Here is a 115,343-nt window from a genome sequence, read left to right as displayed (position 1 = left end):
AATCCAACCAAAACAAAACCAAGCAACAAGGGCATTTTCCGTTCCTTATCCAGCGGACGGTAGAACACCATAGTTCTGGCATACAAACCTAAGGTAATAGCAGCCAGATACCAGCGGTAATCACCAATATAGTGGTGGCTGAAAAAATTAAGATAAATCAGAGAAGCAATCAAGGCGGCCATCCAATAAGGTGGATGATGACTCACCCTTAATTCCATCAGACGCCAGATTTGAATAATGTAACTGCCGACAGCCGCATACATAAAACCAGCAAATAGTGGCACGCCGAACACTTTGCTGAATGCCGGATCCGGGTAGCTCCAGGACTGAATAGCACCAGAAGTTTTAAAAACCTCCAGCGCAAAGCCAACGACATGAAACAAGCTGATAGCCTTAGCTTCATCCCAGGTTTCCAGCTTGGCCCAGACCATCCAGATTTGGATCAGCAAAGCCAGCAGCAACAACAGATCATAACGGCTGACGCCCGCTATGCCTTCACGTGGTACTAACAACACCGACAGAAAAAACAATCCAACAAATAAGCATGCGCGGGCCTGTTTAATACCAAAAAACAAAAACTCCCAGCAAAAACGCTGCAGTGCCGAACTGTCTGCTGGCGCTTTAACTGACATAAGCCATTGATCGAACAAATTAAGTTGCAGAGCCATTGAATAAACAATCCTTTGATGAGGGCACATATGAAAAATGAAATTCAGGGCTCACTTGTAACATTGCTTTTGTTTTAGCTCAATTCTATGACTGATAAATTTTAAGTTTCGCCAGCAAGTGAACCTGAGTTGGTCGCTTAAATTGTTCAATTTAACCGGATTTAGCTTGTTGTTTGTGTGTGCTTTGGTCACTCTCTGCTGCACTACAATAAAAAGGAAACACCTCGATGAAAACAGTGATGACCAGTCTGGCCACTTTGCTCTTGTCTTACTCTGCTGTAGCCGCAGTTCCGGCTATTGAAATGAACCAGAAAGCTGAACTGGATGCCGACACACTGGTGCTTTTAGTCAGCCCTGAGCAACTGACTCAATCTTCTTCTGCAGTGTTGCAACACAAAGCCATACAACATGCTATTAAAACGGCAGAATTTAAAGCCAAAAAAGCCGCTCAACTGGATGTTCTGGCTGAAGTGGCTGGTTACAACAGAGTGGTTCTGTTGGGTACAGGCGAACCTAAAGATCTGACGGCCGCCACAAGCAATAATTTGGGGGCAGACATTGCCGCCTGGATGAAAAAAGACAAAGCCAAGTCTTTTACGGTAGACACAGCAGCTGTGCAATCGGCTTTAAGCAATGCTGATTTTGCCGCTCAGCTGGCGCATGGTATTGAGTTACGTTCTTACAGCTTTGACCGTTATTTCACAAAAAACAAGGCAGAAAAAGCCAAAAAGCTGGAAATACTGGTAACAGATGAAAAAGCGGCACAACGCCAGTTCAGCAAGCTGCAAGCTGTTACTCAGGGCGTATTTTTAGCCCGGGATCTGGTGAACGAACCTGCGGCTGGCTTAACTCCGGAAACTTTTGCCGCCGAAGCCAAAGCACTGGAAAAGCTGGGTGTTAAAGTGCGGGTGCTGGATGTGCCAGCAATGGAAAAACTCGGTATGGGTGCATTATTGGCTGTGGGTAAAGGCAGCAACAGACCACCACGTTTAGTGGTTGCCCACTGGCAGGGTAGTGAGCAAAAGCCGCTGGCTATCGTCGGCAAAGGTATTACTTTTGATACAGGCGGTTACAACATCAAAACAGACTCAGACTCTATATTGCGTATGACCAGCGATATGGCCGGTGCAGCAGCGGCTTTAGGTACCATCAAAGCATTGGCGCTGCAAAAAGCCCCTGTGAATGTGGTGGCTGTGATGGCAATGGCTGAGAATATGGTGTCTGATAAATCCATGTTGCCTGGCGATATACTGAAATCTGCTGCGGGTTTAACTATTCAGGTCACCAATACAGATGCCGAAGGCCGTTTAGTGCTGGCTGATGCCTTGTGGTATGCCAATAAAGAATTCCAACCGCGTGCTATGGTGGATATTGCTACCTTAACAGGTGCCAAAGTGGGTGCTGTAGGTACTTATTATGCGGGGTTGTTTTCAGAGCAACAGTCGCTGGTGGATCAACTGACCTTAGCGGGTGAAAAAGTAGATGAGCCAGTCTGGCGTTTGCCTTTAGGTTCGCAGTTTGCCGATGAAATCAAAAGTGATATTGCTGATATGAAAAACACCGGCAGCAGCACTGGTGCCTCCACTGCAGCCTGGTTCTTAAAGCAATTTACCGGTGATACACCCTGGGCTCATCTGGATATAGCAGGTAATGCGTTAAGCAGAACAGATAACGAAGTGAACACCAAAGGTGCTTCGGGTTTTGGCGTGCGCTTACTGACAGAGTGGGCTTTACAACAACCGTAAATCTTATTTCCAATAAAGATTTGTTTGGAATTTTAGACGGGCGGCTTGTCCCGGCTCGCCAAAGGGCACCGCGGTATCAACAGAGGGGCGGGTGCAAGACCCGCCCCCTACACCTTGGCGTCCAGCGGCTGAGGCAGAAGCCCAGCCTGCTGCGTTTGACGGCTGATCCCTGCTCCGGGAATGCCGTACACTAAAAACATCTAGGTATGCAGGTTTAAAATTTAACAGATGACTTTGTTTTTGAGACTCTTTTTCTCTGCTGTATTACTGCTGCTGGCGACAGGCTTTGTTCAGGCTCAAACCAGTGGCTGGGTCAAGGCCAGCCATTTAAAAGCAGAGCTGGTCAGTGATCATCAGGACCTCAAGCCTGGGCAGACATTTAAACTGGCGTTGCATTTTATTCCGGATGACCATTGGCATACCTATTGGCAAAACCCCGGAGATTCCGGCTTAGCCACCAGTATTGACTGGACTTTGCCTGATGGCGTTACGGCAGGCGCTATCCAGTGGCCTGCTCCTATGGCGATAGCTGTCCCTCCGCTGGTCAATTACGGCTTTGAAGGCCCTACTATTTTAGTGTCGGAGTTAACAGTCCCGGCCAATTATAAAAATTCTCAACTCTTGATCAAAGCCAAAGTGGACTGGCTGGTGTGCAAAGAGGTTTGTATTCCGGCAGAGGCCAGTTTTGAGCTAAATTTGCCTGTCACACAAACCGCTATTGAAGCACGTGACTACAAACAACTCTTTGAGCAAGCCAGCCAGAAGCAACCAAAACCAGTGTCGCTGCAAGGCCGTTATGATGTGCAAAATCAGAAGTTCTCTGCTGTTGTGCAGATGCCGGAAGACTTAAAAGTATCGGCTTTTTTTGTCTCAGCACCCGAGCTGGTGGACCATGCCGCGCCGCAGGAAATCGAATGGGTTGACGGCGAATTGTTATTACGCCAGCAGAAAAACACTTACTTCAGCCAGGCGCCGGCCCGGTTTGAACTGGTGTTAAATACTGTGGCAGGCCCTGTATTGCTGCATTTACAGCACGAAGGTGTGCCAGTTAGCTCAGAACTCAGTCTGGCCAGCTTCAGCCTGCTGGATTGGTTGGGAATGTTGCTGCTGGCCGCTTTGGGTGGTTTGATCCTGAACCTGATGCCGTGCGTATTCCCCGTGTTGTCATTAAAAGCTTTAAGTCTGGCCAATGGCCAGAATTCGACACCGCAAATCAAAGCTGAAGCCTTATGGTACAGCGCTGGTGTCATCATTAGTTTTGTGTTGTTAGCTGCGGTATTGTTGGTGTTCAGAGCGGCTGGTCAGGCTGCTGGTTGGGGCTTCCAATTACAGAATCCGTTGATCGTAGGCCTGTTGGCTTATCTGTTGTTTATTTTAGGTTTAAGTTTATCTGGTGTGATGCAACTGGGCATGGGCTGGATGAATTCTGGCCAGCAACTGACGCAAAAGCAAGGTCATAAAGGTTCGTTTTTTACCGGTGTGTTGGCTGTAGTAGTGGCCAGCCCTTGCACAGCGCCTTTTATGGGCACGGCTTTAGGTTATGCCGCCACTCAGCCTGCGTTGGCGGCTTTGGCTATTTTTGCGGCTTTAGGTTTGGGTATGGCGTTGCCTTTCCTGCTATTGGCCTGGTGGCCTGGTTTTGCCGCTGTGCTGCCTAAACCTGGGCTTTGGATGGAAAAGCTAAAGCAATGGCTGGCCTATCCTTTGTATTTAAGTGCAGTCTGGCTGTTGTGGGTTTATGGCCGTCAGCAAGGTTTAGATGCCTTAGCTTTGGCGTTAGTAGGGTTGGTATTGGTGGGTGCAGCCTGCTGGTTGTGGGGGCAGCAGCAACTGCAACAAGCCGGTAAAGTCAGCAGTCTGATAGCACTGTTGCTTGTGGCAGGCTCCGTGGCTTTACTCTGGTATCCACAGCCTGTAGCTCAGAAGATTACCAAAACTGATCATGCTGAAGCCTGGTCAGAACAACGCTTAAAGCAACTGGTGCAAGAGGGGAAACCTGTACTGGTGAACATGACAGCCGACTGGTGTATCACTTGTTTAGTCAATGAGCGTGTGGCACTCAATACCGACAGTAGCAAAGCCGCTATGGCATTGTATAACCTGACCTATTTAAAAGGTGACTGGACCAACAAAGACCCGGCCATCAGTGCTTACTTACGCCAGTTCCAGCGCGATGGTGTGCCTTTGTATGTAGTGTATTGGCCCGGGCAGCCGCCGGAAATTTTGCCCCAAATTTTAACGCCGGATTCATTACGTCAGGCGTTAGAGCAATTGAGCAGTAAACAACCCTTAATTACCAGTCAATAGTCACAGGAGCTAAACCATGAAACTCAAGTTTGCTTTAAGTTTATCGGCATTAGTTTTTGCCGGTACTTTGTTTGCCGCACCTCAAGTCGGTCAGGCCGCACCGGCATTCAATCTGACTGACAGCAAAGGCCAGAGCCATTCGTTAGCCGACTTTGCTGGCAAAACTGTAGTGCTGGAATGGACCAATCACGATTGTCCTTTTGTGGTGAAACATTACAGCGGCAATATGCAGGGCTTACAAAAACAGTTTGGTACTGATGATGTGGTCTGGTTGACAGTGATTTCATCAGCTCCGGGTAAACAAGGCCATGTGACTCCAGCTAAAGCGGATGAGCTGACCAGCAGCCGTAATGCAACTCCGGATGCCGTTTTATTTGATGAAACAGGTGTCACAGGTAAAGCTTATGATGCCAAAACCACACCTCATATGTATGTGATTGATCAAAAAGGTGTGTTGCAATATATGGGCGGTATCGACAGCATTCCGTCGGCCAAAGTGGGCGACATAGCCAAAGCCACGCCCTATTTTTCCAACGCCTTAACAGCAGTACTGGCAGGTAATCCGGCTGATCCAGCTGTGACTAAGCCTTATGGTTGCAGCATTAAGTACTGATCCCCCTTCGTTCTTGAAGCCGCAGCTTTGTTGACCGCGTTCTCTCGCCCCAGTCGCATAGTCAGCTATGCTCCTGGGGTCTCGTTCGCTTGTCGTCGCGCTGCAACTCCAATTACTTTGGGTATGTTTAGCGCATTTTAAACAGCGGCTCTTTCTTTGCCTCAATAAAAAACCGGATTTACTCTTTTACCCCTGCCTTAAACAAGGTATAAGTGCGCAATGAAAACTCCAAAACGCATTCAACCCCTGATCGATGAAGGTCTGGTGGATGAAGTACTCAGGCCACTGATGAGTGGCAAAGAAGCCTCCGTATACGTGGTACGTTGCGGGGACGATATTCGCTGCGCCAAAGTTTATAAAGACGCCAGTCAGCGCAGCTTTAAAAAAGCAGTGCAGTATCAGGAAGGCCGCAAAGTACGCAGTTCCAGACGAGCCCGGGCTATGGAAAAAGGGTCGAGCTTTGGTCGTGAGCAAGCCGAAGAAAGCTGGCAAAACGCTGAAGTTGATGCTTTGTACAAACTGGCCGACGCTGGTGTACGTGTGCCTGTGCCTTATGGCTGCTTTGACGGCATTTTGCTGATGGAATTGATTTTAGACGCCGAAGGTGATGTAGCCCCTCGTTTAAATGATATTCAGCTGACCGCCGAACAAGCCCGCCGCGACCACAAAACTATGATGCAGGATATTCTGCGCATGTTATCGGTCGGTTTGGTGCATGGCGACTTATCCGAATTTAACGTACTGCAGGACCCACAAGGCCCTGTCATTATCGATTTGCCGCAAGCCGTAGACGCTGCTGCCAATAACAATGCACAGTGGATGTTGGAGCGGGATGTTAATAACATCACCCAGTATTACGCACAGTTTGCACCTGAACTTGCCGCTACCAAATATGCCAAAGAAATCTGGGCCTTATTTGAAGCCGGTAATTTAAATCCAAATACAGAACTGACAGGCGAATTCGCTGAAGCAGAGCAGGCGGCTGATGTTGGCGCTGTGCTGGATGAAATCAATGCCGCTTTTGCTGAAATGCAAGAGCGTAAAGAACGGCAACATGCCGCCAATGAACCGGATTAACAGAACCTGATTTTTTAGGTTCAGGAGCACTAGATGCTGGTAAAACAAAGTGAAAGTCTGGTCCTGCTGATTGATATGCAGGAAAAACTGGCTCCTGTGATCGATCAAGGCAAAGAAGTAGAACAAGCAGCGGCCTGGGTATTACAAATTGCAATGCAACTTGGCGTGCCTATTCTTGCCACCGAACAATATCCACAAGGTTTAGGTGTTACTTTACCCGCTTTGGCCGAGTTAGTTCCTGAAGACCATGTGATGGAAAAAATCCATTTTAGTGCCTTGCGTGAACCTCTGATCGCTGAACGTGTAAAGCTAAGTGGCAAAACCCAACTGGTGATCATAGGTACCGAAACCCATGTGTGTGTGCTGCAAAGTGCAATGGATGCATTAGCTGCCGGTTATCAGGTGTTTATTGTGGAAGAAGCTGTAGGTTCACGTACCGAACAAAACCGTCAACTGGCGTTATTGCGTTTACAGCAGGCTGGTGCCCAAATTATCAGTAAAGAAATGCTGGCCTTTGAATGGCTGGATAAAGCTGGTACAGATAACTTCCGTACTATCAGCAAAGGCTGGATCCGCTAGTCCGATGAAGTTGTAATGTTAAAGCTGTTAAAGATATCTTTCTGGCGTTTGCTCGCTGGTATCAGTTTGTTGTTGGGCTTAATAGGCGTGGTGCTGCCTGGTTTGCCCACAGTGCCTTTTTTACTGCTTTCTGCCTGGTCTGCTGGTAAAGGCTGGCCTCGTTTAGAAATCTGGTTATTGGCACACCCCAGCTTTGGTCCGCCACTCAAACGCTGGCGTGAGCATGGCGCTGTGCCCCGTAAAGCCAAATATATGGCGGCAGGTATGATGTCGTTGTCTGTTGTTATGTTACTGCTATCCCCAGCGCCTTTTCTGCTCAAATTGCTGTTGCCGCCTTTTCTCTGTTGTGTTGCCATTTGGTTATGGCGTCGACCAGAACTATAAGTTGTCCCTTTTAAATCAACACTTTAAAATTTGACACTTGCCATTTTGCACTCTAATTTGTTTACATAATTTTAAACAAGGAAAGCAGAATGGAACTTACTTTAAACCAGCTCCGGCAGGATTTTGAACAACGCAGTAACAAGTCGATGTCTATGCCGCTGGCAGGCACAGTGTTTTGGTCTGTAGTGCTGGTACTCAGTTTGCTGCTGCCTTTTAAAACTGTATTGCTGGTGATGTTGTTTGGTTCAGGTGCTATTTTTCCGCTGGCGCTGCTTTTTGCCAAATGGCGTGGCGAAGATCTGTTTATGAAAGCTAATGCTTTGGGTAAGCTGATGGGCGTGGGTGTGATTATGGCCAACTCACTGTGGGCTTTGCATATCCCTTTATTATTCGCTAAACCTGAACTGGTGCCTTTTAGTCTGGCTTTAGCTTTAGCAATTCACTGGCCTTTATACGGCTGGATCATTCAACACAAGCTTGGTTTGCAGCATTTATTGATGCGAGCTCTTGGCCTCTTTGCTGCTTTTTTATGGCTGCCGCTGAATTCTATTACCTCTGCCGCTTTAGTCACAGTGATATGTTATCTGATCACGCTGGTGCAAATGCAGCGCCGGGTAGTGGATGCTGGAGATACTGTGTAGTTATGGCAGCGGGCGACCATAAAGGTCGCCCCTACGGAAATGTTGATGGAAAAAACCTAGGGGCGGGCCTTGTGCCCGCCCGTCTATTTGCTGAACACAAAACCAGAAAAAGTTTATCCCCGCCCGTCTGTCCGTTTACGCAAGATCACTGTAACACTGCATCTTCACCCTCTGCTCAGGTTCAGTCCTGCACTTAGTTCATCACTTGATATGCCGAGTGTTTTACGATAAACATAAAAAAATAGTTGATCATCATAAAATTAACGGCTAGATTAAACTTCTATGAACATACAAATTAATCTCGATATAGAACTGGCGAAAAAGAAGATGTCGCTTACCGAGTTATCGCAACAGGTTGGGGTATCCATGACCAATCTGTCGTTGCTGAAAACCGGTAAGGTAAAGGCTATCCGCTTTAGTACGCTGGCCGCCATTTGTCAGGCTCTGAGCTGTCAGCCTGGCGATATTTTGCAATATGTTGCCGATGACTCTGTAAAAGACAAAAGCGGCATTTGAGTTAAACAGGAGGTTTTATGCGAAATCATGAGTATCTGTGGCCGGGCATTGCGGCTTTGTTATTGGCGTTGTGTTTTCCGGTGTACTGGTTATATGTTTTTCATCTGAGTTCAGAGAACTTTATGGAGATATATAAAGCGGACTTGCTGAAACTCAGCTGGTCAGATTTGGCTTTTGTGTTGATAGGCGCACTTGAGGTCTATGTGTACCTGAGTTTGCGTCGTAGTTTTGCAGAACGTGTACAGTCGGGGTCGGCAGCTGTGTTGTTACTTGTGATGGCCTTGCTGGTTGTGGCCTTTCACGCCACAGTAGTAGTTAATCTGGTCATAGTGTTTACCGGTGGCCTGATCCAGGACGCCCAACTTAGCATGATCGCTGAAACTACAGTTGCTGTGGCACTTGGTATCTTGTTTGCCTATGCGGTAGTTGCATTTGTGTTGGCCATTGTCTTGTTGTTAAAGCGAACAGCTGCTTCTGGCCTGTTAAAATGTTTTGCCGTGGTGCTGCTGATTTGTTGTGTGTTGCAGTTCAGCGTGTTCTTGAGCCCAGGCACTATTTTTCTGTTTCCTGTGGCTCTGTTGTTGCTTGCATTCTATTTTTTGAAAGAGCCGCAAGAACTGGAGCTGGTGTAAAGCTAAAAACATGGGGCGGGCCTTGTGCCCGCCCGTCTATCCGATAACAATTTAAAACTCAGGCTGAAAATGAAATGCTACTGCGATGCGGTTCCAGCTGTTGATGGTGACGATCAGCGCTGTCAGGTTCAGAATTTCCTGCTCTGAGTAGTGGGCTGCAACAGTAGCGTAGTCCTGATCAGGCACACCTCTGGCTGCCACTAAAGTTAAAGCTTCAGTCCATATTAAGGCGGCCTGCTCACGGGCTGTAAAGGCAGACTTCGCTTCCTGCCATGACGGCAATACATCCAGCCGATATTGTTTTTCGCCATCTTTTCTCGCTTCACTGGCATGCATATGTTGGCAAAAAGCACAGCCGTTTAACTGAGATGCACGAATTTTCATTAAGTGGATCAGGCTTTTATCCAAACCAGAATCTTCGGCTGCTTTGGCCAGCCCCACCAGATGCTGCACTATAGCGGGCTGGTTTTTATAAAGCTGGGTTCTGCTGATACGTTCTGACATAAACACCTCCGTTAGTTGAGGTACTCAGTGTAAGGCCATGCTATTCGGCAGAATTGGACAATTGCGACATCTTACGTTTTTTATACTGACCCGGGGTTTGCCCTGTGATGCGGACAAAATGCTGATGCATATGGGCCTGATCATAAAAACCAGCTTGTTGCGCCACACTGGCTAAGTCAATAAGCGGGTTGTTGCTGATAAAAAATCTCGCCAGTTTTACTTTAAACAGCAGTTGTAATTGCGCAGGTGATAACCCTGTTTCCAGCTTAAATAAGCGTTCAAATTGTCGGCGGCTTTTTGGCAGCTGGCTGTACAAGTGCTGCAAATCGGCGGCTGGTTGTTTTAATAGCGTCAGACTTTTTTGCACCAAAGTTGTATTTGACACCCTCTGTTCGGCCAAATGTAATAACCAACATTCAATAGCCGTAAGCCGGGCTGGCAGATTGGGGCTGTTCGCCAGTTGATCCAATAACCAGTCCAGACCCACCAGATTGCACAGGCGAATATCCAATGCTGCTTTCGTCAGTTCTGCAGGACTAATACCCAATAACTGAAAAGCTCCTGTGGCAAGGAAACGCACACTCAGCAGATGCTGGCCTGGCACAAATGAACTTTGGTTTAATTGCTGGCTGTAATGGATATATGCAGAGGGTAGCTGGTTTGGCAGGAATTCAAAGGTCAGATTACTGCCGCCATCCGGATATTGTGGATAAGGTTGTGTGGTATCTATTTGCTCTGGAACCTGTATGGTCCAGTATTGTTGCACCCAGGGGGTTAGCTGCTCAGATGGCAGATGCTGGCTAAAACCCAAAGCAGTCAAGCTGCTGTTGGGCTGAAAATAAAACTCTTGAGTGCTCATCTTAGTTCCGGGCGACCATAAAGGTCGTCCCTACCATTATTAATCCGCAATCTCAACAGCCACGGGCACTAACTGATACAAAGTGATGGCTTCAGTGACGGTTTGCGGATCAAAAGCTTCGCCTTGTTCTTCGGCTTTATGCGCCAGATATTCGCGGGTGGATTCTAAATCCATTTCGATAGGGTTCAACTTGCCACTGGCATAAGCAGTTTTGCCTTTAGCGCTGACCGGAAACACCATATCGCCGTCTTTTACTTTAATGCGAAAAGTGGGCTGATTTTTCCCTGCAGACAATTGCATCCAGCAGCCTTTTTTCTGGCAGACCGCTTCTACAGTGCCTTTCACTGTCACCTGTTGCTGCAGGTAACTTTGTGGTTTCGCCAGAATATCAGCGACCTCAACCAGCTTGGTTTTATCGACAGCAGCACCAAAAGTGGTGGCTGAAGCGGTAAAGGCAGCGAAAGTCAGTGCTGTAGTCAGTAGTATTTGTCTAACTAATTTCATAGTGCTCTCTTGTGCTCGTTATTCAAGGTTCAAAGCATTATGCGCTGCAAACAGAAGGCTGTCATCAGCTCGGCTTATAAGGGCCATAACCCGGTAATAACTTTACTAAAGCGCGACTTATCATCGAGGGGAACACTGATAAATGATCTTCGTCGGCAATAATCTGGCTGTGGATCTGTAAACCTGGGTAGTTACGGCTTTTCAGCCTTTTTTCAAATAAGCGCATATCGGCCACAATATCGTTATTTTTTAAGTAGCGTGGCCCTGGTTTTTTTTGCTCAAACTCAGCGGCATAGAGCTGAACTTTGGCGGCCAGATCTTTGTTTTGTGCTGCGTATTGCTGTTCCTGCTTCAGCATAAATTTATCGTCGAACCAGAAGGATGGACTGCTTAAAATATAAAGATCAAAAGTATCTGGTTGAGTCAGCAGTATATGGGCACCTAATAAAGCACCGTAGGAATGACCAACAAACAGCTTACGTTGTGGGTCTGCCCTATAGTTTTTTAACACAAAAGGGATCACCTGTTGCTGCAGATACCGGGCGTATAAAGCGGCGCCACCATAAGCTTTGGCTCCGAAGTTTTCACCCGGTTTCTTTGCTCTGGCGAGCACATTGGTTGGAGTGTAATCCAGGCTGCGGCTATCTGTTGGGCTGGCCCCTTTGGCATAAGACAAACCTACAATGATAAAGTCTTCAATATTCTGCCCACCAGCACCTAAGCGGTTGCGAATGCTACGAATAAGCGGAAACGCATAATTGGCATCAGAGACAAAAAGCACTGGTAACTTTTTATCTGTTTTACCATAGGAAGGCGGTAGTTCAATCCAGACTTCATAATGGCGGCCATTGCTTAAAGCTGGCAATTGATGCACCTGGGTATCAGGTAATTCCCAGGCAGGAAATTGTTCTTCTGCCGATAAGTTCAGGCTTAAAAAGACACACAGAACTATAAATAACCTCATGCCGAATCCTTATGTATTAAGTGCTTAACACCTGTTGCCAAAACCATTTGGCTAAGTGGCCGGTAATATCGGCTTCGGCATTGGTCAGCAGCACTATACCTATATCCTGTTCTGGTGAATAAGCGATGTAAGGCCGGAAACCATCTACAACACCGCCGTGATAAAACAGTTTGTTTTCATCGTATTGGATAACACGCCAGCCACGGCCATACCAACTGGATACCTGTTTGAACTGCTGCCAGACCGGCCAGCGAGGTTTGCTGCGTAACTTCACCATAGGTTCCTGCAACTGAGCTAAAACTTCAGGCGCAAATACACCAGGTTTATGTCCTAACATCGCAATCAGATACTTGGCCATATCATTGACGCTGGCATTGACACCGGCAGCCGGATTAACCCAATAAAAGTTCGGGTCGATTTTGACAGGACGCCAGCCTTTGCCACCTCTTTTATGTGGCATGGCTTTGTTTTTAGTGGCTAAAAAGGGGGCATAACCCACCGAAGCTGTGTTCATTTGCAGGGGTTTAAAAATACGTTCGGGCAATAATTCTTCGTAACTTTGACCTGTACCTCGGTTGAGCACCTGATCCAATAAAGAAAACACTATGTTCTGGTAGCTGTAACAAGTGCCGGGTTTACAACCCGGAGCAAGCTCCCGAAATTTAGGTAAAATTTGCGCCGGGGTTTGTTTGTCTTCCAGCATATTTTCATAAGCATGAGGCATTAATCCCGTGCTTTGGCTTAGCACCTGATCCACTTTAATTTGCCGGGTTGCAGCTGCTGTTTTTAATTTAAACTCAGGCACATAGTTAATCAGTGGCAAATCTAAATCTACTTTGCCTTGCTGCGCAGCCAATACGCTGATGCCACCGGTAAAGGTTTTCGACACAGAGGCCAGCCGGAATACGGTGTCGGCATCAATTTTTTCCGGTTTGCCCATAGCCCGTACACCATAACTGCCGGTGGCAATAATTTGGTTGCCACGTACTACAGCATAAGCGCCACCCGGTACTTTGGCTTTGTTTAACTGCACGCGGAATTGTAAATCCAGCCCTTGCAGCAGTTCGGTTTGTTGAAACTGTGCTGAGGTTGAAAAAGTGCAGAGCAAGAGGCTACATAAGGTAGTTTTTATAAATAATTTCATCAGGTTGCCTTTCTACAACTTTAAGTAAGGAGTTGGGTCTTGCTGTTTACCGTCGACCAATAATTCAAAATGTAAATGTGGCCCTGTCACCCTGCCTGTGGCCCCAACTTTACCTATAGGCTGACCTGGTTCTACCGTCTGCCCTGCTTTGATATAAAAATCATCCAGATGGGCGTACAAGGTTTGATAACCATGACCATGGTCAATCAACACAGTTTTGCCATATCTGTCATGCAGGCTTTTGTCGTCGGCAATCAGCACTTTACCTTTTTGCGCTGCCTTGACTGTTGCACCACGTTTAGCACCAAAATCCAGTCCCTGATGTGGGCGATTTTTGCGAAACGGGTGTTTTACACCATAAAAAGAGGTGATAGGTACTTTGCCTACCGGCAGTAACCATTCTTCAGGCGGCGAGCTGAAGCTAAGCTGAGCGCAACCTACATTCAGCAGCAAAGCTGTGCTGCATAAAACCGCTGTAGCGCGCCATCTTTGCCAGTATGACAACTGTGGTGCTGGCTGAAATAACTGCTGCAAACGTTGCTGATAAAAACCTGAGTTGGCATTGGCCTGAATAAAACCCGGCATTAGCGTAGGTACTTGTTGCGCCTGACTTTGCTTTAAACTGCTTAGCAAGGTTTGGCCATAAATCAGAGCTTGTTGTGGTTGCTTTGCCAGCACAGCTTTGTCTACCGCCAATTCCATGCTGCGGATAAAGGCCTGTTCAATCAGCCGCAGTATTGGGTTAAACCAGCATAAATTCACCAGAACACGCAGTAGTAAAAGCTGTTGTGGGTCGCGTCTTTGCAAATGAACCAGTTCGTGTTCTATCAATAACAGACGCTGCTGTTGTGACATAGAGCTGATGTAAGCGGGCAGCACCAATACCATCTGGCTCCAGCCGGCAATAAAAGGCGAAACAGCGGCCTGGGTTTGGCGAATCTCAAAGCTGTGAGGTAATAGTTTCAGCTGTGCCTGGCTTAGTAATGACGCTGTATCTACCTGTTCTGCCTGAGCGATCAGTTGTTGTACCTGCTGCCATTGTTTCACTAAGCGCCATAGCAGTAACAGGCTGACAATACATACTAAACCCAAGCTGATATGCCAATAAAACGCAGTATTCGCAGTAGGTTCCACTAAGCCGGGGTGTTGCGGTTGAGCAGCTAAAGCCTGCACTGAAATCACAGTGTCTTGCAGCAGTACAGACGGAATACTCCAGTGTTGATAAAGTTGTGGCATAGGCAGCAGAGGTAAAAAACTTAAAACCAGTAAGCACCAATACAAAGTGGGCCAGTGCTGCAAAGCGCTGAATTTTTTCAGTAAAGGCTGAGTCGAAAACCAAAGCAATCCGGACCACAGGCTACAGAGCAGCAATGAGAGCAACAGTTGTTCTGCCATCTTAAGCCCCGCCTTTTTTGTTTGGCGCATTTTGCTGCTGGGCTAAATCGGCTAGCAGTTTTTCTAAGTCAGCTATTTCATCCGCATTCACCAGCTTGCTGTTGGCAAACATAGCCACGGGCAAAGGACCATTGAGTTCAAATACCCTGCGGCCAAAATCCAGCGCAAAAGCCGCCAGCGTGGGCATTTTATCCAGTAGCGCTTTGTAGCTGTTTTTATTGCCCAAAGTTTCACAAGCGACAAAACCTTTTTCGCCCATTCGCTCCAGAGTTTTGCGGGTAGAGGAATAACCCCAGCCCAACACAGACTCCAGCTCGTCATGCAACTCACGGGCAGTAAGAGGTTGCTTTAACCAAAGCAATTTCAAAATTTCCAGTTCAGGAGCAGTAGGTTGGTGCATAAAAATAAGTGCGTTAATCAACAATGCCCCTAGAGTGCGACAGATGTCACATTGGGGTCAAGTAAAATCTGCGACATTTGTCGCGGTGGTGATGATTTATTGGAGATGCTGGAAATTAACTGGAAAATCACCGGGTGACCCTAAAGGTCTCCCCCTACAATTAATCTTTAAATTCTGTTCCTGCCCAAGTTCAGATATGTCGATGCCATCAACATCAGTTGGCTGTATTAAACCCATTTTGGCGTTATGCTGATGGTGCTGAGCGGGTTATATCTGGAACTAACCCAAAGATTCTTAGCATTGAGAAAGGATACCTCTATGTTACCTAACGAGCTTTTTATTCATCCATTGCGCCAGTTCGCCTTGTTGTTGCAGAAAATTCAGCAGCATGATGTCGATTTGCTGGATGCAGCTTTAACGGCAGAGCAGTTTCCGTTGTGGCAGCAGGCGCAGACTGCTATTGGTTTTTCATTGCGTGCTTGTTGTGCTTTATGTGAAAAAGAAGTGCCAACTTTTACTAAACCTATGCCAGTTTGGCTGGATCTACAGCAACAAATTCAGCTGAGTCTGGACTATTTAACTTTGCTGACAGCACAAGACTTTGATGGTTGGCAGCAAAAACCTGTTGCAACTACAGCGGGTTTTGCCGAGCTGGAGCTGGCGGGTGAGCAGTTTGTGTATTTGTATGCCTTACCGAATTTTTACTTTCATTACGGCATGGTGTACGCCATAGCACGCGCTCAGCAGGTGCCTTTAAGCAAGGCTGATTTTGATGGCTGGCACCAGTATCCGGCAGGTTTTTCTTTTTTGAGGTAAGAGCTGAATATTGGTTCAAATGCTGCGTTTTCACGATCAGTGGCCGCTTTCTGTCCATAACAAACTCACACCAATGAACAGCAATAACAAAGCGCTGATCCGGTTCAGCCAGCGGGCAGCTTTAGGCTGCTGCAGGTAAGGTCGCAGTTTATGCGCCAGCAATAAATAGCTGCCATGTGAAATCAAAGAACAGAAAATAAAAGTAACGGTCAGCATGCTAAACTGCAGCCATGCCGCCTGATCCGGCTGAATAAATTGTGGAAATAATGCGGAGAAAAACAAAATGGCTTTTGGGTTGGTAATGGCTACGACAAACCCCTGACGGAATATTTGCCGGCGTTTTTGTGGTACTCCAGCCAGCACAGCTTTGTTTTGCCTGCTCTGCTGCCATTGCTGCAACGCCAGATACACCAGATAAGCAGCTCCGGCTATTTTCAGCGTAAAAAACGCCGGTGGTGAGGTGGCAAGCCCCAGACCTAAACCGACAAAAGCCAGCAAGGACAATAAGCTTAACCCCAGCACATTGCCCAAAGAACCAAACACCGTAGCGCGTGCTCCCATACCCAAAGCGTTACTGACGGCAAATAACACGGCAGGGCCGGGCGAAAAGGTTGTGATTAGCGCAATACTAAAAAATAACCACCACTGCTGCATCGCTTTGATCCACTGCTTCGAGTGAGCGCTATGGTAAAGCTTTCAGGGCAAAACAGAAGCCAGTCTGGCTGATAAGACTGTTTCCTTAAGTGTTTCAATACAGAAGGTTTTTACTAAAGCAATGATGATCCCTGATTAGGCTAAGGTGAAAATAAAGTTCAGGCACAGATTCCGTGTTCAGAAATGAAATGATAGATTGCAGGCGAAGATTAGGTAATTGTTTAGATCTCGTACAGGGATGTGGGGTAGTTTTATGAAATTGTTTTATACATTGTTGGTTGCTTTGCTGCTATCGGGTTGTGGCGGCGGAGGTGGTGATTCAGTTGAAGGCGGCAATAGTGGTGGTTCTGGCGGCGGAGGTTCAGGAGGTGGTAGCACTACTGATCCATTAGCTCAATATATCAACATATCTACTTTGTATCATGGGAACAAAAATAAAGCTGAAGTTAATCTGACTACTTTGGCTAGTTTCAATGACTATCTTTTTTTTGTAGCTCCCGAGCTTTTGCCTGATTATGATGATTCCGACAATTCTGGTTTCTTGAATGAGTCATGCCCAGAAGGTGGTTCAGTCAATATTGAAAAGACATCAAAAGAAAACGAACTGAAGCTCACTTTTAACTCATGCAAAAGTGAAGGAAGTGTGGTCACCGGTTCAGTTACTGCGAGGATCCTGACTACAAATAGTGTCGGGGATATAACAGACGCTCAATTTATTTTTCAGGATGTTCAACTTGTCGCAGATTTTGGATCTTACACCTTAAAGGGCGTGATGCGGCAAGCATCAACAGGAGAAGTCTGCCCTGATACTACGACCACTTACAACTTGTTGTTAAATGGTCCTGCATCACATCAAGTGTTGTTTAACAACTTTAAATTCCGACGGGTGGGCAATGCACAAGTGTATTGCAGTGCAAATGGTATTTATTTGGCTGGCGAAGTGATGGATTCGCGTTATGGCGCTATGTCGTATTTATCCTCGGAAGTTTTTGTACTCAACACTATGATCAGTGGCCCTGAGAAAGGGCGCTTACAGCTGACAGGAGCTAATAATGCCAGTGCCGTTTGGTCAGTTAACAGTTACCAGAATAAGGGCTCTACAGATACATTTTATCGGTATGATATTGATTTAAACGGCGATCAGGAGTTTGAAGTTAGTTATCAGTACTTAAATGAGCATTTTTCTGCTGAGTTACTTACATCTTTTGAGGACAGAGATGGGGATGGAATGCAAGATGCCTGGGAGTTGGTCGTAGGTTTATCACCTTCAGATCCTTCAGACGCGTTACTCGACAGTGATGGTGACGGGTTTACAAATATTGACGAATTCAGGTATTTAGGTCATCCGAATGATCCTCTTTTGATGCCAGCTATTGCCGACTTGCAATTGGGGGGCTCAGACCGTCAGTTCAGTTTTGGTGAAGATTTTCATGTTCCTATAGCACTCGGCAATAAATCATTTAATGTTGATGCTACAGATATAGTCCTGACATTGGATTTGACGGGGAATGCAGAATTCCGGCAAACAGGGGGGTGTTTATTAACAAAGCAGAATAAGCAGTTGGTATGCCGTTATCAGAAGCTCCCAGCGAGAAGTATCGACAGATTTTCATACGGTTTACTTGTCCCTGAAAGTGAGCTTGGGTTTTTGTCTGTTCAGATCAATATAAATGTCAGTAGTTTCGCTCATGACCCTAATCCCAGTGATAACCAACTGTCATTCTTGGTATCCAGAGCGGAAGCTCTGCCGGATTACGCTATACATGCAGATGTGACGCCAGATGAGCCAGTCACCCATTTCTTAGGGGTAATAGCTGAAGTTGCTAAATATAAGTTCACTTTAATGAACCTGGGTGACTCTGTGACAGGATCTTCTGTTGTAATGACTGTACCGCCACAAGTCAGTATTGAAAAGATGACTTGTTATAACATTGACTCACAATCTTGGGTGAACTGCGATCTCCGCACTATGTGGGATTTGCAGGCGGATTCGTTGAGTTTCCAAATGACGTTGAAAGGAGAGTTACCTGGGAATGACGAGCTAATTTTATCTGTCTCTCATCCTGCTATGGGCACACTCAAATCTTTTAAAATGCCTATAGTTGTGGGGCAACCTGCTTCAACTATTCAGCAAACGATTGACGCATCAGAAGATGGTGCTATTGTCGAAGTGCCAGCAGGTATTTTTATTGGCTCTTTAGATTTAACCGCCAAAAAAACAGTGTTGAAGTCAGTCTCTGGTGCTGATAGTACTTATTTGTTTGCCTCTGGTTTTAAATTCGGTAAACCGTCTGATTCAATCAAGCTTGCTCACGGTAGCTCACTAGCCAATTTTACTGTCAGTCACAGCATCATTGTTGAAGACGAAGGCAGTATTGTCGAGAATAACGTATTTGGTAAAGCGGAGTGGCATCGTTGGGGCTCTGGTATTTACAGTGGACACTCTTTGATAGTCCGTAACAATATTACAAAAGGCAATTTTGTATTTCCAGATTTCAGGTCATCCACGGGCAGTGTTAAAGCCTGTAGTTCAATTCAAATATTAAACAAAGAGCGAAATCCTATAGATGTGGTTGTAGAGAATAATCTATTTATCGGCCCCCTGAAGCGTGAGCCTGGTTCAAGCGAGATTTGTGGTGGGGCCATGTTTTCATCCGCAGGCTCTATTAAATTGGCTTTTAATCACAATACAATCACGGGTGTGGGGACTGGCATTTCGGTTGAAGAGTACACTTTTGACAGTGTTGCAGAAGTAAAGATGAACAATAATATCTTCTCCGCATCACTTTCTGCGTTAAGGCTGAACTGGTCTTCAAATGACCCTTCCGAGATATCTGCTGAGCTTAACAATAACCTTTACTGGGATAACTACAGCGATTATCAAGGTATTGCTGGTATTTTACTGGAGTCTGGGAAAATATCCGCAGATCCACGTTTAAATCCAAACGGTTGGCTTGAAGTGAGCTCTCCCGCCATAGACGCCGCTTTTGATCTTGGGTTAAGCACTGACGTGAATGGAGCAAGTCGCCCGATAGATGGCAATGGCGACGGAATTGCTGCGCCTGATATTGGTGCTGTGGAGTTCCAGCCTTAATTGTTAATTTGCGTTTGTTCAGAACAAAAGGGGTGAACTGATGTTCACCCCTTTTTTATCAAAACCTTATTCTAAGTGCAGCTGAACTATGAAAACTGCTTTTATGGCAGGTTTTGTTATGACGTAAATTCGGTCTTCGCTGATGCTTCAGCTGCTTTGATCATCCTATATAAATCATCTTTTAAGTGCAGGCGCTGTACTTTTTGCTGCTCCAGATAATCGTCGCTGCATACCTCTGAACCTTGCTCAATACGATGTATTTCGTGGTCAATTTCATGGTAACGGCTAAACAACAGGGCAAAGTGGTTATTGTGTTGTTTTAACTGATGAATTTGCTCTTTGTATTCCGGAAATTCAGAATGTAAATCGTGTTTATCTGGCATAGTTTTTCCCCGTTGGTTTATGGTGCGCTGGGCTGGTAAAACATACTCCAGTTCAGCAGTACAGCTTTATGATGCGGTGTTGCAGTTTCGCTGTCTGTGCTATATCGCTTCATGCTACGCCTTTGTGCTGACAGTTTTTTGATCCAGCACAAGTATAGTGAATATAACAAATAATTTACATTGCGGAAGTGTTTTGAGTTATCTACTGGTACTTTTATTTCAGTGGGCAGGGACCGGGCACTGCAGCAATGCAGTACCCGGTCGGAGTTATTTCAGCAGGCTATGTTGTAGTGTCTTTGTTGTTCCCTGTTTTATTTCTAAAACAGTAACCTGCAGAGGGTCAAGCCGACAGCTGTGGCAAAGTAACCTGGCCAGAGCTGCCATACGCCAGCTGATGCGGTTTTTGTTGAATGCATCTTTGGTTACAACCCAGCGTGACAATGCTGTGCTCATCTCCTTGCTGATCTGCTGAAGCTGCTCATAACTTAAGCCTGCTGGCGTCTGAAAACTTTGCCGTATTATTTTCAGTTGTTGCAGATATTTTTCCCAACCATCAGCGCAACGGGCCACTTCCCAGATCAATTCTTCCTCATCTTTTAATCGCTTTACCAGGAATTTAGGGTGAGTATTGGTGTCTGCCAGTTTGCGTAATTTGGCAGTGTTTTGTGTCCAGTCGGAATATGTTTCATAACACTTGTCATCTTTCCACCATGACACAAGCTGTTCAGCCACTTCAAACTGAATAGCGCAGGCGGTTTCAAATAGTCGCTTCGGGTTTTGCTCGACCAGGCTAAAAAGTTGAGCAGTGGCTATCTGCAAGGTCAGGTTTAATTCCACTTTATTGCTGTTGTTTTGGTGTCGGGCTGAGCCCAAGTCTAACAAAGCCAAAGCTCTGGAGTTTAAACCCTGGCTGGCTAAACCTGCAGCCACCAAACTATTGAAAAACTCTGTTGCCTCTTTTACTTTAAGGTTGTCTTCTGCATAGCTATAACTGAAGGTCAGACTACCTTGAGGTCGGGGCGCAGATTGGGCATCTATCAGCTCTTCTATACTGGTTAAACTGGCCTCTCGTTGCTCGCCCAGAAACTTAAAGCGGGCACTGATATCAGCAGTGCTTTTGGCTGCTACTACATGCCCATGCATATCGACCGCAAATACAGCACCGTAACTGACTACTTTTTTCCAGCTTAATTCAAAGCCAAATAAATCAAAGGTTAAGCCTGTGGTCGTGGTCTGGCTGAATTGTTGTTTAAACAGGTATTCAACCTGACTGATACTGCCTTCGGCTAGCGCTTCTTTCAGTAATTCTGGTAAGGATTTAAGCTGCCCTGTCAGGCAGGACTTAAATAAAGCCCGGCTTATGGCGGAGCTTTGACTGACAACAAAACTACATAAGGTCTGGCTCTGGTTATTTTGTTGTACTGAGGCCATAAAACTTAACCCCAGCTGGCGTTCGGACGCTTCGGTGATAGCCTGTGCTAAAGCCTGGCGTTTTTGGCCATACGAAGTTAACCAGTTTTGGCTGCGCTTTAAAACGGCTTGCAAAGGTGTGGGTAAAGTCACCAGATCCTGCAATTTCAGGCCTGCTGCATCCAGTTTTTTTAATAATTGCGGTTGTTCAATAACCTGCTTTGCCCATTGTTCGAGCTGTTGTTGCAGGTTTTGCCGAACCTCAGTGGTCAGTTTATTTAGTTCAGGGGTCAGCAAGGTGCTGAGTTTTTGTTGCAGTTCAGGCTGGGCCGTCAAGGATGCCACCAGCTTGTTGATCAGTTGAGGTGAATCAGCCTGCCATGGGTCAAAATGTTTGCTCAGCAGATCTGTAATTTGTAACTGCAGGTAATTTTGCAGCTCTGCATTCACATCTTCTGGTTCAGTTAAATTAAACAGCAAAGCGCCCAGTTGAACCAGCAGTGGGTTCTCTACTTCACTCAGCCTGGTTTTTACTTTGTCCTGCAACAGCGCATAAGGGTTTGCCAATTGTTTTAGCTGCTCTAACAATGGCTCCGGATCTGTGGTTTCGGTCAGTAATTTTTCAGCCAGCTGTTCAGCACCTGTCACTTTAAGGCTTCCACCTAAAGTTAAACCCGCTTGTTTTTCGTGTGCTTTGGTTCTGGTTAATTTTACTTCTAATTCTGTAGCATTGAGTTTGGTCAGAATTAGTTCAAAGGCCCCGGACAATAACAAACTACTGCTCAGTGTGGCTGCTACTTTAAGCTGAACACCAGGAGCATTTGCATCAGCACCTGCTTTAGTAAAATTGCGGATCAGTTGCTGGCCTAAGCTGAGTTCAGCTGTTGCTTCTACGCTGCCCGTCAGCGCCAGGCTAATCCTCTGCGGTGCATAAGGCTCGTTCAGCTGCTGCAGCGCCGAGTTCAGATCTGCCCATGTGGGCAAAGCGCTGATAGCCTTAGGCAGAACCTGAATTAAATCCTCCAGCTCAGGTGCGGCAAAAAACAGATCATAGCTGGCCTTTTGCTCACTTTTCGCGCTGAGGCCCCAACTGCCATTGGCAAGCGGTACTGTGCCTGTACCAAAATTTGTGTTCAGCATTCCATCCAGCCCCAGTCTGACCAAGGCCTGACTAAGGCGGATCTCTAACTGGTGATCAGTGGCCGCGTCGGCTTTGTTGTACACATCAAGTTCGGCCTGCACTGTGGCCTGGCCACTAAAGCTTAAAGGTACTGCAGCAGCGTCTGTTTCAAGTGCTATATCTTTTGCCAGCAGTTCAGTGTGGTATTCCCATTCTGGCGTGAAATCTTTCAGAGGTTTAGAGAAATCCAGCAGCAAGTTCAGTAGTTTGTTTTCGTCTTGTGCGGTTAATTGCTGGCTGAGTAGCTGGTAACTGTTGTCGTATTCGGTCAGGTAAGCAGGCCAGTTGTCTGTGGCTGCGTAACTGATCAAATGCCTTAATGCGGTTAAAGTGGAGTGATCAGGATACTGCTGTTTTTCAGCTTTGATCACATCGTCCAGTGTCAGGGCAAAAAACAGCCATTCTTTGGCTTGATCCATAGTGGACAGGGTTTGCGGCATGATTATTCTCCTTTTATCACGTGATAAAACCCCAAGATTTGTATACAGCAGGCTCTATTGGGTATGAGTGAGATTTAAATTATGGGTGTTGAGCAACATTCTGAGTACTGGCTTCACAGGATAGATTTAACCTGAACAGCAGAGGGCAGTAAGAAAGCTGAATTTAGTGTGTGGCTTTTTTGAGGGTTGTCAAGTTAGGGACAATAAAGTCGGGTAACTTTTGCTTAATTTAAAAACCCTGCTTTACTGATTGTTGTCAAAATAAAGACAAGGACCAGTGTCATGCCAGATCCACTTGATATTCCCACCATTCAGACCACAGAAACTGAACCTGTTTTCCATCTGGGACTCACCATGGCCGGAGCCATTTCTGCTGGCGCTTATACGGCAGGCGTATTTGATTGTTTGATCGCCGCGCTGGAGTTGTGGCAACAAAAACGAGGGCAAGCAAATGTGCCCAAACATAAAGTGGTTATTTCAGTGATGTCGGGGGCTTCGGCTGGCAGCATAGTAGGTGCAGTAGGGGTAGCTGCGGCCGCAGACAGTAAAGCCGGGCTACAGCATGAGCAAGTGCCGCAGGTTGGGCAAGTCAGTTACACCTTACCCATGCTGTATCAAGCCTGGGTTAGTTTGCCGGCATTTTTATCAGAAACTCAGCAGGCTTTGTTGGGCCTTGACGATTTAATGGCTAAAGCTCCTTTAGTGTCAGTACTGAATTCAGCTGCATTGGCTGATATTGTGGAGAAGTGTTTTGCCAATTATCAAAAAACGGCTGAGCTGAAAGCTTATTTCAGTACCTCGCTGCATTTGTTTTTTACCCACTCTAATTTGCGTGGTGTGGGTTATTCGGTACCTTTTACCACAGGTGGTCAACTCAAAACGGGTTATGCTATGACAAATCATGCCGACCGCACACACTTTGTTGTTACCGACCTGGGGTCTGCTGATGTGACTAGTGCATGGGCTGATCCTGACCCTGCCATTTTAATGCAATTGCAGGGCTTACAAACTGAAAAAATAACGGCCAAAGCTATCCTTGATCCTCGTGAGGACTATAAAGCCGGTCCCTGGACCAAATTCGCCGGTGCGGCTTTGGCATCAGGCTCTTTTCCAGTGGCCTTGGCTGCCCGTTATGTCAGCGTCAATACCTTAGGGCATTATGTAGCCCGACAGTGGCCTTTACAGTTTCCCGATTCGTACAGGGCAAAGTATAACTTTCGTTTATTGCCACGGCTGTCATCGCAGGTGATCAGCCCGGAAAAACTGACAGAGCTTTTTACTGAAAAAAATACCGCCATTCTGATGACCGATCCGGCCGCTGCTGTCACTTTGCCTTACACAGCGGTAGACGGCGGTATGTTTAATAACGAACCTTTTGAATTAACCCGCTTTAGTTTGATGAAAAACCCACCAAAGCCAAACCCAAGAGATGAAGAGTCAGCGGCTTTAGTCGACAGGGCTGTCGTAATGATTGACCCTTTCCCACCACAAGATTCACAAGTAGTGAAAAAGCCGGTAAATAATGCGTCCAACGAAACTTTTGCTGATGCTTTGCTACTGAACGTTATAAAGGCGTTAATCCCTGCTTTTCTGAATCAATCCAGATGTAAATTTGATGAACTGGTGGCCGCTTATGACGAGCAGGTGTATAGCCGTTATCTGATTTCTCCTTCGCGGAAAAATGCCGCTGAACAAGCTGAAGAGCATGCTTTGGCGTCAGGTTTAGTTGGCGGTTTTGGCGGTTTTCTGGCAGAGGCCTTTCGCGCTCATGATTATCAGTTGGGACGGCTGAATTGCTATAAATTTTTAAAACATCACTTTAGTTTGCCTGCAGATTACGAGGTGGTTCGTCAGGGGTACGCTCAATGCGGCGGAGATGGGTTTTACACTGATTCAACCGAAAAAGAACTGCAAATTATCCCCATCTTTAGTGACTTTCCTGAACCCAGGCAGCCAGATTGGCCTTTAGCTGGATCGACTGAACTCAATGCGCTGGTTGATGCTGCTGCAAAACGGGCTGATTTGCTGGTGCCCGCTTTAATAAAGGAGTCAGAACCCAAATTTTTCATGAAACTGGCCGCAACACTCATCTGGAAACTATGGGGTAAGAAAAAGTTAAAAACAGCTCTGTATAAGCTGCTGGAAACCGATCTGAAAGAGAGAAAGCAGTGGAGATCGTCTTAATCAGGTGGATTGGCAAAGCTTTGACGCCCTTTTCACTTTTGTTTTGTCAGGCTACTGAAAATGCTGTGACAACGGAGTAACAAAAGATGAAATCAACTTTATGTAAAAAGGCCGGGCTTTGGCTGCTGACTGTTATGTTGCTATTGGGTGTTGGTGTCTGCAATGGTGCCGTTCAGGCTCAAGAGCCTGTGCTGAAACCTAAAGTGTTATTAGTAGCCAGCAGCTATGGCGTGGCTGATGACCCGAAAAAGCCAGGGTTGGAGTTTGATGAATATGCCATGGCTTATCAGCTGCTCAGCCCACAAGTGCAGCTTGAACTGGCCAGCCCCAAAGGCGGTAAAGTAGAGGTTGGGAAGTACAACAAGACGAAGCCTTATAACGCTGTAGTTTTAGCCACCCCTGCAGCTATGCAGTTGCTAATCAGTAGTAAAAAACTAAGTGAAGTTAAAGCTGAAGACTATCAGGCTGTGCTGGTGCTGGGAGGCAAAGGCGCCATGTTTGATTTAGCCGATCATCAGCCTTTACAGCAATTACTGGCGGATATGGCGGAGCAGCAGAAGGTGATAGCTGCCGTGTGTCATGGTCCTGCGGCTTTAATTCATGTGAAAAACAAAGATGGTTCGCTGTTGCTGCAAGGCAAAAAAGTAGCGGGTTTCAGCAATCAGGAAGAACGCATGTTTGCCAAAGAAATGCTGCCGCTTTATCCGTTTTTGTTGCAGGATGGCTTAACCAAAGCCGGAGCTTTATATCAACAAACTGGCCCTATGCTGCCGTTCACTGTGCAGGATGGCACACTGATCACTGGTCAGAACCCCTACTCAACTCCGGCTCTGATTGATGCGATCTTAGCTCAGTTAGAATTGAAAGCGGCTCAACGTCAGGCTTATCCGGATGAACGGGCTGTTCGTTTAATTCAGCAGTTTTTAGCAGGTCAGCCTGTGCCACAACCACTGGATGAAAAGCGGGTAGATATTCCGTTGATGGCGGCTTGGGGTTATTACTCTCTGCAATTTGCCAAAGACGGATCAGAGCGTCAGCAAGCGGTGCAAGTGATGGAGATGGTCAGTGGCCGCTTTACCGATCCGCAGTTCTTGATGGCTTTAGCACAAGGCCAGCTGCAACTGGGCAATACAAGTCGCGCTGTTGAACTGGCAAAAGCTGTGTTAAAACAACAACCAGACTCCAAAGCAGCAGAAGAGTTGCTGGGTAAAGTGAAGGGATAAGTTGAAAAACCATAACCAACCAGGCCTGCGTATTCTGCTGGTGGAAGATCAGCAGGCGCTGGCCTGCAATATCATCGATTACTTAACCGCAGCAGGGCACCAGCTGGATTATGCCGCCACTGGCGCTTTGGCCTTGCAGCTGGCGAAACAGCATAGCTACGACTTAGTGCTGCTGGATCTGATGTTGCCGGATATGGATGGCAGGCAGCTGTGTGCGCAGTTACGGCAGTTGTGGCTAAAAGCCGTACCCGTGCTGATGCTGACCGCTTTGGATAGTCTGGATGATAAGTTACAGGGTTTTGCTGCCGGTGCTGACGATTACCTGACCAAGCCTTTTGAGCTGGCCGAATTGGCAGTGCGTTGTATGGCTTTAAGCCGTCGTCATTTATTGAGCGTCGACCCGCAATTACAGCTTGGGCCTTTAGTGATAAACAGATCGCAACAACAAGCCAGTCGTGCAGGGCTGCATCTGGATTTACATCCGTTGGGTTACCGTATTTTAGTGGTGCTGGCTGAAGCTTATCCGGCTTTGGTCAGCCGCTCTGACTTAAGTTATCAATTATGGGCTGACGAGCCGCCAGACTCTGATGCACTGCGGGCTCATATCTACCTGCTGCGTCAGCAACTGGATAAACCTTTTGCAGACAGTATGTTGCATACAGTCTATGGCATAGGTTTTAAGCTGGTAGTGCCGCAGGGTTCTCGCCCATGAATAAACCTGCCCGTAGTTTAGGCCAGCGTATTATTTGGGCTTTTGTTATTCTGGCGCTGCTTTGTGCCTCTTTATTCAGCTTTTTTAATGTGGTTTTTGTTTATACGGTGGAAGACCAGTTTTTTCGTCATCAGCTGCTGGACGAACAAAAGCGCCAACTGCAACAGCCGCATTTATCAGCACCACAATCTCCTGCTATTCAAATTTACCTTCAGACTAAGGATTTACCAGCAGACCTGCTGCAGGTGCTTGAACCCGCCACTCAACGCACTGAATACAGTGGTTTGGATGGTCGGCATTACCACTTCCGTCGTTTTGTTCATCCAGCGGCAAAAGAGCCGGTCTGGTTGGTGGCGGAAGTCAGTCAGCAACTGGTAGTGCGGCCTATTCGTGATGAAATGTTTTTATTTTACGGCATCAGCACTTTAGTGATGTTACTGCTGGCCGCTGCTTTGGGCTTTGCTTTGGCTCGCCGGGCAACCCGGCCTTTAACTCAACTGGCAGAGCTGGTGCAAAACGATCAGTTGAGTCCGGGTTTTGCAAAAGCATTTCCAAATAATGAAATAGGCGTATTGGCAGAAGCTTTAGAGCAAAACTGGCAAAGAGTGCAGGCATTTATTGCACGGGAACAAGCCTTTAGCCGCGATGCCAGCCACGAATTGCGTACCCCACTGGCAGTGATCCAAAGCAGTTGTGAGTTGCTATTGGCGCAGCTTTCAACACAAGCCTCAACACAAGTATGGCCAGCAGAGCAGCAACAACGCTTAGAACAAATTCAGCACAGCAGCAGGCAAATGAACCAACTGATCAGCACCTTGCTTGCTGTGTCACGCGAGCAGCATCTGGGGCAAACGGAAAACATCAAACTGGCGGCTTTGCTGGAGCAACTGGTACTGAATTTATCGCCTTTGCTGGACGGTAAAAGCATAGAACTGGAGCTGCAAGTGGAACCTGATCTACAACTGCAACTAAACCCTGTACTGCTACAAATGGTACTAACCAACTTACTGCAAAATGCTTTTTTGCATAGCGCTCCCGGAATTATTCAAATCAGTGCCGACAGACATGGCTTGTCGATCCGCAACCCGCTGCAAGCCGAAGATGCGCCCACTGAGTTAACCGCCTTATTTGCCAAAGGCCGCCAAAGCAGTGGTTATGGTTTGGGGCTTGGCATAGTGCAGCGGCTTTGTCAGCAAGCCGGGTTAGAGCTTCAGTTAAACCGCTCAGAGCAACAACTGACAGTAAGGCTAATCTGGCCCTGAGTTTGACATTCATTTCACTTTTGCTCCGGTACTCTGTTGATTATCTAAGTACTGGAGTTTTCTTATGTATCGACTATTTTATCTGCTAAAAAAAACTGCATTTACCTTGTTCGCTGTGCTGTTATTGTGCTCCCTGGTATTGGTTGGCTGTGTCAACTGGCCTTTGCCGGAAGCACCAGGTCCCGCCAGTAGTGGCCCTTTGCTGCTGGATAATGTCAGTATTGTAGATGTAGAAACAGGCCAAATTCATCCACATCAGGCGGTGTGGGTTGATCAGGGCCGTATTAGCAAAATTACGGCTTCTGATGGTATATCAACAGAAAGCGGCTCAGCAGTTCGCACTGAGCTGATGGCCGATGGGCGGCTTAAAGTGCATGCAGCAGGGCGTTTTTTAATGCCAGGCCTGACCGATATGCATACCCATTCCTTACAGATTTCTCCTCAACTACATCATCCGCTGTGGATAGCTGCCGGGGTCACTGCAGTGCGGGATTTATCAGGCTGTATGCTGGAGCCCGATAGTTTTCAGGCCTGTACCGCCGACAGAAAGCTCTGGCAGCAACAAGTGATAGCAGGACACAGAACCAGCCCAAACTATTGGTTACACAGCAGTTATCAGCTCAATGGTGGCCCGGAAGTACCAGCTGACTATCCGGCATTTTTTAAGCTGCAATCGGCTACCGATGCCAAAGCTTTGGTGGCGCATTATCAGGCGCAAGGCACTGATTTTATAAAAGTGTATGAACAACTTAGTGTTCAGCAATACCAGTGGTTAGTTGCTGCAGCCAAAGATGCTGATATGGCGTTGGCAGGGCATCAACCCTGGTTGGTGCCTTTTCAGCAGATGTTAGATGCAAATCAAGGTAGCGTAGAGCATGGCCGAATCTTTATTTTTGAATGTGCCGATGCCATTAAAGCCTATAAACAACAGCCACTCACCCGGAGTTTTCAGCCAGATCAATGGCGTGAGCTGCTGCAAAGCCAAAACCCAGTGTTGTGCCAGCAACTGATGCAACAAATGGCGTTATCCTCCACCTGGTGGAGCCCTACCTTATTAACCCTGCAGTTGGGCGCCAAAGCCGGTGATACCGAATTTCGTCAGGACAGCAGACTAAAATATGTGCCTTATCTGCTGCAGCTGTTATGGCAGGGCGACGCCGATTCTATGCTGAAAAGATCCTATGATCACAATGATCTGAATGTGCATATCGAGTTGCTGGCGTTGGCACAGCAGCAATTAAAACAAGCACATCAGGCTGGTGTGAAAATTCTGGCAGGCACAGATACCCCAGACTCTTTTGTCTTTGCAGGCTCAGGCTTACATGACGAGCTGGCGTTGTATCAGCAGGCAGGTTTAACCCCTTTAGAAGTGATTCAAACCGCTACTATTAATCCCGCTATTTTTGCTGGTGTCGCAGCAGAAACAGGTTCAATTGCTGTGGGTAAAACTGCCGATTTGATATTGCTGGATCATAACCCTCTGCTGGATTTAGCCAGTATGCGTGAACCTGAAGCCGTAGTGCTGGCAGGGCACTGGTATCCAAAGATTTTGCTACAACAACTACAGCTTTTTGCTGAAGATCAGGCAAACAGCTTCAGGCTGAATCTGCATTTGTTATGGGATGCGCTGATGAGTGCGCCTATGCGACAGCAGTTTGCGGACTAAGCTGTAGCAGGTAATCACCACAAAAATCCGTTACCATAACGCCAGTTTTTGCGGATGAGACAACACTGTGATTGGATTAGGGGATCAAAACGCCAGCTTTCGGGTTTATGTAGAAAACAGACCCAAAATGCCACAGTACCAACAGCTATTTGACTGCGAAGCTTTGCAAGCAGGCGATATAGACCTGATTTATCAGCACTGTGGCAATGGCTGGCGCAAGCTGTTTAATGTGTATGCCAAACTGCTATGCGTTTTAGATCCAAAGCTATTTACCTTTCAGACTCAGGCAGCTAGTTGGCAGCAGTATCGTGACCGTTTTTTGCTGCAAAAAGCTTCAGATACAGCCCTGTTATTTGATATGCCGCAGCTAAACCCAAACAGCGGCATCATTCACTTAATTGCTGGCCGCACCCATGCTAAGCAACTGATTGAGCGAGGTTTAGGCTGTCAGTTGCATTGGCTGAATGAAGAGTTTGCGATAGACCCAACTAACAAAGTACTGGTTACACCTTATTTTGATTACCGCCAGCTGAGTAATGAGAAGATTGAGTTCACGGCCGGATTGCTAAGTTCATTGCGAATATAAGCAGCTTGTTGTCATAAAAGGCTAAATTTCTGCTGGGTAACGACACTGTACCCACGTTATGATGATGCATCACTTTTTGCCATGACTTCTTTAAATACTCAGGATTGTTGTATGAGCTCTACTGTTGCCTTGCCTACTGATTTAGTCCCTGCCGAATTGGCTGTGTTGGCTGTTACAGCCTTGTGGGACAACTACATCAGCCAAACCCAGTTACTGCAAATCCTGGTGTTAAGTGGCATTAAGGCTCAGGATGGTATGGCTTTTTCGCAGCCTAAATTAAAAATGCTGCTAAACCAGCTGCAGCACCGGCATTTGATAATGCAGCCCGAAGGCCGGGGTTATGCGCTAAACGACTTAAAAGTGCCTGACTTGCGATGGCTAATCATTCAGCAATTGGATCAGCAACATCAGTTGCAGCTGTTTATCCAGAGTACCAGGCAATATTTGACGAAATTAGGTGAATACCGCAGTTGGGGTTTTCATGCCGCAGCTTTTTGCAGACGGGAGATATTTTTTGCGGCTCTGACGGGCAATCAGCAAGACTTGCTGTACTGGCAGGAGAAATACCGTAGTAGTGACCATTCCGATCCAGAGACTGTGGCGGCCCAGTTTTTTCAAGATCCCATTGGTGCCGGATTTTTTGCCCGCATCGACCCTATAGTGCAGCAAATGCTGCTGCATGAAGAATTGGCACAAAACAACCTGTTTCTGACCGATTGCTCTGTTTTGTATCAATACTGCTGCGCTTTGCAGGACTCCTCTCGTGGTCATGTGGCTCTCATTGCTCCGCATTTAGCCATTCAGGCTTTGCTGCGGGGCGACTTTGTCCGGGTCATGTTGTTGCTGAATATGCACCCAGACTTATGTCTGCCTGCCCGTTTTGCCATGGCTGCTATGGAAGGCAACTTTGATGCGGCCATGCTGATTGCTGAACAGCATCTGAAAAATATAAAAAAACAAACCGGCAAACGAAAAATTTTTATGCAGGGCTTTTCCGGCTTGATGTATTTGTTGCTATTGCTGGGTAAAAACTCTGCTGAAAGTATCAAATTGGCCCGCGAGCATCTTGGCCTCGGCGTACAGGATGGTTATTACCTGAGTTACCCACTGTTGTCGCCTTTGGTTGAGCATCTGGCCACTGGCACTGCGCTGTTGCCAGCAGAAGAAGCGCCTTATCATTTGCTGCAATTTGATATGGATATGTTATTTACTGCCTATGGTTTGTATTGGCGGGATGCGCCAGCCACCGAAATACTGAAAGAGCATTTAATGCAGATGCGGCAGCAGATGCAAGATTATGGTTACCTTTGGGTGGTGGCTGAACTGGATCAACTTCTAGGGCGCCAGTTTGATGCTGGGCTACTGCTCTCTGGCTGGCACCATAAGCATAAGATGGTGCCGTTAGCCGACGCCATGAAGCGGGAAGAAAGCTGGGTGGTGGCTTTAAAAGCCTTGATGCAGATGAACCCTAATACAGCGACTGTGGCTAAAGGCAAAGAAGAACGTATTGCCTGGTGTTTCACTGAAACAGCGCAGAGCCTGAGAATTGAACCTAAAGAACAAAAGCTGAGTGCGGCCGGTCGCTGGAGTAAAGGCAAACCTATTGCCCTAAAGCGCCTGATGCGGGAGCAGGAAAGCGTATCAGCTTTAACTCCTCAGGATAAACAAGTGGCGGCCTGTATCCGGCGTTATGAGCAATATTACGGCGGCAGCACTTATGAGCTGGATATGGCTTCAGCTTTAGTAGCCTTAATTGGCCATCCGGCTTTGTGCTGGGCTGATGCTCCTGATAGCAAACTGGAAGTTGCCAAAGGCGAAGTGGTGCTGCAGTTAAAAGAAAAAGCCGGACAAATCAATTTGCAGCTGGAACCTAAGGTCCGTTCCGATCAATCCGTGGTTTGGCGTAAAGAAACTCCGACTAAAATTACCGTTTACAGTCTGACACCTGCGGTTAAACAAGTGGCGGCTATAGTGGCGAACGGTTTAAAAGTACCAGTGAAAGCAAAGGCTCAACTGGTAGAGGCTATTTCGGCTATAGCACCAGTGTTGAGCGTGCACTCTGATTTACCCGAGCTTTCAGCGACTTTACCGGAAGTGTCAGCCGACAGTTGTTTATACGCCCATTTATTGCCCTACAGTCAGGGGTTACGGCTGCAAATCTCAGTGCGGCCTCTGGCCGATGGCAGTTGGTTTACGCCGGGCAAAGGCAGTGCCACTTTGGTGGGCGAACAAAAGGGCAAAGCAGTACAAACCAGTCGCAACTTAAAGCAGGAAAAAGCCAGTCATAAGAAATTACTGCAAGCTTGCCCTGCTATTGAAGTGGCAGAGCAGGAAGGTGAACAGTGGTTATTTGCCGAACCAGAACATAGCCTCGAACTGTTGACGCAGTTAAAAGCTTTGCCTGAAACTGACCTGCAAATGGTCTGGCCCGAAGGCGAAAAATTCCGTCTTAAAGCCAGCAGAACCCTGAAAGAATTCAGCTTAAGCATTAAAAAACAAGGCGACTGGTTTATTGCCGATGGTGAAATTCAGCTGGATGACAATAAAGTCATAGCCTTGAAAGAACTGCTGCAAATGGTGGCCACCACATCAGGGCGTTTTTTGAAGTTGTCTGACACCGACTATCTGGCCTTAACAGAAAGTTTGCGTAAACGCCTGGCTGAACTTGGGGCTTTAGGTGAACAAAGCAAAACCGGTTTACGTTTTAATCACCTGACTTTGCCGGCTTTAAGTGAACTGACCGCTGAAGTGGGCCAACTGAAAACTGACAAAGCCTGGAAAGAGCAACTGCAAAAGTTTGAAGCTTTGGCCGATTTTGAGCCTGCATTGCCTTCTACCTTGCAAACTGAATTACGGGATTATCAGTTGCAAGGTTATCAGTGGCTGGCGCGATTAGCTCAGTGGGGTGTAGGCGCTTGTCTGGCTGACGATATGGGTTTGGGCAAAACAGTACAAACCCTGGCCTTATTGTTACAACGGGCGCCACAAGGCCCGGCTTTAGTGGTGGCTCCGGTTTCTGTGGCGATGAACTGGCAGGCTGAAGTATTACGTTTTGCACCAACGCTGAATGTGCGGCTGTATCAGCAAAACCGATCACTTGAAAACCTGGGGGCTTTTGATCTGGTGATCGCCAGTTATGGCATGTTGCAGTCGGACTCTGAGCTGTTTCAGGCGCAGCTTTGGCATACGCTGGTGCTGGATGAAGCTCAGGCGATAAAAAACGAACAAACCAAACGCAGTCAGGCCGCTATGGCGTTGCAGGCCGATTTTCGCATGATAGCCACAGGCACACCGGTGGAAAACCACTTAGGCGAATTATGGAATTTATTCCGTTTTATCAACCCAGGCTTGTTGGGCTCTAAAGATCAGTTTAACCAGCGTTTTAGCAGTCCTATAGAAAATGGCGACAAAGCGGCGCGGTTACATCTGAAAAAACTAATCCAGCCTTTTATCTTACGCCGCACCAAAACCCAGGTGCTGAGCGAACTACCGTCCCGCACTGAAATTACTCTGCAGGTGGAGTTAAGCGACGACGAGCGGCATTATTACGAAGCGCTGCGCCAGCAAGCTATTGAAAATGTAGAACTGGTGGCGGCTGATAAAGGCAAAGCCATGCAGGTGTTGGCGGAGATTACTAAACTGCGGCGTTTTTGTTGCCATCCGCAATTGGTAGCACCTAACAGCGGCATGACAGGCAGCAAGCTGGCAGTATTTATTGACACAGTGGAAGAGCTGTTAGATAACAAACATAAAGTGCTGGTGTTCAGCCAGTTTGTTGATCACCTGGCGATAGTACGCACTGTGCTTGAGCAAAAACAGATCAGTTACCAGTATCTGGATGGCAGTACCCCGGCGCTGGAGCGTAAAAAGCGGGTAGACGCCTTTCAGGCTGGCGAAGGCGAAGTGTTTTTAATCAGCCTGAAAGCCGGTGGTACAGGCTTAAACCTGACGGCGGCTGACTATGTGATCCATCTGGATCCATGGTGGAACCCGGCAGTGGAAGATCAGGCCTCAGACCGCGCCCACCGTATGGGCCAAACCCGGCCTGTCACTATTTATCGGTTAGTCACGCAAAATACCATCGAAGAGAAAATTATCGCCCTACATAGCCAGAAACGTGATTTAGCCGACAGCCTGCTGGAAGGCGGCGATGTAGCGGCACGACTGGATACAGCAGCGCTGCTGAAGTTGTTGAAAGAACTGGATTGATGCCTCAATAGCTGGAGTATGTCTTTAAGCAGACGACATTGTGAACTGGTTTTGCCGCTGTGCAAATAATGGCAGCGGCAATGGGAGCTCACTCTGGTCTTTCAGCATCTGACGCAAAGTGTCATAGGTTAGGTAGCAGGTTATCCTGCTCATAAAGTGGCACTTTGGTTAAGTTCAACGCAGCCGGCAAACCCCAATGCAAGAATAAGCCACAAAACCTGATCTGCCACTGCCATACCACGAAGTTTTCCACACTGTTGAAATCTATAGCGACCACAACCCCGATGGCTGGAGAGGTGGTTATTTGTAGGTTGTTCGCAAGAATAATCAAGAGCTTGGTAGTGGTTTGTTTTTGGCTGTTTCTACTGCGTGAGATTAGGCTGTGTTCATAATCGCTTATTTCTGATTTCATCTGGAGATGCATAGATTGAAAATTCGCCAAACTTGATTGTGAATAGCTAATAACATTGCCAGAGTTTCCTTCCTAATGTTACCTTATCGCCATCCAGATTTGGCGTTAAAAAGCTTAGACCTTTTTAGCTGCACCCCTTTGTTTCCAATAGTTTGATTGGTGACGCTTTGAATAAAATGTACTCCAGAAGTAACCAAGAGATATAACGTGACCAACTATTTAGTCCAACTTGAAAATGCGCTAACTCCACTTGCAGAAAAATTCGTCCCTGAGGGTAGTTCTGTTAAAGCAGTGACAGATCAGTGGCTCCATGCTTTGGCAAATGACAGTTCTTTTTTCGCGCAAAACAAAGGAATTAATAAACAGGTCATTTCTGCAGAATTAAAAAAAGTATCGCTTGATAAGTACCTACCTGAGTTGAAAGAAATTATTTATACAGATCTCACGTTGAAGCCAAGCCAGAAGCCTAAATTTACCTTTATCGATTTGTTTGCAGGTATTGGAGGTATGCGTCTTGGGTTTCAGAATAACGACGGACTTTGCGTTTTCTCATCGGAGTTTGAGAAAAATGCGCAAGCAACCTACTCAGACAATCATGGCGAGTTTCCCTTTGGTGACATAACCAAGGTCTTTGCTGAGGATATACCAGATCATGATGTTTTAGTTGCAGGGTTTCCATGTCAGCCTTTTTCACACGCAGGTTTGAAACTAGGGATTGACGATACGCGTGGCACTTTGTTTCATGACATCGCTAGGATTCTGGAAACTAAAAAACCGAAATTTGCATTACTGGAAAACGTGAAAGGTCTTATTAGCAATGATAAAGGCTATACACTTCAGGTTGTTCTAAGAACATTGACTCGGATTGGGTACAGCTGCAATATATCAAAAGATTTGATCCAAAATGGAACCGCGAAACAAATCCAGGCTGAAGCAAAAAAAATGGTTTTGACTTCTACGGATTTTGGTGTTCCTCAGAACAGGCAGCGAATATACATTGTCTTATGGCAGGACGGGCTGATCGATTCTTTTGAGTATCCAACACCTTCGGGAATAAAAACCAAGGTCGGAGATATTCTGGAACCTAAACCTGAACCAAAGTTGACGATTTCTGACAGGCTTTGGGATGGTCATCAGCGTAGGAAAATAGAAAATAAAAATAATGGCAAAGGGTTTGGATTTGGTTTGGTGACTAAAGAGTCATCCTATGCAAACACAATCTCTGCACGATATTACAAAGATGGGAGTGAGATTCTGATTGCTCAGGAAAACGCCAACCCAAGAAAGTTAAGCCCTAGAGAGGCTGCCAGGCTACAAGGTTTCCCTGACACTTTTAGGCCATCCAAGTCCAATGTTCAGGCATATAAGCAATTTGGGAACAGTGTTTCAGTGCCCGTGATTGATGCAATATCAAAGGTTATTTCGATTAAATTATGATTAAGGAAGATGCATGCTAATTAAGCTATCAGATGCTGTAAAGGCGACGATAAAAGGATATGTTGTCAGACCTGACACTTTGGTCGAGGTTGATATTCCCTACGAACTGAGAGCGAGGCTGCAATCCCAATTAAGCGTGGTTTTAAATAAATATTCAGGCTACGCATTAACGAGTTCAAACCAAAAGTTAGCAAATTATGCCCTTATAGCTAATCAGTTCTTTAGGTTTGCTGTTGAGTTGTATGACTTTGCCTTTGAGCTGCGTAAATACTATGACTTAGTCGATAGAATCAGAGAGACAAATGTCACGGTACTATATGCAAAAAAATCTCAAGATCTGAAAGCGAACTTTGAAAATGATCTCTTAGTTCGGGATTTATTTGAGCGTAAAGACGATATATCTATATTGGCTGATTTCCTTGATATGGAAGATAAGTCTTTTCGGTTAAATGGAAAGTCGATAATTAATTTTGATAAAAATAGCCAGTCATACACGTTACGTAGTTCTGAGGATTGTTTTGGTTCGGTCATACTGACACAAATTAATGTACCCAACTCATCGTCAAGTATCATGGGCGATATTTTATATGCGCTAACGACACCAGAAAACTTGGGTATTTATAACGAGTTGAAAGCCTTTTATTCTCGAATCTGTTTTACAAACGAATTTGGCTCCATTTCGTCTGTTTCGTTATCCAAACCCTTCCTCCTTCTGGCTGGTATCTCAGGTACTGGTAAATCAAGATTTGTGCGTAAACAAGCTGAAGCTCAGGGTAGTGAGCAAGACTACTTTCAAATGGTGCCTGTCAGACCTGACTGGCATGAACCTTCAGACTTATTGGGTTATATATCCAGAATAGGTGGTGCGCCAAAATTTGTTGTTACTGATGCGCTCAAATTTATAGTGAAAGCCTGGAAGGCGTCCGGAGCTCAGACAGTTATGCTACCTGACGGAAAAACCGGCTGGTGGTCTGTTAAAGCTCTGGATGATATAAAAACCTATTGGTTATGTCTGGATGAAATGAACCTTGCTCCTGTAGAGCAATACTTTGCGGACTACCTGTCTGTGATTGAAAGCCGTCACTGGCTAAATGCTCAGGATTTATCAACAACAGGAAAAGACTATATTTATTCCTGCTTACCTTTACTCTCTGCTTCATCACTGAGTGTTGTAACAGATAAAGCTGCTTTGGCCGCTGAGCTGGGGCTTGAGATTGAAAACAATGCTGCCGATCAACTGCTCTGGAATGATTTTTTACAGCATGGTATTCCGGTACCTTTTAACCTGGTGGTAGCTGGTACCGTAAATATGGATGAAACCACTCACGGTTTCTCCAGAAAAGTGATAGACCGTGCCCTCACTTTTGATTTTGGCCGTTTTTTCCCAAATGACTTTAATCAGTTCTGGGCTCCCGAAACTCAGCCAAAAACTCTGCGGTTTTCAAGATTATCTCATGCGGCGCAGCAAGAGTTGGTTAACTGTTCAGCTGACCAGGATGGACAAAAAACAATTCAGTTTTTGCAGGCTGTCAACAAGGTGCTGCACGACACTCCCTTTGAACTGGCTTACCGTGCGCTCAATGAATTATTACTTTCTGTTATTTGCCACAACCCTCAGACTGATGAAGAACTGCAGGCGGTCTGGGATGACTTTTTAATGTGTAAGGTATTACCCCGTATTGAAGGGGATGATGAGAAACTTGCTGGCAATGCAGGCTCTAAAAATAGTTCTCAAACGCTACTGGATGATATGGCGAATTCGCTGTCAACCTTGCTTTCTCTTATTTGGGGAAAGGAACGGCTGGATCTGTTACGGGAGAATATATCAGCAACTACACCCCTAACAGTGCCATGCCGGAGTAAAGTGAAGCTGGAATGGATGAAAGATCGTCTGACACGAAACAGCTTTACCAGTTTCTGGCCTTAAGGTTTGAGCTCAGGGATGCGCGAACTTCTTCAGATTGACACACCAGACTGGCAACTGGTGCTTTATGGACCAGATGTAGCGGGTAAACAGCGTGCGCTGGCTAAAACTATGACCAGTCGCGGCAAAGCTGCACCTTTAGGCGTCGTTGTATTTGACCGCTTGTTGCATGTTGCCTCCTTTACCGCAGAACAGACCTCTGCCCAACTCAATGCTGAAGTAGGGGCTCTGATTAGCGCTAAAGCTTTGTTGTTTGAAAATACCGATTATATGTTTGAACTGGTGTTTAAACACTGTTCAGATTCTGAACCTCAGCCTCAAATTACGCATAAACTGGCTGCGATTCAAAATTCATTCCGCACCAGGAAACTGGGAAACCAGTTGTTGGTGAGCGGTACCCTGAATTTTGGTAACAATATAGGCTGGTTTTCTCTGCCATTTAGCTATAGCAGCAATGGTCTGCTACAAAACATTGCTGTGAAATTTGTCGTCTTACCGACCAAAATGGATCTGGATTCAGATTTGCAGGCGATTTACCTGCGTCTGGATAGCGACTATCCATTATGGCGCTTTGCTTTTGGTAACAGCACAGAGTCAACCGCTGACGCCAAAAGGCAATCCAATCATAATTTCCCGCTGTTGTGGTTGGCCCGTTTTACCAGCTTGCGAAACAAATTTGAGAAAAATATCCGTATTCTGTTGAATGCACCTCACAGCCGGCTGGTTCAGGTTGAGCGCAGGGTGAAAGCAGATCGGCTGAAAGGCAAACTGTCTATTGCTTTGCAGGAAAAGTTGGGACAAGACTTTAGCGGGCAGAACTACCACAACAGCTACGCGACGAAGCGGAAAATTCTGAGTCTTGATACGCCGGAGAACCGCTTTATTAAAATGGTTCTGCAGTATGCCCATTTTCAACTTGGCAGATTCATCAGTCTGGTTGCTGAAGCCAACAAAAAGCCGGATGCCCAGATTTTTTCTGCATCATTTTCCGGCCAATTAAATGGCTGGCAAAAAACGCTGGAAAAATACCTGCACCACCCCATGTTTAAAGAGATTGGTTCATTTAAAGGCATGAGCAAAGAGTCGCTGGTTTTACAACAAAAAACCGGCTATAGCGGTGTGTATCAGACATGGCACGAGCTAAAACGCTATCTGGATGTAATGGGTAGCCAAAGTTCTGTTTCTATGAAAACCATAGACGAATTGTATGAAGTGTGGTGCTTTCTTGAAATTCGGCGGATCCTTATTGATGATTTGGACTTTAATGAAGTTGAGCAAAAGCCTTTACGTGTAGGGCATTCTGGCACAGAAATTAAGTTTGACGATGTGTTGGCAGACTCCTACCTCTTTACCCGTGAAGATGGCTTAACTATACGATTGGCGCATGAGCCAAAATTTGGTGAAAAGACTGAACCAGTCCGTTCCTGGCTATATGATCATAAGCCCGACATAGTGCTGGAAGCGACGTTCGCTGATGAGTTCAGACTGATGTGGTTGTTTGATGCGAAATACCGGATTGACAATAAGTCGGATGATGTTGAGCAGGATCTTGTGCCTGCTGATGCCATTTACCAGATGCACAGATACCGCGATGCGCTTGTCCATATTGAAACCTCAGGTGAGCAGACGCATAAAAGCCGGTCTGTTTATGGTGCTTATGCGTTGTACCCAGGGGCCAATGATCAGACAGAATCCCCTGCTGGCAGTAGGTATTCTGAAGCAATAGATGCTATCGGCATCGGTGCTTTCCCGCTGTTACCTTCGGCAAATGGTGACAATGGTTGTTTATGGCTTAAAGCTTTTTTACAAAAGCAGTTTGCAAAAGACCCGGCTCTTACCAAAGCTGAATCCGTGGACCGTTATCTGATGGAAGACTCTGCACGTATTCCGCACCATGGGATGCAGCAGGTGTTTTACCCTGACCTGACGCTGGTGATTACTGCGGCTCCGCAAGCTGGCAGAGACACTGCTTACATTGATAGCTTTAAAAATGGTACGGCGCGCTATTATCACACCAGACTGGAAGCTACTGAACGGGAAAATCTGGAGCAGAATGTAATTAACGAAGTGCGTTACTGTGTGATTGCTACGGAAGACGCGAATCAGCCTGGGCGCATTGCACACTATGTCTGGCCTGTGAAAAAAGTGAAGTTGGTAAAGCGCTCCGGATTAGACAGACAACAAACCGGACTGGAACTTCCTCAGGGCGATAGCCGTAATCAAAAGTCATATTGGTTATTCGAATTTGGGCCGGCCTTTAAGTTGGATACCCCTATCAGCGGCTTTGATCCTGGTCATCATCAGTTATGTTTGACGACAAGGCAGAAACTTGCGACTGTCAGTCAGTTCAAAGAGATTGAATCTGTATATTCAGAGGTAATGCCTAACTACCGCTATCATGGATAACACTATGTTATGACTGATGTGCATAATACCGCGACACGAAGCCGGAACATGGCTGCGATCAAAGGTAAAGATTCCAAACCGGAAATGATTGTGCGTCGCAGTCTGCATAAAGCCGGCTTCCGCTATCGTTTACACGCCGCAGAGTTACCTGGTAAACCGGATCTGGTTTTCCCCAAATACAAAGCTGTTATTTTTATTCAGGGCTGTTTCTGGCACCAACACCAATGCTCTATGTTTCACTGGCCTAAAAGCCGCACCGAATGGTGGGTGAAAAAAATCAGCGCGAACAGATCTTATGATGAAGCAGTACAGGACAAGTTACGGGAGTTAGGCTGGCGCGTACTACTGGTATGGGAATGTGCTCTAAAAGGTAAAGCAAGATATAGCTCTGAACAATGGCTGGATCTGGTTACTTTGTGGCTGCGTGAGGGGAATTCTTTCAATGAGTTGCCACCGTCATAAGATCTCAGATTATCTTTTCCAGGGCGTAAAAATTGTATAAGTCGTTGGCAGTTACTCCAAACGTTGTAAAGACGGGTCTTCGTTTGACTATGCGATCCAATATGGGAACGGCAATCCCTGGTTCTGCATGATGTAGTGCTCTATGACAGAACGGACAAAGGCAAACCACGTTTTCAATCACATCAAGTTGCACATTAAATTGCGAGCCGAGACTTACCGGAATGATGTGATGTGCTTCAAGATAGTTCTTACCGGTAGCTTTTGATACAAATAGACGATGGCTAGAAGTAGCTTCGCAACGATACCTTGCATGGGCCATGGCATCCAGCGCAACCCGACGTTTCCTGTTGTAAACATCAACAGTCGCCTGACGGTTTTGGTTGATCAGATCCTGGTAACTGTTGTCGTCTGTATCATCTGTCAACGCAGACAGTTGAAAACGCCAGTTAAATTCGGACATATTACCAATCCACAATTCGGCATCTTTGATGAATAAAAAAACAACATCACCAGTTTCAGGCATAAAACCTTTTCCTGCCGCTAAATATAACCTGAGCTCTGATTTTCCAGGTTTAGGGTAAACCAGATTAAGATGCATCTGATGACCTGACGGATAGAGTCTGAATGTTTTCTCCGCTGCACCCCATGAGTCTTTTACATTACCAACATGAATAGTGCCTTTAAAAAGGCGGGTCACTATTTCCACCTCGTGATCCGTTAATGTGATTTGGCTGTCCTTAATCTCGCGGTCAGTGACAACTGAGTATGCGCCTTCATAAGTGCCGAATTTTTGCTTTTGTGTTTTACCGAAGATCATCTTCATTCCCTTCCTTGTTGAATTACCCATAATACTTAGCTTATTTCCTTAATAGGGTCCAGTCAGGTTGGCTAATTCAACTGTAACTTCAACGGATCAAGATGTGCTTGATAATCTTCAGGCCGTGAATTTTTAAATTTCTCCGGATTGATCAGTTTTCATTTCACCGATGGGTAATGTGAAAAGTCATAGATAGACCAGTCCGGCGCCATTTGATTTATGTTCACTAAAAACTCCCGATCTTTTTCTTCCAAACCTTCGTTGACTCACTTAATTAACTGGTTTCTTGTTGTCTCAAAATCTTCATAGCTAAATGAATGCGCGAACATGCCTTTAAACTGATTTTCAGAGGACTTCAACACTTTAATGCGCAATAAAATGTGTTATTCAACACTTTTATGCGCATTAAAGTGTTTTCCTGTTTGTTTTTATCCGCATAAAAGTGTAGTTTTAATGCAAAGAGGCAGCAGTAAGGTGGGGTTATGGAACGCGATTTATTGACAGCATTGCTGCGTTGGAAAACGAAACATGAGCGTAAGCCCCTGCTGATTGACGGTGCCAGGCAAACTGGTAAAACCTATTTGCTACAAGAGTTGTTTGGCCAACACTTTGCAAAGGTTCTGCGGATAGATTTTCTTGAGTCGCCGCAGATGCAGGATGCTTTTGCTGGATCATTAACCCCAGGCGATATATTGAGTAATATCGAGCTGTTAACCGGTCAGCCGTTTAATATGGCAACTGACCTGCTAATCCTCGATGAAATTGGCGAATGCCCGCGTGCGGTGACGGCATTAAAGTACTTTGCCGAGCAAACCCCGCAGGCGTTTATTGCCGCCAGTGGCTCTAACATAGGTTTGCTGAATACCTTTCCGGTCGGCAAGGTTGAGCAATACAACTTAAGGCCGTTAACCTTCCGCGAGTTCTTATTAGCCTCTGGCGAGGCAGCGCTGTTAAAAGCCTATGATGCCGGGAAAAACTCCGCTGCAGCACACTCTAAGCTGTTTGATAAGCTGACAGATTACTACTTTACCGGCGGTATGCCAGAGGCCGTTAGCCACTGGTTTGAACTGGCCGGGCAAAGCATGCTGGAGCGTATAAAAGCGGTGTCACAGATCCATGCCGATTTGCTGGCCGGTTATGTGCGGGATTTTGGTAAATATTCCGGCAAGGTGGATGCCGGTTTAATAGAAGCCGTGTTCACTGCCGTACCGGCTCAGCTTGCGGCAGTATTGGATGAATCTGTTAAACGCTTTAAGTTTAAACAGGTGCATGAGCGTAAATCCCGTTATCAGGAGCTGGAAAGCGGCATCATGTGGCTGGAAAAGTGCCGGCTGATCTTAAAAAACTATCCTGTTGAAGGTACACCACGCAGTCCGTTAGCGGCTTACAAAAAAGACAATATGGTAAAGCTGTTTCTATTTGATGTTGGCTTGCTTAACCATATGTTGGGGGTCAGCTATCTGGAAATAAAGCAACAGAATTATGACTACAAGGGTTACATTGCCGAAAACTTTGTGCAGCAGGAGTTAGCGGCACTGGGCATTGATCCAACCTTTTCCTGGGGGGATGCCCGGGCGGAGATTGAATTTATTCTGGCCGATAGCACAGGCAGTGTGATACCGCTGGAAGTAAAAAGCGGTAAACGCACCAGAGCCAGGTCACTGCAGTCTTATATTGAAAAATGTAATCCGGTCAAAACCATTAAACTGACCGGCACTCAGGGCTCGTCGCCGCTTGAGCAACAGCATCTGGTGTATCCGTTGTATTACACCGCGCAGGCCGTGCGTACGCATCTGTTGTCATAAACATAAGGCGCATTTAGCATCAGCGGTTTAGTTGTGCCATGCCGCTATGGGGGCAAAGGACTAAGCCATCTGTAGCGCAATGAAAGGAGGTAGCCTTTTAAACCGTCGCCAGTCGTTCCAGCATATCAGGGTATTTTTCTACCAGTTTCATCAAAACCGCAGCCTGGCCATTGGGTTTAGATGTGCTTTGCTCCCGCTTTTTCAGGGGCTCAGGAATCAGGCGTAGTTTCTGGACAAAAACGGCTTGTGACACATGCAGTTTTGTCTCAAATCGACAATTTTCTGAGCAGTAAGAAATCACTCTTAAACCGCTGGGTATAGTCTTTTACTGGTCTTAATTGCATTCATCAAAAGCTAGGCTAGCGGAGCCAGCTTTTTGTTCAGTAGTTCCATACCTGCAAAAATGCTTGAAGCTACCGATGCGGGAAACAGGCCGTGCAGTTGGTTATGAATATCAGCTTTTGCCTGCTCAATTGCCCGAGGTGTCTGATGGTAAACTTCCTGTAGTATCTCGCAGCTGTGCTCCTCTGTTAATCCGAGGTACTTTCCAAAGGTGATCCAATGGCGCAGCACAATTTGAAATATGTGGTAATGGTTGTTCTGTGACACTACAGCCATGGCTAATTTAGCTTCCTGTTTAGCCATTTGGTCTGCTTTCCTGCCAATAATGGGATGAGCTGACAAAATGTCGTAAAGGGGAGCTAACGAATAATTTCCGCCTTTCAGATGCTGTATTGAAAAGTTTTTTGCATGGCCATCTGTTGCTGCCATAATCCAAAAAATAACCAGTGTTTTGAAAAAAGTCCGACAATCCTCCGCTGCGTTTGCTCCTGCCCTTAAAAGCTCCATAATCTGCAGCGCAGATGGGCCACCATCCGCTTGATACTTTAACAATGAGTTCATTCCCAGAGCCTGGCACATATCTTCTTGTGGCAGACGGATAAGAGTTCCAGCTTGTTCTGAATAGATGCGATCAAAGCGCTCAACAACCAAGGCTTTTACTCCACCATTTTTCTTGCCGAAAAGCTTTGGGAAACACTGCGCCACCGGAATGCCATAGGCGTCAACAAGGCGAGAGCATAACCACTCATTTTCTACAGAAGATGACATGTCCGCACGCATATTTCCGACCAAACCAAGAGGCAGTTTAAGGATCCGGGTTGTTGGTGTTGAGCCTGTTGGCAACCACCACTGATTATCAAAGTACAAGAGCGCGTTTTTCTCCTGCGCACCAGCTATCGACAAACGAAGTTCACCACCTGCTTGTTGAATATTCATTGCTGTTGACGACGTGGTATTTCTTAATATTTGAGCAATATCTTCGTCATCGAGTAATAGTCCTTCAATGGCAGGTAATCCGGCAGATGTTTCATCTTCAGGAAGTAATTGGATTGCCCCCACGCAATCACGTCCAACAGCAGCCAATAGTTCAGGCGCTGTGGTTCCGGTTGCTTGAAATTTTGTAGCTAAGCGCCTGCGAATGGTGTCAGCATCGGGTAGCAAATTATCGAAATAATTAAGGACCTTATCTCCTTTTAATACAGGATTTCCAGGTGACATTGGTAGGGATAAAGACAGGGCTCTGGCAAATTCATTTTCATACCAGCTTTCGTCGTATTGAAAAGAGTTCTTAGCGGGATGCCAGTGCCCTACCAGTTCACCATTCATCCACACGCCTAAGTTTGCAACCTGTCTTTTAGCCATTTACCACTCTCCCTTTTTGCCGGTAGGAGTTTTGATCAGGGTGGGAGTTTTTTCCTTTGAGTGCAGGTTGGGTGATTGAAGATCTGTATCTGCAGTTTTACTTGCCAGAGGATTTGGCTTGTACAGGTTTCCAGATCCTGGCAGTTCTCTGATTTGTGATTTTGATTCTGGTTTTTTATTTTCCCGGACAATCAGAGAAGCATTAAAAACCTGAAGAATTTTCATCATTCTCTCAACACTGACGATTTCCGGGGATGCTTCCAGTCGCTGATAACCTTGCTGAGTTAAGCCAAGCAATTCCCCTGCGGCTTTTTGTGTTAAACCTGCACTTTTACGCAGGCCTATGATGTACTGCCTTAATTGCTGAATGGTTTGTACTTGATAGTCCATAGGTCAGGCTCACAACGAAAACATTGTAAAAGTATAGTACAACGATTGTGTTGTTAACTGCAATAACACCATTTTCGTTGTTTTTATTATAGTGAAAGCAAAAAAACGCCCGCATTTTGAGGGCGGGCGTTTCTGGAGTTGAACAGCAGTTGGGAATTTACATCCCCAACAACGGCTTCAAATAATGCCCTGTGTAGGATTTATCAAAAGCTGCGACTTGTTCTGGTGTGCCTGCGATCAGGATTTCACCGCCGCCGCTGCCGCCTTCCGGGCCTAAGTCGACTACCCAGTCTGCGGTTTTGATCACGTCGAGGTTGTGTTCAATCACCACTATGGTGTTGCCGGCGTCGCGCAGTTTATGCAGTACGTTCAGCAGTTGCTGGATATCAAAGAAGTGCAGGCCTGTAGTTGGCTCGTCGAGTATATACAGGGTTTTGCCTGTGTCACGTTTACTTAGCTCGCGCGCAAGTTTTACCCGCTGGGCTTCACCGCCGGATAAAGTCGTCGCTGACTGACCGAGGCGGATATAGGTTAAACCTACGTCCATCAGGGTGCGTAATTTACGAGCTATGGCTGGAATGCTTTCAAAGAAGGCGTGGGCGTCTTCCACTGTCATTTCCAGCACTTCGTGAATATTTTTGCCTTTGTATTTTACTTCCAGGGTTTCGCGGTTGTAGCGTTTGCCTTTACAGACATCACAAGGCACGTATACATCCGGCAGGAAGTGCATTTCTACCTTGATCATGCCGTCGCCCTGACAGGCTTCACAGCGGCCACCTTTAACGTTAAAACTAAAACGACCAACCTGATAACCACGGGAACGGGATTCCTGAGTACCGGCGAATAAATCCCGAACTGCAGTGAAAATGCCCGTGTAGGTAGCTGGGTTAGAACGTGGTGTGCGGCCTATCGGGCTTTGGTCTATGTCGACACATTTATCAAAATGTTCCATGCCTTCAATAGCTTTGTGTGCCGCAGGTTCGTCGCCTTCGCCTTTGTTTAGTACGCGGTGTGCAACGCGGAACAAGGTGTCGTTAATTAAGGTCGATTTACCAGAGCCCGACACCCCTGTGATACAGGTCATCACGCCAAATGGAATTTCTAAATCGACGTTTTTCAGGTTATTGCCTGTAGCGCCTAACACTCGTAATTCTTTGCCTTTTTTGCCTTCGTGGCGCTTGTCTGGCACCGCAATTTTACGTACGCCTGATAAATATTGGCCCGTTAACGATTCTGGCGTATTTTTGATATCTTCTAAGCTGCCTTGCGCCACAATATAACCACCATGCACACCGGCACCAGGGCCAATGTCGATAATATGGTCGGCAGCGCGCACTGCGTCTTCATCGTGTTCTACTACGATAACTGTGTTACCCAAATCGCGTAAATGCGTCAAAGTGCCTAATAAGCGGTCGTTGTCGCGCTGGTGCAAACCAATAGAGGGTTCGTCCAGCACATACATCACACCCACTAAACCTGCACCAATCTGACTGGCTAAACGAATACGCTGGGCTTCGCCACCTGATAAGGTTTCGGCGCTGCGGGACAGGTTCAGGTAATTCAGGCCAACGTTGACTAAAAACATCAGCCTGTCCTGAATTTCTTTCAGAATTTTTTCGGCGATCTGCGCTTTTTGGCCCATTAAGGTGAGCTGGCGGAAGAACTCTAAACAGTCGCCAATCGACAGTTCCACTACTTCTGGCAAAGTGGTTTTGCCAATAAAGACATGGCGGGCTTCTTCCCGTAAACGTGAGCCATTACAGGCCGGGCAGCACTGCGAGGCTAAATACTTGGCCAGCTCTTCGCGCACTGCATTAGATTCGGTTTCGTGATAACGCCGTTCCATATTCGGCAAAATGCCTTCAAACGGATGTTTACGTTTAATGATATCGCCACGGTCGTTCAGGTATTTAAACTCAATGTCGGTTTTGCCTGTGCCGTTTAAAATCACCTGTTGATGTTGTTTGCTTAAGCTGGCAAAAGGAACTTCCAGCTCAAAACCATAATGATCAGCCAGGGATTTCAGCATCTGGAAGTAATAGAAGTTACGTTTATCCCAACCACGAATAGCGCCACCGGACAAACTCAGCTCGTCGCTGACAATGACTTTATTGGCATCAAAATACTGTTTTACACCTAAGCCATCACAGCTTTGGCAAGCACCGGCCGGATTGTTAAAGGAGAATAAACGCGGTTCCAGCTCGGCCATGGAATAACCACAAGTTGGGCAGGCGAAGTTGGCAGAGAAAATCAGTTCAGGCGCTTTTTCATCATCCATCGATGCTACTTTGGCGATACCACCGGATAGCTCAAGCGCGGTTTCAAAACTTTCGGCCAAACGCTGTTTAATGTCGTCGCGCACTTTGATCCGGTCGATCACCACTTCAATGGTGTGTTTTTTGTGTAAATCCAGCTTTGGTGGATCCGACAAATCACAAATTTCGCCATTAATGCGGGCGCGGATATAACCTTGAGCTGCTAAGGTTTCCAAGGTTTTGACGTGTTCACCTTTACGCTCCTGCACCACAGGCGCTAATACCATCAGCTTGGTGCCTTCAGGGAAGGCCACTACTTTATCCACCATTTCACTGACAGTTTGTGCAGTTAACGGCAAATCGTGGGTAGGGCAACGTGGTTCGCCAACACGGGCAAACAATAAACGCAGGTAGTCGTAAATTTCAGTAATAGTACCCACAGTAGAGCGTGGGTTATGCGATGTGGATTTTTGCTCAATAGAAATAGCAGGGGATAAACCTTCGATATGATCGACATCGGGTTTTTCCATCAGGCTCAAAAACTGCCGGGCGTAGGCTGACAAAGACTCAACATAACGGCGCTGACCTTCAGCGTACAGCGTATCAAAGGCCAAAGAGGATTTACCTGAACCGGATAAACCAGTGATCACCACCAGTTTGTCACGTGGAATTTCCAGTGAAATATTTTTCAGGTTGTGGGTGCGGGCACCCCGAATATCTATTTTATCCATACTATTGGGTCTCTTGCCTGTTGAGTCGGCTTGGGAAAACGAATTATACCCTTTGTAATTGATGCAGTGCCTTATGGGCGACTGCATCCTACGTCTCGTGCCTGTTGAGGTCGGCTTGGGAAAAACGAATTATACCCTTGTTAGCGATGTCAGGTGCCATGTTAAAGCTTTATGTGGCAAAGCCATAACCGGATCAGCCGGGCAATAATTCAATTGGCGATACTGTATATAAATACATGCTTTATAGCAAGGTCAGCCGCTTAGAAAAACAGCAAAGAAATAGGCTGCTATTTAACTGTTTTTGAACCAGATTTGCGGATTGGATCAGTTAAAGCTAAGTTGAAAGTGTCCACTCGTGGTTAAGACGTATTATGACCTCTGAACAACTCTACTGCTTTGCGATGATCCAGGTGTTGCTGGTGTTTTTACTGGCAAGTTTTCGCTTGCGTGCAACTGACCAAAACAGCAGAGCTTTGCCTCTGTTGCAAGGTGCTATAGCTGCTGAACTTTTAAGCTGGTTATTCTACTTTTGGCCAGAGCATGGCCTGAGTTTAGTGCTGTCATTAAGTTTTTCGGCATTAAATATGACTTTGCTGACCGCCTTTTGTTTCAAACGAGCAGGCAGATTAGTGCCCTGGTTGTGGATTGTGCCTGTTGGGTTGGCGCTGGCTGTTTCTTATAGTTACTTTTCGTATCATCAACAGCAAAATGTCAGCTTACACCTGATGACCTTGTTTACCTTTTTGCTGATAGGCCCCTGCTTCTGGTGTTTCCGCTATTTAAAACCCATTCCTACTTTGTCCGATTTGATGATGGCATCGGTTTTTGCGGCCTGGTTGCTGATTTGCCTGCTTCGCTCTGTGATGTTGCTGATAGCGCCGGAGTGGTTATTGTCTGGTTTGTTGATTTCACAGTCTTTTTGGCCAGCTGTTTCAGCAGGTTACTGTATTTTTGCTTTGACAGGTTATATGGAGGAAACCCAGCAAAAATTTAAAAATGAGGCCCTGCACGACCCTTTAACTGGTCTTTTGAACCGCCGTGGTTTAGTCAACGCTATTCAGGGATGCTTAGCTTATTTACAACGTCAGCAGCATAGCGCCGCACTTTTTATGATTGATCTGGACCACTTTAAACAAATCAACGACAAAATTGGCCATGAGGGCGGTGACGAGGTGTTGATTGCTGTCGCTGAAGTGCTGCAAAAGCAATTACGTCAAAGTGATGTGTTGGCACGTTATGGTGGTGAGGAGTTTATTGTATTTTTGCCTCAAACCGACAGTGATTCAGCGCAACTGGCGGCTGAACGTTTATTGCTGGCGGTACGTCATCTGCAACTGCCACAACTTGGTGGCCAAAATGGCCTGAGTATCAGCGTAGGTATAACTGTATTTAACGCCGACTTTGACTTTGATTGCCAGCTGCGCCGCGCTGATCATGCTTTATATCAGGCCAAAGCCAGGGGTCGTGATCGTATCGAATTTGCGACAGACACTCTTTAGTTCGGTGATGGCAGACGATGGTAGCTGTGCTACAATCGCCGCCCGCTTTAACCCGGAGATAGAGTCGCAGATGTCCCATCTGAATCCACTGGAAAAACGTGCCGCCTGGTCTCTGGCACTGGTATTTGCTTTCCGGATGCTTGGTTTATTTATGCTGATCCCTGTTTTTGCCATTTTTGGCAAAGACCTGATTGGCTTTTCGCCTTTGTGGATAGGCTTAGCTATAGGTGCTTATGGTTTAACTCAGGCACTGTTACAAATTCCTATGGGCTGGCTGTCTGACAAATGGGGCAGAAAGCCTGTGATGTTGCTGGGCCTTGGCTTTTTTGTGCTGGGTTCTGTGGTCGCTGCTTTAGCAGATTCTGTTTATATGGTTACTTTTGGCCGGGTGCTGCAGGGCATGGGTGCTATTTCGGGTGCTGTTATGGCGCTGGCTTCTGATATTACCCGTGAAGAACAACGGCCTAAAGTGATGGCCGTCATTGGTATGACCATAGGTTTGTCTTTCACTTTGGCTATGGTGGCAGGCCCGGCTATAGCTGCGGCCAGCGGCTTAAGTGGCATTTTCTGGTGCACAGCTTTAATGGCGGTGATTGGTGTTTTACTGGTGTGGAAGGTGGTACCTGTTGCTGTCAGCAAAGCACCTGCCTCTGAAACTTTGGCCACCAAAGGCCAAATCACAGCGTTGTTTCGTCACCCCGAATTATTAAGACTGAACTTTGGTGTGCTGGTATTGCACTTACTATTGACGGCTATTTTTGTGGTATTGCCAACAATGTTGCTGCAGCAAAGTTTTGTATCAGAGCAACACTGGCAGTTGTATCTACCTGTTTTAATTGCAGCTTTTATTCTGATGGTGCCACTGATGATACTCGCCAGTCGCAAGCAGCAGGAAAAAGGTTATTTATTACTGGCAATAAGCCTGCTTATTGTTAGTTTTGTGTTAATTTTAATCAATCAGCAGTTGTGGTCGATCGCCCTGGCGCTGTTGTTGTTTTTTGTTGGCTTTAACTATTTAGAAGCCAGCATGCCTGCTTTATTGTCGCGTATTGCTCCTGCTGGTCTGAAAGGTACTGCTATGGGTACTTACGCCAGTGCTCAATTTTTTGGTGCCTTTTTAGGCGGTATTTTAGGCGGTGCTGTGGCTAGTTTCAGCAGCGGTGAATCGTTGTTTGCTGTCGCTGCCCTGATTGGTTTACTATGGTTGGCTTATGCCAGCCGCATGACAGTGCCAGCGCGATCGCAACGGCTGTCATTGCCTGTCGAAGTGGCCGATGAAGCCGCAGCAGCCCAATTGGCGCAGCGCCTGACCCAACTCCATGGAGTGTTGGAAGTCACAGTGGTGGTTGCGGAACAACGTTTGTATTTAAAAGTCGGCCAGCAACATTTTGATTTGGCAGAGGCACAGTCTTTGGTTGAAAGCAGCCAAAAAAGTTAAGGAGAAGTCGCATGGCTCGTGGAATTAATAAAGTAATCTTGATTGGTAACTTAGGCACAGATCCTGAAGTCCGTTATATGCCAACAGGTGGCGCGGTCGCCAACCTGACTATTGCGACCAGCGAAAGCTGGACGGACAAAACCACCAATGAAAAGAAAGAAAATACCGAATGGCACCGCGTTGTCATTTATCAGCGTTTGGCTGAAATTGCCGGTGAATACCTGCGTAAAGGCAGCAAAGTCTATATCGAAGGTCGTTTACGTACCCGTAAGTGGCAGGATCAGCAAGGTGTTGAGCGTTACACCACTGAAATCATTGCCAACGAACTGCAGATGTTAGATGGCCGTGGTGAAGGTCAGGGTGCTGGTCAGGCTGCTGCTATGGGCGGCGGCGCTCCTATGGGCAATCAGGGTGGTTATCAACAACCTGCTGCCGCACCACAACAACGTATGCCACAAGCGGCTCCGGCTCAAGGCGGTTACGCTCCTCAGGCTCCAGCTGCTGCAGCACCGGCACAAGGTGGTTACCAGCAACGTCCGGCTCAGGGCGGCTTCCAGCCTCAGGGCAATTTTAACCAGCCACAAGGCGGTTTTAATCAGGCAGCACCACAACAACGTGGCCCAATGGAACCACCAATCGACTTCGACGACGATATTCCGTTCTGAGGTAAGTGGTTTGAACCATTTGAAGAAATAAGCCTCTGTATTCAGAGGCTTTTTTTTAGGAAAAAATAGAGTGAAACTTATAAAAATGGCGGCACTAGCTGTTTTGTCCTTTGTACTTCTGCCCGCTACAGCAACAGCAGCTGTGTATGGCCCACAACTGGAGGGTTTTGAGTATCCTTATCCGGTGCAGCAATTTAGTTTGAATAGCCAGCAACAGCAGCTGGAAATGGCTTATCTGGATCTGCCTGCAGCAAAACCCAATGGCAAAGTGGCTTTGCTGCTGCATGGCAAAAACTTTTGTGCCGCTACCTGGCAAGGCAGTATTGAAGCCTTAACTACAGCAGGTTACAGAGTGATCGCGCCGGATCAGATTGGTTTTTGTAAATCCAGCAAACCAAAGCAGTACCAGTTTAGTTTTCAGCAACTGGCGGTTAATACCAAAGCTTTACTGGACAAACTTAATATCAAACAAGTCACAGTGATGGGTCACTCTATGGGAGGCATGCTGGCGACCCGTTTTGCTTTGTTATACCCAAAGGAAACTGAGCAACTGGTGCTGGTGAATCCTATAGGGTTGGAAGACTGGAAAGCTTTAGGAGTGCCCTATCGTACTGTGGATCAGTGGTATCAGCGTGAGTTAAAAACCTCAGCCGCTGGTATCAAACAGTATCAGTTGAGTACTTATTATGCGGGTAAGTGGCGGCCAGAGTTTGACCGCTGGGTGGAGATGCAGGCTGGTATGTACCAAGGCCAAGGCAAAGAGCAGGTGGCCTGGAATTCAGCTTTAACAGCAGAGATGATTTTCACACAGCCGGTGTTGTACGAATTTAACCAACTGAAAATGCCTGTGCTGCTGATGATAGGTGAGCTGGACAATACAGCTATTGCCAAAGATATAGCGCCAGCTGAACTCAAACCAACACTCGGCAATTACGCCAAACTGGGCCCCGCGACAGTAAAAGCTATGCCTAATGCGTCTTTGGTCACTTTTGCTGATTTAGGCCACTCGCCGCATATTCAGGATCCGGAGCGTTTTCATCAGCAGTTAATGAAAGAGCTGCAGGCGAAATAAGCAGGAGTGACAGCTGCTGCTTGCTGATTTACAGCAGAGACATTAAGGTAACTTTATTAAAACTATAAAAATGCAGGATTGTTCATGCTGAATATCATTGCTAAACCGCTGGTTAAACTGGTGGAGCGTTATCTGCCTGACCCTTATATTTTTGTGTTGCTGCTTAGCCTGTTGGTGTTTGTCGCCGCCATAGTCTTTGAACAACAAAGCCCTTTGGTGGTGGCGCAGCAATGGGGGGACGGCTTCTGGGGTTTGCTGAGTTTTTCGATGCAGATGCTGTTGGTGCTGGTGACAGGTTTTATGTTAGCCAGTACGCCTTTAGTCAGCAAACTGCTGGACAGGCTGGCGATGCTGGCTTCCACTGCAGGTCAGGCCATAGTGCTGGTCACGCTTGTCTCCTTAATGGCAAGCTGGCTGAACTGGGGTTTTGGTTTAGTAGTGGGGGCATTGTTTGCTAAAGCTTTGGCGCGGCGGGTAAAAGTAGATTATCCCTTGCTGGTTGCCAGTGCTTATTCAGGTTTTGTGATTTGGCATGGTGGTTTGTCGGGTTCTGTGCCTTTAACTATTGCCACCTCAGGTCACTTTTCCGAAGCTCAAATTGGTATTATTCCAACCTCCGACACTATTTTTGCGTGGTTTAATCTGGTGCTGGTCGCGGCTTTATTTATTTCAGTGCCTTTGCTGAATTACCTGATGCGGCCCAAAGCTGAAGATTCAGTTTATATAGATCCTGCTAAGTTAGAAGCTGAAACTTTGCCTGATTTAACCACAGCACGACCTGCCGATAAGCTGGAAAACAGCGTTGTATTCACAGCTTTAATAGCGCTGGCCGCTGCGGCTTATTTGCTGCAGTATTTTGCCAAAGCCGGTGGGCTGAATCTGAATATAGTGAATTTCCTGTTTTTATTTCTGGCAATTTTGCTGCATGGCACCCCAAGGCGTTTGCTACATATTTTGCAGCAGGCCATTCAGGGTGGCGCTGGTATTATTCTGCAGTTTCCGTTTTATGCCGGCATTATGGCGGTGATGATGCAGTCGGGTTTAGCTCAGTCGTTGTCACAATGGTTTGTCAGCTTTGCTACTGCAGAAAGCCTGGCATTCTGGACTTTTTTAAGCGCGGGTTTAGTGAATATTTTTATTCCGTCCGGCGGTGGTCAGTGGGCAGTGCAGGCGCCTGTGATGCTACCCGCAGCTTTGGAGTTAGGGGCTGAAGTGAACCGTATCGCCATGGCTGTGGCATGGGGCGATGCCTGGACTAACCTGATCCAACCCTTCTGGGCTTTGCCTGTTTTGGCGATAGCTGGCCTTAAAGCCAAAGATGTAATGGGTTATTGCCTGCTGCAGTTACTAGTCACAGGTATCATCATCAGTCTTGTGTTAAGTTTTATCTGAGCCAGTTTTAGCCCGCCTGAAAACGAGCCCTGAATTCGTCTTTAAAGCGCCTGGATAAATTCAGGCGCTCGCCGCTGTTGAGTGAAATTTCACCATCGCCGCTGGGGTCGTAACTGATGCTGTGAATGGCATGATGGTTGACTGCAAAACTGCGGTGAATACGGCTGAACCCCTTGTGTTGCAGGGTTTCAACTGTTTTGGCAAGAGTAGCGCGCAGCGGGTAAATCCGGCCTTTGCTATGTAAATTGACATAGTTACCGGACGATTCCAGCCAGTCGATATCGTCCACTTTGACCAGAAATTCCTTATCCAGTTTACGCACCAGAAAATGTTCGGGTGAGGCGTTGCTTTGACTGGCTGCTGTGCTGTCTTCGTTTTGCTCGGTGCCAATCAGCATGGCGTCACCTTTTAACCGCCGATAGATAAAGTGTGCACTCTGGAAGGCAGCAAGCAAAAACAGATAACCCCAGACATCTTTGCGGTATTCATAAAAAAACTCACGGGCTAAAGGCCCAAAGTCATAGCCCCTGCCTAAAAACCAGTACACCAGTTTACGAAGGGCCACCATCAGGCTGATATGGCCAATACAAAACAGCAAGCTGGCGACAAAATGCAACAACACTTGCCAGCGTAGCGCATTAAAACGCAGTGGCACCCGCCTGAAAAACCAGACTAAAACCGGCATCAGCATTAAAGTGCCGATAGCACTGCTGTATTCCCACAGCAATGGTTCCCACCACTGCAGGCTGGAAAGCGGATCTCTCTGGTGTTCCATCCAGACAGAACTGGCGTTAATGCCGTTATTTAATAGCAGGTAAAAGGCAAAGGCCAGATAGCTATACAGTACTTTGTGTTGGTCAAAACGTTCAAACCAGTTTTTAGCCACAATATTGGTCCCCACAAACCACCTCTTATCCCTCAAATCCACCACCAACCCATTCAATTCTGTCTGTCAGAGTTCACAGCAGACAAACTAAGCCGAACCAACACAACATTACAACACAAAATCATCCTAAGTAATTGATGTTGCAGAGAGGCGACAAGAGCTTGAGACCCCGGGAGCATAGTTCACCTATGTGAGTGGGGCGGTGCTCTTTCCTTCACATCAGGCGTAGGCAACAAAGCTGCAGCTTCAACTACGACGGGTGAAGGAGGTTTAGCATGACACGAACTGACACAGGCCGTCGATATGAACTCGACTGGCTCCGCACCCTGGCTTTTGCGTTGCTTATTTTGTACCACATTGGTATGTATTATGTCGCCGACTGGGGCTGGCATATCAAAAGTGAGCAAACTTTTAAAGGCTTGCAGGAGCTGATGATTTTGACCAACCCATGGCGTATGTCTTTGTTGTTTTTACTGGCAGGTATGGCGTTGAGCTTAGTCTTGCTGCGGATCAGCAGGTTAAAACTTTTAGGGCTGCGCTCCAAACGTTTATTGATCCCTTTGCTGTTTACCATGTTTGTAGTGGTGGTGCCTCAGGTGTATTACGAAGCGTTAAGCCAGCAACTGATCCAGCCGGGTTATCTGGAGTTCTGGTGGCAGTATGTCAATCCTGTCACCGGTTTATTGCCTGACCATCATAGTCCTATTGGTTTACTCACCTGGAATCACGCCTGGTTTATTCCGTATTTATGGTGTTACAGCATGCTGGTGCTACTTTGTTATCCGCTGCTGAATTCAGTATCACAAGCAGGCTGGTTGCAGCAGTTGCCGGGTCGTTACGCTTTGGCACTGGTTTTTGTTTTGATGTTTTGGGCCTGGTGGATGTTAAAAACTGATTTTCCAAGCACTCATGCTTTAGTGGATGACTGGTATAACCATGCTAAATATTTTCTGGTGTTTATCGCTGGTTTTTTATTAGCCCGGCAGGATTTGTGGTGGCAACAACTGGTCTCCGGCAGAAGGCTATGGCTGGTGTTAGCTCTGTGTTGTTACTGCCTTATTGTTGCTGAACGCAATGATGTTTTTGATTATTACACTGGTCCTGTTTACAACAAAATGACGGAAAAATTGTGGTTTGGTTTTGTTCTTGTGCTCAATTTCTGGAGTTGGTTACTGGCAGTATTGGGCTATGGCGGAGCTTATCTGGCAAAAACAAATAGTCCATTATTGCGCTACTGCAATGATGCTGTATTGCCCTGGTACATTTTGCATCAAACGCTGATTATTTTATGTGCAGCCTGGTTAAAACCTTTGGCTATGCCTGTAGCTATAGAATTCCCACTGGTGTTGGCTGGGACTGTAGCAGGCTGCTGGCTGGGTTATGAAGTGATAAGGCGATCTGCAGTATTAAGCTGGTGTTTTGGGTTGGGCAGCAAAAAGACGGCAAAACCCCAACCCGCTCTGTCCAGTGTCGCTTTATAGCTTCAGGGAACCATAACTATTCTTTACAGCAATTTTTGGCGACTCCGATACTCTGGCTATGCTTAAAAACATCAGACAGAGGATCAGGAGCTGTTATGCGGTCAGGTTTTAGATTGTTTCTTGTGGTTCTGTGTTGTTCGGGGACTGGGTTAAAGGCTCAAAGCATAGTGCTGGAAGGGGTTAATCTGATCCCTATGACCAGTGAGACTGTGTTGTACAACCAGAGAGTCAGGGTTGAACAGGGCAAAATCACTGCAATAGAGCCCTTGGATGAACAGCAGGCGCAGCCAGCTGAGCTGCATATTGATGCCAAAGGCAAGTACCTGATCCCGGCTTTCTCTGATACTCATTTTCATCAGCACCGTAATGATATCGCAGACACAGAGTTACTCTTTAAATTGTTAATTGCGAATGGCGTGACCAGCGTTCGTAGCATGGCGCAATGGAATCAACAGGATACAGTTGCCATTCGACAGCTGGCGGCCAAACCAGAAGTGATAGCCCCTTATTTTTATGCCTCAGGCCCACAAGTGAATGCGGATAATGTGAAAAACGTTGCTGAGGCTTTGGCTATGGCAGATCTGCATCATCAGCGTGGTTATGACTTTATAAAAATTCACGGCAATCTGGATCAACAAGCCTATCTGGCGTTGCTGGAAAGAGCGGCCTTGTATGGTATTCCGGTGACAGGCCATGCTCAGCGTCATTTGCCTTTGCACTACAGTTTACGTATGCATTCGCTGGCCCATATGGAAGAGCTGGTGGTGCTGTTGGCCGGGCAACAATTACAAATCCCCAAAGTAACACCACTTCAGTTAAGTCAAATGGTAGAGCAGATTAAACAAAGTGGTATTACTGTCAGCCCCACCTTAAGTATTCTGGCGTTGATCCCAGAGTACACAGACGAAAAACGTTATCAGCTGTTACAACAAAGATACGAATCGCAGTTTATTGCTTATGGTGAATACCAATGGTTTACCAATCCGGAGAACAGATCCTATCAACATCAGTTTTTTAAAACGCCACAGATGAAAAAATACATCGCCGATTTGATCCAGACAGCACAACTGCTGACCAAAGCTCTGTCTGATGCCGATGTGCCTTTGCTGGTGGGCAGCGATAATCTGGGTTTTCATATTGCAGGTTTTTCTCTGCATGAGGAAATGCAACAGATGCAAAATGCCGGCATGACAGCTTATCAGGTGCTAAAAGCCGCCACGTCAGACAGCGCGCGTTATTTAGGACGGCAGGCAGTGGCTGGTACTCTGGAAGTAGGAAAAAACGCTGAATTTGTATTACTGAGTGCGAACCCCTTGCAGCAGATCAGCAATACAAAACGTATTGAGGCTGTGATGCACAAAGGGCGCTGGTACGACAGAGCGACGCTGGATCAATTACTTGAAGAGGCTCTTGCAGCACGAAAAGCAGAAAAATCTTTAGCAGAGCAAGCTACTCAGTAAAGTGGCTTAACCCAGTGGCATATCCGGGTAGCTGGTTTTTGTGCCCGCTACAGGTAAGTCTGCTTCTGATTGATCTAAGCGACATCAAGCAGTAGACACCAACTCAGGTTATCCACTCTTTTCTAAATGAAAATCTTCAGGCTACACTGGGGGAGGGCTGAGTTTAGCCTTTACAACCAGAAGAGAGTCGCTATGAAACTTATAAAAATAATACTAATTGGTTTTTTACTGGCTGTGGCCGCACTGTTGCTGGCCGCTTTAGTATTGCCTTCGTCTTATCAGGTGGAACGTAGTGTCAGCATAAATAAACCCAAAGAACAGGTGTTCAGTTACCTGGTGCTGTTGAAAAATCAGGATAACTTCAGTGTCTGGATGGCTTTGGATCCCAATGTGAAAAAAACCTATAAAGGCGAAGATGGCACTGTAGGTTTTGTTTCTGCCTGGCAGAGTGAAAAAGATGAAGTAGGCACAGGCGAGCAGGAGATCACTGCGATCAAACCTGGTGAGCGTATTGATTACGAACTGCGTTTTATCGCACCTTTTGCTTCAGTTTCTCCGGCTTATATCCTGACTGAACAACAAGCTGCAGACCAAACCAAAGTGACCTGGGGTTTTAAAGGCGAGATGCCTTATCCAATGAACCTGTTGTTGCTGGCAATGGATATGGAACAAATGATAGGTGACGACCTGCAACAAGGACTGGATAAGCTAAAAGTACTGTTAGAACAATAACCCACTTCAATTGCGACCAAGGGGGAGTTATGCCCGCAGTATTTTATTGAAGCGCCGGATCAGGCGCTGATACCAAACTGACGCCACTCTGAGACTGACCTTTTTTTTGAATCGGATATGCTGTTTGTACCCAAAACATTTAGCCAGCAGGGCTGAAATTTTGGGATTGATAGCAACTCACTTCACGATGAAAAAGGAATGATCATGTCTCTTATCAATATTCTTGTCGCAGTTAATGCCACTGAGCTGGCTGAGCGTTTAAACGATGGTTCAATAAAACCAGGTTCTGTAGGCAGCCCAACTAATTTAGGTGCCTGGGGTGGTTCTGATGTTTTTGTGTCAATGATTACACAAAACAGCTACATCGCCAGCAATCAGGGTGGTTCAGAACTGAATATCAAAGCAAACTCAGGCGATACAGTGCGCTGGACTGTCAGCACCTTTGACGGTGACACAGACTACACAGCCTTTTTATACAGCGGTAACTTTAACCCTTCTTCCGGCATTACAGCTTTAAGTTACTTTAATATGCACACCAGTGTTTATTTACCAAGTGGTTCAGACCCGGTGAATGGTACACCAGCTTTGTTCCACAACAATGCCTACGCTACTCAAGGCACTGTGATTGAAGCTGGTCAGAAAATTCAGTACACCTTAAGCTTCAAACTGGTGAACAACAGTACTGGTGCTGTTGTTGGTTACTTTAGCTGGGATCCGTTCATCAGCATCGCTAACTAAGCTAATTCTTCATCCGAAACAGGCCTGAATTTCAGGCCTGTTTTTTTTGCCTCTATTTAGTGTCAGTTTGGTATCAGGTTAACCATTTGTAAATTTCATACTGGACTAAAAAGGCTATCGCGTTCATAATTTTGTCTCTTTTTTGAAAACAAAGCCTTTTACACTGAAGTCTGGCTTTGGTTCTGCTATTTCTCTTTTCTGGTCAATGGAGTGAACGCCTTATGCAAGAAGCTCTGGTATTAAAAGTTGAGTTACTTAAATCATTGAGACAGCAACGCTTTTTAAGTCAGGAGGATTTGTTTAACGCTTGTCAGCAGCGATCGCTGCGTGTGTCGTTGGCAACCATCAAAAGAGCGGAGACAGGTAAAAAAGTGAGTTATCGTACTGTGCGGGAATTGTCTGCCTTTTATGCAGTGCCTGCTGCTTCTTTGGTTGTGCCGGAGTCGTGACACTCAGGTTTTTAGCGCAAGGAGTTGGTCGCTATTTTTCAGGAAAACGCTGTTTCTCAGCTATGCATTTTGCTTTAGTCAGCACAAAAACCTGACCTGATTTATTGTGCCTTAACTGGCATTGCCCTTGGTCAATTTGCAGCACAAAGAGGTTGGCTAAATCCATATGACGGCCGTCCAGTGGACGGCCTTTGTCATCTTTTAATACCACGGATTCAATCCAGATTTGGCTTTCAAACAAGTAAGCATTATCGGCCAGCCTTACTAAAGGCCCCCCTATGGCTTTTTGGATCTGTTGTTGTAACTCCAGTTTTACCTCTGGCGATGTCTCCGTTAGCACTGCAGGTTCGGCTACGGCCTGAACCTGCTGACAGGCGCTGATCCCCAGCAACAGACAACTTAATGTGATGTACTTGAAAAACATCAATTTGTTCACTCTTGTTGATCCTTCAGGGGTAAACGAATACTGTTGGTTAAAGGTTTTTCTGCTGGATTTTTGACTGCAGGGCCAGAACCTTTAGTGGTACCAGACAGGGCAGCACCGATGCCAGACAGAGAACCGACAGCTGTACTGACTCCTGAACCTGTTGAGCTCAGACAGCTGTCAGTTTCGATGTAATGCAAGGCTGTCTCCAGCATTCCCTCTTCAGGATCTCCAAGCAGTCTGGAAAAGTCGTCCGCTGCCGTACAACCTTTGATATCTGCAGCAAATACAGGCGCAGTGGTTGGTTTAAAACCATCGGCGTAATCACCAAAACCTTTGGAATTAATACCGCTGAACTGAATGGTAAAGTAGGTGGTGCCGCAGTTATCTGTTGGATAAAAACCATAAGGTTTACCACAGGTTTTGCCACCTATCTGGATCACTTCAACATCTATACCACGCAGGCCGTTCATAAAAGCTTCACTGGCAGAGCAGGTATTTTCTGTCGTCAGAACATAGATACGGCTTAAATTCAGATTAGGTAGTACTGTATTGGTTAAGGTGCCCGCTTCGTAATTTATTTCACGGTTATAAAAAGGTGTTGGGCTTAAACTGGCACCTGTGACAGGATTGGTATTGGGGTATTTATCATTAAACTGCAAGCGTTCAAAAAACCTGTTCTGAATAATATCAGGGCCTGTCACCATATAACCCAGTTGTCCTGCTAAGGCCAATAAGCCACCACCGTTATAACGTAAGTCCACTACCAGTTCTGATATGGCCGCATCGCGAAATAACTCAACAGCGTCAATCAATTGCTGTTGGGCAGGCACTATATAGCTATTAAACTGAAAATAACCTACAGGACCAGAGTCGGTATTCAGTACCTTGGCATTTTGCACCGGACTTGAGGCTACATCTGCAGAGCGGAGCTGATAGCTGACTTCAGTATTTCCCACTGTGCGGAATTTAAAACTATGCTGCTCCCCTGTATTGGCCGGGAATATGCCCGCATTGATAGTGTTTACCCCTGAGCTGCTGCTGTCATTAACAAAATCTACACCATCCACCTCAAGTAAAAAATCACCTCTTTTGACTCCCGCCAAAGCGGCCGGGGAGTTTGGTTCTGTGTAGGCCACAATAAAAGAACGGGGAGCCCTGGTAGAACCTACTGACCACTCTATGCCATAACCCGAACTGACGCCGGATTGAGACTGTTGCAGATAATCCGCTGTATTTTGGGTGAAATGAAACTGATCTTTGGCTACGCCTGAATCTGTGACCGCTGTAGTTTTTAACAAATTAAAGTACGCCGGGATGCCATAACTGGCAGGGTCCAGATCAGAAACCTCCCTGTACCACAAATAAGTTCTGTTATTCCAGGACCGCAACCACATTTTTTCATGCATGGCCGTACCGGCTTTATCCGGATAAACACCACCATTAAAGGGGTCTGTACCAGTGCGTGGTGAAACGCAAAAATCTTTAAATTGAGCTTCGTCACGGAATTGGCCTGCAGTCCAGCTTGGTGCTGCCGGAACGCCACCACCTGATCCACCTGATCCACCAGAGCCACCTGTACCGCCGGTGCCAGAACTGCCACCGCCACCACCACCACAAGCCGCCAGGCCAGTCAGCACAATTAAAAGTGGCAAGCTTAACTTCATATTCTGCTGCATCAGGTCTCTCCATTTGGACTGCACTGTAAGGATGGCGTAAGACATCTCATTCCTCGAACATTCTGCCACCAGTCTATGCTAACTTAGTTGGTTTAGCATGCGCCGGCTGGCAGGGGCTCAGGTTGTTTTTGTGCTGTTATATGTACATCAAATAGCATAAAACAGCCTGTGTCAAAAAACAAAGTCAGCGTTCAGTACCAGGGTATTTACGTTTGGCGGCACATACAAAAGCAAAGTTTCCCGGCATAACCAATTCAGGGTGGCGGATTTTATTAAACAAAGCCCAGCCCCCTTTATAACGGCCTGGTTCAATACGATGCATATACTGCCCGCCTTTTTGGCCGTCCAGCATAGCAATCACTCTGTTGCCCTCCACCACAAAACCATCGCCAAAACTATCGATGAAGTTTCCTTTGGTCAGCAAGACTCTGTCGTTACACAACTGAGCCGTAAATTGCAGCCTGCGTTGTTGGTCCCTTATTTTTAAAGTGTTGACTTCATAGCTGTATTCCCATTGATCCGGACTAAGCTGAAGTTCACCTTTTTCTACCCGGATCAGCACTTGCCCTGTGGTATCGGACAGCACAAAAGAAAAACATAACCAGCCCGATTCAGAATGCAGGGTAAAAAGTTCTTGTCCATTAACCCAAATGCAATATTGTTCGCCACCGCCAGGTACAAAGTCGGCGTAGACAGTATTCATGCCCACTGACACTTGCACTCTGCGGTTTGGATCAAAACTAAAACCTGGTTTATTAATACGTTGCTGGTTAAAAGGTTGCTTCATCCGTTCAACTAAAGTGCTGGCACTGAGCAAGGCACTGCGCAGTTGTTTGGCATGCAGTGGGCAAATCAGCACGGCAGACAGGCTGTCTGGTGGAAAGTAGTAGCGAAAAACCGGAGAACCACAAAAGACACAGCCATAAAAACACTGCTGACGTGCCTCTGACTTTTGCTGATTGGTCAGATCTGTGGCAAGAGTTAAGTCTGGTTTATGTGCCTCAATTGGCTGCATATTGATAAAACCTGCATAAATGCGTTGTACATCTGAAGTCTCTAAATTAACTGAGGAACACAGGCTTTCACAATGGTAAAAATCGAAAAAATGAAAAAAGTCCGACCAGTGCATGGGCGCTATTCTATTTATTGGCGTCTGGCTTTATCTTTACTTGTTTTCCAGTACCATTGTTCCAACTTTATTGAAGGGATGAAAAGTGTTGAAAACGAAAATCTGTTGCTTGGTTCTTGGTTTTTTTTGTCAGTTTCAACTTCAGGCCGAGGTTGCTACAGAGGCATCAACACAACAGAGCTGGCAGGTATCAGCGCAGTTAACAGTCAAACAACTGGCTCCCGGTCTCTGGCTCCATACTTCATTCAGGCAACTTAGCCCTGATCTGAGATTTTCATCCAACGGACTGCTCCTGAAACAGAAAAATGAAATATGGCTGATCGATACTGCCTGGGGTGAATCGGCCACTGCTGAATTATTGGCCTGGATCAAAACTGAGTTGAAACTGCCAGTCACTAAAGCCATTGCTACCCATTATCACGATGACAGAACTGGTGGTGCAATGACTCTGTTGCAACAGCAAATCCCGCTATTCAGTTCACAGCAAACCCGTTTATTGTCGATCAGCCAGAATATTCCTCTGCCTCAGTCTTTTGGTGCGCTTCAACCTGGCGACAGCAAAGATCTGGGGTCAGAAGTAGAAATCTTTTATCCTGGTCCAGGTCACAGCCATGACAATCTGGTGGTGTATCTGAAAGAGCATCAGTTGTTGTTTGGTGGTTGTGCTGTGAAAGCTCCACAATTTGCTGGTTTGGGCAATATTGCAGATGCAGATTTAACACATTGGCCTTTGGCGCTGCAAAGGGTTCAGCAAAGGTATACAGAGGCAAAAATAGTTGTGCCTGGTCATGGCGAACCCGGGGATTTAACCTTATTAAGTTACAGCTTGTCGTTGTTTAGCGCCGATGCAAAAGAAGATTAGAGCAAGTCTGACGCTACGGTTTTTTGACCAAAATACAGAGACTGAGACTAAAACGAGGTACCAAATACCTGATTATAGAGCAGTGTCAGTTGTTCTCTGTCGGCTGCATCCACCCAGGCTAAATGAGCTTCCAGATAGTGTTTTTGTTGCGACAGGTTTCGCAGGCGTTGTTGAAAAAACTCGGTTAACTGCTGGCCTTCTGGTGTTTTTGCACAGAGGATATACCCCAACATATAAGGTTCTGCCTCCTGAATGCTAAAACTGGTCAATTGAGTATCCGTACTCTGTTGCGCCAAATAATGCTGCATCACGTTTGGGTACTCGATCAGCAGGTCGACCCTGCCTTGCACCAGCATATCAATCAGACCGGCCGACATATCCACAGAGCGGCGTTGCCAGAATTTATGCTGCCATTGAGGTTGTTTCAGCAGTGTATCCAGTTGCTCACCGTAAGAGCGACCACCCCCAACGGCAAAATGCAGCTTATGATCGCTTTTAAGTAAATGTTGCAGGCTCAGTTGTTGCTGATCATTCAGTTGCTGTTTGAGCCATGCAGTGGTTTTGGATGAGCTTTTGCTGTAGAGCCTTAATCCCGGGAATACGGTGTGAGGAATAGCTGTGGCGTAACTGAAGGTTAAACGTTCAGCATTTTTTAACCTGTTGCCAGCGCAAGCTGAAGCTTCAGTTTTCAGCATGGCCATGGCGCGTTCTGTTGTGGTTTGGACAGGTTCAGCCTGAAAGTCTGAAATACCCTGCATTAATAGATCTAAGGTCACACCATTCACATCAAGTGCCTGACGGTATTGTTGTGGCTGTTGATCCGGACTGCTGTCCGTCAGCCAGATAAATTTTTGCGTCGCGGCGCCAGGCAGAGCCACTGATAATCCAAACAATATAACAATCAAGGATTTAAACATGCGCATCTGGTCCTGCTGCGTATCTTCTGGATCTCAGCATAAAGCAGTAGCATCAGGAATCAAACGCTATTTAACCTGAACTCGGGATAATGAGTGTCGAGCTACCTGAATTTAATAAATATAATCAATAAGATAAGACAATTTTTTTTGAAAAGAAGAATCTATTTCCTGACTGAATGTGCAGATTTTTGCGCCTATCAAGGCGCTTTGTCGTACGCCATAGCGAGCTATGGTTAGACAGAGCAACGCAGAGAGGCCCGAAAAGATGCCCGTTCAGTGGCGCTGCTTATCCAGAGTTCAGGTTATTTATGAAACAAGCTCTGGTGCCGGTGTTTTCCGTGCTGTCAGGCTGCTGCCTAAAGAGGCTGCAATCACCGCAAAAATAGCCAGCCATTGCAATAAACTCAGTTGCTCGGCCAGGATAATTAAAGCAGCTAAAGCAGCTATAGCTGGTTCTAAACTCATCAGTATGCTGAAACTTTGGGCGGGCAAACGTTTTAATGCCACCATCTCAAGGCTATAAGGGATGGCGCTGGATAACAGAGCCACTGCAAAAGCAAAAGGTAAAACAGTCCAGCTAAACAAACTGCTGCCAGCTGAGGCTACACCTATAGGAAATAAAAACAAAGCAGCTACCGCCATGCCCAAAGCGACAGCAGTACCGCCATGCACAGCGTTGCCTGTTTTTTGGCCAAAAATAATATAACCAGCCCAGCATGCTCCTGCGCCCAAAGCTAAAGCGATGCCTACAGGGTCTAAAGCTGTTGCTTCGGTTTGCCATGGCAATAACAAAGCAATTCCTGTCATAGCCAACACAACCCAAAGCAAATCCAGCTTACGTTTGGACGACAATAAGGCGACAGCCAGAGGACCTGTGAATTCCAGCGCTACAGCTATACCCAGAGGAATACGTTCAATCGCCAGATAAAACATCAGGTTCATGCCACCTAAGCAGATACCATAAAACCACAAGGCTTTTTGGTCCTGTTTAGCGGGCCATTTTTTCCAGGGTTGAAAGACTAAAGATAAAATTAAAGCCGAAAATCCAACCCGCAATGCTGTAGTGCCTTCAGGCCCAATGATGGGGAATAAAGTTTTGGCTAACGAAGCACCTGATTGGATCGCCATCATGGCAACTAACACAGAGGCAATGGCCCACCAAAACGAGGCATTCCGGCTTTGCGGCATACAATTCTCACAACAGAACAAAAGAAAGCCTATTTTACCACTCAAATTTAGTGCCGGGCGACAGGATATATCGGATCTTTCAGGGCCTTTGTCTGGTGAGCTGATGCAGTTTGCGATAGTCTGCTGCATTATTTGCACAGCTTGTCAGGATTTTTATGAAGTTATTCCGTATTCCACTTTGGCTTTGGTTGCTATTGATTGTTGCAGGTCTTGGTTATGCTTTTCATCCTTATCTGCTGGAGCAGCTGAATCAACTGGAGCAAAAGCGTTTGCAGTCTCAACCCTTGCCCCAGGTCAGTGAGATGCCACAAAGGTTGGATTTTCAGCAACAAATGGCTGATTTAACTTACCTGGCTTCGCAAGAGCTGGCGGGTCGTGGTACAGGCCAACCTGGGGGCTTAAAAGCCCAGCAATGGCTGGTGACTCAGTTCACCGCTATTGGTTTGGCTGCAGCAGGTACAGAAGGTTATTTGCAGCCTTATCAGCCGACTTCAGGCAAAGCTCAATTAATGCAAGGTGCGGCTAATGTACTGGGCCGGATTGAAGGCTCGGATCCCGCCTTACCTTTGCTGGTGCTGACAGCACATTATGATCATTTAGGATTGCATCAGGGAAAAATCTATTATGGGGCCGACGATAATGCGTCTGGTGTGGCAGCTTTGCTGGCCATAGCTCGTTATTTTAAACAGCATCCACCTCGCCACTCTATACTGTTTGCTGCTTTGGATAACGAAGAAAGTGGTATGTGGGGCGCTCGTATGCTGTTTGAGCAAGAGCTGCTGAATCCTGAACAAATCAGACTGAATATTAATATGGATATGCTCAGTCACGACACCAATAAGCAACTGGTCGCTGTCGGCTCTTATCATTATCCCCAGTTGGAACAACCTCTGCTGCAACTGCAGCAACAAAGCTCTGTGCGCTTGTTGCTGGGGTATGACAGACCGGCTTGGCGGGTAGGTACCCATCAGGACTGGACTTTAAGTTCAGATCACCGTGAGTTTCATAAACGACAGGTGCCTTTTGTGTATTTTGGTGTGCCGGATCATGCGCATTATCACCAGCCAACAGATACCATAGACAATGTTGATCAGGAGTTTTATCGTGAAGTCAGTGAAACAGTGCTGGATGCAGTGCTGTTATTTGACGCCAGTTAATACCAGCTTCTGAGCAACTTATGAAAGTGGTAGCCCTGTGCTATGCTGGCCTTATTCCGGCATAGCGCAGCGTATCTAAGTTTTTATGCGTATTCTTCATAGCTCCGACTGGCATTTAGGCCAGCATTTTATTGGCAAAAGCAGAGCCGACGAGCACAAGGCTTTGTTTGGCTGGTTAAAGCAACAAATTGAATTACATCAGGTGGATGCATTGATAGTAGCGGGCGATATTTTTGATACCGCCACTCCTGCCAGTTATGCCCGCGAGTTGTATCATCAACTTATTGTTGACCTACAACCTACAGGCTGCCAACTGGTGATGTTGGGGGGAAATCACGATTCAGTCGCTGTACTGCAGGAAAGCAAAGAGCTACTGGCTTGTTTGCATACCCAGGTAGTGCCGGGCTGGCTGGGCGCTGCAGAGTCTCATCTTCTGGTTCTGAATAACAAAGCGGGCAAAGCTGGCGCTATTCTGGCGGCTTTGCCTTTTTTGCGGTCCCGCGATTTACTGCAAAGCCATAGTGGTCAACAGGCCAGTGATAAACAGCAGCAATTGCAGCAAGCCATAGCCGACTGTTATCAGCAGTGTTTCAGTCAGGCTGCAGCACTGCGCTCTGAACTGGCTTTGGAATTGCCTTTGCTCGCGACAGGGCATCTGACTACAGTAGGTGCCAGCAGCAGTGAGTCGGTGCGGGAAATTTATATCGGCTCTTTGGAAGCCTTTCCGGCCAGTGCTTTTCCGGATTTTGATTATATAGCCTTGGGCCATATCCATCAGCCTCAACTGGTCGCAGGCAAAGAACATATCCGTTACAGCGGCTCGCCTATTCCTTTAAGTTTTGATGAAGCCAAACAGCAAAAGTCCATGGTCTTGCTGGATTTCAGCAGCCCTGAAGCCAAAATTGAGCTGCTGCCCATTCCTTGTTTTCAGCCATTGTTAAGCCTGAAGTGCAGCTTAACTGAACTCCATACTTTATTGCAGCAGCCACTGGCGATGCTACAACCCGGACAAAAACTCTGGCTGGAGCTGGTGTTGACGGGCAGCGACGGTTACCTGAGTGATTTGCAAAGCCAGGTGCAACAGCATCTCGAGGCTTTACCTGTAGAACTGTTAAAACTACGTCGGGCACGTCAGGCCGCTGTTGGTGTTTTGCAGGTTGATCAGCAGGAATCTTTGCATGAAATGACACCGGATCTGGTATTGCAGCGACGGCTTGCCACTGAAGAATTAACCGACAGCGAACAAGCAGAATTTCAGCAGATGTTGCAGCAAGTGCTGACACAGCTGCAGCAACCAGAACCTGCGGTGTTGCCATGAAAATTCTATCGGTGCGACTGCAAAATTTAAATTCATTAAAAGGCGAGTGGAAAATTGATTTTACTCAGCCCCCTTTTGATCAAAGTAACCTTTTTGCTATTACAGGTCCGACTGGCGCGGGTAAAAGCACTATTTTGGATGCCATTTGTTTAGCTTTGTATCACCAGACGCCGCGCTTAAAACTCTTGTCGCAAAGCAGCAACGAGCTGATGACCCGCCATACCAGTGAGTGCCTGGCCGAAGTAGAGTTTCAGGTGCGAGACCAGCGGTATCGCGCCTTCTGGAGCCAGCGTCGTTCCCGTGGCGCGGTGGATGGCAATTTGCAGGCCGCCAAAGTAGAGCTGGCCAAAGCCGATGGCGAAATACTGACAGACAAAAGTAATGAAAAGCTAAAGCTGACGGAGCAAATCACAGGTTTAGATTTTGGTCGTTTTACCAAGTCGATGTTGTTGGCTCAGGGTGGTTTTGCTGCCTTTTTAAATGCCCCGGCCAATGAGCGTGCTGAGCTGTTGGAAGAGCTGACCGGTACTGAAATTTACGGTCAGATTTCGATGCAGGTGTATGAACAAAACCGTCAGCACAAAACGGCGCTGGAATTATTACAGGCCAAAGCATCAGGTGTGGTCTTGCTGGATTTAGAGCAGCGCCAGTTATTACAGCAGCAGTTATCCGGGTTAGAGCAGCAACAGCAGCAGTTAAAAACACGACAGCAGCAACTGGCTCCTTTATTGGCCTGGCGTCAGCAGCAACAGCAGGCTGCGGCGCAGCTGCAACAAGCAGAGCTGAAGCAGCAGCAATTTGAGCAAGAGCAGGCCATGCAACAAAGCGCTTTGGTCAAATTGCAAAGTTATCAAAAAGCCGCAGTGTTGTTACCGTTGTACAAAGAGCTGCAGCAGCAACGTTCGGCTGTGACTGAAACACAAGAACAGCAGCAACTTCAGTCCCGTCAGTTGCATGATTTAAACTATCAGCAACAGCTGCAGTTGCAGCAAGGTCAAGGCTTAGCCCTGCAAATACAACAGCAGGTGCAGCAACAGGTTCAGCAACTGCAGCAACAGGGTCAGGCTTTAACAGTGCAACTGGCACAGCAACCTCGGGGTGCAGATCTGGCTGCAGCAGTCGCAGGCTGGAAACCTTTATTGCAGCAACGTCAGCAGGGGTTAGAGCAACAAAAAGTCCTGCGAAAACAGCTTGCTCAGGCTGACACTCAGCAAGTAGATCAGCAGTTGCAGCAGATAAGCGTCGAATTACAGCAACTGGCTCTTCAATTGCAACAGAGTACTCCGGCTTTCGCCATTGAACTGCCCGCGTTACAACAACAAATACAAGATCGCAAAAATCAGCTTCACACTTATCCGTTATTGCTGAGGGTTGCCGCCGGGTTACAACAAAAACAGCAACAACAGCAAAAAGAACAGCAGGAACTACAACAAAAACAAAGCGACAGCCATCAGTTGCAGCAACAGGTCGCGGCTTTACGTGAGCAGTTCAGGTTGTATAGCGACAGAGTGGTTGATAAACAAAAACTGGTGCAGCAAGAGCAGCTGATTGCAGAGCTCAGTAGTCACAGAGCCAAGTTGCAACCAGGCGACGAATGCCCGCTGTGTGGCAGTACCACACATCCTGCTATTAGCAGTTATCAGGCACTGGATTTAAGCCAGACTGAAACAGAGCTGGCGGCCTTAACCGCTGAACTGAAAAAAGTCGAAGAGCAGGGCAAAGCCTTACGTGAGAAGCAACTGCAACTGGAAGAGCAGCAAAAAGCCCGGCACTATCAGTTGGAACAGCTGGCCGCAGATATTAAGCAGCAAAGTGAACAATGGACTGACTTATTGCACAACTTGCCGGAGACAGAGCAGCAGCAATTACAGCAGGCAAGCTTAAAAAAAGCCTTATTGCAGCAGTTCCAGCAGCAGGCTCAACAGGGACTGGAGCAACAGCTGCAGACAGAGCAACAACTGCTGCAACGTCAACTCTGGCAACAGCAGCAGCATGAACTGGCGCATCAGCAGCAACTGCTGCAACAACAACTGACGCAGCAACAACAGCAACAACAGCAGTTCACTGCAGCGCTGCGGCAAAACCAGCAGCAGTTACAGCAACTGGAACAGCAGTGGCAGCAAGAGTTACAACCTTTTGGTTTTGCTCTGCCAGCTTCAGAGCAACAACAACAGATCTGGCGGCAGTGGGCAGAGCAAGCGCAGCAATGGCAGCAGTGGCAACAAGAGTTGCAACGACAGAGTCAGCAACTGGATAAAGCGCTGATGCAGCAACAACAGGCTGATCAGCAGTACCAAAGCTGGTTAGATAAATTGCAACAAGCGGATTTAGCGCACCTATCGGCCAGTCAGAGTGCAACACCACAGCAAGAACTTGAACTTGTGTTGCAACGGCTCAGTGTATTAAGCAATGAACTGCAGCAAAAAACCGGGCAACAACAACAAAGTGAAACTCAGCTACAGCAATTGCAATTGAAGTTAAGCTCCTTGCAGCAAGAATGGCAAAAGCAACTTGAACAACAGCAGTTTGGTAGCGAAACCAGCTTCTTAGCCATGTTACTGACAGAGCAACAAGTGCAGCAACTGACAGAGCTGAAAGAAAAGCTGGCAGCAGAGCACATTCGTTGTCAAAGCCAGCTGGAGCAAGTTCAGCAGCAAATCAACGACTTGGAAAAGCAGCAACTGACAGAACAAAGTCTGGAACAATTGCAGCAGCAAAGCACAGAGCTGGAGCAGCAGCTCTTTGCTGTACTGGAACAGGCGGGTCAATGCCGACAACAGCTGCACAGCGATCAGCAACATCAGCAGCAGCAGCAAGAGCTGTACAGTCAGATTGAACAACAGCAACAGCTGGTGCAGCAATGGCATAAATTCAACAGCTTAATAGGATCAGCTGATGGCGCTAAATTCCGTCGTTTTGCTCAGGGGTTAACTTTATTACAGCTGGTGGGTCTGGCCAATCAGCAGTTGGATAAACTACATAGCCGTTACCAACTGGCACGTAAAGCAGATGCTGAGTTAGAGCTACAAGTGCTCGACAGTTGGCAGGCTGATACCGCCAGAGATACCAAAACCTTGTCTGGTGGCGAAAGCTTTTTAGTCAGCCTGGCATTGGCGTTAGCGCTGTCGGATTTAGTCAGCCATAAAACCCGCATTGAGTCTTTATTTCTTGATGAAGGTTTTGGCACCCTTGACCCGGATACCCTGGAAACAGCTTTGGCCGCTTTGGATCAGCTGAATGCCAGCGGCAAGATGATAGGTATTATCAGTCACGTTGAAGCCTTAAAAGAGCGTATTCCAGTGCAAATTAAGCTGCAAAAACAGCAGGGGCTGGGGTACAGCAGTTTAAGTTACTGAGGTTGGATTGATGACAAAAGTCATGCTTAAGTCATGACTTTTGTGCCTGATGTTTTTCTATGGATTTTCCGATACTGGCTTCACACCAATAAGGTGAAACAGCAAAAGGACTATCAAGATGAAAACTTTACTCATTGCTTTAAGCACTTTAACTTTTACCCTGGCTCAGGCCGCCACTATTGAACAAATTGATGCTGCGTCTAACAGCATGGATGTAAAGCAATTGGCAGTTTACGCTGCTGAAAATCCGGCAGATTACAACAAAGCTTATGCCAACTACCGTTTGTCTATTGTAGCGGGCTTAACAGGCCAAAAAGATCAGGCAGAACAAGCCTTAGATTCAGCTCAGTCTGTGTTGGAGCAGTTAACTACAGCACAGCCACAAGCTGATCATCTGGCTTTGTTATCCAGCGTTTATGGTATGCAGATTGGCAATAACCCGGTAAAAGGTGCCTTGTACGGTCCCAAAGCTGGTAAAACAATTCAGCAAGCGACAGAACTGGAACCTGCGAATCCGCGTGTATCTTTGATTAAGGCCATCACCGCCTACAATACGCCAGCTGTCTTTGGTGGCAGTAAACAAAGTGCGGTTGACCTGAGCAGCAAAGCCATTGAACTTTTTGCTCAACCTTGTCAGCAGATTTGCTGGGGTCATGCAGAAGCTTACACCTGGCGAGGTCTAGCCAAGCAGGAACTGGGTGATAAAGCTGGTGCTATTGCCGACTGGACTAAAGCTATGGAAGTGGACCCTTCCTACGGCTGGGCTAAGTTTCTGCTGGCTCAGCAACAAAATTACGGTCAGAATCGTTAATTATCTTTTGGCAGGGGGCTCTGTTGAGCCCTCTGCTGATTCTAAGGAGCAGGTGATGGTAGAGCTGGAAAAACGTCTGTCCTGGGTGTATCTGGTTAATCTGGTGTTTTATATAGCGCCGTTTTTTTACATAGACTACAGCCTGATCGATTATCTGTGGATGATGTTAGCTTTAGTGGCATTTGTGGGCTGTTACTACTGGATTGGCCGCAGTGATACCACTCAGATGTTGTTGCCTATACTGCTGATGGCTCTGATTGCAAGCTGCATTACACCATTGAATTACGGCTCTATTTCGATGTTTGCTTATGTCAGTTTTTTTATCGGCTTTGCTTATAACTTTCGTCAGTTTTTAGCCGGAGTTGCGGCACTGATCGCCTTACTAGTGCTGCTGGACCACTTTTTTATCAAAGGTGCGCCTTATTTCCTCTTGTATGGTTCAGCTTTGGTACTGGCGATAGGTGTGCTCGGAGTGCTCGATCGGATCCGGCGCTTAACTATGCTGAAAGAGCAGCGTAGTGCCGAAGAAATTAAACAGCTGGCGACTATGGTAGAACGAGAGCGTATAGCGCGGGATCTGCACGATATTATGGGGCACAGTTTATCCGGTATAGTGCTCAAAGCTGATCTGGCTGACAAGTTGATGCAACAACAGCAGTATGAGTTAGCTGCTCAGCATTTAAAAGAACTGGCACAGATAGCCCGTGAAAGTTTAAGTCAGGTACGGCAGACAGTGTCTGGCTACAAACACAAAGGCTTGGCTGGTGAAGTACAACTGTTAAGCGGCAAACTGCGTGATGCGGGTTTTGCTGTGGATGTTCAGGGAGAAATGCCAGCTCTTTCCGCCCGCGAAGAAACTGCCGTAGTTTTGATCCTGACTGAACTGGTGACCAATGTGCTAAAACATAGTCATGGCGATCAGGTGCAAATCCATTTTGGTGAGACTAAGTATGGGCATCAAGTGATGGTATCGGACAATGGTAAAGTCAGCGAGCTGAAACAAGGCAATGGTCTGACAGGTATCCAGGAGCGTTTAGCTGCACTGAACACTAAGCTGGAATGGCAACTGTCACCCAGTAGTTTTAGTTTCATTTTGCCAAAGGAGGCCTGATGCGTATTTTATTGGCAGAAGATCAGGCTATGGTGCGTGGTGCTTTGGCTGCACTGCTGGGTTTAAATGGCGATTTTGATATCACCCAGGCGGCAGATGGCGATCAGGCATTGCAGCTGTTAAAACAGCAGGACTTTGATTTATTGCTGACTGATATAGAGATGCCGGGCCGCAGTGGGCTGGAATTAGCGCTTTATCTGCAACAGCAACAAAGCAAAATCAAGGTCATAGTGATCACCACCTTTGGCCGGGCTGGGTATATTCAACGTGCTATCGCCGCCGGTGTTCAGGGGTTTTTATTAAAAGATGCTCCCTCTGAACAGCTGGTACAAGCTATTCACCAGGTGATGGCTGGCAAAAGAGTGATAGATGCGGAACTGGCATTATCAGCTTTAGGCGAACATGACCCTTTAAGTGATAAAGAACGCCGGGCTTTGCGCCTAGCCTCTGAAGGGAAAAGCACAGCCGATATTGCAACTGCACTTTATATTGCCGAAGGCACAGCACGGAATTACTTGTCGGAAGCGATCAGCAAACTCAATGCTGCCAATAGAGTAGATGCAGCCAGAATAGCTCGGCAAAAAGGCTGGCTTTAGCCGTCGTACTTGAAGCAGCAGGGTTGCTGCTGGCGGGCACGGTTAAACCGCGCCCCGCAGTATTAAAAACAGGCTGATTAAAACGAATACACAAAAGTTAAAGAGGTTTGGGTATCGGTTTTCTTTTTACCTACTGGTACTTTGGAGTCGTTTTGTACTAAAAAAGCGGCTTTCATTTGCATCCGGCCGTTAATTTTTGCGGTCAGAGAAGACTCAGCAATAGAACGTCTGTTGTCTTCACCGTACTCCAGACTGACGGTTTGTTTAAAGCGGGCAGATTCACTGATTTGCCAGCGATAGGTGGCAGCACTACGTATGATCATGCCGTTTTCAGTTTCTTCCAGATCCTTTTCGCCCCTGTAATAACCAGGACCCACTTCACCTTCCAGCGACATAGTCTCGGTTTTAAAGAGTTCATCGCCATAACCTATGGCCACTGTAGTGTATTCGGTATAAGCACCAAAACGGTCGCTTACATGGGAGCCGTAGACGAATAATCGGGCAGACTCTTTATCCAGCTTATAACCGCCTTTGGCTGAAGCTGCATATTTTTCAGCTGAGGTTTCCACCAGCGTCTGACCATCGTCTGCTTCAGTTTCATCACGCTTAAAAAAAGCGCTGAAGGTATAGTCGTTAGACCACTGTTCCAACTCTTGTTTAGCGTCTATTTTTCCTGTGATAGAAGTACCTTTGGTGTTACCAGAGGTTGTAATAGCACCTAGTTCCGCAGAGGTACTCCAGCCCAACTTTGCTGTATTGGAGGTGCTTTCTTCGGCCTGTACTGTCAAGAGGCCACTCAAAACCAACAGACTGCCCAAAACTGACAGGGAGCAGAGAGTCTTTTTCATACCTTAGTTTTCCTTTTTGAGGTGCAGGTCCATTTGTGGAAAGGGGATCACAATCTGATGTTCATCAAAGGTCAGTTTGATTTGTTCCAGAGTGCCCCAGTACACAGGCCAATAATCGGCTGCATTTACCCATGGACGTATTAAAATATTGACTGAACTGTCGGCTAAAGCGCCAACAGCAATGACCGGGGCTGGTTCAGCGAGAATACGACTGTCAGCTTTGAGTATTTGTTCAAGCAAGTCTTTGGCTTTTTTTAGATCTGAGTCGTAGCTAATACCCACCACTAAATCTACCCTGCGGGTTTTTTCGGCAGAGTAGTTGGTAATGGCTGAGCCGGTAATTTGAGAGTTAGGCACGATAATACGTTTGTTATCGGCACTTCTCAGCACTGTCTGGAAAATCTCGATTTTTTCCACCACGCCAGAAACTCCGGCCGCATCGACAAAATCACCAGCCCGGAAAGGCCGGAATAAAATGATCAATACACCTGAAGCGAAGTTCGACAAAGAACCTTGCAAGGCCAAAGCTATAGCTAAACCGGCAGCACCTAAAATGGCGATAAAAGAGGCGGTCTGAATACCCACTTGTGACAGGGCAATCAGCACAGTAGCCACCATAATGGCGGCTTGAATAATGCCACTTAGAAAAGAGACAACAGCTCTGTCCACTTTTTTGTGAAGCAAGGCCCTTTCCAGCATGCGGGTCATGCTTTTAGCCAGCCAACGGCCCAGATACAAAATAACTAAAGCAACCAGTACCTTGACGCTGTAACTTAAAATCAATTGCTGATTTTTCTCCAAAAAATCCAGAAATTGTTGCATGTTTTTCTCCATTTTCGAGCCACTGCTTTGATGTATGTCAGTTGATCTGACGGCCATACCCTAGCACAGCCAGTATCTCGACCCAAGCAAAACGCGGCTTGGGGCTTTGTTTTGTAAAAATAGCTTTGCTTCGACCAGGAATTTCGCTAGAATTCGCGCCGCTTGTGGTGACTGTAGCTCAGTTGGTAGAGTCCCGGATTGTGATTCCGGTTGTCGTGGGTTCGAGCCCCATCAGTCACCCCAATTTCTAAATCTCAATTTCCCACTTTCCTCCGGAACCTCGGGTTCGAGCTTCATCGTTAGTCACCCCACTTTCCTCTGGAACCTTAGGTTCGAGCCTCGTCAGTAGTCACCCCACTTTATCTCTGGAACCTCGGGTTCGAGCCTCGTCAGTAGTCACCCCACTTTCCTCTGGAACCTTAGGTTCGAGCCTCGTCAGTAGTCACCCCACTTTATCTCTGGAACCTCGGGTTCGAGCCTCGTCAGTAGTCACCCCACTTTATCTCTGGAACCTTGGATTCGAGCCTCGTCAGTAGTGCTCCAATTTCCTCTGCCGTCATTCTGTTGTTATGCTCTGTTGGTCTTTCCTTTGTCAGTTGCACCCTTATGGATTTAAAACAACTACAGTTGTCTTTACAAAGCCCTCATTTAGCCCCTATCGAGCTTTGGGATCCAGCTTTTTGCGGCAATATCCCTATTCGTATCGATCGGCATGGTGTGTGGTTCTATCTGGACTCCAAAATCCAGCGGCCTGAACTGGTTCAGCTTTTTGCTTCAGTGTTAACCCGACAACAGCAAGAGTACTTCCTGCTGACTCCGGTTGAAAAAGTTCGTATTCAGGTTGAAGATGCTGCCTTTGTCATAGTGGCTATAGAGCAAAAAACGGGTGATACGCCCGCCCTTATTGCGACCACAAATTTAGCTGAGCAAGTATTAATTACGCCTGAATATCCATTGTTTTTGCAGCCTCAGTCAGACGGTCAGCTTTTGCCATACTTGCAGCTGTGGCGTGGCTTAACGGCTAAATTCAGCAGAGCGGCTTATTATCAGCTGGTTGATTTGGCTTTGCCTGTTCAGGCAGAAGGAAAAACTACGCTGCAGATTTATTCTGCCGGGGCAAGTTTTGAACTTGGCTCTCTGGATTAACCGTTAATCCCGGATCTAAGGCTCTGTATCGCATTCATTTTTTCTGCTCTTGCTGCTTTAGCATTCCTGTTTCATAGTCGTTGCACAGCAGCTGGAAAAAGCTGTGTTGATCCAACAGGAGCTTGAATGAAATTCCAATTGACCCTCATCACCAGCGCTTTACTGCTCGCCGGAACAGCCCAGAGTGCGACCCTGATCCACGCCGGAAAACTGATCACAGCGGACACAGATAAAGTACTGACTGCACAAACAGTTGTTATTGAAAACGACAAAATTATCGCTGTGGAGTCTGGTTACAAAACCCCTGCGGCCGGTGATCAGGTGATCGATCTGAAAAGCCACACGCTGATGCCAGGCTTAATGGATATGCATACTCATTTCTCTACTCAAATGGGGCCAGGTGCTTACACTGAAGATTTTGTGATGAATGAAGCTGACGTCGCCTTACGTGGTGCTACTTTTGCTGAAAAAACGCTGATGTCGGGTTTTACCACAGTGCGTGAACTGGGAGACAAGCATTTGACCAGTACTGCTTTGCGTAAGGCCATTAATCAGGGCTATGTCAAAGGGCCCCGTATTTTTACCGCAGGAAAATCTGTCGCTACTACTGGTGGTCATGCAGACCCAAGCAATGGCGTCGCTTATGAGTTGATGGGCGATCCTGGTCCAAAAGATGGCGTTATTAACGGGGCTGATGAAGCACGTAAAGCGGTACGGCAGCGCTACAAAGAAGGCGCAGACCTGATTAAAATCACCGCCACTGGTGGTGTGCTGAGTGTGGCCAAAAGTGGTTCGAATCCACAATTTAATAAAGAAGAGCTAAAAGCTATTGTCGATACGGCCAAAGATTATGGCATGACAGTGGCCGTGCATGCGCATGGCAAAGAGGGTATGGACAGAGCCATTGAAGCAGGCGTGGATTCGATAGAGCACGGTACTTTAATGGATAAAGCCACAATGAAACTGATGAAAAAACATGGCACTTATTATGTGCCGACCATCAGTGCAGGCAAATGGGCTGCGGAAAAAGCCGAAATTCCGGGTTTTTTTCCTGAATTGGTTCGGCCAAAAGCTGCTGCTATAGGCTCTAAAATTCAACACACATTTTCTGTCGCTTATAAAGAAGGGGTTAAAATTGCCTTTGGCACAGATGCAGGTGTTGGAGCTCATGGCGATAACTGGCGTGAGTTTGTGTTTATGACTGAAGCTGGTATGCCTGCAATGGAAGCTATTCAGGCCGCGACTATAGAGTCGGCTCGTTTATTAAAAGTGGATCAGGAACTGGGTTCTGTCACTGTAGGTAAAATTGCTGATTTAGTGGCTGTACCAGGCGATCCGCTGCAGGATATTCAGTTAATGGGTCAGGTCAGTTTTGTGATGAAAGCTGGTGTAGTCTACAAGCAATAACAACTGATTCAGAACAAAAAGGCAGCCAGAGCTGCCTTTTCTATTTCTATTTTTGGTTCTGGAAAAACGCCAGCAGTTTATGTACGTCAGCCAGGATATCGGTTTTTAAGTCAATTTCAGCCTGTTCACGGATATGATCCAAATGCCGTATTTCTTTTTTATCACGCTCTTTGCGGGCCTGATGGGTCGGCATGTCTTTCACTATATCGTACATTTTAAACAAAGCGGGGTAGGTCTGAACTGCGTCTGGTTTTTCAGGCAACTGCAGATGATCCAGCAGCACCCAAAGGCGTAACGCACCTTCAGACAGCTCACACTGTCCTTCCCGCATGGCTTTGGCTATCAACACTATGCTTTCGGTGAGATTGGCATTTTTTGCCTCAACCACTTGTTGCTGTTTTAACTTTTGTTGTTTGATCAACCACAACAGGCGGCCAAGATAAAAACTAAGGCCACCCAGAATCAAAACTGCCGCTAAAGTGGCCAGTATCCAGCTTAAGGTCAAACTATATCCCCTATTCGCCTAAAAACTCTTTACGCCAGTCAGTACGCTCTAACTTGGCTAATGGATCCAAATCTTCTTCCTCGTCATCCTGATCCAGGCCTAACAGAGCAACCAGCTCTGCATGACGTGCCGTTTTGGCATTAAAGTACTTAGCGTCTTTGCCTGTCAGAATTTCGCCTTTGTCTACTTGATCCAGCAGTTCCAGCAGCTTCTCATCGTTTTCGAGCAGCGCTAATTCCTGCTCTGGTGGCATTTCCGGCTCTTTGGCTTTGCTCAATTGGACTACAGGCTTGAATTGCTTCGGCTGAGCCATCAGCTTTTGTTCTGCTTCTGTCACTACTAAAGCAATTGGCTTTTTACTGCCATGGCGTGGGTCTTTAGAGCCTTTGCCTGAGTGTTGTTGCTTGTCTTCGGCTGACGGAGAATGGCGACTACCGGATTTTAAGCCCGCACCTTTCTTTTTGGTTTCAGGCGCGCGTGTGCGATCCTGACGGGCTTCTTCAGCCGGTCTGTGCCTGGTACCAAGTGGGCCTGAGGTGCGAGTTTTTTTAATCCGGGTCATATGTGTTACCTACGAAAAAGGGCGCGTATTTTAACCAGTTTATGCCAGAAAACCTAGGTATTTCGCTTTTTAAATAGAACTACGTCATCGGCAGGAAATTCAAGCCCGAGCTGATCGCGCTGCGCCAGAAATTCAAAGGTGCGCTGGTGAAAGAAACTGATATGGGTTGGGTCGTTTTTATAATGCCAGTTGTTGAAGCTGCTTTGGTCTGTATATCTTTTGGTCATTACCGCCAAAATGCCTTGCGGTAGCAGTAAATTCAGCCACAAACTCCACTCTTTCGCCGGGTTGATAAAATGTTCTATGGCTTCAGTGCAACTGACAAAATGATATTTTTGCTGCAGAACTTGTGGCTCTGGCGCATAAAATGGGTCCCAGACCTGCATTTGTTTGCCTGCTTCAGTCAGCATTTGCGCCAATAAGGGTCCAGGCCCACAGCCAAAATCCAGCCCGGTGTTTTGCTCTGCAGTCAGGGTTGTCAGTAAAGGCAAAGATAAGCGGGATAAAAATTTGCGATAACCCTGATCATCCAGTTGATTCTGATGCAAATCGTATTGAGCTTTTTCCTGCTGTGCGGTCAACAGAGTGTTACGGTCAGCAAATACCAAAAAACACTGCTGACACTGGAAATAGGCACGTTTCTTATCGCTGCAAAAAGGCTGGGTTTGTGACTCTAAACAAAGTGGGCATACTGAATTCATAGTGAGGATAAATAAAAAGGGCGGTGTAAGATGTTACCGCCCTCTATATAAGGTGTCTAGCGCGACACATAATCTGCTTGAAGTCGTCCTGACGAGAGTTCAACACCCTGTCTGCACAAGTTCCTTATATTTTTACGCAAATTCCCTATGAAAATAATTATTCGCGATCGTCCTGATACTTAATGGTCCGTCCTTGCGCTGTGTAAAATACACACTGTCATCATGGTGATGCTGTAAAAAACGTACTGATGCACTGCTGCTTTCCGTGCCTGCTTCCGTGTTTTTAATCGTTACTAAATGTAACGGACTTCAATCTACTCCAATTTTTCAGAATGGCAATACAAGGGTATAAAAAAAGTACAAAAAAAATGAACTTCTTTGTAATGTCATTAAAAATCAAATGGTTATCTTTGTTTTTTCACTGGTTTGCATTTTGTGAGTGATGTCTTACAGTGCTGTGAGATATGTCTCACAAATAATTGCAGAGCTTCAATGTTTAACAATGCGAAGCATGAACCCAAGGCATGAGTGCCAGGGAAGGTGGTGAATAAAACAAAAAACCAGGCATAAAGCCTGGTTTTCTTACAGAGAAAGATGCTGTTAGTGCAAACCACCCACATATTTAGACAGCACTTCAATATCTTCGTCAGTCAGCTTTTTCGCAATGTCGCGCATCATGCCATTCATATCATTGGCACGAGCACCACTACGGAAAGCTTCCAGCTGAGCTTTGGTGTAAGCGGCATGCTGGAACGAAATTTTCGGGAAGCCAGCTAAACTGTGACCTACACCACGTGGGCCGTGACAAGCTATACAAGCCGCAATACCACGTTCCATATCACCGGCGCGAAATAACTTTTCGCCTTGAGCAACCACATCTTCTGGTGTACTGCCTTCTTTCATTTTCTGGCTGGCATAAAAAGCCGCCAAATCTTTCATATCCTGTTCGGATAAAGCGGCGACCATAGGAGCCATCAGGGCGTTGTGACGACCTTCTTTACCGCCAGTTTGGGCACCCAGTTGAAACTCTTTTAACTGCTTAAATAAATAGCCTGCATGTTGACCAGCAATTTTCGGATATAAGTCGGTAGGGCTATTCCCGTCCATGCCATGGCAGGCAGCACAAGTAGCGGATTTAGCTTTACCTGCTTCAGCATCCCCATCGAATGCATAAGCTGTACTGATTAACCCTAAAAAGAGCGTGAGTGGAAGTGCGAATTTTTTCATTTTTTTTCCGTCTCTGTCCGCGTTGAACCGCCAGAAATCTGGCAACCAAGTTGAATAACCCTATATTTTATGTCTATTTTACACGAATCTTGCTCAGATAGAATCCCATAAATCACAGTAAAGCTTCTGTGGATCTTCAGGATCCGTTACACTATAGCGAAATTTACAGCCGGAGCTGACAGTGTACAAAGCGATCATCAATTATCAGAAAGCAACTTTTCTGACCAGTGCCCCTGATATTAAGGCTCTGCCCGCAGATACAGGTATCGAAGTTGCCTTTGCTGGTCGTTCTAACGCCGGCAAGTCCAGTGCATTAAATACGCTGACACGGCAAAATGGTTTAGCCCGAACCAGTAAAACACCGGGTCGTACTCAGTTAATTAATACGTTTTCTTTATCTGAGAATCAACGTCTGATCGATTTACCTGGTTATGGCTTTGCCAAAGTGCCTTTAGCGGTAAAAGAAAAATGGCAAAAAGCTCTGAGTGAATATCTGATTAAACGCGAAAGTTTAAAAGGCATAGTCATCTTAATGGATATCCGCCATCCGCTAAAAGATTTGGATCAGGATTTAATTCATTGGGCAGTGCAAAGCAATCTGCAGGTGTTATTGCTCCTGACCAAAGCGGACAAGTTAAGTCCTGGGCCGCGTAAAAAAGTACTGATGGAAGTCACTGAAGCCTCTATGGCTTTTATGGGTGATGTCACAGTGCAGGTATTCAGTTCATTAACCAAATTAGGTTTGGCTGAGTTAGAACAAAAGCTGGACCAATGGTATAGCGCAGAACCAGAATAAATTTTTACGAAATACTGAAAAGCAGAGCATAGTCTCTGCTTTTTTTTGGCTGTTAATCAGGGGGAGTAAAGCAAAACTACCTAAGACTGTCTGTTCAGTTGCTCATGGGCCAGAAAAAAGAAAACCGGCCCTTTTTGAGGAGGCCGGTCATAGCAAACGGGGAGAAGCTATTCAATAATTTCAAATCAACAGGGTGTCTTGGATTAACAAGACAGGGCTATTATACATAGAATTATGAATGTTTGAAGTATTTGCTCTAAAAAATCTAGTTTTATTTCAGTTTTTCTGATCAGCAGACAAAAAAAACGCCCCACTGCAAGCAGTGGGGCGGCTAAATAAGCCTTTCTTTCTGGCCACTAAGTAAGCTGTTAAGCGCATTAGTGCTGAAAGATAGAACATCTTACCTCTGTACCCTACGAATTTAATTCTACAAGTGTTGATTAAAAATGCAAGTGGAGAGCTGTAATTAAACTACAAAAATTTAGTGAATTTGTAATTAAACTGAAAAAATGTAGCTTTATTACCAATGTGGATCGCTGATTTTGTTGGTTAATTCTACAATTTAGGGCGAAAATGGCAGCGAATAGCTAACTATTTGGAATCTTTTGTCACTCACATGAATTTTGATGCTTTGCGGTCCATGAACGGGTGTAGGAGTTGGCCGCTCATCCATAAAAAAGCCCCAAACAAGTTGGGGCGAAAAATCAAACTACCAGGAATGGGCATATACACGCTTAGTCAGACTGGGTGTTTTTAACTTAGTTCAGCCTTATGCCAATTTTTTTAGTGCGCCTGATCCCAGTTTGGCCCTGAACCAGCTTCAGCCAGTAAGGGCACATCCAACGAAGCAGCAGATTGCATGATGTTGACCAAGTCTGAGCTAACTCTTTCCAGCTCTTCGGTTTTGACTTCGAACACTAGTTCATCGTGTACCTGCATAATCATGGCGACAACACCCGCAGGTTGTTTTTCCTGCCAGGCTGCCACTTTAATCATGGCCATTTTGATAATGTCGGCCGCTGTACCTTGCATTGGAGCATTGATAGCTGCACGTTCAGCACCTTTTTTCCGGGCCATATTTTTGGCATTAATTTCTGGCAGATACAAACGACGACCAAACAGAGTTTCCACATAGCCCTGCTCATGAGCCTGAGTGCGGGTGCGTTCCATATAGTCCAATACGCCAGGGAAACGCTCAAAATATAAATCGACATACTGCTGCGCTTCAGAGCGGCTGATACCCAGTTGGCGTGCCAAACCAAAAGCCGACATGCCGTAAATTAAACCGAAGTTCACCGCTTTAGCGCGACGACGTTGTTCTGAACTGACCTGATCCAAAGCCACACCAAATACTTCGGCTGCCGTAGCTCTGTGAATATCTTTGCCCTGTGCAAAAGCATTTAACAAAGCCGGGTCGCGCGACAAATGCGCCATAATGCGTAATTCGATTTGCGAATAGTCGATTGCCAGTATGGTTTTGCCTGCCTCTGCAATAAAAGCCTGACGAATACGTCGGCCTTCTTCACTACGGATAGGAATATTTTGCAGGTTAGGTTCAGTAGAGCTTAAACGACCTGTCGCGGCTACCGCCTGATGATAGGAGGTATGCACACGGCCTGTAGCCGGATTGACGGATAACGGCAGTTTGTCGGTGTACGTAGATTTGAGCTTACTTAAACCCCGGTGTTCAGTAATGAGTTTGGGAAATTCGTAATCGTGTGCCAGTTCAGCCAGTACTTCTTCAGCTGTGGACGGAGTGCCTGTTGGTGTTTTTTTCAGTACAGGCAAACCCATCTGTTCGAATAATATTTCCTGCAACTGCTTAGGGGAAGACAGGTTAAATTCTTTACCTGCCATCTGATAAGCTTCCTGCTCAATCTCACCTATACGTTTGGCTAAATCCATACTTTGTTGCGCTAACAAATTGCCATCAATTTTAACGCCGGTGCGTTCCATTTTGGACAAAATAGGCACCAGAGGCATTTCGATGTCGCGGAACACTTTTTGTAAGCCTGAATGTTGCGCAAGCATCGGCCATAAGGTTTGATGCAAACGTAAAGTCACGTCAGCATCTTCTGCAGCGTAAGGTGAGGCTTGTTCCAACGCTATTTGGTTAAAGGTGATTTGTTTAGCACCTTTACCTGCGATGTCTTCAAAAGCTATGGCTTTATGCCCGAGGTACTTCAGTGACAAGGAATCCATATCGTGGCGCGAGGCTACGCTGTTGACAATATAAGACTCCAGCATGGTATCAAAACGAATGCCACGCAGTTCAATACCATGGCGCGCCAATACACTCTGGTCGTATTTCAGGTTTTGACCCACCTTGGCTTTAGTTTCATCTTCCAGCCAGTCTTTCAACCGAGTGAGCACCCAATCACGGTCTAGTTGTTCAGGTGCGCCAACATAATCATGCGCCAGCGGAATATAACAGGCATCTCCAGCGGCTAATGCCAGCGAGATACCGACAATATCGGCCTGCATATAATCCAGACTGGTGGTTTCAGTATCAAAAGCCACCAGTTCCACTTGAGGCAAGCGTTCCAGCAGCTGCAGAAAGTCAGCTTCGGTTAAAATGCAGGGGTAGCTGCTGGTATCAATGCCACTGGCTGGTCGTTCAGCTTCTTGCTCTTCATTCTGTTGTGCTGCTTCTGTGGCTACAGCTGTTGCAGTGTCTTTACCTGCTAACACTTCGCTTAACCAGCGTCTGAATTCACAGGCGGCAAACAGCTCTGCCAATTTGCTCTGATCTGGTGTTTTGATATCTAAGCTATCCGCTTGCAATGACAATTCGACATCAGTTTTGATGGTGGCCAGCTGATAAGACAAGATCAGTTGTTCTTTAAACTCTGTCATTTTAGCCGCTATGGTTTTGCTGCCACGGAAATTCAGCGCTGCTATCTGATCCAACTGCTGGTAGAGCTTTTCTATAGAACCTATACCTTGCAGTAAGGCCAACGCCGTTTTTTCTCCAACACCAGGCAGGCCCGGAATATTGTCTGATTTATCACCCATCAGGGCTAAATAGTCGACGATCAGCTCTGGTCCTACACCAAATTTTTCTGCTACACCGGCTGGATCCAAAATGGTATCCGTCATGGTGTTAATTAAGGTGACATGCTGATCAACCAACTGGGCCATGTCTTTATCACCTGTTGAAATCAGCACATGTCGGCCTTGTTGGCTGGCCTGAACTGCTAATGTGCCTATGACATCATCTGCTTCAACACCGCTGATACAAATCAAAGGCAAACCCATAGCCTCAATGATTTGATGCAAAGGTGCAATCTGGCTGCGTAAATCGTCTGGCATAGGGGGGCGATGGGCTTTGTATTCGCTGTACATTTCATTGCGAAAAGTTGGGCCTTTTGCATCAAACACCACCACCATCTGACTGGGTTTGTATTGGCGCAACAAACTTTTCAGCATATTCACTACACCATAAATGGCGCCGGTCGCTTCTCCTTTGGAATTGGTCAGGTGTGGTGGTGAGTGATAAGCACGAAATAAATAAGAAGAACCGTCGACAAGAATGAGAGGATTGTCCGGTATAACAACCATGATTAGGATCCCTTGATGTTTTGCGTAAGCATGCCACAACAGGGCTGGTTCAGCCAGCTGTAGCTGCGTTTTGGACGTATTGAGTTGATACTTTTTTAAACGAAAAAGCTGTGGATAACTTTGTGGACAGACCATGGCAAGTAACCGGATAATCTCTGTGAAGAGTCCGGCAAGTGATATTTAAGTTGTTGTATTTAAAAGAAAAAGAAGGGTAATGCTAGAGGTTCCCTTATTGTTTTTCTTATTATTCCATTTTGTGGAAAATTATCTCACTTTGGTTTCCTGTCAAAAAGGCGACAGAGTAAGACAATCAAAGTGGGGCAAACAGACTACCACAAAGATTTTCTTTGCACAGTCTTGATTTCAACTTTTTTTGACTCAAAAAAAGGCTGTTAAGATTGAACAGTTATAAGGCGTTATTTCCTGCAAATTTGGCTGAACTTAGTCTGGATTATGGGCTAAGTTAAAAGCCAACAAATACAGGGGCTTCCACTATGAAGGATCCCGGCGTTATAATACCTTAACTTTTGTATGGCTTATTGACAGGATTATCCAGATGAAAAAACTCACTTTCGCCTTAGTGCTGATGACAACTGCTGCAATAGCCAACGTTGCTGCACAGGACGCAGACAACGACGCAATCAAAAAACGTCTTGAACCTGTAGGTCAGGTTTACCTGGCTGGCGCAGAGGTTGCAGCTGACACCGGACCTAAAGGTCCACGCACTGGCGAGCAAGTGTATCAAAGCTCTTGTTTTGCCTGCCATGGCACCGGAGCCTTAGATGCACCTAAAAAAGGTGATGCGACCTGGAAGCCTCGCATAGCGCAAGGTGCTGATTTATTGTTAAAACATGCTATCGAAGGTATTAGAGCCATGCCGGCTCGTGGTACTTGTATGGATTGTTCCGATGAAGAAATTTCTGCTGCCATAGAGTTTATGATCGAAGGCGTGTAAATTTTTTGTGATTAAAAACGCTGCTTTGTGCAGCGTTTTTTGTTCCTTAAAATTTATAGGTCTAATAATTATATTCATAGCTCAATTGCTTATAAGAAGATCTGACCAGCTGCCTCTTTTCGTCTTCCATCTGGTTAAGCTTTGTGCATAATAGGGGGGCTTATACATCAACCAGCTTTGGTTGCCTTGCCTCAAATAAGAATAAGAGAAAAAGTTGAAGGATATAACGACTCTGGATAAAGCCCAGCACCTTGTGGTTAGTCAGTTGCGCCGTTTGCGTAAGCTGGCCGCAGGCTATAAACAGGCTTATATCATTCAGGGCGCCTTATTAAAGCTGTCAGAATTAGCTTCTTGCATTAAAGATATGCGAGAGTTTTACCCCGCCATTCATCGTTTACTGAATCAGCAACTCAAAGCAGATAATTTTTATGTGGTGCTTTGTGATCAGGACCAGCAATTTTTGCTGGAATATTTCGCTGATGAAAAAGACCAACACATTTTATTGGACGCACCTTCCGACGCTTTTGCTTCTGGTTTGACCGGTTATGTCGCCCGTACTAAACAAGCTTTGTTGTGTGATCAGGATGACTATCGGCGACTGGTGGAAAGCGGCGATATCACAGCTCAGGGCACGGCTTGCCAGTATTGGTTAGGTGTTCCTTTATGCCGTGGCGAAAAAGTGATAGGTGTGATGGCGATTCAAAGCTATGACCCACAGTGCCACTACAACCAGCATGATTTGGCGTTGATCAGCAATATTGCCATTCACACAGTAACAGCCATAGACAGAGTCAGAAGTCGGGAATTGCTGGAACAAACGGTACGTGAACGTACTCAGCAGCTACAAACTATCAATCAATCATTGCAAAAAGAGATCCGAGAGCGCACCAATGCTGAACAATTGCAGTCGGCTTTGTACAAAATATCCGAGATGACAGCCAGAAGCACTGACATGATGAGTTTTTATCACGAGGTGTATCAGATTTTGTCTGAACTGATGAAAGCAGATAACTGTTACATAGCGCTGTTAAACGAAGCGGGTGATCGATTACGTTTTCCATTTTATTTAGATCAGTACACTCCGACTCCAACTGAACGCGCTTTGCAAAGTGGTTTAACTGAATACGTGATCCGTAGTGGTGAAGCCAAACTGATCAGTCAGACGCAGTTACTTGATTTAGTCAAAACTGGTGTGGTTGACCGTGTTAAATCAAGTTTTGGCCATTATGCAATGCCAACCAGCTGGCTAGGGGCGCCTTTAATGGTTGGCGATCAGGTCCTGGGCGTAATTGCCCTGCAGTGTTACGACAATACCTATAGTTACAGCGATCAAGAGCTGAATTTATTACGTTTTGTGTCTCAACATATTGCTGTGGCTATTTCCCGCAAACTAAACACAGAACAACAAAAACAACAGCACGAAGAGCTGGAAAAACGTATTTTTGAGCGTACCCGGGAGTTGCGCCAAACCAATTTATTCCTGCGTTTGCAGGTGGAAGAGCGGAAAAAAGCCGAAGAAAAACTCTTTCATGAAGCCAATCATGATGCCTTAACTGGCCTTGCGAATCGGCAGATGTTTTTGATGCAACTGCGCCAGCGTTTTTCCTATCGCAACCGTGAAGCTAATCCACGTTTCGCTTTGCTGTTCATCGATTTAGATCGTTTTAAACTGATTAATGACACCTTGGGCCATCATATTGGCGACCTGTTTTTAATCGAAGTCAGTCAGCGTTTACAGCAAACCGTACGTGAACATGATTTAGTCGCCCGTTTAGGTGGTGATGAGTTTGTGATTTTATTAGGCCAAATTCAAAGTGATCTGGATGCTGAAGAAGTCGCAGAACGTTTAATTGAATCTTTGCGCCAGCCGATGATACTTGAAGGTCAGCAGGTTTGTTCAGGTGCCAGTCTGGGCATTGCCTGTTATCAGGCTGAGTATCAAAACGCTGATGAGTTATTACGGGACGCTGACGCCGCCATGTACCAGGCCAAGTCTTTTGGCCGTAACCGTTTTGTGATTTTTAATGATTCGATGCGTCAGCAAATGCTGCAGGAACTTGGGCAGGAACAAGCGTTGCAGCAAGCTGTTGCTCAACAACAATTTGCGCCAGCTTTCCGACCTTTATTGCAAGGCGAGGCACAAGTTCTGGGTTACCAGGTGCTGCTGGACTGGCAGCAGGGGGATGCAGAACAGAAAGCTGAGTTAAGTCGTCAGGCCACTCAGGCCGGTTTAATGCCTGATATTGAACTGGAACTGGTGCGCCAGCTTTGCCAGAAAAATGCCGGTGCTACTGTATTCAGCATTACCTTAACTAATGGGCATCTGAACAACACAGTGCTTTTTGATAAGCTGTGTAATGTGCTACGCCATTCAGTGTTACCGCTGCATCAGCTGTGTATCGGCTTTAACGAAGCGGATTTATTACGTTTAACCAGCACTCAGCTGGCGAATTTGCATCAGTTAAAGCGGCTGGGCATTCGGTTGTTATTAGACCAGTTTGCTGCCGAAGTGGCTGCATTGGGGTTGTTGGTACAGTATCCATTTGATTTTGTTGTGTTAGACACTGCTTTTAGCCGCAGCTTACAACGCAGTGATCAGCGCAAACAGCTGCTGCAGGTATTATTAAGCCTGGCGCAAACCCATAAATACCGTTTGGTTGCCGCTGTTGCCGAAAATGACGAAAGCCGTGCTTACCTGACTCAGCTGGGGTGCTGCTATTTTGCCGATAGCAGCCCGGTGAGCGAAAACCAATCAGGGCTTTTTCAGCAGTTGGCGTAATCTGTCTATATGCGCCAAACCTGTTTCCTGTCGTTGCTGCTCAGTTTTAACAGGAGCTGCTTTGCTCCATTCCAAATCATCTGCCGGCAATTCATATAAAAACCGGCTCGGTTCAGGTTTAATCACTTCACCATACTGACGACGTTCGCGGGCATAAGTGAAAATCAACTCACGTTGTGCTCTGGTAATACCTACATAAGCTAGGCGACGTTCTTCTTCGACATTGTCTTCGTCTATGCTGCTTTGATGTGGCAATAAACCTTCTTCCATACCCACCATAAAGACATAAGGAAACTCCAGTCCTTTGGACGCGTGTAAGGTTAACAACTGCACCTGATCGGCATCGTCTTCCTGCTCCTGACGTTCCATCATGTCGCGCAAGGTCAGCTTGGTCACCACTTCATTTAAACTTAGTGGCTCTTCGTCGTCTTTGCCTTCGAGCATTTCACTGATCCAGCGATACAGCTCATTGATGTTTTTTAACGCCATTTCAGCGGCTTTTGGGCTGGCGCTGCTTTCAAATAACCAGGCTTCGTAGTGGCTTTGCCGGATCAGATCTTTGACAGCTTCTTTTGGATCAGCACGCAAGGCATTATCGGCTACATGATTAATCCAGTTGGCAAAGTTTTGCACTGACTGCAAACCACGGGCTGGAAGGCGTTCAGCCAGTTCAGGCTCAAAACAAGCGGCAAATAAACTGATATGTTTTTCGTTGGCCAGACTGCCGACTTTTTCTAAAGTAGCAGCGCCTATTTCGCGTTTAGGCGTGTTGATAATGCGCAAAAACGCATTGTCATCGTCCTGATTCACCAATAAGCGTAAATAAGCCATGATGTCTTTAATTTCAGCCCGGGAGAAAAACGAAGTACCGCCTGAGACTTTGTATGGAATTCTGTTGGTGATCAGTGCTTTTTCAAACACCCGCGCCTGATGGTTGCCACGATACAGCAGGGCATATTCTTTATATTGAGTGCGGTTAATAAAGCGGTGCGAAATAATTTCAGCCACCACTTTTTCGGCTTCATCTTCTTCGTTACGGGTGGGTAATACCCGCAAAGGCACACCATAACCCAGTTCACTGAACAGTCGTTTATCGTATTCATGTGGATTATTGGCGATCAGAATATTAGCGGCTTTCAGAATACGCTCAGCCGAGCGGTAGTTTTGTTCCAGTTTAATGACTCTTAAATTTGGAAAATCTTTGCCCAGCAACACCAGGTTTTGCGGTTTGGCACCACGCCAGGAATAAATCGACTGGTCGTCGTCTCCAACCACAGTAAAGCGTTGGCGCTCACCCACCAGCCATTTCACCAGTTCATATTGACTGGTGTTAGTGTCCTGATATTCATCGACCAACAGGTACTGAATTTTTTGCTGCCACTTCTGCCGCACCTGCTCATTGGAAGCAAACAATAAAGTAGGCACCATAATTAAATCGTCAAAATCCAAAGCGTTATAAGCACGAAGCTGCTGTGCATATTGCTGATAGAAATTGGCAAAGCTGATACTTTGGGCGTCAGTAGCGCGGGATAAAGCCTGGCCAGGTAAAGTTAAATCGTTTTTCCATGAGGAGATTTTGCCTTGCAAAGCTTTGAGTAAATCTTTATCCCCTTGCAGTTCATCATCGGTCAGCTCTTTTAACAGCGCCATGCTGTCCTGATCGTCAAACAGCGTGAAGTTGGGCTTATAACCAATAGCGCGGTATTCTTTTTTCAGAATTTCCAAACCTAAAGTGTGAAAGGTGGAAACAGTTAAGCCTCGCAACAAAGGGCGTTCCAGCTGATGTTTAATCCGCTCTTTCATTTCGCGGGCAGCTTTGTTGGTAAATGTTACAGCCGCAATATGTTTGGCAGGTACACCACATTGCTGAATTAAATACGCAATTTTATTGGTGATCACCCGGGTTTTTCCGCTGCCAGCGCCCGCCAGTACCAGGCAAGGCCCACTGATATAATGCACAGCATCGTTTTGTTGAGAGTTAAGTTTCATCAGGCACCTTTTACAGAAGAATGCTAGTTTAACTCAAATTCATCAACCGCAGGCGTGCTGATTGCCGCACAAAACGAGCAAGCAGGGCAAATATGCGGCAGAATAGATCCAACCTGAGCCGAAAGGCTCGTAGAATAAAATACCTCTAAAGGAGATCCATCATGATAGATCCAAAAAAGATTGAAGAAATTGCCAGGCAAATTGGTGCAGCTATCCCACCTAAAATGCGTGAGATGGCCGATGATGTGGAAAGCAAAGTAAAGCAGGTGTTGCAGCAAAAGCTGAGTCAGCTGGAGTTTGTTTCCCGTGAAGAATTTGATGTACAAACTCAGGTGTTGGCCAAAACCCGCGCCAAACTGGATGAACTGGAACGTCGTGTTGCTGAACTGTCAGCTGGCAATGGATCCGCAGACTAAAAAGAAAAGCAGATAAGGAAAGTTATGAAGTTAACTCAGGTATCGGTACTGCTGGCCGGGCTTTTCAGTTCGGCGGTTTGGGCTCAGGTTGATCAGGTGATCCAGACAGGGTATTTGCTGGATGTACGCACCGGCAACTACCAGAAAAACAAAGCTATTCTGGTTGAAGCAGGACGTATCAGCGCTATTGTTGATGCAGACAAGGCGCCAAAAGATGCACAGTTGATTGATTTATCAAAACATTATGTAGTGCCGGGCCTGATTGATATGCACGTGCATTTAACTTCAGACCCACAAAAACACGGCTACCGTGCTTTAGTGGAAACGCCAACCCGTGAAGCCATTTTTGGTGTGGGCGCCGCCAAAGCTACTTTAAAAGCTGGCTTTACTACGGTGCGGAACTTGGGCGCTGCTGGTTTCGCCGATGTGTCTTTGCGTGATGCTATAGAGGATGGTGAAATTCAGGGGCCACGGATGCGGGTGGCGACTCATACCATTTGTATTACAGGCGGACACTGCGACAACAATTTATTGCCTCATATCTACAATTCCAGAAGTGCTGGTGTGGCCAATGGTCCGGATGAAGTTCGGTCAAAAGTACGGGAAAACATCAAGTATGGTGCTGATGTAATTAAATTTACTGCAACTGGTGGTGTGATGTCGAAAAACACCGATGTGAATGCCAGCCAGTATAACTTCGAAGAAATGAAAGCTTTGATAGACGAAGCTCATGACAGAGGCCGTATTGTCGCCGCACACGCCCATGGTTTACAGGGTATTAAACGCGCCATTGCAGCCGGGGTGGATTCAATTGAACATGGCAGCTTTATTGATGATGAGGCAATTAAACTGGCGAAAAAACACGGCACTTATTTAGTGATGGATGTGTATGTCAGTGACTTTATCTTAAGTGAAGGCGAAAAGGCCGGCATATTGCCTGAGTCTCTAGCTAAAGAAAAAACCGTAGGTTTGTTGCAACGGCAAAACTTCCAAAAAGCGGTCAAAGCCGGAGTGAAGATGGCCTATGGCACTGATGCCGGTGTTTATACTCATGGTTTAAATGGTCGTCAGCTGGCTTATATGGTGCAGTGGGGCATGACGCCTTTGCAGGCGATTCAGGCTGCAACTGTCAATGCCGGTACTTTATTAAACTGGAAAAATGAGCAAGGCCAACAAAATGTGGGCGTGCTGGAAGTGGGGGCTTATGCCGATATGGTGGCAGTGCCTGTGGATCCGCTGACTCAAATAAAAACACTGGAGCAACCTGCTATGGTGGTGAAATCAGGTCAGCCAGTGTTATAACCTCTTTTACATAAGCATTAGATTTTCTAATGCTTGTGTTCTGCTTTTTCTCGTCTTTCTTACACAGAGTTGTCATGGCATTGCTGAATAATTGCCCGCAGTTAATCAACTTAAAGCCGGGGAATACTCAATGAAACTTATCACTGCTGCTGCATTTGCTGCTGTTACTTTAATGGCAAGCCAGGCTCAGGCCGCTTCAACTTATACCTATTCGAACACTGAATACTGTGAACTTGCTGCTCAGAATACTGCTGGTAATTTATTACAGGCTTATGCAAAAAAATTGGGTTTTAAGCCTGCACACAGCACTTGCGTGAAGTTACTGAACCCGATGACAGCACAACTGTCTCAGGATGCAGACGCACAAATTCGTGCTTATTCCCGTGGTTCTGCCCGTAAATTACCAGCTTCTTTAATTCAGCAATTAAAAGCTATGCCGGAACAAGAACGTCGTGCAGCTTTGGTTGAAATCTACGGTTAATTCATCGCTTAACGCTGTGCTCCGGCTTGAAAATTGCGTAGAGTAGCCCAAGTAAAGGGCTACACCCAGCAACACGGAGCACACTCATGAGCGAATTTGACTTTGATTTAGACCATCTGGATTTTGATGGTGCTGAGAAAAACACAGCGCAGAAGCAACTGGCGGCTGATCAGTTAGCGGCAGAACAAGCTGCTATGCAGGATGATGAATCAGACGATTGTGCTGGTGGCGCCTGTAAAATCTAATTTGTTTTTTAGATTGATACGATAGCTTTATTTCGTTTTTTAAAATGACCCTTGGAGTCTACTCTGTGTTTGCAGGATAGAGCGAACTCCAAGAGGGTCATAATAATGTTTAATAAATCAGCCTTAGTTTTAGCTTTAGGTTTATCTTTAACAGTACAAGCTAACACCTTAACCAGAGACAACGGTGCTCCGGTAGGTGATAACCAGAATTCCACTACAGCAGGAGCCAACGGCAGTGTTTTACTGCAAGACGTGCACCTGATCCAAAAATTACAACGTTTTGCCCGTGAACGTATTCCAGAGCGTGTTGTGCATGCCCGTGGTACTGGTGCTCATGGTGAATTTGTTGCTTCTGATGATTTATCCGATTTAACCATAGCTGCGCCTTTTGCTAACCAAGGCAAAACGACGCCGGTTTTTGTGCGTTTTTCTACTGTTATCCATGGCAATCACAGTCCTGAAACATTGCGCGACCCCCGGGGTTTTGCAGTGAAATTTTATTCTGATCAAGGCAACTGGGATTTAGTGGGGAACAACCTGCCGGTGTTTTTTATTCGTGATGCGATTAAATTCCCGGATATGGTGCATTCGTTAAAACCTTCCCCAGTCGACAATATGCAGGATCCGAATCGGGTGTTTGATTTTATGTCACACGAACCCGGTTCCACCCAGATGCTGACCTTTGTTTATTCAGACTTGGGCACGCCGGCCAGTTACCGTGAAATGGATGGTTTTGGTGTGCATGCTTACAAATTCATCAATGACAAAGGCCAGGTGCATTACGTTAAGTTTAACTGGCGCAGTCAGCAGGGCGTGAAGTCGCTGGATGCCGATCAGATCACCAAAACTCAGGGCATGGATTTTAATCACCTGACCCGTGATTTGTATCAGAACATCAATGCCGGCAATAACCCAAAGTGGGACTTGTTTTTGCAAGTGATCACGCCGGATCAGCTGGATGACTTTGACTTTAACCCACTGGATGCCACTAAAATCTGGCCTGGGGTGAAAGAACGTAAAGTTGGCACCATGACGTTAAACCGTATGCCGGATAATTTCTTTGAAGAAACCGAACAGTCGGCTTTTGCACCAGCCAATCTGATCCCTGGTATTGAGCCGTCGGAAGATCGTTTATTACAAGGCCGGATTTTCTCTTATGCCGATACTCAGTTGTATCGTTTAGGGGTGAACCATAGTCAGTTGCCGATCAACAAAGCCAAAGTGATGGTAGATAACCACAATCAGGATGGCGCTATGAACTTTGGTAACAGCAAGTCAAACGTCAATTACGAGCCAAGCCGGGTTGAACCTAAAGCTGTAGTGACTGCTGCCCGTGCTGTGGAAACCAGGCTGGACGGTACAGTGATGCAAAAAGCCATCAGTAAGCAGGACAACTTCAGTCAGGCTGGTGCTTTGTACCGCAGTTTCGATAAACAGCAACAAGCCAATTTGATCCGCAATTTGTCCGGTGACTTAGGTGCAGTAAAAGACAGTGCCATCAAACATAAAATGCTGGCGCACTTCTACAAAGCCGATACGGACTATGGCACTCGCTTAACCAAAGCCGTTAATGGCGACATGAAACAAGTGCAGCAACTCGCTAAATCTCTGTAAAACCTGCCCAGGGTGCAGGCCGGCTGGCAGTTGCTGTCAGCTGATCTTAGTTTAAAGCCCTGCGAAGCTCGTATGCTCTGTCCTGCACCCAGAGTGAGTTTCGCAGGCACTCAATTACAGTGAAGGAGATAAGCAGATGCGTAGTTTTATACTGAGTCTTCTGATGGTATCTGGTGTTGTTCTGGCGGAAGAACAAGCGCAGGATCCGCTGCAGCAACTGACATCCTATTTTTTTGCTGCAGCCCGTACTGGCGACACCTTGGTGTTAAATGAATTTTTACAGCAGGGGTTTCCTGTCAACCAGCGCAATCACCAAAGTTATACCGCTCTGATGGTGGCCACTTATGCAGGGCAACAGGCCGCTGTTGAAGTATTGCTGAAACAAGGTGCTGACGCCTGCTTGCGTGATAAAAGAGGCCATACTGCCATGATGGGGGCTATAGTCAAAGCCGAGTGGACCATAGGTAAGATTTTGTATCCCATTGATTGTAAAGAAGACACTTTAGTGAATGCCAAAACACCAGTCACAGATAAAGAGAAAATGACAGTAGCGCAGTTTGCTGAAGTTTTTGGCCAAAGTGAAAAACTGCAGCAACTGGCAAAGGCTGTTGCTGCTCAACAAAATCGTAGTAATGATCCAGCTAAAGATTAAAGTGCAGCTGTGACTTTAATTTCGACTTTCCACAGTGGGTCGGCCAGACGGGCTTCAACAGTAGCGCGAGCTGGTGCCTGACCTTCTGCAACCCATAAATCCCAGGCTGCATTCATAGCGTTATAGTCCGCCATATCCGCCAGATAGATAGTAGTGTCAACAATACGGCTTTTTGTAAGGCCAACTTCAGTCAGCAAAGCATCAATTTGCGCCAGCACATTACTGGTTTGCGCCGTAGCGTCAGCATCCGGATTGTCTGGCACCATACCGGATAAAAACACTAAGCCATTGGCTATTACTGCTTCGCTGTATCTTTTGCTGGGTTGTATACGTTGGATCATGGGTTTTCCCTTTGGTCAGATCACGGGTTTATAACCTTCACTCTGACCATCGATCAGATCATAAGGCGACATAGCCGGGATTTGTTGCTGAATTTGTTGTTCCAGCTGGTCCAGCGTTTTTAACTGCTGACAAATCTGCTGGCCTCTTTGTTGTAAGTTTTTACTGTTTTTTTGCATATCAGTTTTTAACTGACTGCCAAAGTTTTGCATTTTAGTGCGAAAACTTTGCATTTTTTCTGTGGCAGATCCCGGGCTTTGCAGCACATTCTGGCCTAAGGTCAGCATCATCTGACCGCTGATTTTAGCCACAGCCTGCTGAATACGTTGCTCTGCTTCTTTGGCTAAATTTTTGTCGGCCGAGCGCAGCTGACTGCCGTACACATAAATGGTATCGCCCTGACGCTGAACCAGTTGATTTAATTGCTGCTCCAGTTGGTCCACCGGCTGTTGTAATTCAGGATTTTCCGCCAGACTTTGACCTGTGGTAGCCAGAATATTCTGATCAAGCACAGTACGGGCCAGCTGCAGGCTGTCATCCATCAAAGCGGCAGATGCAGTGACCTGACTACGGATCCCTTGCTGATAGGCTTTGAGGTGTTGCCGGGTTTCCGGCGAGCTGTTGTTTTTTTGCTGATCCAGCCACAGCTGGCCTGTGGTATCAATACGCCACAGCTCTTGATCACCCCTTTGAATACTGACCACAGAAGGGCTGACTCTTAAATCATCCTGTAAGGTCAAAGCACACTGATCATTGGCGTAACTCAGGCTGGACAACAGCAGTAATGCACTGGCACAGATATACTTCATAACAACCCCAATAAGGTGAAAACAGCCATGCTGCTTGATGTGCTCTGAATCACCACTGAATAACCCTTCATACTCTTTATTGCTGGTTATAGCGTTCAAACAACAGCATCAATGCTTGCTGGCTTTGTTGTAAACATTGCTGCAACTGGTTGTTGAGCCAAGGCTCAGGTTTTTTATTCTGATGCAGTTGTTGTTCCATCAGCCGGCAAAGCTGGCTTAAACGCATCAGCCCCAGTTGTCCCATACCGCCAATCAGGCGATGAAATACTTTAGGGTCCGGTGTTGCCTGGGTTAATTCGTGCTGTAAAGCAGCAAGTTGCTGCTGCACATTCGCACTCAGCTTTTGGCGTTGCTCAGTGTTCAGAGCCTGTAAAGCCTGCTGTAAATAATCGATTTGATACAAAGGCTTGAGTGGCGGTAACTGAGCCAGTTGGGCGATCAGAGCCTGCAATTGTTCACGCCGCCACGGCTTAGACAGCAGAGCGCTGATCTGAGGCAGAGTCTGGGCTGCAGCTGAACCAGTCACCAGTACAAAGCGGCTTTGTTCATCCACCTGATGTTGTTGCTCCAACTGCTGTATAGTTTGCAAAGCATCAGCGTCTTCCAACTGACCATCTAAAAATACCCAGGACCAAAGCTGTTTTGGTAATTGTTTTACCTGCTGCAAGCTGGATGCTGTGGTCACTATAAAGCCTAACTCTGTCAGCACTTGTTCCAGGCTGACACGACATAACTCATCATCTTCAACGACCAGGGCATGATGTTGTTCTGCCGCAACTGATGCTGTTGCCGGCAATAAAGTGGACGCCTGACACTTAAGACTAAAACTGACTTCGGTGCCAATGCCTGGCACGGATTGAATGTTCAGTTCTGACCCCAATTGCTGCAGCAACTTTTGGCATACCAGCATGCCAAGGCCTGGCCCTGCCTGCAAAGTGCGTTGTTGGTTCAGGCGTTCGCCACGCAATAACTGGCTTATCTGCAAGGTTGTTAAACCCACTCCTGTATCCCGCACTTTAAATAACAGCTGTAGCGTCGAATCTTTTTGGTTTAACAACTCCACTCTGACTTCAATCTCACCTTGTTTGGTGTATTTCACCGCATTAGAAATAAGATTGGTCAGCAGTTGGGTCAGTAAGTTTTCATCCAGCAATAAAAGGCCAGGCACATTAGAGGCCACTGAACAGCTTAATTTCAGCCCTTTGTTACTGGCCAAAGGTTCAAGTAAGTCGTGCAGCCGGCCTAACAATTCGGCCAGCACCACTTGCTGATCCACGGGTTTATAGACGCCATAGTCCAGCCTGCTGCTGGTCAGAATGTTGTTAATAATATTATCCAGAGACCAGACGGAGCGGCGTGCCAGCTGTATTTTTTGCCGGCTGTTTTGTTGTTCAATTTCTGGCAGCACCTGAGCCAATACTGCATCTATACCTTGCAGGGGAGTGCGGATTTCATGGCCCAAAGTAGCGATAAATTCATTTTTTACGGCAATCTTTTGTTGTGCCATTTCCTGTTGTTTTTGCAGCAGCAGACGGTTACGCCGTGACTTGTGGTAAAACAACGACAGCAGCAAGGCCAAGGCTAAACAAGCGCCCACAGAAAACAGTATCAGCATATTTTTCTGATGCTGATGATTCAGTTTATCTAACTGATTTTGTTGAGAGGCTTGCTGCAGATCACGCTCCAGCAAGCTCTTGTGTTGTTCACTGGAAATAACCAGTGCTTGTTTATGGGTTTTGTCATCAAACAAGGATTGTTGTAACTGCCGCAGCTGATCTAAAGCCTTGTAGGCCTGCTGGTACTGCTGATTAAAGTGTGCAACCTGAGCAGTGACCTGCCAGTAATCCAGCAGCAGCTGAGGTTCGGTAAAGTGGGACTCTTGCAAAGCCAGCTTTTTATACAGAACTGAGGCTTGTTGCTCTAAGGAAAACTCAAGTAAATCAGATAAATGCAGCAGGCTGAAACGGCGGAAGCTGGCTTGATGCTCTTCTGTTTGCAGTAGCTGGGTGATCTGCTGATATCTGCTGTTTGCCTGGTTAATACGACCATAATGTAAATCCAGCCAGGCTAAACTTTGCAGGGCGTCCGCCTGTTCAATGCTGTTGTTCACTTGTTGTGCTGCAAGCAATGCCAGCTGCAACTGCTGTTCACTTTCCTGATATTTACGCTGAGGCAATAAACTGCGTGCCAGACTCAGGTGATACAAGGCAACCAAAGCCTGCTCTTGCCGGCTCAAACGTAGTTCCAGCGCTTTGCGGGCGAAGTCTTCAGCTGCCTGATACTGCTGATACAAGCGGCTTGCTTCGGCCAGCAGATGTAAAAAATTGGCCTGACGGTTGCTGTCATCTCCCGCCATCGCCAGATCAAGACCATCGCTGGCAATCTGAATAGCTTGTGGGTAGGCATACAGGTTCAAATAGATAAAGGCCAGATCATAACGGATGATTTGTAATGGCACTGCGTTATTGGCATCTACAGCAATTTGCATAGCTTCCAGAGCTTTGGGCAGGGCTTTGTCGGTCTGGCCTAAACGGTTCAGGTTATCCGCTTGTCGTCGGAGAGCATTAAATAATTGTCTGGTATCGTTTTGGAGCCGGGCTAAACGTTCGGTTTCAAGACTGGTTTGGTAAGCTTGTTGATAATTACCCAGCAGCATAAAAGCTGTGGTTTGCTGCAGCAGTACTCTGTGATAATCGGCGCTTTCCCTGTCTGTGCTGAGTTCCAGCCACTCTGTGGCGTAGCTCAGGCTTAGTGTTGGGTCTTGGGTAACAAATACTTCGGTTAGCCGAACCAGCAGAGTCAGTCGCTGGGTGGGGTCTGTACTTTGTGCAAGTTGTTGCACTAATTGCTGACGCTCAGATGCAGTAGCCACTTCCACCTGCTGTTGGCTTTGTGCCATCACAGGTAAAAGCAGCAGATTCAACCATAAAAAAAGCGACTTCACAGACACTGCACAACTCCCTGAACAGATTCAAGCCATGCTAACAACCAGTTCTGATAAGGGCAAGAAGTCATATGATTTTGTGGTTATTAATGAAAAACTTATTTTAATAACTAAAAAGCATAAAGCAGAGAGAAGGGTTATTTACTTTTTATCCATTTAGACGGCTAAAATGGCGGTAACTTAGCTTATCTGTGGTGTTTTTATGCTATTCGCGTCTTTAGCTGCTCAGGCCAGTCCTTTGTCCGCTCAACAAATCAAGGATTTACAGTCTTTGGTCAGCCAGCTTAATCCTATTCAGCAAGCCTGGGTGAGTGGTTATCTGGCTGCAGCTGCTCAACTGGCTGGTGGTCAGGCTCCGGTTGCTGCACAGCAGAGCAACGAAAGTGCTGTGCTGACTATTTTATATGGCTCACAAACCGGCAATGCCAAAACTGTGGCCTCTAAAATTAAAGCAGTAGCTGAACAGCAAGGCATTAGTGTCAAGCTGGCGGATATTGGCAGCTATAAAACCACTCAGTTAGCTAAAGAAAAATACCTGCTGATTGTGACTTCTACTTATGGTGAAGGTGAGCCGCCAGAAAGTGCTGTGGCTTTTCACAAGTTTTTATTCAGCAAAAAAGCACCTAAGCTGGATGGCCTGCAGTATGCCGTGCTGGGTTTAGGTGATACCAGCTATGAATTTTTCTGTAAAACAGCGATCGACTTTGACGAACAGTTAGCTGCTTTAGGTGGCAAAAGATTACACGCCCGTGCCGATCTGGACGTAGATTATGCCGCACAGGCGGCCAGCTGGACTGAAACTGCGGTTCAGGCTTTTGCACCAGAATTAAAGCAATCTGCCGGCAACTCAGCCCAGGTTATTGCATGGCCAGGCGCCACAGCTACAGTGGGGCACGACAGTGCTTATAACAAAGAAACTCCTTATCTGGCTGAGTTATCTGTTAATCAGAAGATCACTGGCCGGGATTCAACTAAAGATGTGCGTCATATCGAAATTTCGTTAGCAGATTCAGGCATCGCCTATCAGCCAGGTGACTCATTAGGGGTGTATTTCCTCAATGACGAGCTGGTAGTGGAAGCTATTTTGGCTGCAACTGGTTTGAATGGCGCTACAGAAGTACAGTTAGCTGGTCAGACATACAGCTTAAAAACTGCGTTAACTGAACAGCTGGAGCTGACCCAGTCTTACCCGAGTTTTGTCGAAAAATACGCACAGGCCACAGCCAACAGTGAATTGCTGGAGCTGGTGAAAGATAAAACCGCTTTGCGGCAGTATCTGGACAACCGTCAGACGCTGGATGTGATTTTACAAAACCCTGCGCCTTTAACTGCTCAGCAATTAGTGGATGCGTTGCGTAAACAGCAACCTCGTTTGTATTCCATTGCCTCTTCTCAGGCTGAAGTGGGTGATGAAGTGCATTTAACCCTGGGCGTAGTGCGTTACGACGCTTTTGGCAGTACGCATTTTGGTGGGGCTTCAGGCTTTTTGGCAGAACGACTGGAAGAAGGCGCTGCGCTTAAAGTTTTTGTTGAACACAACGACAACTTCCGTCTGCCGGACCATGAAACTCCGGTCATTATGATAGGCCCTGGTACAGGCATAGCGCCGTTCCGTGCTTTCTTGCAAGAGCGGGATCAGGCCGGTGCTACAGGTCAGAACTGGCTGTTTTTTGGTAACCCACATTTTACTCAGGACTTCCTGTATCAGGTGGAACTGCAGGATTATTTAAAACGTGGAGTGCTGAGCAAACTGGATGTGGCTTTTAGCCGTGATCAGGCACAAAAAGTTTATGTGCAGGACAAACTCCGGTTAAAAGCAGAAGAAATCTGGACCTGGTTACAACAAGGCGCTTATCTCTACATTTGTGGCGATGGCAATAAAATGGCCAAAGATGTACATCAGGCGCTGCTCGACATAGTGCAACAACAAGCTGGCTTCAGTGCAGAAGAAGCAGAACAGTATTTTGACGACTTACGTCAGGCCAAACGTTATCAGAAGGATGTTTATTAATGACTCAGCCAATTAACCCGGATTTACAGGTGCAAGGTCAGCTGTCTGATAACGAACGACTGAAAAAAGACAGTCATTTATTACGTGGCACTATCACCAAAGATTTAAAAGATGAAATCACCGGCGGCTTTAACGGTGACAACTTTATGTTGATCCGTTTCCACGGTATGTACCAGCAGGACGACCGCGATATTCGTGCTGAACGTGCAGAACAAAAACTGGAACCTCTGCATAACGTCATGTTACGAGCCCGTATGCCGGGCGGTATTATCACGCCACAACAATGGCTGGCGATTGATGAATTTGCCGCTGATAACACTATTTACGGCAGCATTCGTTTAACCACCCGTCAGACTTTTCAGTTCCACGGTGTGTTAAAACCTAAAATTAAAAGCATGCACCAGATGCTGAACAGCATCGGCATTGACTCCATCGCGACAGCGGGTGATGTAAACCGTAACGTACTTTGTACCTCGAACCCGGTGGAGTCTGTATTGCATCAACAGGCCTACCAATGGGCGGCAAAAATTTCTGAGCATTTATTGCCAAAAACCAAAGCCTACGCAGAGATTTGGCTGGACGAAGAAAAAGTCGAAACCACAGAAGCCGAACCTATTCTGGGCGAAACCTATTTACCACGGAAGTTTAAAACCACAGTGGTGATACCGCCGCAAAACGACGTCGACGTGCATGCCAACGACTTAAACTTTGTCGCTATTGCCGAAAATGGTCAGTTGGTTGGCTTTAACGTTCTGGTCGGTGGTGGTCTTGCCATGACGCATGGTGATAAAGGCACTTACCCACGTAAAGCCGAAGACTTTGGTTTTATTGCTCTGGAGCATGTGTTGGCTGTGGCTGAACACGTAGTCACAGTGCAGCGTGATTATGGCGACAGGGTGAACCGTAAAAATGCTAAAACCAAATACACCATAGACCGCATTGGGGTGGACGTATTTAAAGCCGAAGTCGAAAAACGTGTGGGTGTGAAGTTCCAGCCAAGCCGCGCCTATGAATTCACCGGCCGTGGTGATCGTTTTGGTTGGGTAGAGGGTATAGACGGCAAACATCACCTTACTGTCTTTATCGAAAATGGCCGTATTCTGGATTACCCGGGCAAAACCTTAAAAACCGGTGTGGCTGAAATTGCCCGTATTCATAAAGGCGACTTCCGCATGACGGCGAATCAGAATCTGATTATCGCTGGTGTGGCCGCCGAAGACAAAGCAGATATTGAAGCTTTAGCCCGTTTGCATGGTCTGATCAACGACAGCGTGACAGAGCAGCGTAAAAACTCTATGGCCTGTGTGTCTTTACCTACTTGTCCTTTGGCTATGGCAGAAGCAGAACGTTATTTGCCAACCCTGGTGACTCATGTCGAAGAGCTGCTGACCAAACACGGTGTACCAGATGATCACATTATTTTACGTGTGGTGGGTTGCCCTAATGGTTGTGGTCGCGCCATGTTGGCCGAAGCAGGTTTAGTAGGTCGTGGTCCTGGTAAATACAACCTGTATTTAGGCGGTAACACCCAGGGCACCCGTATTCCAAAACTCTATTTAGATAACGTGGCCGAAGCTGACATTTTGCAGGCGCTGGATGGTCTGATTGGGCGTTGGGTTGCTGAGCGTACAAACAACGAATGTTTTGGTGATTTTGTGGTGCGTGTGGGCGTTGTCGCCGAAGTGAAAGTATCAAAAACCGACTTTCATGCCTGAGTTCAATAGATTAAGGGGCATATGATGAGTCAGTATAAACAGCTGTTGCAGCTGGATGCACAGCAGCAACAACAACTGCTGGCAGAAGCCAATCAGCTGTTGTTGCCTTTAACGCCAGCCGAACGGGTGAAATGGGCATTGGAACATTTACCGGATCAGCAGATTTTAAGCTCCAGCTTTGGTATTCAGTCGGCTGTGATGCTGCATCTGGTGACCAGCGAGCGGCCCGATATTCCGGTGGTATTAACTGACACTGGCTATTTATTCCCTGAAACTTATCAGTTTATTGATGAGCTGAAAGAACGGCTACATTTAAACCTGAAAGTGTACCGAGCCCATTTAAGCCCGGCCTGGCAGGAAGCCCGTTTTGGTAAGCTATGGGAAAACGAAGCTGGTATTAAACAATACAACCATATGAATAAAGTGGAGCCTTTGCAGCGAGCTCTGAAAGAGCTGAACGTAGGCACCTGGTTCAGCGGCTTACGTCGCAGCCAGTCCAGTACCCGTGCTGATAAAGATATTATCGATATCAGTCGTGGCACTGTGAAAGTGCAACCTATTATCGAATGGACCAACAAAGATGTGTTTTATTATTTAAAAGAACACAACTTGCCTTACCATCCTTTATGGGAGCAAGGTTATGTTTCAGTGGGTGATGTACATTCCACCCGCAAACTCGAACTGGGCATGACAGAAGAAGAAACCCGCTTTAACGGTTTTGGCCGGGAATGTGGTATTCATCTGGATGGCGACGGCATTTAGTTCGCCGCCATTGAACGGCTAAATGATACCAGTTGTCGACTTAGTCCCTTAAGTGAATAAAAATAACTTGTAGTTAACATGCCTAACCATTACATTCATTCGGTTTAAACGCCAGCAACAGGCTGGTGCGATCAGGGCCTGCACAGGCCTGATCAATGGAATGAGGGGCAGCATGTGCAGTGGTTAGGTCGTTTTCTGCGGCTGAGGGCTCAGGATTTAGACAGTGCTGATAGCGCGTTCTGGCAACAAAGTGTGCTGCGTATCATTGTGCTGTCAGGGCTTTGTCTGGTGTTTGCTATAGTGCTGCACAGCTCGTGGCAGGCATGGCAAATTGGCGCTTATCATGTGATAGCTATCACCTCTTCTTTTTACCTTGCGTTACTTTCCACCCTGTTTATTTCCAGCCGTTATGTGAAACGCAGTGCCGCTGCTTTGCTGGCCATAGTGATACTGGCAGGGCTCTGTATTTTAGTACTGGTGGATAACTTTGAGCTGGGCAAACTTGGCATCATTTTTATCTACACTTTGCCGATGATCAGCCTGATGTTTTTTGGCTTCAGAACTGCTTTAGTTTTTATGGCGCTGAATTTTATTCCTTTTGTTTATCTGCTGCAAAATCAGGCTCCTGCTAACTTTCTGGGTTGGTCTATCACCTTGCCAGCCAGTCACAGTTATTTGCATGGCTTATTGTTTTTGTTTTTTAATTTATGTCTGCCTTTGGCTACAGCCCGGGTGTTCAGCACCTTAAAACGCAGTGCTGTACAGCTAAAAGATTTGAATCAACATTTAGCGCAAAGTCATGATTATTATGAAGAACTATTTGAGCATAATGGTTCAGCCACTGTATTAGTGACCGCCTCAGGCGACATCATCAAATGCAATAGTCTGGCCTCTCAGTTGTTAGGGCTGGATTCTGAACAACAAGCTAATTTATTGTCTTTGCTGAACTTTGTGCAGGACGGTCAGTTGCAGGGCCATTGGCTGAAAGGCAAAGTGGAATGTTGTTTAAAAAGCCGGCCTGAATCCAGTTTGGTTTTAAAACATGTGATGCTGACCCGATCCGGCCATCATGTGGTGAGCCTGCAGGAAATCAGCGCTTTACGCCAGCTACAGCTTCAATTAAAACAAAGCCAGAAAGCACAGGACAGCTGGCTGCATTATGACGCTTTAACTTGTTTACCTAATGTGGCCGGTTTTACTGAACTGGTGAATTACAAGCAGGAGCAGTTAGCGCCGCATGAGTTTGGGCTTATGGCTATTATCCGGCTGCGTCATGTCAAAACCCTGAATCAGCAATATGGTTATGAGTTTGGCAGCCAGTTATTACAACACTTCTCCAAAGTAGCTAAAGCGGCGCTGCCCTCTGATGCCGTCTTAGCCAGGGTGCGGGGCGTGAAGTTTGCACTTTGGCTGAAAGGGGATTTGAATGTGCTGGATCCAAAACAGCTGGCTGAAGCCATTGCCAGTCAATTGCCTGTTGAGCTGACAGTGGGGCCTTACACAGCTCGTATGAATTATCAGTTTGGGGTCAGTTTTACTGAACGGCACGATAACCAGAATGCGCAGCAACTGATTGAACAATGTGAGCTGGCTTTGGAGTTATCCAGCCCGGGTCAGGCCGTTAGTTTTTATGATCAGCAACAAGCTCAGCAACTGGAACAGGACTATCAGTTGCTGAATGCGTTTCGCGATGCGATACGGCAAAAGCAGCTGGAACTCTGGTTACAACCTAAGGTAGACCCTCAAGGAAAAATCCAGAGTTTTGAAGCTTTAAGCCGCTGGTTTGTCGATGGACAGGCCATAGCGCCTGATTGTTTTGTGTTGATGGCAGAGCGCCATGGCTTAATGACTATGTTTTCCCGTTTAGTGCTGCAACAAAGTGTCAGCATTTTGCAAAGCTGGCAGCAGCAGGGCTTGTTATACCCTATTGCTATTAATCTGGGTGGGCCTGAGCTTCTGGATGATAGCTTTTTTGCTGAGCTAATGAGCCTGAGTGCCGATCATGCCTGGTTAACCCGCTACCTGCAGTTAGAAATCACCGAAACCAATATAGCGGTGCAACAACCTTTATTACATAAACGTTTAAAAGCGCTTCATCAGTATGGTTTTAGTATTTCTATCGATGATTTTGGTACAGGCCATTCGTCATTAAGTCAGTTGGTTGATTGTCCTGCCGATACCATCAAAATTGACAGACGTTTTGTCAGCTGTATTCCTCAGGACAGCCGCACTGTGCGTATTTTGCATACCACCATTCAGCTGGCTAAAGCCTTAAATCTGAATATAGTGGCCGAAGGGGTAGAAAACGATATACAGCGCCGCTTCCTGCAAAGCCTGGGATGCCAGCTGATGCAAGGTTATTTATTTGGCCGCCCGGCCCCTGCTTTGTATTGGCAAAATTTGTTGTTGCCAAGATTAAATTCCGTCACTATTCCCGCCTTGCAACATCAAAGCTGACAGAGCAATTTTCAGCGCGCTTCAGAGCTGGGATAAGTGACTATGACTCAGATATTCGAAAAATTTTTACGTAAACGTAAACAAGCTAAAAACTATCCTGCCAAGTATCAGGATGTATTCGACGGTAATCAGTTGGATTTGATGCAATATATTAAGACTGGTGCATTACCTGGCGATTACTTACCTCCAGCCGAGCTGCAGATTGCTCCATGGGAAACGTTTAGTGAGTTGATGATCAATACTAGTTACTACGAAATGCTTGCTGAGGCTGAGTTTGTCACTGAAGGCAGGATCAACTATCCGTATTTAGTGCAGGCTATGAGTTACTGTTATTTCTACAGTGCTATGCGTTTTTATAACCTGCAGCGTTTTCAAAGCCGTTTTGGCCGGGATTATGACGCTGGTATATCACCTAACATAATATTTAACCTTTGTTTAGCTGAACTGGCGGGTGTATCTCTTTACAGTCAACGTTTATTTAGTTTTTTTAAACAGGGTTATGTACGTAATTGGTTTAACCGCTCTAACAGCCATTTAAGTGACGCTATTATTTTGTTATATGCGGCTTATCAGGGGCAGCCTATGGAGCCAACAGTAGGGCAGTTTGCTTATAAAGAGCTGGTAACAGATTGGGATACAACGGATTTGCAGAAAGTTAGCTGCTTGCTACAGCAACTTTGTGATGATCAAATGCTTCAGGTCACAGCGCCACCCAGTAAGTTTTTTATCGAACTGGGCAATATGAACTGGCAGTTTATTCCTTACCCAGCGTTGCTGCTGATGAAATTACGGCAGAACCGGGGTCTAGCCAATCCACAGTTTGAACACCCTGGCTTTGGAGCTTTAAACCCGTTATTAATCGATACTGCTGTGCCTTTGGTGATAGACGACACTCTGGCTGCCGTGCTGGACCGGGCCCGCCAGCAGGGCTTTGATGACGATGCCATTTTTGCGGCAGGAAGCTTAGGCGGATAAGATAATCCGCAGTATTAAAAGGTAAATGAAGAGAATGGATCTGGACACCCACCTGACGATGGAGTTTGCAACCAACACGCACGCCCCCATTTTGATGAGAATACTTACCTTTTGCTTTGGGGCTGATGATATTAACGTGACATCGCCGGAGCGGGTAAAAGGACCTTATTATGGCGTGCTTACCGATTCAGTGCTCAGCATGTTTCACTATTTTCGTGATGGTGATTACGATATGCGGAAACTGAACGAAGAAATTCGTTATTCCTATCAGCAAGATGAGCAGTTCTGGTGGGAAATAACTGGATTAACCGAAACAGATCAAGATGATTTTGAATTTGGTAATCAGGCCGCTGCCATATTTGTCTGGCAAGAACAGTATTGTTCTGGGGCATTGTCTATGCGTCTTGAACCAGAAGAATATCATCCAGAAATGCAGAAGCTTCTGATTTACAAATATATCTGGCTACCCTTGTTTCCTGAGGAAACTCTTCCCGGTTATCAACCTCCGGCTTGCGGTTATTTGCCTCATTTTGATCGGTTGCTTGCAGAATCCAATAGCAGGAAACACGATTGGATCCGGCGTATTAAAAAATAACAATTTGATGTTCTGCTCGTTCAGTTTAATTAAAAATAGCGCCGGGTGTTATCACATTAGATCTGACTCTAGAACCTTATATGTGACTATTCCAATGAATAAACCTATGGCTTATGGCTTTGAAAGAGAGACTTTAAATAAAGTAACTGACTTAAATCATGTCACGGTGTCTTACAACCTGGACCCTGCAACAAAAGCCTGGTATATCAATACGATGTATCCAGGTAAGGGATAATAATATGGAATTTGAAACTACTACCCCTGTCCCTAACTTAATGAAGGTTCTTGGTTATTGCTTTGGTGCTGACGATATTCACCTGATTTCATCAGAACAGGTAGAAGGACCTTATTATGGTGTGCTTACAGATTCAGTGATGAGGATTTTTGATAGAAACTACAATACTTTTCGTTTTGATCCTAACCATTTAAAAGAAGAAATTCGTTATTCCTATCAGCAAGATGAGCAGTTCTGGTGGGAGATGACGGGATTATCCGAAGCAGATCAAGAGGATTTTGAATTTGGTAATCAGATTGCGGCTTTGACAGCATGGCAGGAACATTACATAACGGGTGAGTTGCCATGGGTTGAATAAGAGGAATATCACCCTGAAATGATGAAACTAATGATTTACAAATATATCTGGCAACCCTTGTTTCCTGAGGAAACTCTTCCGGGCTATCAACCTCCGGTTTGTGGTTATTTACCTCATTTTGACCGGCTGCTCGCAGAACCCAACAGCGGGAAACACGACTGGATCCGACGGATTAAAAAATAACAACCCGATGCTTTGGTGGCTGCAGCACAGCTTGCTGCCACCTTTTGGTTCTGACTCTATAAAGATACAAAATGGTGTTTTCATGTCCCCCCTGAATCAATTTTTATCTGCTGGTTTGATTTGCTTGTTGTTAAGTGGCTGCAAATCAACGCCTACACCCTATGAACCTTATGGTCTTTATGGTGGCTACAGCGAAAAACAATATGCTGACGGGTCTTTTTCTGTCAGGTTTAGTGGCAATGTCAGTATTAAATATTTAACAGCGCTGGATTATGTGGTTCTACGCAGTGCTGTGATTGCCCGTGAGCATCAGGCCGAGGCTTTTGCCGCCCAGGTAAGTTGGGCCAACATTAAAAAGCTGGATTTAGGTACGCCAGGTGTTTATGCCGAAAGGCCGGAACTGGGCTTGAAGATCCAGTTTTTACCTGCAGCTTTAACAGATTTTATGGCCACAGGCTGTGTTATTCCGATGGAGGCGACATTGGCCCCTTATACTTATGGTACTGATCGGGTATTTCAGCTCAATACTCAGGCCTGTATTCAAAGACTGCAGAAAAAATATCAGCTGACGGATCAACAACTGGCCGCCACTGCCGGATAAGCCAATCACATCAAGAACTGAACAGGCCAGCCATAAGGATATGCTGTTCAGTTTCTGTCCATTTTTGTTAGATACACTGAAGTGAACAATAAATTAGGGACAATAGTTATGTTAAACCTGATGCTGGTTATGCTGATGTTTTTTACTTTAGTGGGCTGCTCTGAATCCTCAAAACCTGCTGAAGCTCCAACATCCACAGGATCTGTTGTTGTCGCAAAACAACCTGATGAATCTGGCCTTTATCCCCCTGTTTTAGCTGAAAACACTGAAGCCAGGCTGATCTTATGGGTGGCTGCAGAAAAACGTCAGTGCATGGCCGTAGGGCCTACTGAATGTCTGCAAATTCGTCACAACCCCAACGAAGACTGGCAACTGCTGTATGGCGATATTCTGGGCTTCGACTACCAGCCAGGGCAGGTTTATCAGATAGAAGTCAGCGAAATCAGTATCCCTGAACCTCCAGCCGATGCACCAGACAGACAATGGGTGTTGCGGCAGATTATCAGCAGTCATGCTGAGTAACATACTCTTGTTAATGGGTTTGCTGTATTGTTTTCCTGTGCTGCTTTAATGCAGCCAGTTTGGTGTTGTATAACTGCAAGCGCTCAGGTTCATAGGCATAGTTGATCGCTTGTTCTACCAGTTTTTGTGCGGCTCTGAAGTTTTGCTCCTGCACATAGAGCCGAACTAACGCCAGATTGGCATTGTGCAGATAAGGTGCTTTCTCCAGTAATTTTTTATAGTAGAGCTTGGCATGGCTGAACTGCTTGTTACGCTCTGCGTCTATGGCTAAAGCCAGCCAGGCATAAGGATTGTCATCGTCGTGACTCATAATTTGCTGATTAATTTTTTCCAGCAACTGTTGGTTGTCCATTTTTGCAGCCAAATCGCGGTAATTCGTCAATAAAGTGACCTGGTTGTCCTGCAATTGCATGCCATAGTCAAACCATTGCATGGCCTCAGTAAAAGCATTTTTCCGGTGATACATTAACGCAATCATATTCACCGCAGGTGTATAAGTGGGGTCCTGTTTAAGCGCTTTCTGACTTAAGAAAAAGGCGCTGTCACTATCTCCCAGCAGCAGGGCGTCAGCGGCAAGATTGTTATAAAGCATGGCGTAAAAACGGTTAGGGCTGATATTTTTTCCAACTAAATCTGTATTCTCCGGGAAGTAATCAATCACCAGCGCAGCTCTTTGCAGTATCAAACTACCTTGTTTGGACTCGTCAGCTGTTTTGTATAAATAAGTGCGAATATGATTCGAGCTGATGAAGATATTATCTTTGTAGTCAATCAGAGGTTCCTGATAAATCACTTTGTAACCCACTTCTATATTCACCAGTTTTGCCAGCGCAGAGGTCAGCAAGGCAAGCGTCATGCAATTGCCTCTGAACTGATCCAGTGCAACCTGAGCCGGATAATTGGCGCCTTCGTAACTAAAATACATCAGTTTATTTTGCAGGTAATTGTAAAGTCGTTGTTCTGCCGGGTTTGTTGCTTGTGCTGAGCTGTGGAAATAATTCAGAAAATCCTGTTGTTGTTTATCATTCAGATAAAAAAGCTGGTCCAGTTCAGGCAGGTCGGCTGGTTGCTGAAATAGCACCATAGATGTGACTGGCGGCTCTAAGCTGGCCGGGAACTGTTGTTCAGCGTTATGTAAAACGCAGCTTTGGCTGGTGATCGCAACTAACAGCAGGACTATTCTGGTGAAATCCATATTTTCGAATCCGTAAGATCTTTTTTAACAAACTAACATCTGTTCGTTTTGATTTAAAGTCCCGATCCTGGACAAGGTTGGATCTTTAGCTGTGACAGCTCCGACTTGCCCCCAAAGCGGATTCAAGGCAGAATCTGGCACTTATTCTTATAACTGTGGCGCGCACCACAGCAGCAACAGAGAACTCTTATGACATCCGAAGCTTCCCGTCCATGGCAAAAACTTTTGCAACTGGGTTTAGTGCCACAAATTGTTATTGGTATTTTATTAGGTGTGCTGGTGGCTGTAGTGTCGCCAGAGCTGGCAAAAAATTTATCTTTGTTAGGCACTTTATTTGTTAACGCTTTAAAAGCCATAGCGCCTTTATTAGTCTTTGTGTTAGTGGCCTCCGCTATTGCCAATAAACAAGCCTCTGAAAGCGGCAGTATTAAGCCTGTGTTGGTGTTGTACTTGTTTGGTACTTTTTTAGCGGCTGTGGTTGCCGTATTACTGAGTTTTATGTTCCCAACAACCCTGGTGCTGACCGCAGTGCCGGAAGTAATTGCAGCGCCTGAAGGCATCAGCGAAGTATTAAAGGCTTTGCTGCTGAAAGTCGTGGATAACCCTATTAACGCCTTAATTAGCGGCAACTATATAGGCGTTTTAGCCTGGGCTGTGGGTTTAGGTTTAGCTTTGCAACATGCCAGCAAAAGTACCAAACTGGTGTTTTCTGATTTATCGCATGGCGTGTCGTCTTTAGTACGTTTTATTATCCGTCTGGCGCCTTTTGGTATTTTAGGTTTAGTGGCAGATACCATAGCCACTACGGGTTTTTCGGCTTTAGCCAGCTACGGTCAGTTAATAGCTGTGCTGTTAGGTGCCATGGCTATTATCGCTTTTGTGGTCAATCCCTTGCTGGTGTTTGCCAAAACAGGGTCTAACCCTTATCCACTGGTATTTACCTGTTTACGCGAAAGTGGCGTGACAGCCTTTTTCACCCGCAGCTCAGCCGCCAATATTCCGGTCAATTTACAGCTGTGTGAAAAGCTGAAACTCAACGAAGAGATCTATGGTGTGTCTATTCCGTTGGGCGCCACTATTAATATGGCTGGTGCCGCTATTACCATCACAGTACTGACGCTGGCTACAGTGCATACCCTGGGAATAGAAGTGGATTTTGCCAGCGCCATTTTATTAAGTTTGCTGGCTGCGGTTTCTGCTTGTGGTGCTTCTGGTGTGGCCGGTGGCTCCTTATTATTGATCCCTTTGGCGTGCAGCTTATTCGGGATTCCAAACGAAGTGGCGATGCAAGTGGTCGCTGCTGGTTTTATTATTGGCGTCATTCAGGACAGTGCAGAAACCGCATTAAATAGTTCCACTGATGTGATCTTTACAGCAGCTGTGTGCCAAAGCCAAAAAGTCTGATCTTCAAACTATTCCATTCTTCAAAACTGAGGGTCAGAGCTTAAGCTCTACCCTCTATTCCTTTTAGTTATAAGAGATCGATATCCATTATTGTAAAAAAGACGTTTAGACGTCTAATATGAAGGCTCAGTTTAAAAAGCTTTGATTGAGGTATCCACTCTAACCAAATCAGAGCATAGTTGGATTAAAGTGCTGCCAGTGCAGCAGGAGCCTCAAGTGCAGTATTTGCCTATTTTTGCCCAATTGAAAAATCGCCCGGTGTTGCTGGTGGGCGCTGGTCATGTGGCATTACGTAAGGCCGGTACTTTACTGAAAGCTGGTGCTCGTTTAACAGTAGTAGCCACTTACTTTGCCGATGAATTTAAAGAATGGCAGCAACAAGGCAAAGCCACTTTAATTGAAAGCCGTTTTGCACCTGAACATATAGCTGGCCATGTGCTGGTGATAGCCGCTACTGACGATGATGCAGTCAATCAGTCGGTGTTTGAGGCTGCTGATGCGCGCAATATTCTGGTCAATACTGTGGATGACCAACCGAACTGCAGTTTTATTTTCCCTGCCATTATCGACCGTAGCCCTATTCTGATTGCCATTTCCAGTGCCGGTACTGCACCTGTGCTGGCACGGCGTTTACGTGAAAAACTTGAAGCTCTGTTACCCGCTCATTTAGGTCCATTGGCGCAGTTAGTGGGGGCCTTTCGCGATAAAGTAAAACAAAAGATTTCAGGTTTTGCCGGGCGTCGTCAGTTTTGGGAGCGGGTATTTGACTCTTCGAT

The 115,343-nt window shown here is 46.3% G+C and carries 99 protein-coding genes and 1 tRNA gene (2 of these 100 cut by a window edge); 66 read left to right on the top strand and 34 right to left on the bottom strand.

Annotation, left to right across the window (positions count from 1 at the left end; translation table 11 throughout):
- Window positions 1-668, bottom strand: partial view of a DUF817 domain-containing protein gene (locus RHEIN_RS00720; RefSeq protein WP_008897043.1) — the 5' portion only. Its footprint begins 184 nt before the window's first position; the window shows 668 of its 852 coding nt (coding positions 1-668); the start codon lies at window positions 666-668; the stop codon falls past the left edge of the window.
- Between the two features lie 227 nt (window positions 669-895).
- Here RHEIN_RS00720 and RHEIN_RS00715 point away from each other — a divergent pair, with 227 nt between their 5' ends.
- From RHEIN_RS00715 to RHEIN_RS00675, 9 genes are all read left to right on the top strand, one after another.
- The gene (locus RHEIN_RS00715; RefSeq protein WP_008897042.1) at window positions 896-2,413 is read left to right on the top strand and encodes a leucyl aminopeptidase; all 1,518 of its coding nucleotides are present in this window, start codon (window positions 896-898) and stop codon (window positions 2,411-2,413) included.
- A gap of 228 nt (window positions 2,414-2,641) precedes the next feature.
- Window positions 2,642-4,720, top strand: coding sequence for a protein-disulfide reductase DsbD family protein (locus RHEIN_RS00710; protein ID WP_008897041.1), 2,079 nt, complete (start codon window positions 2,642-2,644; stop codon window positions 4,718-4,720).
- Window positions 4,721-4,736: 16 nt separating this feature from the next.
- Complete coding sequence (locus RHEIN_RS00705) at window positions 4,737-5,333, top strand: thioredoxin family protein (RefSeq protein WP_008897040.1); 597 nt, start codon at window positions 4,737-4,739, stop codon at window positions 5,331-5,333.
- A gap of 219 nt (window positions 5,334-5,552) precedes the next feature.
- Window positions 5,553-6,410 carry a PA4780 family RIO1-like protein kinase gene (locus tag RHEIN_RS00700; protein ID WP_008897039.1) on the top strand — a complete coding sequence of 286 codons (858 nt, stop codon included), beginning with the start codon at window positions 5,553-5,555 and terminating at the stop codon, window positions 6,408-6,410.
- Window positions 6,411-6,443: 33 nt separating this feature from the next.
- Window positions 6,444-6,989 carry a hydrolase gene (locus tag RHEIN_RS00695; RefSeq protein WP_008897038.1) on the top strand — a complete coding sequence of 182 codons (546 nt, stop codon included), beginning with the start codon at window positions 6,444-6,446 and terminating at the stop codon, window positions 6,987-6,989.
- Window positions 6,990-7,004: 15 nt separating this feature from the next.
- Window positions 7,005-7,373 (top strand): YbaN family protein, encoded by a 369-nt coding sequence (locus tag RHEIN_RS00690; RefSeq protein WP_008897037.1) that lies wholly within the window; start codon window positions 7,005-7,007, stop codon window positions 7,371-7,373.
- A gap of 89 nt (window positions 7,374-7,462) precedes the next feature.
- On the top strand, window positions 7,463-8,014 hold the full coding sequence (locus RHEIN_RS00685) for a DUF7010 family protein (RefSeq protein ID WP_008897036.1): 552 nt from the start codon (window positions 7,463-7,465) through the stop codon (window positions 8,012-8,014).
- A gap of 282 nt (window positions 8,015-8,296) precedes the next feature.
- A complete protein-coding gene (locus tag RHEIN_RS00680; protein WP_008897035.1) occupies window positions 8,297-8,530 on the top strand; it encodes a helix-turn-helix domain-containing protein in 234 nt (77 codons plus the stop codon).
- A 17-nt stretch (window positions 8,531-8,547) separates the two neighbouring features.
- The gene (locus RHEIN_RS00675; protein ID WP_008897034.1) at window positions 8,548-9,162 is read left to right on the top strand and encodes a hypothetical protein; all 615 of its coding nucleotides are present in this window, start codon (window positions 8,548-8,550) and stop codon (window positions 9,160-9,162) included.
- 51 nt (window positions 9,163-9,213) lie between these two features.
- Here the strand turns inward: RHEIN_RS00675 and RHEIN_RS00670 are convergent, their stop codons facing one another.
- The 7 genes from RHEIN_RS00670 to RHEIN_RS00640 all read right to left on the bottom strand — a co-directional run bounded on the left by RHEIN_RS00670 (window position 9,214) and on the right by RHEIN_RS00640 (window position 14,932).
- On the bottom strand, window positions 9,214-9,666 hold the full coding sequence (locus RHEIN_RS00670; RefSeq protein ID WP_008897033.1) for a carboxymuconolactone decarboxylase family protein: 453 nt from the start codon (window positions 9,664-9,666) through the stop codon (window positions 9,214-9,216).
- Between the two features lie 40 nt (window positions 9,667-9,706).
- Window positions 9,707-10,525 carry a helix-turn-helix domain-containing protein gene (locus RHEIN_RS00665; RefSeq protein WP_008897032.1) on the bottom strand — a complete coding sequence of 273 codons (819 nt, stop codon included), beginning with the start codon at window positions 10,523-10,525 and terminating at the stop codon, window positions 9,707-9,709.
- A gap of 39 nt (window positions 10,526-10,564) precedes the next feature.
- Window positions 10,565-11,029, bottom strand: coding sequence for a DUF4920 domain-containing protein (locus RHEIN_RS00660; protein ID WP_008897031.1), 465 nt, complete (start codon window positions 11,027-11,029; stop codon window positions 10,565-10,567).
- Window positions 11,030-11,093: 64 nt separating this feature from the next.
- Complete coding sequence (locus tag RHEIN_RS00655; RefSeq protein ID WP_008897030.1) at window positions 11,094-11,993, bottom strand: alpha/beta hydrolase; 900 nt, start codon at window positions 11,991-11,993, stop codon at window positions 11,094-11,096.
- A gap of 16 nt (window positions 11,994-12,009) precedes the next feature.
- Window positions 12,010-13,137 carry a serine hydrolase domain-containing protein gene (locus RHEIN_RS00650; protein WP_008897029.1) on the bottom strand — a complete coding sequence of 376 codons (1,128 nt, stop codon included), beginning with the start codon at window positions 13,135-13,137 and terminating at the stop codon, window positions 12,010-12,012.
- Window positions 13,138-13,149: 12 nt separating this feature from the next.
- On the bottom strand, window positions 13,150-14,532 hold the full coding sequence (locus tag RHEIN_RS00645; RefSeq protein WP_008897028.1) for a M23/M56 family metallopeptidase: 1,383 nt from the start codon (window positions 14,530-14,532) through the stop codon (window positions 13,150-13,152).
- Between the two features lies 1 nt (window position 14,533).
- Window positions 14,534-14,932, bottom strand: coding sequence for a BlaI/MecI/CopY family transcriptional regulator (locus tag RHEIN_RS00640; RefSeq protein WP_008897027.1), 399 nt, complete (start codon window positions 14,930-14,932; stop codon window positions 14,534-14,536).
- A gap of 318 nt (window positions 14,933-15,250) precedes the next feature.
- Between RHEIN_RS00640 and RHEIN_RS00635 the strand changes: the two genes are divergently transcribed.
- A complete protein-coding gene (locus RHEIN_RS00635) occupies window positions 15,251-15,748 on the top strand; it encodes a DUF1993 family protein (protein ID WP_008897026.1) in 498 nt (165 codons plus the stop codon).
- A gap of 36 nt (window positions 15,749-15,784) precedes the next feature.
- On the opposite strand, the gene RHEIN_RS00630 is transcribed toward RHEIN_RS00635, so the two are convergent.
- Complete coding sequence (locus tag RHEIN_RS00630) at window positions 15,785-16,402, bottom strand: LysE family translocator (RefSeq protein ID WP_008897025.1); 618 nt, start codon at window positions 16,400-16,402, stop codon at window positions 15,785-15,787.
- Between the two features lie 253 nt (window positions 16,403-16,655).
- On the opposite strand from RHEIN_RS00630, the gene RHEIN_RS00625 reads away from it, so the two are divergent.
- Complete coding sequence (locus tag RHEIN_RS00625) at window positions 16,656-19,496, top strand: choice-of-anchor Q domain-containing protein (RefSeq protein WP_008897024.1); 2,841 nt, start codon at window positions 16,656-16,658, stop codon at window positions 19,494-19,496.
- A gap of 116 nt (window positions 19,497-19,612) precedes the next feature.
- Here RHEIN_RS00625 and RHEIN_RS00620 read toward each other — a convergent pair whose 3' ends face one another.
- Entirely contained in the window at window positions 19,613-19,879 is a 267-nt protein-coding gene (locus RHEIN_RS00620) for a YdcH family protein (protein WP_008897023.1), read from the bottom strand.
- A gap of 267 nt (window positions 19,880-20,146) precedes the next feature.
- Window positions 20,147-22,909, bottom strand: coding sequence for a hypothetical protein (locus RHEIN_RS00615; RefSeq protein WP_008897022.1), 2,763 nt, complete (start codon window positions 22,907-22,909; stop codon window positions 20,147-20,149).
- A 282-nt stretch (window positions 22,910-23,191) separates the two neighbouring features.
- Here RHEIN_RS00615 and RHEIN_RS00610 point away from each other — a divergent pair, with 282 nt between their 5' ends.
- The 11 genes from RHEIN_RS00610 to RHEIN_RS00555 all read left to right on the top strand — a co-directional run bounded on the left by RHEIN_RS00610 (window position 23,192) and on the right by RHEIN_RS00555 (window position 41,392).
- Window positions 23,192-25,093: a patatin-like phospholipase family protein gene (locus RHEIN_RS00610; RefSeq protein WP_008897021.1), complete on the top strand. Its 1,902-nt coding sequence runs from the start codon at window positions 23,192-23,194 to the stop codon at window positions 25,091-25,093.
- Between the two features lie 86 nt (window positions 25,094-25,179).
- Window positions 25,180-26,316, top strand: coding sequence for a type 1 glutamine amidotransferase domain-containing protein (locus RHEIN_RS00605; protein WP_008897020.1), 1,137 nt, complete (start codon window positions 25,180-25,182; stop codon window positions 26,314-26,316).
- A gap of 1 nt (window position 26,317) precedes the next feature.
- Complete coding sequence (locus tag RHEIN_RS00600) at window positions 26,318-27,028, top strand: response regulator transcription factor (protein ID WP_008897019.1); 711 nt, start codon at window positions 26,318-26,320, stop codon at window positions 27,026-27,028.
- The gene (locus RHEIN_RS00595) at window positions 27,025-28,290 is read left to right on the top strand and encodes a sensor histidine kinase (protein WP_008897018.1); all 1,266 of its coding nucleotides are present in this window, start codon (window positions 27,025-27,027) and stop codon (window positions 28,288-28,290) included. The genes RHEIN_RS00600 and RHEIN_RS00595 overlap by 4 nt, the downstream gene beginning before the upstream one ends.
- A 64-nt stretch (window positions 28,291-28,354) precedes the next feature.
- A complete protein-coding gene (locus tag RHEIN_RS00590) occupies window positions 28,355-29,956 on the top strand; it encodes an amidohydrolase family protein (RefSeq protein WP_008897017.1) in 1,602 nt (533 codons plus the stop codon).
- A 67-nt stretch (window positions 29,957-30,023) separates the two neighbouring features.
- Complete coding sequence (locus RHEIN_RS00585; protein ID WP_008897016.1) at window positions 30,024-30,542, top strand: DUF6942 family protein; 519 nt, start codon at window positions 30,024-30,026, stop codon at window positions 30,540-30,542.
- Window positions 30,543-30,653: 111 nt separating this feature from the next.
- Entirely contained in the window at window positions 30,654-34,751 is a 4,098-nt protein-coding gene (locus tag RHEIN_RS00580) for a DEAD/DEAH box helicase (protein ID WP_008897015.1), read from the top strand.
- Window positions 34,752-35,370: 619 nt separating this feature from the next.
- The gene (locus RHEIN_RS00570) at window positions 35,371-36,600 is read left to right on the top strand and encodes a DNA cytosine methyltransferase (protein ID WP_008897014.1); all 1,230 of its coding nucleotides are present in this window, start codon (window positions 35,371-35,373) and stop codon (window positions 36,598-36,600) included.
- Window positions 36,601-36,613: 13 nt separating this feature from the next.
- Window positions 36,614-38,527 carry an McrB family protein gene (locus tag RHEIN_RS00565; protein WP_008897013.1) on the top strand — a complete coding sequence of 638 codons (1,914 nt, stop codon included), beginning with the start codon at window positions 36,614-36,616 and terminating at the stop codon, window positions 38,525-38,527.
- Between the two features lie 15 nt (window positions 38,528-38,542).
- Entirely contained in the window at window positions 38,543-40,930 is a 2,388-nt protein-coding gene (locus RHEIN_RS00560) for a DUF2357 domain-containing protein (RefSeq protein ID WP_008897012.1), read from the top strand.
- 9 nt (window positions 40,931-40,939) lie between these two features.
- Window positions 40,940-41,392 carry a very short patch repair endonuclease gene (locus RHEIN_RS00555; RefSeq protein WP_008897011.1) on the top strand — a complete coding sequence of 151 codons (453 nt, stop codon included), beginning with the start codon at window positions 40,940-40,942 and terminating at the stop codon, window positions 41,390-41,392.
- A gap of 4 nt (window positions 41,393-41,396) precedes the next feature.
- Here the strand turns inward: RHEIN_RS00555 and RHEIN_RS20190 are convergent, their stop codons facing one another.
- Complete coding sequence (locus RHEIN_RS20190) at window positions 41,397-42,215, bottom strand: HNH endonuclease (RefSeq protein ID WP_008897010.1); 819 nt, start codon at window positions 42,213-42,215, stop codon at window positions 41,397-41,399.
- A 476-nt stretch (window positions 42,216-42,691) separates the two neighbouring features.
- Here RHEIN_RS20190 and RHEIN_RS00545 point away from each other — a divergent pair, with 476 nt between their 5' ends.
- A complete protein-coding gene (locus RHEIN_RS00545) occupies window positions 42,692-44,014 on the top strand; it encodes an ATP-binding protein (protein WP_008897009.1) in 1,323 nt (440 codons plus the stop codon).
- A gap of 97 nt (window positions 44,015-44,111) precedes the next feature.
- Here RHEIN_RS00545 and RHEIN_RS21180 read toward each other — a convergent pair whose 3' ends face one another.
- The 4 genes from RHEIN_RS21180 to uvrA all read right to left on the bottom strand — a co-directional run bounded on the left by RHEIN_RS21180 (window position 44,112) and on the right by uvrA (window position 49,094).
- Complete coding sequence (locus tag RHEIN_RS21180) at window positions 44,112-44,267, bottom strand: hypothetical protein (RefSeq protein WP_237704321.1); 156 nt, start codon at window positions 44,265-44,267, stop codon at window positions 44,112-44,114.
- A 101-nt stretch (window positions 44,268-44,368) separates the two neighbouring features.
- Window positions 44,369-45,718 (bottom strand): type II toxin-antitoxin system HipA family toxin, encoded by a 1,350-nt coding sequence (locus RHEIN_RS00535; RefSeq protein ID WP_008897008.1) that lies wholly within the window; start codon window positions 45,716-45,718, stop codon window positions 44,369-44,371.
- Window positions 45,719-46,108, bottom strand: coding sequence for a helix-turn-helix transcriptional regulator (locus RHEIN_RS00530; protein WP_008897007.1), 390 nt, complete (start codon window positions 46,106-46,108; stop codon window positions 45,719-45,721). It abuts the gene before it with no gap.
- A 157-nt stretch (window positions 46,109-46,265) separates the two neighbouring features.
- A complete protein-coding gene (gene uvrA / locus RHEIN_RS00525) occupies window positions 46,266-49,094 on the bottom strand; it encodes an excinuclease ABC subunit UvrA (protein ID WP_008897006.1) in 2,829 nt (942 codons plus the stop codon).
- Between the two features lie 371 nt (window positions 49,095-49,465).
- Between uvrA and RHEIN_RS20185 the strand changes: the two genes are divergently transcribed.
- The 5 genes from RHEIN_RS20185 to RHEIN_RS00500 all read left to right on the top strand — a co-directional run bounded on the left by RHEIN_RS20185 (window position 49,466) and on the right by RHEIN_RS00500 (window position 55,160).
- Window positions 49,466-50,593, top strand: coding sequence for a GGDEF domain-containing protein (locus tag RHEIN_RS20185; protein WP_008897005.1), 1,128 nt, complete (start codon window positions 49,466-49,468; stop codon window positions 50,591-50,593).
- 70 nt (window positions 50,594-50,663) lie between these two features.
- The gene (locus RHEIN_RS00515) at window positions 50,664-52,031 is read left to right on the top strand and encodes an MFS transporter (protein WP_040554215.1); all 1,368 of its coding nucleotides are present in this window, start codon (window positions 50,664-50,666) and stop codon (window positions 52,029-52,031) included.
- Window positions 52,032-52,042: 11 nt separating this feature from the next.
- On the top strand, window positions 52,043-52,696 hold the full coding sequence (gene ssb / locus RHEIN_RS00510) for a single-stranded DNA-binding protein (protein ID WP_008897003.1): 654 nt from the start codon (window positions 52,043-52,045) through the stop codon (window positions 52,694-52,696).
- A gap of 70 nt (window positions 52,697-52,766) precedes the next feature.
- Entirely contained in the window at window positions 52,767-53,768 is a 1,002-nt protein-coding gene (locus RHEIN_RS00505; RefSeq protein WP_008897002.1) for an alpha/beta fold hydrolase, read from the top strand.
- Between the two features lie 84 nt (window positions 53,769-53,852).
- The gene (locus RHEIN_RS00500) at window positions 53,853-55,160 is read left to right on the top strand and encodes a short-chain fatty acid transporter (protein WP_008897001.1); all 1,308 of its coding nucleotides are present in this window, start codon (window positions 53,853-53,855) and stop codon (window positions 55,158-55,160) included.
- Window positions 55,161-55,167: 7 nt separating this feature from the next.
- Here the strand turns inward: RHEIN_RS00500 and RHEIN_RS00495 are convergent, their stop codons facing one another.
- A complete protein-coding gene (locus RHEIN_RS00495; RefSeq protein WP_008897000.1) occupies window positions 55,168-56,061 on the bottom strand; it encodes a LytR/AlgR family response regulator transcription factor in 894 nt (297 codons plus the stop codon).
- A 260-nt stretch (window positions 56,062-56,321) separates the two neighbouring features.
- Here RHEIN_RS00495 and RHEIN_RS00490 point away from each other — a divergent pair, with 260 nt between their 5' ends.
- The 5 genes from RHEIN_RS00490 to RHEIN_RS00470 all read left to right on the top strand — a co-directional run bounded on the left by RHEIN_RS00490 (window position 56,322) and on the right by RHEIN_RS00470 (window position 60,906).
- Window positions 56,322-57,527 carry an acyltransferase family protein gene (locus RHEIN_RS00490; RefSeq protein WP_008896999.1) on the top strand — a complete coding sequence of 402 codons (1,206 nt, stop codon included), beginning with the start codon at window positions 56,322-56,324 and terminating at the stop codon, window positions 57,525-57,527.
- Between the two features lie 95 nt (window positions 57,528-57,622).
- A complete protein-coding gene (locus RHEIN_RS00485; protein ID WP_008896998.1) occupies window positions 57,623-58,987 on the top strand; it encodes an amidohydrolase family protein in 1,365 nt (454 codons plus the stop codon).
- A 192-nt stretch (window positions 58,988-59,179) separates the two neighbouring features.
- Window positions 59,180-59,719 (top strand): SRPBCC family protein, encoded by a 540-nt coding sequence (locus RHEIN_RS00480; RefSeq protein ID WP_008896997.1) that lies wholly within the window; start codon window positions 59,180-59,182, stop codon window positions 59,717-59,719.
- Window positions 59,720-59,923: 204 nt separating this feature from the next.
- Window positions 59,924-60,457, top strand: a complete 534-nt coding sequence (locus RHEIN_RS00475) for an AidA/PixA family protein (protein WP_008896996.1) — start codon at window positions 59,924-59,926, stop codon at window positions 60,455-60,457.
- A gap of 221 nt (window positions 60,458-60,678) precedes the next feature.
- Complete coding sequence (locus RHEIN_RS00470; RefSeq protein ID WP_008896995.1) at window positions 60,679-60,906, top strand: helix-turn-helix domain-containing protein; 228 nt, start codon at window positions 60,679-60,681, stop codon at window positions 60,904-60,906.
- A gap of 31 nt (window positions 60,907-60,937) precedes the next feature.
- Here the strand turns inward: RHEIN_RS00470 and RHEIN_RS00465 are convergent, their stop codons facing one another.
- The 3 genes from RHEIN_RS00465 to RHEIN_RS00455 all read right to left on the bottom strand — a co-directional run bounded on the left by RHEIN_RS00465 (window position 60,938) and on the right by RHEIN_RS00455 (window position 64,024).
- On the bottom strand, window positions 60,938-61,342 hold the full coding sequence (locus RHEIN_RS00465; protein WP_050801116.1) for a hypothetical protein: 405 nt from the start codon (window positions 61,340-61,342) through the stop codon (window positions 60,938-60,940).
- Entirely contained in the window at window positions 61,339-63,009 is a 1,671-nt protein-coding gene (locus tag RHEIN_RS00460; protein WP_139056374.1) for a S41 family peptidase, read from the bottom strand. Before RHEIN_RS00460 ends, RHEIN_RS00465 begins: the two co-directional genes overlap by 4 nt.
- A 184-nt stretch (window positions 63,010-63,193) precedes the next feature.
- Window positions 63,194-64,024 carry a hypothetical protein gene (locus RHEIN_RS00455; RefSeq protein WP_008896992.1) on the bottom strand — a complete coding sequence of 277 codons (831 nt, stop codon included), beginning with the start codon at window positions 64,022-64,024 and terminating at the stop codon, window positions 63,194-63,196.
- A gap of 72 nt (window positions 64,025-64,096) precedes the next feature.
- On the opposite strand from RHEIN_RS00455, the gene RHEIN_RS21175 reads away from it, so the two are divergent.
- Together RHEIN_RS21175 and bla are read left to right on the top strand one after the other, a co-directional pair.
- Window positions 64,097-64,396, top strand: a complete 300-nt coding sequence (locus RHEIN_RS21175; protein WP_237704325.1) for a hypothetical protein — start codon at window positions 64,097-64,099, stop codon at window positions 64,394-64,396.
- Window positions 64,353-65,000 (top strand): subclass B1 metallo-beta-lactamase, encoded by a 648-nt coding sequence (gene bla / locus RHEIN_RS00450; RefSeq protein ID WP_237704324.1) that lies wholly within the window; start codon window positions 64,353-64,355, stop codon window positions 64,998-65,000. Before RHEIN_RS21175 ends, bla begins: the two co-directional genes overlap by 44 nt.
- 47 nt (window positions 65,001-65,047) lie before the next feature.
- Here bla and RHEIN_RS00445 read toward each other — a convergent pair whose 3' ends face one another.
- Entirely contained in the window at window positions 65,048-65,923 is an 876-nt protein-coding gene (locus RHEIN_RS00445) for a hypothetical protein (RefSeq protein ID WP_139056373.1), read from the bottom strand.
- 300 nt (window positions 65,924-66,223) lie between these two features.
- Window positions 66,224-67,105 carry a threonine/homoserine exporter RhtA gene (gene rhtA / locus RHEIN_RS00440; RefSeq protein ID WP_008896989.1) on the bottom strand — a complete coding sequence of 294 codons (882 nt, stop codon included), beginning with the start codon at window positions 67,103-67,105 and terminating at the stop codon, window positions 66,224-66,226.
- Window positions 67,106-67,260: 155 nt separating this feature from the next.
- Between rhtA and RHEIN_RS00435 the strand changes: the two genes are divergently transcribed.
- The 6 genes from RHEIN_RS00435 (at window position 67,261) to RHEIN_RS00410 (ending at window position 75,454) form a co-directional block, all read left to right on the top strand.
- On the top strand, window positions 67,261-68,262 hold the full coding sequence (locus RHEIN_RS00435) for a M20/M25/M40 family metallo-hydrolase (protein WP_008896988.1): 1,002 nt from the start codon (window positions 67,261-67,263) through the stop codon (window positions 68,260-68,262).
- A gap of 85 nt (window positions 68,263-68,347) precedes the next feature.
- Window positions 68,348-69,580 (top strand): exonuclease subunit SbcD, encoded by a 1,233-nt coding sequence (sbcD, locus tag RHEIN_RS00430; RefSeq protein ID WP_008896987.1) that lies wholly within the window; start codon window positions 68,348-68,350, stop codon window positions 69,578-69,580.
- Complete coding sequence (gene sbcC, locus RHEIN_RS00425) at window positions 69,577-72,936, top strand: exonuclease subunit SbcC (protein WP_008896986.1); 3,360 nt, start codon at window positions 69,577-69,579, stop codon at window positions 72,934-72,936. Before sbcD ends, sbcC begins: the two co-directional genes overlap by 4 nt.
- Before the next feature lie 118 nt (window positions 72,937-73,054).
- A complete protein-coding gene (locus RHEIN_RS00420; protein ID WP_008896985.1) occupies window positions 73,055-73,747 on the top strand; it encodes a hypothetical protein in 693 nt (230 codons plus the stop codon).
- A gap of 55 nt (window positions 73,748-73,802) precedes the next feature.
- A complete protein-coding gene (locus RHEIN_RS00415; protein ID WP_008896984.1) occupies window positions 73,803-74,858 on the top strand; it encodes a sensor histidine kinase in 1,056 nt (351 codons plus the stop codon).
- Window positions 74,858-75,454 carry a response regulator transcription factor gene (locus RHEIN_RS00410; protein WP_008896983.1) on the top strand — a complete coding sequence of 199 codons (597 nt, stop codon included), beginning with the start codon at window positions 74,858-74,860 and terminating at the stop codon, window positions 75,452-75,454. The genes RHEIN_RS00415 and RHEIN_RS00410 overlap by 1 nt, the downstream gene beginning before the upstream one ends.
- A gap of 77 nt (window positions 75,455-75,531) precedes the next feature.
- Here the strand turns inward: RHEIN_RS00410 and RHEIN_RS00405 are convergent, their stop codons facing one another.
- A complete protein-coding gene (locus RHEIN_RS00405; RefSeq protein ID WP_008896982.1) occupies window positions 75,532-76,302 on the bottom strand; it encodes a DUF481 domain-containing protein in 771 nt (256 codons plus the stop codon).
- A 3-nt stretch (window positions 76,303-76,305) separates the two neighbouring features.
- Window positions 76,306-77,124 (bottom strand): mechanosensitive ion channel family protein, encoded by an 819-nt coding sequence (locus RHEIN_RS00400; protein WP_008896981.1) that lies wholly within the window; start codon window positions 77,122-77,124, stop codon window positions 76,306-76,308.
- A gap of 167 nt (window positions 77,125-77,291) precedes the next feature.
- On the opposite strand from RHEIN_RS00400, the gene RHEIN_RS00395 reads away from it, so the two are divergent.
- The 3 genes from RHEIN_RS00395 to RHEIN_RS00385 all read left to right on the top strand — a co-directional run bounded on the left by RHEIN_RS00395 (window position 77,292) and on the right by RHEIN_RS00385 (window position 79,677).
- A tRNA-His gene (locus RHEIN_RS00395) sits at window positions 77,292-77,367 on the top strand.
- 363 nt (window positions 77,368-77,730) lie between these two features.
- Window positions 77,731-78,270 (top strand): DUF1285 domain-containing protein, encoded by a 540-nt coding sequence (locus tag RHEIN_RS00390; protein ID WP_008896980.1) that lies wholly within the window; start codon window positions 77,731-77,733, stop codon window positions 78,268-78,270.
- A 126-nt stretch (window positions 78,271-78,396) separates the two neighbouring features.
- The gene (locus RHEIN_RS00385; protein ID WP_008896979.1) at window positions 78,397-79,677 is read left to right on the top strand and encodes a metal-dependent hydrolase family protein; all 1,281 of its coding nucleotides are present in this window, start codon (window positions 78,397-78,399) and stop codon (window positions 79,675-79,677) included.
- 46 nt (window positions 79,678-79,723) lie between these two features.
- Here the strand turns inward: RHEIN_RS00385 and RHEIN_RS00380 are convergent, their stop codons facing one another.
- The 4 genes from RHEIN_RS00380 to RHEIN_RS00365 all read right to left on the bottom strand — a co-directional run bounded on the left by RHEIN_RS00380 (window position 79,724) and on the right by RHEIN_RS00365 (window position 82,672).
- Window positions 79,724-80,182 carry a DUF2489 domain-containing protein gene (locus RHEIN_RS00380; protein WP_008896978.1) on the bottom strand — a complete coding sequence of 153 codons (459 nt, stop codon included), beginning with the start codon at window positions 80,180-80,182 and terminating at the stop codon, window positions 79,724-79,726.
- Window positions 80,183-80,192: 10 nt separating this feature from the next.
- A complete protein-coding gene (gene yihI / locus RHEIN_RS00375; protein WP_008896977.1) occupies window positions 80,193-80,744 on the bottom strand; it encodes a Der GTPase-activating protein YihI in 552 nt (183 codons plus the stop codon).
- A 53-nt stretch (window positions 80,745-80,797) separates the two neighbouring features.
- A complete protein-coding gene (locus tag RHEIN_RS00370) occupies window positions 80,798-81,352 on the bottom strand; it encodes a methyltransferase domain-containing protein (RefSeq protein WP_008896976.1) in 555 nt (184 codons plus the stop codon).
- A 693-nt stretch (window positions 81,353-82,045) separates the two neighbouring features.
- Window positions 82,046-82,672 (bottom strand): c-type cytochrome, encoded by a 627-nt coding sequence (locus RHEIN_RS00365; protein ID WP_008896975.1) that lies wholly within the window; start codon window positions 82,670-82,672, stop codon window positions 82,046-82,048.
- A gap of 181 nt (window positions 82,673-82,853) precedes the next feature.
- Between RHEIN_RS00365 and yihA the strand changes: the two genes are divergently transcribed.
- Window positions 82,854-83,468: a ribosome biogenesis GTP-binding protein YihA/YsxC gene (gene yihA, locus RHEIN_RS00360; RefSeq protein WP_008896974.1), complete on the top strand. Its 615-nt coding sequence runs from the start codon at window positions 82,854-82,856 to the stop codon at window positions 83,466-83,468.
- A gap of 783 nt (window positions 83,469-84,251) precedes the next feature.
- Here yihA and polA read toward each other — a convergent pair.
- A complete protein-coding gene (gene polA / locus RHEIN_RS00355; RefSeq protein WP_008896973.1) occupies window positions 84,252-87,029 on the bottom strand; it encodes a DNA polymerase I in 2,778 nt (925 codons plus the stop codon).
- A gap of 556 nt (window positions 87,030-87,585) precedes the next feature.
- On the opposite strand from polA, the gene RHEIN_RS00350 reads away from it, so the two are divergent.
- Window positions 87,586-87,984, top strand: a complete 399-nt coding sequence (locus tag RHEIN_RS00350; RefSeq protein WP_008896972.1) for a c-type cytochrome — start codon at window positions 87,586-87,588, stop codon at window positions 87,982-87,984.
- Between the two features lie 214 nt (window positions 87,985-88,198).
- Window positions 88,199-90,763 (top strand): bifunctional diguanylate cyclase/phosphodiesterase, encoded by a 2,565-nt coding sequence (locus tag RHEIN_RS00345; RefSeq protein ID WP_008896971.1) that lies wholly within the window; start codon window positions 88,199-88,201, stop codon window positions 90,761-90,763.
- Here RHEIN_RS00345 and rep read toward each other — a convergent pair.
- On the bottom strand, window positions 90,737-92,752 hold the full coding sequence (rep, locus tag RHEIN_RS00340) for a DNA helicase Rep (protein ID WP_008896970.1): 2,016 nt from the start codon (window positions 92,750-92,752) through the stop codon (window positions 90,737-90,739). The two genes, RHEIN_RS00345 and rep, sit on opposite strands and share 27 nt — an antisense overlap.
- Window positions 92,753-92,913: 161 nt before the next feature.
- On the opposite strand from rep, the gene ubiK reads away from it, so the two are divergent.
- From ubiK to RHEIN_RS00315, 6 genes are all read left to right on the top strand, one after another.
- Window positions 92,914-93,168, top strand: a complete 255-nt coding sequence (gene ubiK, locus RHEIN_RS00335) for a ubiquinone biosynthesis accessory factor UbiK (protein ID WP_008896969.1) — start codon at window positions 92,914-92,916, stop codon at window positions 93,166-93,168.
- A 24-nt stretch (window positions 93,169-93,192) separates the two neighbouring features.
- The gene (locus RHEIN_RS00330) at window positions 93,193-94,470 is read left to right on the top strand and encodes a Xaa-Pro dipeptidase (RefSeq protein ID WP_008896968.1); all 1,278 of its coding nucleotides are present in this window, start codon (window positions 93,193-93,195) and stop codon (window positions 94,468-94,470) included.
- A 130-nt stretch (window positions 94,471-94,600) separates the two neighbouring features.
- Complete coding sequence (locus RHEIN_RS00325; RefSeq protein ID WP_008896967.1) at window positions 94,601-94,951, top strand: hypothetical protein; 351 nt, start codon at window positions 94,601-94,603, stop codon at window positions 94,949-94,951.
- 86 nt (window positions 94,952-95,037) lie between these two features.
- Window positions 95,038-95,196, top strand: coding sequence for a hypothetical protein (locus RHEIN_RS21100; protein WP_008896966.1), 159 nt, complete (start codon window positions 95,038-95,040; stop codon window positions 95,194-95,196).
- A 105-nt stretch (window positions 95,197-95,301) separates the two neighbouring features.
- Window positions 95,302-96,810 (top strand): catalase, encoded by a 1,509-nt coding sequence (locus RHEIN_RS00320; RefSeq protein ID WP_008896965.1) that lies wholly within the window; start codon window positions 95,302-95,304, stop codon window positions 96,808-96,810.
- 136 nt (window positions 96,811-96,946) lie between these two features.
- Window positions 96,947-97,462 (top strand): ankyrin repeat domain-containing protein, encoded by a 516-nt coding sequence (locus RHEIN_RS00315; protein WP_008896964.1) that lies wholly within the window; start codon window positions 96,947-96,949, stop codon window positions 97,460-97,462.
- Here RHEIN_RS00315 and RHEIN_RS00310 read toward each other — a convergent pair.
- From RHEIN_RS00310 to RHEIN_RS00300, 3 genes are all read right to left on the bottom strand, one after another.
- A complete protein-coding gene (locus tag RHEIN_RS00310) occupies window positions 97,459-97,803 on the bottom strand; it encodes a RidA family protein (RefSeq protein WP_008896963.1) in 345 nt (114 codons plus the stop codon). The genes RHEIN_RS00315 and RHEIN_RS00310 overlap by 4 nt on opposite strands.
- Window positions 97,804-97,818: 15 nt before the next feature.
- On the bottom strand, window positions 97,819-98,610 hold the full coding sequence (locus RHEIN_RS00305; RefSeq protein ID WP_008896962.1) for a DUF2884 family protein: 792 nt from the start codon (window positions 98,608-98,610) through the stop codon (window positions 97,819-97,821).
- A 76-nt stretch (window positions 98,611-98,686) separates the two neighbouring features.
- Window positions 98,687-101,554, bottom strand: coding sequence for an ATP-binding protein (locus tag RHEIN_RS00300; RefSeq protein ID WP_139056372.1), 2,868 nt, complete (start codon window positions 101,552-101,554; stop codon window positions 98,687-98,689).
- A gap of 202 nt (window positions 101,555-101,756) precedes the next feature.
- Here RHEIN_RS00300 and RHEIN_RS00295 point away from each other — a divergent pair, with 202 nt between their 5' ends.
- From RHEIN_RS00295 to RHEIN_RS20180, 11 genes are all read left to right on the top strand, one after another.
- Complete coding sequence (locus RHEIN_RS00295; protein ID WP_008896960.1) at window positions 101,757-103,565, top strand: assimilatory sulfite reductase (NADPH) flavoprotein subunit; 1,809 nt, start codon at window positions 101,757-101,759, stop codon at window positions 103,563-103,565.
- Window positions 103,565-105,280: an assimilatory sulfite reductase (NADPH) hemoprotein subunit gene (gene cysI, locus RHEIN_RS00290; protein WP_008896959.1), complete on the top strand. Its 1,716-nt coding sequence runs from the start codon at window positions 103,565-103,567 to the stop codon at window positions 105,278-105,280. The genes RHEIN_RS00295 and cysI overlap by 1 nt, the downstream gene beginning before the upstream one ends.
- 21 nt (window positions 105,281-105,301) lie before the next feature.
- Entirely contained in the window at window positions 105,302-106,042 is a 741-nt protein-coding gene (locus tag RHEIN_RS00285) for a phosphoadenylyl-sulfate reductase (RefSeq protein WP_008896958.1), read from the top strand.
- Between the two features lie 174 nt (window positions 106,043-106,216).
- On the top strand, window positions 106,217-108,499 hold the full coding sequence (locus RHEIN_RS00280) for a GGDEF domain-containing phosphodiesterase (RefSeq protein WP_008896957.1): 2,283 nt from the start codon (window positions 106,217-106,219) through the stop codon (window positions 108,497-108,499).
- A 42-nt stretch (window positions 108,500-108,541) separates the two neighbouring features.
- Window positions 108,542-109,474 carry a hypothetical protein gene (locus RHEIN_RS00275; protein WP_008896956.1) on the top strand — a complete coding sequence of 311 codons (933 nt, stop codon included), beginning with the start codon at window positions 108,542-108,544 and terminating at the stop codon, window positions 109,472-109,474.
- 34 nt (window positions 109,475-109,508) lie between these two features.
- A complete protein-coding gene (locus tag RHEIN_RS00270; protein ID WP_008896955.1) occupies window positions 109,509-110,069 on the top strand; it encodes a hypothetical protein in 561 nt (186 codons plus the stop codon).
- An 82-nt stretch (window positions 110,070-110,151) separates the two neighbouring features.
- A complete protein-coding gene (locus tag RHEIN_RS21000; RefSeq protein ID WP_158005458.1) occupies window positions 110,152-110,304 on the top strand; it encodes a hypothetical protein in 153 nt (50 codons plus the stop codon).
- 4 nt (window positions 110,305-110,308) lie between these two features.
- The gene (locus RHEIN_RS00265) at window positions 110,309-110,662 is read left to right on the top strand and encodes a hypothetical protein (RefSeq protein WP_008896953.1); all 354 of its coding nucleotides are present in this window, start codon (window positions 110,309-110,311) and stop codon (window positions 110,660-110,662) included.
- An 18-nt stretch (window positions 110,663-110,680) separates the two neighbouring features.
- Entirely contained in the window at window positions 110,681-110,845 is a 165-nt protein-coding gene (locus tag RHEIN_RS20995) for a hypothetical protein (protein ID WP_158005457.1), read from the top strand.
- 82 nt (window positions 110,846-110,927) lie between these two features.
- A complete protein-coding gene (locus RHEIN_RS00260) occupies window positions 110,928-111,446 on the top strand; it encodes a CC0125/CC1285 family lipoprotein (protein ID WP_008896952.1) in 519 nt (172 codons plus the stop codon).
- A gap of 108 nt (window positions 111,447-111,554) precedes the next feature.
- Entirely contained in the window at window positions 111,555-111,968 is a 414-nt protein-coding gene (locus RHEIN_RS20180) for a DUF4377 domain-containing protein (protein ID WP_008896951.1), read from the top strand.
- Window positions 111,969-111,978: 10 nt separating this feature from the next.
- On the opposite strand, the gene RHEIN_RS00250 is transcribed toward RHEIN_RS20180, so the two are convergent.
- Complete coding sequence (locus RHEIN_RS00250) at window positions 111,979-113,163, bottom strand: hypothetical protein (RefSeq protein WP_008896950.1); 1,185 nt, start codon at window positions 113,161-113,163, stop codon at window positions 111,979-111,981.
- Between the two features lie 189 nt (window positions 113,164-113,352).
- Here RHEIN_RS00250 and sstT point away from each other — a divergent pair, with 189 nt between their 5' ends.
- Both sstT and cysG read left to right on the top strand, forming a co-directional pair.
- Window positions 113,353-114,567, top strand: coding sequence for a serine/threonine transporter SstT (gene sstT / locus RHEIN_RS00245; RefSeq protein WP_008896949.1), 1,215 nt, complete (start codon window positions 113,353-113,355; stop codon window positions 114,565-114,567).
- Window positions 114,568-114,783: 216 nt separating this feature from the next.
- A protein-coding gene (gene cysG / locus RHEIN_RS00240) for a siroheme synthase CysG (protein WP_040554203.1) crosses the window boundary here: on the top strand, window positions 114,784-115,343 show its start. It continues 859 nt past the right edge of the window; 560 of the gene's 1,419 nt are visible here — the first part of the coding sequence; the start codon lies at window positions 114,784-114,786; the stop codon falls past the right edge of the window.

This window comes from Rheinheimera sp. A13L, assembly GCF_000217935.1.
GTDB lineage: Bacteria > Pseudomonadota > Gammaproteobacteria > Enterobacterales > Alteromonadaceae > Pararheinheimera.
This window is presented reverse-complemented; position numbering and strand designations above follow the sequence as displayed.

Excerpts from the sequence above, each read along its gene's own strand:
- RHEIN_RS00610 (WP_008897021.1), top strand. The coding sequence starts at position 23,192 with ATGCCAGATCCACTTGATATTCCCACCATTCAGACCACAGAAACTGAA.
- RHEIN_RS00535 (WP_008897008.1), bottom strand. The coding sequence starts at position 45,718 with ATGGCTAAAAGACAGGTTGCAAACTTAGGCGTGTGGATGAATGGTGAA.
- RHEIN_RS00455 (WP_008896992.1), bottom strand. The coding sequence starts at position 64,024 with ATGCAGCCAATTGAGGCACATAAACCAGACTTAACTCTTGCCACAGAT.
- RHEIN_RS00645 (WP_008897028.1), bottom strand. The coding sequence starts at position 14,532 with ATGGCAGAACAACTGTTGCTCTCATTGCTGCTCTGTAGCCTGTGGTCC.
- RHEIN_RS00675 (WP_008897034.1), top strand. The coding sequence starts at position 8,548 with ATGCGAAATCATGAGTATCTGTGGCCGGGCATTGCGGCTTTGTTATTG.
- ubiK (WP_008896969.1), top strand. The coding sequence starts at position 92,914 with ATGATAGATCCAAAAAAGATTGAAGAAATTGCCAGGCAAATTGGTGCA.
- RHEIN_RS00640 (WP_008897027.1), bottom strand. The coding sequence starts at position 14,932 with ATGCACCAACCTACTGCTCCTGAACTGGAAATTTTGAAATTGCTTTGG.
- RHEIN_RS00555 (WP_008897011.1), top strand. The coding sequence starts at position 40,940 with ATGACTGATGTGCATAATACCGCGACACGAAGCCGGAACATGGCTGCG.
- RHEIN_RS00670 (WP_008897033.1), bottom strand. The coding sequence starts at position 9,666 with ATGTCAGAACGTATCAGCAGAACCCAGCTTTATAAAAACCAGCCCGCT.
- RHEIN_RS00705 (WP_008897040.1), top strand. The coding sequence starts at position 4,737 with ATGAAACTCAAGTTTGCTTTAAGTTTATCGGCATTAGTTTTTGCCGGT.
- RHEIN_RS00615 (WP_008897022.1), bottom strand. The coding sequence starts at position 22,909 with ATGCCGCAAACCCTGTCCACTATGGATCAAGCCAAAGAATGGCTGTTT.
- RHEIN_RS00400 (WP_008896981.1), bottom strand. The coding sequence starts at position 77,124 with ATGCAACAATTTCTGGATTTTTTGGAGAAAAATCAGCAATTGATTTTA.
- RHEIN_RS00270 (WP_008896955.1), top strand. The coding sequence starts at position 109,509 with ATGGATCTGGACACCCACCTGACGATGGAGTTTGCAACCAACACGCAC.
- RHEIN_RS00275 (WP_008896956.1), top strand. The coding sequence starts at position 108,542 with ATGACTCAGATATTCGAAAAATTTTTACGTAAACGTAAACAAGCTAAA.
- RHEIN_RS00415 (WP_008896984.1), top strand. The coding sequence starts at position 73,803 with ATGGTAGAGCTGGAAAAACGTCTGTCCTGGGTGTATCTGGTTAATCTG.
- RHEIN_RS00635 (WP_008897026.1), top strand. The coding sequence starts at position 15,251 with ATGTTACCTAACGAGCTTTTTATTCATCCATTGCGCCAGTTCGCCTTG.
- RHEIN_RS00650 (WP_008897029.1), bottom strand. The coding sequence starts at position 13,137 with ATGAAATTATTTATAAAAACTACCTTATGTAGCCTCTTGCTCTGCACT.
- RHEIN_RS00420 (WP_008896985.1), top strand. The coding sequence starts at position 73,055 with ATGAAAACTTTACTCATTGCTTTAAGCACTTTAACTTTTACCCTGGCT.
- sstT (WP_008896949.1), top strand. The coding sequence starts at position 113,353 with ATGACATCCGAAGCTTCCCGTCCATGGCAAAAACTTTTGCAACTGGGT.
- RHEIN_RS00405 (WP_008896982.1), bottom strand. The coding sequence starts at position 76,302 with ATGAAAAAGACTCTCTGCTCCCTGTCAGTTTTGGGCAGTCTGTTGGTT.
- RHEIN_RS00700 (WP_008897039.1), top strand. The coding sequence starts at position 5,553 with ATGAAAACTCCAAAACGCATTCAACCCCTGATCGATGAAGGTCTGGTG.
- RHEIN_RS00545 (WP_008897009.1), top strand. The coding sequence starts at position 42,692 with ATGGAACGCGATTTATTGACAGCATTGCTGCGTTGGAAAACGAAACAT.
- RHEIN_RS20180 (WP_008896951.1), top strand. The coding sequence starts at position 111,555 with ATGTTAAACCTGATGCTGGTTATGCTGATGTTTTTTACTTTAGTGGGC.
- RHEIN_RS00685 (WP_008897036.1), top strand. The coding sequence starts at position 7,463 with ATGGAACTTACTTTAAACCAGCTCCGGCAGGATTTTGAACAACGCAGT.
- RHEIN_RS00565 (WP_008897013.1), top strand. The coding sequence starts at position 36,614 with ATGCTAATTAAGCTATCAGATGCTGTAAAGGCGACGATAAAAGGATAT.
- RHEIN_RS20190 (WP_008897010.1), bottom strand. The coding sequence starts at position 42,215 with ATGAAGATGATCTTCGGTAAAACACAAAAGCAAAAATTCGGCACTTAT.
- RHEIN_RS00365 (WP_008896975.1), bottom strand. The coding sequence starts at position 82,672 with ATGAAAAAATTCGCACTTCCACTCACGCTCTTTTTAGGGTTAATCAGT.
- RHEIN_RS00410 (WP_008896983.1), top strand. The coding sequence starts at position 74,858 with ATGCGTATTTTATTGGCAGAAGATCAGGCTATGGTGCGTGGTGCTTTG.
- RHEIN_RS00630 (WP_008897025.1), bottom strand. The coding sequence starts at position 16,402 with ATGCAGCAGTGGTGGTTATTTTTTAGTATTGCGCTAATCACAACCTTT.
- RHEIN_RS00695 (WP_008897038.1), top strand. The coding sequence starts at position 6,444 with ATGCTGGTAAAACAAAGTGAAAGTCTGGTCCTGCTGATTGATATGCAG.
- RHEIN_RS00490 (WP_008896999.1), top strand. The coding sequence starts at position 56,322 with ATGACACGAACTGACACAGGCCGTCGATATGAACTCGACTGGCTCCGC.
- RHEIN_RS00480 (WP_008896997.1), top strand. The coding sequence starts at position 59,180 with ATGAAACTTATAAAAATAATACTAATTGGTTTTTTACTGGCTGTGGCC.
- RHEIN_RS00260 (WP_008896952.1), top strand. The coding sequence starts at position 110,928 with ATGTCCCCCCTGAATCAATTTTTATCTGCTGGTTTGATTTGCTTGTTG.
- RHEIN_RS20185 (WP_008897005.1), top strand. The coding sequence starts at position 49,466 with ATGACCTCTGAACAACTCTACTGCTTTGCGATGATCCAGGTGTTGCTG.
- RHEIN_RS00605 (WP_008897020.1), top strand. The coding sequence starts at position 25,180 with ATGAAATCAACTTTATGTAAAAAGGCCGGGCTTTGGCTGCTGACTGTT.
- RHEIN_RS00500 (WP_008897001.1), top strand. The coding sequence starts at position 53,853 with ATGCTGAATATCATTGCTAAACCGCTGGTTAAACTGGTGGAGCGTTAT.
- RHEIN_RS00460 (WP_139056374.1), bottom strand. The coding sequence starts at position 63,009 with ATGCAGCAGAATATGAAGTTAAGCTTGCCACTTTTAATTGTGCTGACT.
- RHEIN_RS00445 (WP_139056373.1), bottom strand. The coding sequence starts at position 65,923 with ATGCGCATGTTTAAATCCTTGATTGTTATATTGTTTGGATTATCAGTG.
- RHEIN_RS00475 (WP_008896996.1), top strand. The coding sequence starts at position 59,924 with ATGTCTCTTATCAATATTCTTGTCGCAGTTAATGCCACTGAGCTGGCT.
- RHEIN_RS00330 (WP_008896968.1), top strand. The coding sequence starts at position 93,193 with ATGAAGTTAACTCAGGTATCGGTACTGCTGGCCGGGCTTTTCAGTTCG.
- rhtA (WP_008896989.1), bottom strand. The coding sequence starts at position 67,105 with ATGCCGCAAAGCCGGAATGCCTCGTTTTGGTGGGCCATTGCCTCTGTG.
- RHEIN_RS00625 (WP_008897024.1), top strand. The coding sequence starts at position 16,656 with ATGAAATTGTTTTATACATTGTTGGTTGCTTTGCTGCTATCGGGTTGT.
- RHEIN_RS21100 (WP_008896966.1), top strand. The coding sequence starts at position 95,038 with ATGAGCGAATTTGACTTTGATTTAGACCATCTGGATTTTGATGGTGCT.
- RHEIN_RS00315 (WP_008896964.1), top strand. The coding sequence starts at position 96,947 with ATGCGTAGTTTTATACTGAGTCTTCTGATGGTATCTGGTGTTGTTCTG.
- RHEIN_RS00390 (WP_008896980.1), top strand. The coding sequence starts at position 77,731 with ATGGATTTAAAACAACTACAGTTGTCTTTACAAAGCCCTCATTTAGCC.
- RHEIN_RS00295 (WP_008896960.1), top strand. The coding sequence starts at position 101,757 with ATGCTATTCGCGTCTTTAGCTGCTCAGGCCAGTCCTTTGTCCGCTCAA.
- RHEIN_RS00385 (WP_008896979.1), top strand. The coding sequence starts at position 78,397 with ATGAAATTCCAATTGACCCTCATCACCAGCGCTTTACTGCTCGCCGGA.
- RHEIN_RS00350 (WP_008896972.1), top strand. The coding sequence starts at position 87,586 with ATGAAAAAACTCACTTTCGCCTTAGTGCTGATGACAACTGCTGCAATA.
- RHEIN_RS00710 (WP_008897041.1), top strand. The coding sequence starts at position 2,642 with ATGACTTTGTTTTTGAGACTCTTTTTCTCTGCTGTATTACTGCTGCTG.
- RHEIN_RS00580 (WP_008897015.1), top strand. The coding sequence starts at position 30,654 with ATGAGCTCTACTGTTGCCTTGCCTACTGATTTAGTCCCTGCCGAATTG.
- RHEIN_RS00310 (WP_008896963.1), bottom strand. The coding sequence starts at position 97,803 with ATGATCCAACGTATACAACCCAGCAAAAGATACAGCGAAGCAGTAATA.
- RHEIN_RS00620 (WP_008897023.1), bottom strand. The coding sequence starts at position 19,879 with ATGCCAGATAAACACGATTTACATTCTGAATTTCCGGAATACAAAGAG.
- RHEIN_RS00470 (WP_008896995.1), top strand. The coding sequence starts at position 60,679 with ATGCAAGAAGCTCTGGTATTAAAAGTTGAGTTACTTAAATCATTGAGA.
- RHEIN_RS00680 (WP_008897035.1), top strand. The coding sequence starts at position 8,297 with ATGAACATACAAATTAATCTCGATATAGAACTGGCGAAAAAGAAGATG.
- polA (WP_008896973.1), bottom strand. The coding sequence starts at position 87,029 with ATGGTTGTTATACCGGACAATCCTCTCATTCTTGTCGACGGTTCTTCT.
- RHEIN_RS00595 (WP_008897018.1), top strand. The coding sequence starts at position 27,025 with ATGAATAAACCTGCCCGTAGTTTAGGCCAGCGTATTATTTGGGCTTTT.
- RHEIN_RS00590 (WP_008897017.1), top strand. The coding sequence starts at position 28,355 with ATGTATCGACTATTTTATCTGCTAAAAAAAACTGCATTTACCTTGTTC.
- RHEIN_RS00485 (WP_008896998.1), top strand. The coding sequence starts at position 57,623 with ATGCGGTCAGGTTTTAGATTGTTTCTTGTGGTTCTGTGTTGTTCGGGG.
- RHEIN_RS00325 (WP_008896967.1), top strand. The coding sequence starts at position 94,601 with ATGAAACTTATCACTGCTGCTGCATTTGCTGCTGTTACTTTAATGGCA.
- ssb (WP_008897003.1), top strand. The coding sequence starts at position 52,043 with ATGGCTCGTGGAATTAATAAAGTAATCTTGATTGGTAACTTAGGCACA.
- RHEIN_RS00265 (WP_008896953.1), top strand. The coding sequence starts at position 110,309 with ATGGAATTTGAAACTACTACCCCTGTCCCTAACTTAATGAAGGTTCTT.
- sbcC (WP_008896986.1), top strand. The coding sequence starts at position 69,577 with ATGAAAATTCTATCGGTGCGACTGCAAAATTTAAATTCATTAAAAGGC.
- RHEIN_RS00715 (WP_008897042.1), top strand. The coding sequence starts at position 896 with ATGAAAACAGTGATGACCAGTCTGGCCACTTTGCTCTTGTCTTACTCT.
- RHEIN_RS00655 (WP_008897030.1), bottom strand. The coding sequence starts at position 11,993 with ATGAGGTTATTTATAGTTCTGTGTGTCTTTTTAAGCCTGAACTTATCG.
- RHEIN_RS00560 (WP_008897012.1), top strand. The coding sequence starts at position 38,543 with ATGCGCGAACTTCTTCAGATTGACACACCAGACTGGCAACTGGTGCTT.
- RHEIN_RS00515 (WP_040554215.1), top strand. The coding sequence starts at position 50,664 with ATGTCCCATCTGAATCCACTGGAAAAACGTGCCGCCTGGTCTCTGGCA.
- RHEIN_RS00285 (WP_008896958.1), top strand. The coding sequence starts at position 105,302 with ATGATGAGTCAGTATAAACAGCTGTTGCAGCTGGATGCACAGCAGCAA.
- RHEIN_RS00320 (WP_008896965.1), top strand. The coding sequence starts at position 95,302 with ATGTTTAATAAATCAGCCTTAGTTTTAGCTTTAGGTTTATCTTTAACA.
- sbcD (WP_008896987.1), top strand. The coding sequence starts at position 68,348 with ATGCGTATTCTTCATAGCTCCGACTGGCATTTAGGCCAGCATTTTATT.
- RHEIN_RS00250 (WP_008896950.1), bottom strand. The coding sequence starts at position 113,163 with ATGGATTTCACCAGAATAGTCCTGCTGTTAGTTGCGATCACCAGCCAA.
- RHEIN_RS00690 (WP_008897037.1), top strand. The coding sequence starts at position 7,005 with ATGTTAAAGCTGTTAAAGATATCTTTCTGGCGTTTGCTCGCTGGTATC.
- RHEIN_RS00435 (WP_008896988.1), top strand. The coding sequence starts at position 67,261 with ATGAAGTTATTCCGTATTCCACTTTGGCTTTGGTTGCTATTGATTGTT.
- cysI (WP_008896959.1), top strand. The coding sequence starts at position 103,565 with ATGACTCAGCCAATTAACCCGGATTTACAGGTGCAAGGTCAGCTGTCT.
- RHEIN_RS00665 (WP_008897032.1), bottom strand. The coding sequence starts at position 10,525 with ATGAGCACTCAAGAGTTTTATTTTCAGCCCAACAGCAGCTTGACTGCT.
- rep (WP_008896970.1), bottom strand. The coding sequence starts at position 92,752 with ATGAAACTTAACTCTCAACAAAACGATGCTGTGCATTATATCAGTGGG.
- yihI (WP_008896977.1), bottom strand. The coding sequence starts at position 80,744 with ATGACCCGGATTAAAAAAACTCGCACCTCAGGCCCACTTGGTACCAGG.
- RHEIN_RS20995 (WP_158005457.1), top strand. The coding sequence starts at position 110,681 with ATGATGAAACTAATGATTTACAAATATATCTGGCAACCCTTGTTTCCT.
- RHEIN_RS00305 (WP_008896962.1), bottom strand. The coding sequence starts at position 98,610 with ATGAAGTATATCTGTGCCAGTGCATTACTGCTGTTGTCCAGCCTGAGT.
- RHEIN_RS21175 (WP_237704325.1), top strand. The coding sequence starts at position 64,097 with ATGGTAAAAATCGAAAAAATGAAAAAAGTCCGACCAGTGCATGGGCGC.
- uvrA (WP_008897006.1), bottom strand. The coding sequence starts at position 49,094 with ATGGATAAAATAGATATTCGGGGTGCCCGCACCCACAACCTGAAAAAT.
- RHEIN_RS00530 (WP_008897007.1), bottom strand. The coding sequence starts at position 46,108 with ATGGACTATCAAGTACAAACCATTCAGCAATTAAGGCAGTACATCATA.
- RHEIN_RS00660 (WP_008897031.1), bottom strand. The coding sequence starts at position 11,029 with ATGAAATTAGTTAGACAAATACTACTGACTACAGCACTGACTTTCGCT.